Annotated in this window: 105 protein-coding genes and 13 pseudogenes (2 of these 118 cut by a window edge); 59 read left to right on the top strand and 59 right to left on the bottom strand. The window is 60.0% G+C overall.

Going from position 1 to position 113,493, the window contains the following annotated elements; all coding sequences use genetic code 11:
* The 3 genes and pseudogenes from AC0L4F_RS12265 to AC0L4F_RS12255 form a co-directional block, all read right to left on the bottom strand.
* A pseudogene (locus tag AC0L4F_RS12265) lies at window positions 1–530 on the bottom strand (ABC transporter permease) (it extends 734 nt beyond the left edge of the window).
* Window positions 527–1,333, bottom strand: a complete 807-nt coding sequence (locus AC0L4F_RS12260; RefSeq protein WP_244688784.1) for a taurine ABC transporter ATP-binding protein — start codon at window positions 1,331–1,333, stop codon at window positions 527–529. Before AC0L4F_RS12260 ends, AC0L4F_RS12265 begins: the two are co-directional and overlap by 4 nt.
* A 161-nt stretch (window positions 1,334–1,494) precedes the next feature.
* Window positions 1,495–2,505 carry a taurine ABC transporter substrate-binding protein gene (locus AC0L4F_RS12255; protein ID WP_244688782.1) on the bottom strand — a complete coding sequence of 337 codons (1,011 nt, stop codon included), beginning with the start codon at window positions 2,503–2,505 and terminating at the stop codon, window positions 1,495–1,497.
* 373 nt (window positions 2,506–2,878) lie between these two features.
* On the opposite strand from AC0L4F_RS12255, the pseudogene AC0L4F_RS12250 reads away from it, so the two are divergent.
* Both AC0L4F_RS12250 and pdxR read left to right on the top strand, forming a co-directional pair.
* A pseudogene (locus tag AC0L4F_RS12250) lies at window positions 2,879–4,274 on the top strand (aminotransferase family protein).
* 161 nt (window positions 4,275–4,435) lie between these two features.
* On the top strand, window positions 4,436–5,896 hold the full coding sequence (pdxR, locus tag AC0L4F_RS12245) for a MocR-like pyridoxine biosynthesis transcription factor PdxR (protein WP_244688779.1): 1,461 nt from the start codon (window positions 4,436–4,438) through the stop codon (window positions 5,894–5,896).
* A gap of 72 nt (window positions 5,897–5,968) precedes the next feature.
* Here the strand turns inward: pdxR and AC0L4F_RS12240 are convergent, their stop codons facing one another.
* The 16 genes and pseudogenes from AC0L4F_RS12240 to coxB all read right to left on the bottom strand — a co-directional run bounded on the left by AC0L4F_RS12240 (window position 5,969) and on the right by coxB (window position 19,062).
* Entirely contained in the window at window positions 5,969–6,205 is a 237-nt protein-coding gene (locus AC0L4F_RS12240) for a hypothetical protein (protein WP_244688777.1), read from the bottom strand.
* The gene (gene fmt / locus AC0L4F_RS12235; protein ID WP_244688775.1) at window positions 6,205–7,119 is read right to left on the bottom strand and encodes a methionyl-tRNA formyltransferase; all 915 of its coding nucleotides are present in this window, start codon (window positions 7,117–7,119) and stop codon (window positions 6,205–6,207) included. The genes AC0L4F_RS12240 and fmt overlap by 1 nt, the downstream gene beginning before the upstream one ends.
* A gap of 24 nt (window positions 7,120–7,143) precedes the next feature.
* Window positions 7,144–7,635: a peptide deformylase gene (gene def, locus AC0L4F_RS12230; RefSeq protein ID WP_244688938.1), complete on the bottom strand. Its 492-nt coding sequence runs from the start codon at window positions 7,633–7,635 to the stop codon at window positions 7,144–7,146.
* A 75-nt stretch (window positions 7,636–7,710) separates the two neighbouring features.
* Complete coding sequence (gene def, locus AC0L4F_RS12225) at window positions 7,711–8,247, bottom strand: peptide deformylase (protein WP_244688773.1); 537 nt, start codon at window positions 8,245–8,247, stop codon at window positions 7,711–7,713.
* Complete coding sequence (def, locus tag AC0L4F_RS12220; RefSeq protein ID WP_244688770.1) at window positions 8,244–8,765, bottom strand: peptide deformylase; 522 nt, start codon at window positions 8,763–8,765, stop codon at window positions 8,244–8,246. The genes def (AC0L4F_RS12225) and def (AC0L4F_RS12220) overlap by 4 nt, the downstream gene beginning before the upstream one ends.
* A gap of 171 nt (window positions 8,766–8,936) precedes the next feature.
* Window positions 8,937–10,360, bottom strand: a pseudogene (locus AC0L4F_RS12215) (FAD-binding oxidoreductase).
* A 46-nt stretch (window positions 10,361–10,406) separates the two neighbouring features.
* Window positions 10,407–11,243, bottom strand: a complete 837-nt coding sequence (locus AC0L4F_RS12210) for an MBL fold metallo-hydrolase (protein ID WP_244688768.1) — start codon at window positions 11,241–11,243, stop codon at window positions 10,407–10,409.
* Window positions 11,244–11,357: 114 nt separating this feature from the next.
* Window positions 11,358–11,945, bottom strand: coding sequence for a GNAT family N-acetyltransferase (locus AC0L4F_RS12205; RefSeq protein WP_244688766.1), 588 nt, complete (start codon window positions 11,943–11,945; stop codon window positions 11,358–11,360).
* A pseudogene (locus tag AC0L4F_RS12200) lies at window positions 11,945–13,208 on the bottom strand (M16 family metallopeptidase). Before AC0L4F_RS12200 ends, AC0L4F_RS12205 begins: the two are co-directional and overlap by 1 nt.
* Window positions 13,205–14,593, bottom strand: a complete 1,389-nt coding sequence (gene thrC / locus AC0L4F_RS12195) for a threonine synthase (protein WP_244688764.1) — start codon at window positions 14,591–14,593, stop codon at window positions 13,205–13,207. Before thrC ends, AC0L4F_RS12200 begins: the two are co-directional and overlap by 4 nt.
* Window positions 14,594–14,596: 3 nt before the next feature.
* Window positions 14,597–15,274, bottom strand: a complete 678-nt coding sequence (locus AC0L4F_RS12190; protein ID WP_244688761.1) for an SURF1 family protein — start codon at window positions 15,272–15,274, stop codon at window positions 14,597–14,599.
* A 320-nt stretch (window positions 15,275–15,594) separates the two neighbouring features.
* Window positions 15,595–16,395 (bottom strand): cytochrome c oxidase subunit 3, encoded by an 801-nt coding sequence (locus AC0L4F_RS12185; protein WP_244688759.1) that lies wholly within the window; start codon window positions 16,393–16,395, stop codon window positions 15,595–15,597.
* Between the two features lie 27 nt (window positions 16,396–16,422).
* Window positions 16,423–16,998 (bottom strand): cytochrome c oxidase assembly protein, encoded by a 576-nt coding sequence (locus AC0L4F_RS12180; protein ID WP_244688757.1) that lies wholly within the window; start codon window positions 16,996–16,998, stop codon window positions 16,423–16,425.
* Window positions 16,998–17,162: a cytochrome C oxidase assembly protein gene (locus tag AC0L4F_RS12175; RefSeq protein ID WP_244688754.1), complete on the bottom strand. Its 165-nt coding sequence runs from the start codon at window positions 17,160–17,162 to the stop codon at window positions 16,998–17,000. Before AC0L4F_RS12175 ends, AC0L4F_RS12180 begins: the two co-directional genes overlap by 1 nt.
* Window positions 17,159–18,115 (bottom strand): heme o synthase, encoded by a 957-nt coding sequence (gene cyoE, locus AC0L4F_RS12170; RefSeq protein ID WP_244688752.1) that lies wholly within the window; start codon window positions 18,113–18,115, stop codon window positions 17,159–17,161. Before cyoE ends, AC0L4F_RS12175 begins: the two co-directional genes overlap by 4 nt.
* A gap of 83 nt (window positions 18,116–18,198) precedes the next feature.
* Window positions 18,199–19,062, bottom strand: a complete 864-nt coding sequence (gene coxB, locus AC0L4F_RS12165) for a cytochrome c oxidase subunit II (RefSeq protein ID WP_244688750.1) — start codon at window positions 19,060–19,062, stop codon at window positions 18,199–18,201.
* 195 nt (window positions 19,063–19,257) lie between these two features.
* Here coxB and tldD point away from each other — a divergent pair, with 195 nt between their 5' ends.
* On the top strand, window positions 19,258–20,679 hold the full coding sequence (gene tldD, locus AC0L4F_RS12160) for a metalloprotease TldD (RefSeq protein ID WP_244688937.1): 1,422 nt from the start codon (window positions 19,258–19,260) through the stop codon (window positions 20,677–20,679).
* 607 nt (window positions 20,680–21,286) lie between these two features.
* On the top strand, window positions 21,287–22,444 hold the full coding sequence (dprA, locus tag AC0L4F_RS12155) for a DNA-processing protein DprA (RefSeq protein WP_244688748.1): 1,158 nt from the start codon (window positions 21,287–21,289) through the stop codon (window positions 22,442–22,444).
* A gap of 118 nt (window positions 22,445–22,562) precedes the next feature.
* Here the strand turns inward: dprA and AC0L4F_RS12150 are convergent, their stop codons facing one another.
* Window positions 22,563–23,015 carry a hypothetical protein gene (locus tag AC0L4F_RS12150; protein WP_244688746.1) on the bottom strand — a complete coding sequence of 151 codons (453 nt, stop codon included), beginning with the start codon at window positions 23,013–23,015 and terminating at the stop codon, window positions 22,563–22,565.
* Window positions 23,016–23,154: 139 nt separating this feature from the next.
* On the opposite strand from AC0L4F_RS12150, the gene topA reads away from it, so the two are divergent.
* Window positions 23,155–25,887: a type I DNA topoisomerase gene (gene topA, locus AC0L4F_RS12145; protein ID WP_244688743.1), complete on the top strand. Its 2,733-nt coding sequence runs from the start codon at window positions 23,155–23,157 to the stop codon at window positions 25,885–25,887.
* Window positions 25,888–25,985: 98 nt separating this feature from the next.
* Here the strand turns inward: topA and AC0L4F_RS12140 are convergent, their stop codons facing one another.
* Entirely contained in the window at window positions 25,986–26,684 is a 699-nt protein-coding gene (locus AC0L4F_RS12140; protein WP_244688741.1) for a helix-turn-helix transcriptional regulator, read from the bottom strand.
* 134 nt (window positions 26,685–26,818) lie between these two features.
* Between AC0L4F_RS12140 and AC0L4F_RS12135 the strand changes: the two genes are divergently transcribed.
* A complete protein-coding gene (locus AC0L4F_RS12135; protein WP_244688739.1) occupies window positions 26,819–27,178 on the top strand; it encodes a VOC family protein in 360 nt (119 codons plus the stop codon).
* Between the two features lie 163 nt (window positions 27,179–27,341).
* Window positions 27,342–27,899, top strand: coding sequence for a L,D-transpeptidase (locus tag AC0L4F_RS12130; RefSeq protein WP_244688936.1), 558 nt, complete (start codon window positions 27,342–27,344; stop codon window positions 27,897–27,899).
* A gap of 71 nt (window positions 27,900–27,970) precedes the next feature.
* On the opposite strand, the gene AC0L4F_RS12125 is transcribed toward AC0L4F_RS12130, so the two are convergent.
* Together AC0L4F_RS12125 and AC0L4F_RS12120 are read right to left on the bottom strand one after the other, a co-directional pair.
* A complete protein-coding gene (locus AC0L4F_RS12125; RefSeq protein WP_244688736.1) occupies window positions 27,971–28,396 on the bottom strand; it encodes an SRPBCC family protein in 426 nt (141 codons plus the stop codon).
* Window positions 28,371–28,760, bottom strand: coding sequence for an ArsR/SmtB family transcription factor (locus AC0L4F_RS12120; RefSeq protein WP_244688734.1), 390 nt, complete (start codon window positions 28,758–28,760; stop codon window positions 28,371–28,373). Before AC0L4F_RS12120 ends, AC0L4F_RS12125 begins: the two co-directional genes overlap by 26 nt.
* A gap of 133 nt (window positions 28,761–28,893) precedes the next feature.
* Between AC0L4F_RS12120 and AC0L4F_RS12115 the strand changes: the two genes are divergently transcribed.
* The 3 genes from AC0L4F_RS12115 to AC0L4F_RS12105 are packed head-to-tail and all read left to right on the top strand — an operon-like array spanning window position 28,894 to window position 30,566.
* Entirely contained in the window at window positions 28,894–29,601 is a 708-nt protein-coding gene (locus tag AC0L4F_RS12115) for a CoA transferase subunit A (protein WP_244688732.1), read from the top strand.
* 58 nt (window positions 29,602–29,659) lie between these two features.
* Window positions 29,660–30,283 (top strand): CoA transferase subunit B, encoded by a 624-nt coding sequence (locus AC0L4F_RS12110; protein WP_244688730.1) that lies wholly within the window; start codon window positions 29,660–29,662, stop codon window positions 30,281–30,283.
* On the top strand, window positions 30,276–30,566 hold the full coding sequence (locus AC0L4F_RS12105; RefSeq protein ID WP_244688728.1) for a GNAT family N-acetyltransferase: 291 nt from the start codon (window positions 30,276–30,278) through the stop codon (window positions 30,564–30,566). The genes AC0L4F_RS12110 and AC0L4F_RS12105 overlap by 8 nt, the downstream gene beginning before the upstream one ends.
* Here AC0L4F_RS12105 and AC0L4F_RS12100 read toward each other — a convergent pair.
* A complete protein-coding gene (locus tag AC0L4F_RS12100) occupies window positions 30,563–31,387 on the bottom strand; it encodes a lytic transglycosylase domain-containing protein (protein ID WP_244688726.1) in 825 nt (274 codons plus the stop codon). The genes AC0L4F_RS12105 and AC0L4F_RS12100 overlap by 4 nt on opposite strands.
* Window positions 31,388–31,752: 365 nt before the next feature.
* Here AC0L4F_RS12100 and AC0L4F_RS12095 point away from each other — a divergent pair, with 365 nt between their 5' ends.
* From AC0L4F_RS12095 to pdeM, 16 genes and pseudogenes are all read left to right on the top strand, one after another.
* Window positions 31,753–31,932 (top strand): Flp family type IVb pilin, encoded by a 180-nt coding sequence (locus tag AC0L4F_RS12095; protein WP_244688724.1) that lies wholly within the window; start codon window positions 31,753–31,755, stop codon window positions 31,930–31,932.
* Window positions 31,933–32,038: 106 nt separating this feature from the next.
* Window positions 32,039–32,218 (top strand): Flp family type IVb pilin, encoded by a 180-nt coding sequence (locus AC0L4F_RS12090; RefSeq protein WP_244688721.1) that lies wholly within the window; start codon window positions 32,039–32,041, stop codon window positions 32,216–32,218.
* Between the two features lie 257 nt (window positions 32,219–32,475).
* The gene (locus AC0L4F_RS12085) at window positions 32,476–32,655 is read left to right on the top strand and encodes a Flp family type IVb pilin (RefSeq protein WP_244688719.1); all 180 of its coding nucleotides are present in this window, start codon (window positions 32,476–32,478) and stop codon (window positions 32,653–32,655) included.
* A 273-nt stretch (window positions 32,656–32,928) separates the two neighbouring features.
* Complete coding sequence (cpaB, locus tag AC0L4F_RS12080; RefSeq protein WP_244688717.1) at window positions 32,929–33,915, top strand: Flp pilus assembly protein CpaB; 987 nt, start codon at window positions 32,929–32,931, stop codon at window positions 33,913–33,915.
* A 212-nt stretch (window positions 33,916–34,127) separates the two neighbouring features.
* Window positions 34,128–35,552: a type II and III secretion system protein family protein gene (locus AC0L4F_RS12075; RefSeq protein WP_244688715.1), complete on the top strand. Its 1,425-nt coding sequence runs from the start codon at window positions 34,128–34,130 to the stop codon at window positions 35,550–35,552.
* Window positions 35,553–35,556: 4 nt separating this feature from the next.
* Window positions 35,557–36,231, top strand: a complete 675-nt coding sequence (locus AC0L4F_RS12070) for an OmpA family protein (RefSeq protein ID WP_473446435.1) — start codon at window positions 35,557–35,559, stop codon at window positions 36,229–36,231.
* A gap of 397 nt (window positions 36,232–36,628) precedes the next feature.
* The gene (locus AC0L4F_RS12065) at window positions 36,629–38,257 is read left to right on the top strand and encodes a CpaE/TadZ family protein (protein ID WP_244688710.1); all 1,629 of its coding nucleotides are present in this window, start codon (window positions 36,629–36,631) and stop codon (window positions 38,255–38,257) included.
* A 12-nt stretch (window positions 38,258–38,269) separates the two neighbouring features.
* Entirely contained in the window at window positions 38,270–39,724 is a 1,455-nt protein-coding gene (locus AC0L4F_RS12060; protein WP_244688708.1) for a CpaF family protein, read from the top strand.
* A 3-nt stretch (window positions 39,725–39,727) separates the two neighbouring features.
* Window positions 39,728–40,696 carry a type II secretion system F family protein gene (locus AC0L4F_RS12055; protein ID WP_244688706.1) on the top strand — a complete coding sequence of 323 codons (969 nt, stop codon included), beginning with the start codon at window positions 39,728–39,730 and terminating at the stop codon, window positions 40,694–40,696.
* A 10-nt stretch (window positions 40,697–40,706) separates the two neighbouring features.
* Window positions 40,707–41,798, top strand: coding sequence for a type II secretion system F family protein (locus AC0L4F_RS12050; RefSeq protein WP_244688703.1), 1,092 nt, complete (start codon window positions 40,707–40,709; stop codon window positions 41,796–41,798).
* A 100-nt stretch (window positions 41,799–41,898) separates the two neighbouring features.
* Window positions 41,899–42,435 carry a tetratricopeptide repeat protein gene (locus AC0L4F_RS12045; RefSeq protein WP_244688935.1) on the top strand — a complete coding sequence of 179 codons (537 nt, stop codon included), beginning with the start codon at window positions 41,899–41,901 and terminating at the stop codon, window positions 42,433–42,435.
* Window positions 42,436–42,463: 28 nt separating this feature from the next.
* Window positions 42,464–43,337, top strand: a pseudogene (locus AC0L4F_RS12040) (tetratricopeptide repeat protein).
* Window positions 43,338–43,340: 3 nt separating this feature from the next.
* Window positions 43,341–43,841 (top strand): prepilin peptidase, encoded by a 501-nt coding sequence (locus tag AC0L4F_RS12035; RefSeq protein WP_244688701.1) that lies wholly within the window; start codon window positions 43,341–43,343, stop codon window positions 43,839–43,841.
* A 126-nt stretch (window positions 43,842–43,967) separates the two neighbouring features.
* Entirely contained in the window at window positions 43,968–45,221 is a 1,254-nt protein-coding gene (locus AC0L4F_RS12030; RefSeq protein ID WP_244688698.1) for a RuvB-like helicase, read from the top strand.
* Window positions 45,222–45,325: 104 nt separating this feature from the next.
* Window positions 45,326–47,749: a ligase-associated DNA damage response DEXH box helicase gene (locus AC0L4F_RS12025; protein ID WP_244688696.1), complete on the top strand. Its 2,424-nt coding sequence runs from the start codon at window positions 45,326–45,328 to the stop codon at window positions 47,747–47,749.
* 122 nt (window positions 47,750–47,871) lie between these two features.
* Complete coding sequence (gene pdeM / locus AC0L4F_RS12020; RefSeq protein WP_348524095.1) at window positions 47,872–48,459, top strand: ligase-associated DNA damage response endonuclease PdeM; 588 nt, start codon at window positions 47,872–47,874, stop codon at window positions 48,457–48,459.
* Here pdeM and AC0L4F_RS12015 read toward each other — a convergent pair.
* Entirely contained in the window at window positions 48,432–49,199 is a 768-nt protein-coding gene (locus tag AC0L4F_RS12015; RefSeq protein ID WP_244688694.1) for a LytTR family DNA-binding domain-containing protein, read from the bottom strand. The genes pdeM and AC0L4F_RS12015 overlap by 28 nt on opposite strands.
* 513 nt (window positions 49,200–49,712) lie before the next feature.
* Between AC0L4F_RS12015 and ybgC the strand changes: the two genes are divergently transcribed.
* The 12 genes and pseudogenes from ybgC to folD all read left to right on the top strand — a co-directional run bounded on the left by ybgC (window position 49,713) and on the right by folD (window position 62,529).
* On the top strand, window positions 49,713–50,102 hold the full coding sequence (gene ybgC, locus AC0L4F_RS12010; RefSeq protein ID WP_244688691.1) for a tol-pal system-associated acyl-CoA thioesterase: 390 nt from the start codon (window positions 49,713–49,715) through the stop codon (window positions 50,100–50,102).
* A 390-nt stretch (window positions 50,103–50,492) separates the two neighbouring features.
* Window positions 50,493–51,188: a protein TolQ gene (gene tolQ / locus AC0L4F_RS12005; RefSeq protein ID WP_244688689.1), complete on the top strand. Its 696-nt coding sequence runs from the start codon at window positions 50,493–50,495 to the stop codon at window positions 51,186–51,188.
* Window positions 51,189–51,191: 3 nt separating this feature from the next.
* Window positions 51,192–51,692 carry a protein TolR gene (tolR, locus tag AC0L4F_RS12000; protein WP_244688687.1) on the top strand — a complete coding sequence of 167 codons (501 nt, stop codon included), beginning with the start codon at window positions 51,192–51,194 and terminating at the stop codon, window positions 51,690–51,692.
* Window positions 51,693–51,712: 20 nt separating this feature from the next.
* Window positions 51,713–52,960: a cell envelope biogenesis protein TolA gene (locus tag AC0L4F_RS11995; RefSeq protein WP_244688934.1), complete on the top strand. Its 1,248-nt coding sequence runs from the start codon at window positions 51,713–51,715 to the stop codon at window positions 52,958–52,960.
* A gap of 14 nt (window positions 52,961–52,974) precedes the next feature.
* Window positions 52,975–54,291: a Tol-Pal system beta propeller repeat protein TolB gene (gene tolB, locus AC0L4F_RS11990; RefSeq protein ID WP_244688933.1), complete on the top strand. Its 1,317-nt coding sequence runs from the start codon at window positions 52,975–52,977 to the stop codon at window positions 54,289–54,291.
* Window positions 54,292–54,393: 102 nt separating this feature from the next.
* Complete coding sequence (gene pal, locus AC0L4F_RS11985) at window positions 54,394–54,918, top strand: peptidoglycan-associated lipoprotein Pal (protein WP_244688685.1); 525 nt, start codon at window positions 54,394–54,396, stop codon at window positions 54,916–54,918.
* 28 nt (window positions 54,919–54,946) lie between these two features.
* Window positions 54,947–55,774 carry a tetratricopeptide repeat protein gene (locus tag AC0L4F_RS11980; RefSeq protein WP_244688683.1) on the top strand — a complete coding sequence of 276 codons (828 nt, stop codon included), beginning with the start codon at window positions 54,947–54,949 and terminating at the stop codon, window positions 55,772–55,774.
* Window positions 55,775–55,891: 117 nt separating this feature from the next.
* Window positions 55,892–57,196, top strand: coding sequence for a tRNA lysidine(34) synthetase TilS (gene tilS, locus AC0L4F_RS11975; RefSeq protein ID WP_244688681.1), 1,305 nt, complete (start codon window positions 55,892–55,894; stop codon window positions 57,194–57,196).
* A 79-nt stretch (window positions 57,197–57,275) separates the two neighbouring features.
* Window positions 57,276–59,190 (top strand): annotated as a pseudogene (gene ftsH / locus AC0L4F_RS11970) (ATP-dependent zinc metalloprotease FtsH).
* Window positions 59,191–59,561: 371 nt separating this feature from the next.
* Window positions 59,562–61,238, top strand: coding sequence for a formate--tetrahydrofolate ligase (locus AC0L4F_RS11965; protein ID WP_244688679.1), 1,677 nt, complete (start codon window positions 59,562–59,564; stop codon window positions 61,236–61,238).
* A 55-nt stretch (window positions 61,239–61,293) separates the two neighbouring features.
* A complete protein-coding gene (locus tag AC0L4F_RS11960) occupies window positions 61,294–61,599 on the top strand; it encodes a chorismate mutase (protein WP_244688676.1) in 306 nt (101 codons plus the stop codon).
* 28 nt (window positions 61,600–61,627) lie between these two features.
* A pseudogene (gene folD, locus AC0L4F_RS11955) lies at window positions 61,628–62,529 on the top strand (bifunctional methylenetetrahydrofolate dehydrogenase/methenyltetrahydrofolate cyclohydrolase FolD).
* A gap of 130 nt (window positions 62,530–62,659) precedes the next feature.
* Here the strand turns inward: folD and AC0L4F_RS11950 are convergent.
* The 4 genes from AC0L4F_RS11950 to AC0L4F_RS11935 all read right to left on the bottom strand — a co-directional run bounded on the left by AC0L4F_RS11950 (window position 62,660) and on the right by AC0L4F_RS11935 (window position 65,188).
* Window positions 62,660–63,064, bottom strand: coding sequence for a universal stress protein (locus AC0L4F_RS11950; protein ID WP_244688674.1), 405 nt, complete (start codon window positions 63,062–63,064; stop codon window positions 62,660–62,662).
* 81 nt (window positions 63,065–63,145) lie between these two features.
* On the bottom strand, window positions 63,146–63,469 hold the full coding sequence (locus tag AC0L4F_RS11945) for a hypothetical protein (protein ID WP_244688672.1): 324 nt from the start codon (window positions 63,467–63,469) through the stop codon (window positions 63,146–63,148).
* Window positions 63,436–64,302, bottom strand: coding sequence for a hypothetical protein (locus tag AC0L4F_RS11940; protein ID WP_244688670.1), 867 nt, complete (start codon window positions 64,300–64,302; stop codon window positions 63,436–63,438). The genes AC0L4F_RS11945 and AC0L4F_RS11940 overlap by 34 nt, the downstream gene beginning before the upstream one ends.
* A 262-nt stretch (window positions 64,303–64,564) precedes the next feature.
* A complete protein-coding gene (locus AC0L4F_RS11935; RefSeq protein ID WP_244688668.1) occupies window positions 64,565–65,188 on the bottom strand; it encodes a hypothetical protein in 624 nt (207 codons plus the stop codon).
* 233 nt (window positions 65,189–65,421) lie between these two features.
* Here AC0L4F_RS11935 and AC0L4F_RS11930 point away from each other — a divergent pair.
* The 3 genes and pseudogenes from AC0L4F_RS11930 to AC0L4F_RS11920 all read left to right on the top strand — a co-directional run bounded on the left by AC0L4F_RS11930 (window position 65,422) and on the right by AC0L4F_RS11920 (window position 68,126).
* Window positions 65,422–66,656 (top strand): annotated as a pseudogene (locus AC0L4F_RS11930) (MFS transporter).
* 145 nt (window positions 66,657–66,801) lie between these two features.
* Window positions 66,802–67,674 carry a 50S ribosomal protein L11 methyltransferase gene (locus AC0L4F_RS11925; RefSeq protein ID WP_244688666.1) on the top strand — a complete coding sequence of 291 codons (873 nt, stop codon included), beginning with the start codon at window positions 66,802–66,804 and terminating at the stop codon, window positions 67,672–67,674.
* A 110-nt stretch (window positions 67,675–67,784) separates the two neighbouring features.
* Window positions 67,785–68,126 carry a hypothetical protein gene (locus AC0L4F_RS11920; RefSeq protein WP_244688664.1) on the top strand — a complete coding sequence of 114 codons (342 nt, stop codon included), beginning with the start codon at window positions 67,785–67,787 and terminating at the stop codon, window positions 68,124–68,126.
* A gap of 160 nt (window positions 68,127–68,286) precedes the next feature.
* Here the strand turns inward: AC0L4F_RS11920 and AC0L4F_RS11915 are convergent, their stop codons facing one another.
* Entirely contained in the window at window positions 68,287–68,502 is a 216-nt protein-coding gene (locus tag AC0L4F_RS11915; protein ID WP_244688662.1) for a DUF1127 domain-containing protein, read from the bottom strand.
* A gap of 320 nt (window positions 68,503–68,822) precedes the next feature.
* On the opposite strand from AC0L4F_RS11915, the gene ruvC reads away from it, so the two are divergent.
* The 4 genes and pseudogenes from ruvC to AC0L4F_RS11895 all read left to right on the top strand — a co-directional run bounded on the left by ruvC (window position 68,823) and on the right by AC0L4F_RS11895 (window position 72,446).
* Window positions 68,823–69,335 (top strand): crossover junction endodeoxyribonuclease RuvC, encoded by a 513-nt coding sequence (gene ruvC, locus AC0L4F_RS11910; RefSeq protein WP_244688660.1) that lies wholly within the window; start codon window positions 68,823–68,825, stop codon window positions 69,333–69,335.
* Window positions 69,332–70,013, top strand: a pseudogene (gene ruvA / locus AC0L4F_RS11905) (Holliday junction branch migration protein RuvA). Before ruvC ends, ruvA begins: the two are co-directional and overlap by 4 nt.
* A 12-nt stretch (window positions 70,014–70,025) precedes the next feature.
* Window positions 70,026–71,054 (top strand): Holliday junction branch migration DNA helicase RuvB, encoded by a 1,029-nt coding sequence (ruvB, locus tag AC0L4F_RS11900; RefSeq protein WP_244688657.1) that lies wholly within the window; start codon window positions 70,026–70,028, stop codon window positions 71,052–71,054.
* Between the two features lie 198 nt (window positions 71,055–71,252).
* Window positions 71,253–72,446 (top strand): caspase family protein, encoded by a 1,194-nt coding sequence (locus AC0L4F_RS11895; protein ID WP_244688655.1) that lies wholly within the window; start codon window positions 71,253–71,255, stop codon window positions 72,444–72,446.
* A 166-nt stretch (window positions 72,447–72,612) separates the two neighbouring features.
* Here the strand turns inward: AC0L4F_RS11895 and AC0L4F_RS11890 are convergent, their stop codons facing one another.
* Window positions 72,613–73,269 (bottom strand): OmpA family protein, encoded by a 657-nt coding sequence (locus tag AC0L4F_RS11890; RefSeq protein WP_244688653.1) that lies wholly within the window; start codon window positions 73,267–73,269, stop codon window positions 72,613–72,615.
* A 140-nt stretch (window positions 73,270–73,409) separates the two neighbouring features.
* A pseudogene (locus tag AC0L4F_RS11885) lies at window positions 73,410–75,606 on the bottom strand (primosomal protein N').
* 423 nt (window positions 75,607–76,029) lie between these two features.
* Here AC0L4F_RS11885 and AC0L4F_RS11880 point away from each other — a divergent pair.
* Together AC0L4F_RS11880 and AC0L4F_RS11875 are read left to right on the top strand one after the other, a co-directional pair.
* Window positions 76,030–76,740, top strand: coding sequence for a DUF484 family protein (locus tag AC0L4F_RS11880; protein WP_244688650.1), 711 nt, complete (start codon window positions 76,030–76,032; stop codon window positions 76,738–76,740).
* Window positions 76,737–77,672 (top strand): tyrosine recombinase XerC, encoded by a 936-nt coding sequence (locus AC0L4F_RS11875; RefSeq protein ID WP_473446428.1) that lies wholly within the window; start codon window positions 76,737–76,739, stop codon window positions 77,670–77,672. The genes AC0L4F_RS11880 and AC0L4F_RS11875 overlap by 4 nt, the downstream gene beginning before the upstream one ends.
* A gap of 125 nt (window positions 77,673–77,797) precedes the next feature.
* Here the strand turns inward: AC0L4F_RS11875 and AC0L4F_RS11870 are convergent, their stop codons facing one another.
* From AC0L4F_RS11870 to AC0L4F_RS11820, 11 genes and pseudogenes are all read right to left on the bottom strand, one after another.
* Window positions 77,798–78,337, bottom strand: coding sequence for an acyl-CoA dehydrogenase family protein (locus tag AC0L4F_RS11870; RefSeq protein ID WP_244688648.1), 540 nt, complete (start codon window positions 78,335–78,337; stop codon window positions 77,798–77,800).
* Window positions 78,286–79,368 (bottom strand): acyl-CoA dehydrogenase family protein, encoded by a 1,083-nt coding sequence (locus tag AC0L4F_RS11865; protein ID WP_244688646.1) that lies wholly within the window; start codon window positions 79,366–79,368, stop codon window positions 78,286–78,288. Before AC0L4F_RS11865 ends, AC0L4F_RS11870 begins: the two co-directional genes overlap by 52 nt.
* Before the next feature lie 143 nt (window positions 79,369–79,511).
* Window positions 79,512–80,384 carry an amidohydrolase family protein gene (locus tag AC0L4F_RS11860; protein WP_244688931.1) on the bottom strand — a complete coding sequence of 291 codons (873 nt, stop codon included), beginning with the start codon at window positions 80,382–80,384 and terminating at the stop codon, window positions 79,512–79,514.
* An 82-nt stretch (window positions 80,385–80,466) separates the two neighbouring features.
* Window positions 80,467–82,284 (bottom strand): feruloyl-CoA synthase, encoded by a 1,818-nt coding sequence (locus AC0L4F_RS11855; RefSeq protein WP_244688644.1) that lies wholly within the window; start codon window positions 82,282–82,284, stop codon window positions 80,467–80,469.
* Window positions 82,281–82,760: a MarR family winged helix-turn-helix transcriptional regulator gene (locus AC0L4F_RS11850; protein ID WP_244688642.1), complete on the bottom strand. Its 480-nt coding sequence runs from the start codon at window positions 82,758–82,760 to the stop codon at window positions 82,281–82,283. Before AC0L4F_RS11850 ends, AC0L4F_RS11855 begins: the two co-directional genes overlap by 4 nt.
* 4 nt (window positions 82,761–82,764) lie before the next feature.
* Window positions 82,765–83,451 carry a crotonase/enoyl-CoA hydratase family protein gene (locus AC0L4F_RS11845; protein WP_473446426.1) on the bottom strand — a complete coding sequence of 229 codons (687 nt, stop codon included), beginning with the start codon at window positions 83,449–83,451 and terminating at the stop codon, window positions 82,765–82,767.
* Between the two features lie 100 nt (window positions 83,452–83,551).
* Window positions 83,552–84,315: pseudogene (locus AC0L4F_RS11840) on the bottom strand (SDR family NAD(P)-dependent oxidoreductase).
* A gap of 152 nt (window positions 84,316–84,467) precedes the next feature.
* Window positions 84,468–85,967 carry a TRAP transporter large permease gene (locus AC0L4F_RS11835; RefSeq protein WP_244688640.1) on the bottom strand — a complete coding sequence of 500 codons (1,500 nt, stop codon included), beginning with the start codon at window positions 85,965–85,967 and terminating at the stop codon, window positions 84,468–84,470.
* On the bottom strand, window positions 85,964–86,539 hold the full coding sequence (locus AC0L4F_RS11830; RefSeq protein WP_244688638.1) for a TRAP transporter small permease: 576 nt from the start codon (window positions 86,537–86,539) through the stop codon (window positions 85,964–85,966). The genes AC0L4F_RS11835 and AC0L4F_RS11830 overlap by 4 nt, the downstream gene beginning before the upstream one ends.
* A gap of 78 nt (window positions 86,540–86,617) precedes the next feature.
* Window positions 86,618–87,658, bottom strand: a complete 1,041-nt coding sequence (locus AC0L4F_RS11825) for a TRAP transporter substrate-binding protein (RefSeq protein ID WP_244688636.1) — start codon at window positions 87,656–87,658, stop codon at window positions 86,618–86,620.
* Between the two features lie 426 nt (window positions 87,659–88,084).
* Window positions 88,085–88,783, bottom strand: coding sequence for a fumarylacetoacetate hydrolase family protein (locus AC0L4F_RS11820; RefSeq protein WP_244688634.1), 699 nt, complete (start codon window positions 88,781–88,783; stop codon window positions 88,085–88,087).
* A 110-nt stretch (window positions 88,784–88,893) separates the two neighbouring features.
* On the opposite strand from AC0L4F_RS11820, the gene AC0L4F_RS11815 reads away from it, so the two are divergent.
* From AC0L4F_RS11815 to AC0L4F_RS11800, 4 genes are all read left to right on the top strand, one after another.
* Entirely contained in the window at window positions 88,894–89,586 is a 693-nt protein-coding gene (locus tag AC0L4F_RS11815; RefSeq protein ID WP_244688632.1) for a CDP-alcohol phosphatidyltransferase family protein, read from the top strand.
* Between the two features lie 3 nt (window positions 89,587–89,589).
* On the top strand, window positions 89,590–90,417 hold the full coding sequence (locus AC0L4F_RS11810; protein ID WP_244688630.1) for a DMT family transporter: 828 nt from the start codon (window positions 89,590–89,592) through the stop codon (window positions 90,415–90,417).
* Between the two features lie 62 nt (window positions 90,418–90,479).
* Window positions 90,480–91,205: an esterase/lipase family protein gene (locus AC0L4F_RS11805; protein ID WP_244688628.1), complete on the top strand. Its 726-nt coding sequence runs from the start codon at window positions 90,480–90,482 to the stop codon at window positions 91,203–91,205.
* Complete coding sequence (locus AC0L4F_RS11800; RefSeq protein ID WP_348524094.1) at window positions 91,202–92,248, top strand: alpha-D-ribose 1-methylphosphonate 5-triphosphate diphosphatase; 1,047 nt, start codon at window positions 91,202–91,204, stop codon at window positions 92,246–92,248. Before AC0L4F_RS11805 ends, AC0L4F_RS11800 begins: the two co-directional genes overlap by 4 nt.
* Window positions 92,249–92,716: 468 nt before the next feature.
* On the opposite strand, the gene AC0L4F_RS11795 is transcribed toward AC0L4F_RS11800, so the two are convergent.
* From AC0L4F_RS11795 to AC0L4F_RS11780, 4 genes and pseudogenes are all read right to left on the bottom strand, one after another.
* The gene (locus AC0L4F_RS11795) at window positions 92,717–93,808 is read right to left on the bottom strand and encodes a 5-(carboxyamino)imidazole ribonucleotide synthase (RefSeq protein ID WP_244688626.1); all 1,092 of its coding nucleotides are present in this window, start codon (window positions 93,806–93,808) and stop codon (window positions 92,717–92,719) included.
* Window positions 93,801–94,288: pseudogene (purE, locus tag AC0L4F_RS11790) on the bottom strand (5-(carboxyamino)imidazole ribonucleotide mutase). Before purE ends, AC0L4F_RS11795 begins: the two are co-directional and overlap by 8 nt.
* A 217-nt stretch (window positions 94,289–94,505) precedes the next feature.
* Window positions 94,506–95,402, bottom strand: a complete 897-nt coding sequence (locus tag AC0L4F_RS11785; RefSeq protein WP_244688624.1) for an endonuclease/exonuclease/phosphatase family protein — start codon at window positions 95,400–95,402, stop codon at window positions 94,506–94,508.
* Window positions 95,403–95,438: 36 nt separating this feature from the next.
* Entirely contained in the window at window positions 95,439–95,663 is a 225-nt protein-coding gene (locus tag AC0L4F_RS11780; RefSeq protein WP_244688622.1) for a YdcH family protein, read from the bottom strand.
* Between the two features lie 202 nt (window positions 95,664–95,865).
* On the opposite strand from AC0L4F_RS11780, the gene AC0L4F_RS11775 reads away from it, so the two are divergent.
* The 3 genes from AC0L4F_RS11775 to AC0L4F_RS11765 are packed head-to-tail and all read left to right on the top strand — an operon-like array spanning window position 95,866 to window position 97,394.
* Complete coding sequence (locus AC0L4F_RS11775) at window positions 95,866–96,279, top strand: Hsp20 family protein (RefSeq protein WP_244688619.1); 414 nt, start codon at window positions 95,866–95,868, stop codon at window positions 96,277–96,279.
* Window positions 96,280–96,282: 3 nt separating this feature from the next.
* On the top strand, window positions 96,283–96,510 hold the full coding sequence (locus AC0L4F_RS11770) for a DUF1150 family protein (RefSeq protein ID WP_244688617.1): 228 nt from the start codon (window positions 96,283–96,285) through the stop codon (window positions 96,508–96,510).
* Window positions 96,507–97,394, top strand: a complete 888-nt coding sequence (locus tag AC0L4F_RS11765; RefSeq protein WP_244688615.1) for a PhzF family phenazine biosynthesis protein — start codon at window positions 96,507–96,509, stop codon at window positions 97,392–97,394. The genes AC0L4F_RS11770 and AC0L4F_RS11765 overlap by 4 nt, the downstream gene beginning before the upstream one ends.
* Before the next feature lie 126 nt (window positions 97,395–97,520).
* On the opposite strand, the gene AC0L4F_RS11760 is transcribed toward AC0L4F_RS11765, so the two are convergent.
* Window positions 97,521–99,599: a bifunctional sulfate adenylyltransferase/adenylylsulfate kinase gene (locus AC0L4F_RS11760; protein WP_244688613.1), complete on the bottom strand. Its 2,079-nt coding sequence runs from the start codon at window positions 99,597–99,599 to the stop codon at window positions 97,521–97,523.
* A 245-nt stretch (window positions 99,600–99,844) separates the two neighbouring features.
* A pseudogene (gene trxB / locus AC0L4F_RS11755) lies at window positions 99,845–100,788 on the bottom strand (thioredoxin-disulfide reductase).
* 199 nt (window positions 100,789–100,987) lie between these two features.
* Here trxB and AC0L4F_RS11750 point away from each other — a divergent pair.
* Entirely contained in the window at window positions 100,988–101,488 is a 501-nt protein-coding gene (locus tag AC0L4F_RS11750; protein WP_244688611.1) for an Lrp/AsnC family transcriptional regulator, read from the top strand.
* 143 nt (window positions 101,489–101,631) lie between these two features.
* On the opposite strand, the gene AC0L4F_RS11745 is transcribed toward AC0L4F_RS11750, so the two are convergent.
* The 3 genes from AC0L4F_RS11745 to AC0L4F_RS11735 form a co-directional block, all read right to left on the bottom strand.
* Window positions 101,632–102,420, bottom strand: coding sequence for a Hint domain-containing protein (locus tag AC0L4F_RS11745; protein ID WP_244688609.1), 789 nt, complete (start codon window positions 102,418–102,420; stop codon window positions 101,632–101,634).
* A gap of 321 nt (window positions 102,421–102,741) precedes the next feature.
* Complete coding sequence (locus AC0L4F_RS11740; protein WP_244688607.1) at window positions 102,742–102,879, bottom strand: hypothetical protein; 138 nt, start codon at window positions 102,877–102,879, stop codon at window positions 102,742–102,744.
* A 324-nt stretch (window positions 102,880–103,203) separates the two neighbouring features.
* Window positions 103,204–104,853 (bottom strand): electron transfer flavoprotein-ubiquinone oxidoreductase, encoded by a 1,650-nt coding sequence (locus AC0L4F_RS11735; protein WP_244688605.1) that lies wholly within the window; start codon window positions 104,851–104,853, stop codon window positions 103,204–103,206.
* Between the two features lie 358 nt (window positions 104,854–105,211).
* On the opposite strand from AC0L4F_RS11735, the gene greA reads away from it, so the two are divergent.
* Window positions 105,212–105,682: a transcription elongation factor GreA gene (greA, locus tag AC0L4F_RS11730; RefSeq protein WP_244688602.1), complete on the top strand. Its 471-nt coding sequence runs from the start codon at window positions 105,212–105,214 to the stop codon at window positions 105,680–105,682.
* Between the two features lie 34 nt (window positions 105,683–105,716).
* Entirely contained in the window at window positions 105,717–106,787 is a 1,071-nt protein-coding gene (locus tag AC0L4F_RS11725; protein WP_244688600.1) for a 6TM ABC transporter family protein, read from the top strand.
* A 6-nt stretch (window positions 106,788–106,793) separates the two neighbouring features.
* On the opposite strand, the gene AC0L4F_RS11720 is transcribed toward AC0L4F_RS11725, so the two are convergent.
* From AC0L4F_RS11720 to AC0L4F_RS11705, 4 genes are read right to left on the bottom strand one after another with little or no spacing between them, the layout of a single operon-like run.
* Window positions 106,794–108,059, bottom strand: a complete 1,266-nt coding sequence (locus tag AC0L4F_RS11720) for a molybdopterin-binding protein (RefSeq protein WP_244688598.1) — start codon at window positions 108,057–108,059, stop codon at window positions 106,794–106,796.
* Complete coding sequence (gene mobB / locus AC0L4F_RS11715; RefSeq protein WP_244688596.1) at window positions 108,056–108,559, bottom strand: molybdopterin-guanine dinucleotide biosynthesis protein B; 504 nt, start codon at window positions 108,557–108,559, stop codon at window positions 108,056–108,058. The genes AC0L4F_RS11720 and mobB overlap by 4 nt, the downstream gene beginning before the upstream one ends.
* Window positions 108,559–109,185 carry a molybdenum cofactor guanylyltransferase MobA gene (mobA, locus tag AC0L4F_RS11710; RefSeq protein WP_244688930.1) on the bottom strand — a complete coding sequence of 209 codons (627 nt, stop codon included), beginning with the start codon at window positions 109,183–109,185 and terminating at the stop codon, window positions 108,559–108,561. Before mobA ends, mobB begins: the two co-directional genes overlap by 1 nt.
* Before the next feature lie 20 nt (window positions 109,186–109,205).
* Window positions 109,206–110,081 carry a formate dehydrogenase accessory sulfurtransferase FdhD gene (locus AC0L4F_RS11705; protein ID WP_244688929.1) on the bottom strand — a complete coding sequence of 292 codons (876 nt, stop codon included), beginning with the start codon at window positions 110,079–110,081 and terminating at the stop codon, window positions 109,206–109,208.
* A 62-nt stretch (window positions 110,082–110,143) separates the two neighbouring features.
* Between AC0L4F_RS11705 and AC0L4F_RS11700 the strand changes: the two genes are divergently transcribed.
* Together AC0L4F_RS11700 and AC0L4F_RS11695 are read left to right on the top strand one after the other, a co-directional pair.
* Entirely contained in the window at window positions 110,144–110,869 is a 726-nt protein-coding gene (locus tag AC0L4F_RS11700; RefSeq protein ID WP_244688594.1) for an AzlC family ABC transporter permease, read from the top strand.
* Window positions 110,866–111,189: an AzlD domain-containing protein gene (locus AC0L4F_RS11695; RefSeq protein ID WP_244688592.1), complete on the top strand. Its 324-nt coding sequence runs from the start codon at window positions 110,866–110,868 to the stop codon at window positions 111,187–111,189. Before AC0L4F_RS11700 ends, AC0L4F_RS11695 begins: the two co-directional genes overlap by 4 nt.
* 49 nt (window positions 111,190–111,238) lie before the next feature.
* On the opposite strand, the gene AC0L4F_RS11690 is transcribed toward AC0L4F_RS11695, so the two are convergent.
* The 3 genes from AC0L4F_RS11690 to AC0L4F_RS11680 form a co-directional block, all read right to left on the bottom strand.
* On the bottom strand, window positions 111,239–111,607 hold the full coding sequence (locus AC0L4F_RS11690) for a MerR family transcriptional regulator (protein ID WP_244688590.1): 369 nt from the start codon (window positions 111,605–111,607) through the stop codon (window positions 111,239–111,241).
* A gap of 102 nt (window positions 111,608–111,709) precedes the next feature.
* The gene (locus tag AC0L4F_RS11685) at window positions 111,710–112,474 is read right to left on the bottom strand and encodes an SDR family NAD(P)-dependent oxidoreductase (protein ID WP_244688588.1); all 765 of its coding nucleotides are present in this window, start codon (window positions 112,472–112,474) and stop codon (window positions 111,710–111,712) included.
* 227 nt (window positions 112,475–112,701) lie between these two features.
* Window positions 112,702–113,493, bottom strand: partial view of an SDR family oxidoreductase gene (locus tag AC0L4F_RS11680; RefSeq protein ID WP_244688586.1) — the 3' portion only. It continues 3 nt past the right edge of the window; 792 of the gene's 795 nt are visible here — the last part of the coding sequence; its start codon lies off the right edge, out of view; its stop codon occupies window positions 112,702–112,704.

Below are 113,493 nucleotides of genomic sequence, written 5' to 3'. Positions count from 1 at the left end.
AACCCGACCAAATTCGGTCTGAACCTGACCGCCCGGCGCAATCGGTGTGCCATTGACGGCAATCACCTGATGCCCGACATCACGGCCTTTTTCGTCATTGCGGTCCACCCGCATCAATCCTGACCGCCAGGCCCCAATGGCAAAGGCATCATTCTTGGCCCACCCCTCGCCCGGGTCGATTTCAGGCAGGGTATCATCCGCCCCCAGACGATGCACGAGCACGGTGATTGTCGCGTCATCCGTGCTGCCATCATCGGCACTGGCGGTGTATTCCATTTTGGCCAGCCCTTCGAATGGGCCGGGCGCATGCAGGAACCCGGCAACAGGGCCGAGCCGGTAAAAGCCCCCCACAGCACAAAGATCGCCAGAACCGAAATCACGCTGGCAATCCGGTTCGAGGTGACAGCGCTTTCATCGCCAAATGTCACCGTCTTGCGCGCGGTATACCCATTGGCCGTCTGGTCAACGATCAACCGCACAAGAAAGAATGCGCCAACGAAAATAGCGATGTAAATCAGCAGGATAATCATTGATCTGCCTCCGATCGGCCCATGATTTCCTCTTCCATATCCCAGATCATGCCCAAAATTTCCTCGCGCCGTGTTGCGAATTCGGGATGTTTCTTGACCTCGCGCAGGTCCTGCCCCACCCCGAGATCAGCAAAGGGCAGCCGATATTCGCGGTGAATTCGCCCCGGCCGTGGCGCCATCACCAAAAGACGTTCCCCCAGCAACAGCGCCTCTTCCACCGAATGGGTGATCAGGATGATCGTCTTGCCGGTCTCTTTCCACAGTTTCAGCACCAGCGACTGCATCTTCTCGCGGGTCAGCGCATCCAGCGCGCCCAGCGGCTTATCCATCAAAATGACATCCGGGTCATTGGCCAGACAGCGCGCCAGCGCAACCCGCTGCTGCATGCCCCCCGACAGTTCGTAAATCGCCTTTTCCTTGAAATCCTGCAGCCCGACAATATCGAGAAGATGATCAACCGCCTGGCCATATTCCTGTTCGCGCTGGCCCTTCATCCGGGGACCGAAACTGACGTTTTCGCGCACCGACATCCATTCGAACAATGCGCCCTGCTGAAACACCATGCCCCGTTCGGCATCCGGCCCGATGACCGCATGTCCATTCAGGGTGATTTGCCCATCCGTCGGGGCCAGAAATCCCGCGACGATATTCAACAGCGTGGTCTTGCCACAGCCAGATGGCCCCAGGACCGACAGCAATTCCCCCGCCGCCAGATCCAGCGACACATCCTGTAGCGCCTGAACATGCCCACCATTGGGCAGGTCAAACCGCATGGACAAATTTTCGATCAACAATCCCGACATGGCCCGCCTTTTCCGCTCGGTTTCTGCGTGTTGTACAGGACAGCCAAATGCGCCGCAGATGTCCGGCGCTTGACTGTCATGCAAACGCGCCGCTCCGCGGCCCTTGCGGGCCTTTTCGCGATGCATTGCTGCACCGGCGCAAAGAGCGGCGCGAGATTCGTTTACATTTCACCCGCAGCGGTGATCGGCCCGGCATTCACGGCCGCATCATATGACCCAAGCGCGGCGTCAATCGCCCCCGCCGCAACAAAGACATCGGCCACGCCCTTCATAAAGGTCTGCACGCCGCCGCCCAGCCATTTCTCGCCCAATTGATCGGCAAGCGGCGGGAACACAAAGGTCGACAACGAATTCATCGCCGCCTCTTCCTCCATCCCGGCATCCTTGGCAATCATCGGCAGCATTTCGGCGTGATCGGCTTCATCCGCCCACATGGCATTGGCATCTGCCGTCACCTTCAGGAAAGCCGCGACCGTATCAGAATTTTCCGCAATCCAGGAGGCCTGCCCCGTGGTGGCGTCAAACACCAGAATGCCAAGCGCCTCTTTTTCCGGGCCGGTCAACAGCACATTGCCGTGCTCTTTCATCCGCAACAGCGATCCACCCCAACCACAGGCCATATCCACCGCGCCCTGGGCAATCGCCGCCGCGCCATCTGGCGGTGCCATGTCGACCACATCCATGCTGGCAATATCGACGCCGAAATGGTTCATCTGTTTTAGGAAACCGAAATGCGCCGCAGTGCCCAGCGGCACGGCCACTTTCTTGCCCGCCAGCTCGCCGGCGGACATCTTGTCGATTTCCAGATCCTCGCGCACCACGCAATTGTCATTGTCGGAATAGCTGACCGCAATATCCAGGATCTGAAGATCCTGACCGGCCGACGTGGCCACCACAAACGGCGGCAACCCCTGGCTGACCGACAATTGGACATCCCCCGACGCCATCGCCGCCGACATCGCGGTGCCGGTATCAAAGCTGACCCAGTTCACAGTCATGCCCAGCGCATCGTCATAGGTGCCCATCTGTTTGGCATATTGAAACGGCATCGGCCATTCCAGGAAGTAGCCGACAGTGATCTCTCCGCTATGGCTCGCGGCCAAACCGGCCTGCGCCGAGGCCACCAGCGCCAGACCGGCGACCGAGCTCAGGATCTTGTGCATCTGTTTCATATTGTCTTCCCCGTGTTGGTCCCGCCGCATTTGCGGCTTTTCTTTCTTGGCCAAGGCAGATCCGGCCACGCATGGGGTTGGCCACATGCGCAATTTCAATCCGACCGGAATTCCTGTGACCGATCAACGAAAATATTTTACCCAGACCCAAAGGATAAATTGCCGCCCGTCAATTAAACGATCACTTCCTTCCTGTTATCAACACCTTATCATTCCGCCAAATTGTAGAAATAAATCCACCACCCAAAACTGGACTTACGAGAGAGCGGGTTTTGGCCCTATCCATTGCCGCATATTACGGCTTGTGTGACGTAACGCGGCGGCCCTTGGGTGCGCCGCCCTAGGTCTTTCAAACAAGTTAAAAGGTGGCGCAATGGACGGCACATTCAGTGAAAATGACATCAGCCAGGTGATTGCGGCGGACAAGGCCCATATCTGGCACCATCTGACCCAGCACAAATCGCTGGAAACCACCGACCCGCGGATCATCATCGAAGGCCGCGGCATGCATGTTTGGGATCAAAACGGCACCAAATTCCTTGACGCGGTCTCGGGCGGTGTCTGGACGGTCAATGTCGGCTATGGCCGGGAACGAATTGCCAATGCGGTGCGTGACCAGCTGATCAAGCTGAACTATTTCGCCGGGTCGGCCAGCCTCTGTCCCCGGGTCCCGCTTTGCCGAGGCGCTTTTGGCCAAGATGCCGGGCATGTCCCGCGTTTATTATTGCAACTCCGGGTCCGAAGCGAACGAAAAGGCGTTCAAGATGGTGCGCCAGATCGCGCACAAGAAATACGGCGGCAAGAAACACAAGATCCTCTACCGCGACCGCGATTATCACGGCACGACCATCGCTTGCCTGTCGGCTGGTGGCCAGGACGAGCGTGGCGCACAATACGGCCCCTTTACCCCCGGTTTCGTCCGTGTGCCCCATTGCATGGAATATCGCCGCCATGAACAGGACGGCGCACCCGTCGAAAACTATGGCGTCTGGGCGGCAGAGCAAATCGAAGCCACGATATTGCGCGAAGGCCCCGACACGGTGGGCGCATTGTGCCTGGAACCGGTGACCGCCGGCGGCGGCGTGATCACGCCCCCCGAAGGCTACTGGCAAAAAGTGCAGGAGATTTGCCGCAAATACGACATCCTGTTGCACATAGACGAGGTCGTCTGCGGCGTGGGCCGTACCGGCGCCTGGTTCGGCTACCAGCATTATGGCGTAGAGCCGGATTTCGTAACCATGGCCAAGGGCGTGGCCTCCGGCTATGCCGCCATCGCCTGCCTGGTGACCCGCGATGACGTGTTTGACCAGTTCAAGGACACCCCGGCCGATCCGCTGAACTATTTCCGCGACATTTCCACCTTTGGCGGCTGCACTGCCGGCCCGGCGGCGGCGCTGGAAAACCTGGCAATCATCGAAGAAGAAAACCTGTTGGAAAACACCACCGCCATGGGCAACTACATGCTGGATGCGCTGGCCGATCTGTCGGACCGGCATCCCGTCATCGGGAATGTGCGCGGCAAGGGTCTGTTCCTTGGCGCGGAACTGGTTCAAAACCGCGAAGACAAAACCCCGGTGGCCGAAGCACAGGTACAGGCCGTGGTCGCGGATTGTGGCCGCCAGGGCGTGATCATCGGCGCCACCAACCGGTCGGTGCCCGGCTACAACAACACGCTCTGCTTCAGCCCGGCCCTGATCGCCAACAAGGACAATATCGACGAGATTGTCACAGCGGTCGATGGCGCACTTGGCCGGGTCTTCGCTGGCTGAAACCATCCACGGTCCTGAATTTCATCTGACCGAAAATATCCCCGGGGGGTCTGGGGGGCTGGCCCCCCAGGCTGTCGGCGCGCAAGGGCGCGTCGACACCAGATGCCCCGAACACTTAAGTCCAGATTGCACCTCCCCTAAGTCCAGCCTAGGTTGGGCGCATGGCCGTTCCTGTCGAAGCTCTCTCTCTTGATCCCCATGCTCAGGGCACCCTCCAGGTGCGCATCCAGCAGATGATCGCCCAGGGTATCCTGGCCGGTCGCCTGGCCCAGGGCGAGAAGCTGCCCTCAACACGCCGCCTGGCCACACATCTCGGGGTCAGTCGGATCACCGTCACGCTGGCCTATACCGAACTGGTGGCCGGCGATTATCTCACATCCCGCGGACGGTCGGGATATTTTGTCTCGCAAAACGCGCCCGGCCCGCCGGACTTCCCCCTTCCAGAGCGTCAGGATGCGGTCGACTGGAACCGCGCGCTTGGCACCCGGTTTGCCGCCCGGGCAGAGGCGCTCAAACCGATGGATTGGGCACGCTACAAATACCCCTTTGTCTATGGCCAGGCCGATGCCACGCTGTTTGATCACGCAAATTGGCGGCTTTGCGCGCTGCGGGCCCTCGGCGCGCGGGATTTCAATGCGCTGACTTCGGATTACTATGATCAGGACGATCCCGAATTGATCGCCTTCATCGCGCGTCACACGCTGCCACGCCGTGGTATTCATGCCAAACCCGAGGAGATTCTGGTCACCATGGGGGCGCAAAACGCCCTTTGGCTGGCTGCGCAGGTCCTGCTCACGCGACGGCGCGTGGCGGCCATCGAAGACCCCTGCTATCCGGCGTTACGCGACATGCTACTTCAGGCCCGCTGTCAATTGGCGCCTGTCAGCGTCGATCAACACGGGCTGCAACCGGACGCCCTGCCCGACCGCGCCGATGTCATTTTCGCCACCCCCAGCCACCACAGCCCGACCTCTGCCACCATGCCGATTGATCGCCGCGAAACATTGCTCGACCGCGCACGCGAGATGAACGCATTGATCGTGGAAGACGATTATGACTACGAAATGTCCTTTCAGAATTCCGCGCATCCGGCGTTGAAATCACTCGACCGGGATGGGCGGGTGATCTACGTCGGCTCTTTTTCGAAATCCCTGTTTCCGGGGCTGCGGCTTGGCTATCTTGTGGGATCAGAACCCTTCATCCGCGAGGCCCGCGCGCGCCGCACCAGCGTTTTGCGCCATCCTCCCGGCCATATCCAACGCACCACCGCCTATTTCCTCGGCCTGGGTCACTATGATGCGCTGATGCGCCGACAGGCCCGTGCACTGCATGAACGGTGCACCGCAATGGGGGCCGCAATTGCCGAAGCGGGGCTGGAGGTGGTGGGTCAGACCGGGTCTGGCGGCTCGTCCTTCTGGATGCGGGCGCCTGACCGGATCGACACCCGGCAGCTGGCGGACCGTCTTCGGGCGCAATCGGTTCTGATCGAACCCGGTCACAGCTTTTTCTCGGGCGAGGACGTGCCGCGAAATTACTACCGTCTTGGGTATTCTTCGATCCCGACAGCCCGGATTCCCGCCGGTATCGCCCTGATTGCGCGCGCAATCACCGGCTCTGGCTAAAACCGGCTCCGGCTAATAACAGCTCCGGCTAAAAACAACTCCGGCTGACCACGGTCCCGGCCCCCGCGCGCCCTAGCGCCGCCAATGGGTTGGCACGATGATCAACGCCCCGATGGACGACAGGATTGCATTCACCCCCGGCGAGGCAAACCCAAAGCCAAACATCAGCCGCACAAAATAGAACAAAAACGCCCCACCGATGCAAATGATGATGCTTTGCACATAGCCGTTGTGGGTGAATCGCGATTTTTCCGAGATATATCCAACGATCCCGGCGATCACCACCGTCCCAATCAACACCGGAAACATCAGTTTTCCCCCAGCTTTGTCCCCGCAGGCAGTGGCATGCCGCGCAGAAAGGTGGCCGCATCCTGTGCGCCCTTGCCCGCCCTTTGCAGGGTCATCAGACGCAGCGCGCCTGTACCACAGGCGACGGTGATCTGATCATCCAGAAGGATACCGGCATCGCCCTGTCCTTCTGCCAATTCGGACATCAGGATTTTCACCCGCGTCTCGCCAATCACGGTCCAGGCCCCGGGAAAGGGCGACAGCCCCCGGATTTGGCGATCAATATCAGCCGCCGGTCGCGACCAATCAATCGCGGCCTCCGCCTTGTCGATCTTGGCCGCATAGGTCACGCCGTCATCCGGCTGGGCCTCGGGCTTCAGCGTGGGGAGCTGATCAAGCGCCTCGACGATCAACCGCGCGCCAACGGCAGACAGACGATCGTGCAGCGCGGCGGTGGTATCGGCGGCGGTAATTGGCGTGTCTTCGCGCAACAACACCGGCCCCGTGTCCAATCCGGCCTCCATCTGCATGATACAGACCCCGGTTTGCGCGTCGCCGGAAAGGATCGCGCGGTGGATCGGCGCCGCCCCGCGCCATCGCGGCAGCAAAGACGCGTGAATGTTCAGACAGCCATGGGTTGGCGCATCCAGCGTCGCCTGCGGCAGGATCAAACCATAGGCGACAACAACCGCAATATCGGCCTTCAAGGCGGCGAAATCGGCCTGCGCGCTTTGGGATTTCAAGGACACCGGGTGGCGCACCTCCAGGCCCAGCGCCTCGGCGCGGGCGTGCACCGGTGTCGGGCGCTCTTTTTTGCCCCGCCCGGCGGGGCGCGGCGGCTGGCAATAGACCGCGGCAATGTCGTGGCCCGCATCCACCAGTGCATCCAGCACCGGCACCGAGAAATCCGGCGTGCCCATGAAGATCACTCTCATTGCGAATCCCTCATCTCGGTGTTCCTATTTTGCCTTGCGCGCCTTGCGGATCAGCATATCGCGTTTGACCTTGCTCAAATGGTCAAAATACATGCGCCCGTTCAGATGGTCGATCTGATGCTGCACCGATGTGGCCCACAGGCTGACCAGATCCCGATCCTCGATCTCGCCGGCCTCGTTCATGTAGCGCACGGTCACCGCGCGCGGGCGGGCGATTTTCGCCGAAACACCGGGGAGATTGGGGCTTGCCTCTTCATGCTCGCGCAGCTGCACAGAGGCATGCAGAATTTCCGGATTGGCCATGCGGATTACCTGGCCGCGTTCCTCTGACGCGTCGACAACGGCAAGCCGCAGCATGTCGCCCAATTGCGGGGCGGCCAGACCGACACCGGGCATTTCCTCCATCACCGCAATCATCTGATCCCAGAGACTGCGAATGTCATCGGTGATTTCTGTCACCGGGGCGGCGGCGGTGCGCAGACGTTTGTCTGGCCAGGGAATAACTTTACGGGTCATATGCGCGAGGTAAGGCAGCACAGCGGCCGAAGCAAGAGAGACCTGCACCCGCCCACCAGCGGGCCGGGTCTCAGATCAACCGGTCGTTTGGGCCCGGGCGTATTCGGCGGCCAGATCCTGAGCGGCGTCTGGCGGCAGGTGATCGAAAATCACGCGACCGTTCAAATGGTCCAATTCGTGTTGGGCGCATTTCGCCTCGATCCCCGACAGTTCACGTTCCTGACGGGTGCCATCCGCATCCGTGAACCGCAGGACAATCTGCGCGGGCCGCATCACATCAGCACTTACACCCGGGATCGACAGACAGCCTTCTTCGCCGCCGACACGGGTTTCCGAGGCCTGAATGATTTCAGGATTGATGCAGACCATGGGCTGGCGCGGACCCGTTTTCCATGCGCAATCCATCACGAACAGACGCAGAGCAACCCCGACCTGGGGCGCGGCCAGCCCCCGGCCCGGTGCGTCATACATTGTTTCCAACATATCCTGCACCAATGTCGCCACATCACCGGCGCCATCTCTGGCCCCATCGCTGGCCCCATCTTTGGCCACAGGCAGGCAGTTGGTTTGCAATATCGGGTCCGGCCAGAGCCGGATCGCCAGCACCGTCACGCGGAACGCGCCCGTTCGCGTTTCAGCTTCTGCATCCGGCGGGTGATCATCTGGCGTTTCAGCGGCTTGAGGTAATCAATGAACAATTTGCCGTCCAGATGGTCGATTTCGTGCTGTACGCAGGTCGCCCAAAGACCGTCAAATTCCTGTTCCTGCACATTACCGTCGCGATCCAGCCAGCGCACCTGCACGGCCTCTGGACGGGTGACATCCGCATATTGATCCGGGATCGACAAACAGCCCTCTTCATAGGTGTTGAGATCTTCGGAGCTGACGACAATTTCAGGATTGAACATCACCAAGGGTTTTGGTGGTGCAGTTTCGTCTTTTTCACAATCCAACACAATCAGCCGGTTCAACACGCCGATTTGTGGCGCGGCCAGGCCAATGCCGGGCGCCTGATACATTGTATCCAGCATGTCGTCGGCCAGCCTGCGCAGGTCGTCGGAAATATCATCAACGGCTGAGCAAGGCTTTTTCAGCCGCGGGTCGGGGTGGATGAGAATGGGCAATTTCATGTGCTGTGATCTAGGACAGCTTGGTCAAAAGCGCAATGACGGCCTGCGCCTGAACTGTGGAAATGCCACATGACCGGCAGGGCAGAAGGGGGCCAGCCCCCTCGGCCTTTGGCCTCACCCCTGGGATATTTTGATCCAGGAGAAAGACGGGCGCATTTGTCCCGGTCGGCATCAGCGCAGGACAGCGCCCGGGTTCATGATTCCGTTTGGATCCAATGCCACTTTGATGGCGCGCATGGCCGCCAGTTTTGCCGGATCAGCATAGCGTTCCAAATCCGCCACTTTCAGCCGGCCGACCCCATGTTCCGCGCTGAAGGAGCCGCCCATTGCAACGCAGAGATCATGGACGGTTTGCTGGATCGCGGCGCGATGATCGGCGAAGTCGGATTTGCTCTGCCCTTTGGCGGGGAAGACATTGTAATGCAGGTTTCCGTCGCCCAAATGGCCAAAGCAGTTGATGCGTATGTCACCGAAACCGGCCAATTTTTCCGGGGCTGTGGCGATGAAATCGGCCACCACACCAAGCGGCAGCGCGATGTCATGCGAGGAAATGGAGCCAATTGCCTTGTTCGCCACCGGGATATGTTCGCGCAGCGCCCAGAAATCGGCCCGTTGGCCGACGCTTTGCGCAATCACGCCATCGCTGGCGAGGCCGGCCTCCAGCGCGGCGGTAAAGATAGTCTCGAGGGCCGCTGCGGGATCGTCCCCTTTGCCCATGCCCAATTCGATCAGCACCATCCAGCCGGGTTTTTCCGCAAATGGCTGGCGGATGTCCGGCAATGTTTCGGACAGGAAGTTCAATGACATTTCGCTGATCAGTTCAAACGCCGAAATGGTTTCGCCGGCGATGTCGCGCGCCAGCGCCAGGAGGGACAGCGCCGCGCTGGGGCTTTCGACCACGATCATCGCGGTGCCGGTGGTGGCGGGTTTTGGCGACAGGCGCAGGCAAGCGGCGGTGATCACGCCGAGGCTGCCCTCTGCGCCGATCAGGAGCTGTTTCAGGTCATATCCGGTGTTGTCTTTGTAAAGCCGTTTCAGCCCATGCCAGATGGTGCCGTCGGGCAAGACCGCCTCGAGCCCGAGACACAGCGCACGGGTGTTGCCATACCGCAGCACGTTGACCCCGCCAGCATTGGTCGCAAGACAACCGCCGATGCGTGCGCTGCCCTCTGACGCGAGAGAGAGCGGGAACAGGCGATTGACGTCCTCGGCCGCGGTCTGGATATCGGCAAGGATGGCGCCTCGGCAATCAGCACGTTTTCCTGGGGATGGACCGCGCGGATCGCATTCATCCGCTCGAGCGACAGGATCAACGGCGCCGGGCCGTCGGGCTTGACCTGTCCGCCCACCAACCCGGTGCCGCCGCCATAGGGCAAGACGCCAATCCGCGCGGCGTTGCACGCCGTGATCAGGGTCGCGACCTCCTCTACTTTGCGCGGACGGGCGAGATATGCTGGTTGGCCCTGCCAACGGCCGCGCGGCTCTTCGAGATAGCGTGGATCTGCCGCGCGGATCGTATCATCGGGCAAATCACCGGCCAGGGCCGCAAGAAAATCTGCGGTCACCGGTGAAAGGTCGCGGGGTGTCTCAGGCATGGTTTTCCTCCTGCCCGCGCGGTCCAGATCATTGATAAAGCGGGCGTTACTGGTCTGTGTCGCGCAACCAGTCAGGGCGCAGAATGACCACGGTTGGCCGGGATGGCAAGGTGGCAAGCGACAGTTCAATCGACGCCCCCCCGGGGCGCTGGATGTCAAATTCATCCGCCATGCCAGCGGCAAATTGGTTCAGGCCATAATCGGAAAACCAATGCATCGGAATCACGACAGAGGATTTCAATCGCTTCAGGATACGGATCATGGTGGCCAGATCCACGGTCATCCCGCCGTCCACCGGCGCCATCACCACATCAAGCCGCCCCAAAGCGGCATATTGCCGATCATCCGGTTCATGATGCAAATGGCCCAGATGGCCAATGCAAAGGCCTTCGACTTCGAACACGAAAATCGAATTTCCCTTGGGTTCCATGCCGCTGCCCGAACGGATGTCGGTCGATACATTGCGCACCAGCATTTCGCCCAGATCGAGGTAATGTTCGATGCCTGTGCCAAAGGGCGTGCCCCAACCGGGCAGCGCATGTGGTATGGCCGGATCGGGGGCGGCGGTCCAATGGCTTGAATGGGCATGGTTCATGGTCACCACATCGGGGATCATTTTGGTGGTGCCGATAAAACCGGTGAAATCGGTCACCGCGTTCAGCCCGCCCTGGGTCTGAATCAGAAAGGCCGCATGCTGGATATAATGGATGCGCACGGAATATTGCGGCACCGGATCGCGCCAGGCCGCCCGGTGAAGATATTCGACCCCCGGCGCCGCATCGGCAATGGCGATGCAATGGCTGGGTCGGCGATCAAGCTCGCGGGTCTGAGCGTGGCTTGAATTGGCAAAGAGCACAAGGAACGGCAGGATAAAGCGCAACATCAGGTCACCTCTTTTTGCAAAGGGTAACGCGATTCGCGCGCGGGTCACGCGGTGTTGATGGGGCAGATGCGTATTTTCAAAGAGAAGAAGCCCGGATCGCCCGAAACAGCGGCGTCAGAGACCGGCATCGGTCTTGCCGCGACGGTCGACCCGCAAGGCAGCATAAAGAACATGGGTGCGCCAGCGACCGTTGATTTGCAGGTAGCTTTGCGCCACGCCTTCGTATTTGAAACCCGAACGCTCAAGCAACCCGCGCGAGGCCGCGTTTTCCGGCAGGCAGGCCGCTTCGATGCGCGACAGATCCATTTTGGTAAAGGCGTGATGCACCAATCCCAGTATTGCCTCGCGCATATAGCCCTGGCGCGCGTAGGGCGCACCGATCCAATACCCCAGAGTTCCGGCCTGCGCCGGTCCGCGGCGGATATTGTCGAGGGTGATGGCCCCCAGCAGTGCATTGTCCTGACGCCGGATGATGAACAACGGCACGGCGGTGCCATTGGTGATGGCGCGCTGTGCCCAATAGACCCGGTTGGTAAAGCTCTTGCGGCTCAGGTGGTCGCTGGCCCATGTCGGTTCCCACGGGGTCAGGAAGGCTTCGCTGGTGGCGCGCAACCCCGACCAATCGCGGAAATCCGAATGGATCGGGGCCCGCAGGGATAGACGATGGGTTTCAAGCCTTATCCGGCGGCGCGACAGAAGCATCAGGCCGCGCGCCGCGCATTCAGCCCGGCCAGATCCGGGGCACCGTCGACAGGACCATAAAGCGCCAGCGCCGAGGGCGCGACAGATACGAGATTTCCAGCAAAGTCGCGCACGCCCCCGGTGGTCACCGCGTCGATCATGGCGATGGTTTCAGACAGGTCCGGCACCCGGTTCCAGATCTGTATCATCCGCGCCAGCCGCTCTGCCCGACTTGACGGGCTTTCCAGCCCCATGAGCAAGCCGGCCTTCATCTGGGCGCGGGCACGGGCAATCTCGGCCTCGGACATGTCATCCGCGGCGCGCTTCATCTCGTCGATGGTCAGATCGAGCAATTCCCCCAATTGCCCGCCCGAGGTGCCGGCATAGATCGTGGTCATCCCGGTATCGGCATAAGCGCCAGGCCTGGGCAAAGATGGTATAGCACAATCCCCGGCTTTCGCGGATTTCCTGAAACAGGCGGGACGACATGCCGCCGCCAAGCGCAATGGAATAGATCTGGGCGGTGTAAATCGCATCATCGCGATAGCCCGGGCTTTCAAAGGCCAGTGCGACATGCGCCTGTTCCAGGGTCTTGATGTTGCGGCTTTCGCCGCCGTGGAACCGCGCCGGCACATCGGCATCCGCGCTGCGCGCCGGAAGATGGCCAAACAGCGCCTCGGCCTGTTGGACCAAAGCGTCATGATCCACAGCGCCAGCCGCCGACAGGATCATCTGATCCGGGCCATACCGTTCGGTCACAAATTGCGACAGGTCATCCCGACCAAAGGCGCGAACACGTTCGGTTGGGCCCAGAATGGACCGGCCCAGCGGTTGATCCGGGTAGGCCTGTTCCTGAAGCCAGTCAAAGATCACATCGTCGGGTGTGTCCAGCGCCTGACCGATCTCTTGCAGGATCACACCGCGCTCGATCTCGATCTCTTTGGGGTCAAAGACCGGGTTAAGCAGAATATCCGCCACCACATCCACCGCCAACGACACATCGGTGCGCAGCACACGGGCGTAATAGGCTGTCACCTCGCGCGAGGTATAGGCATTGATATAACCGCCGACATCCTCGATCGCCTCGGCAATCTGCAACGCACTGCGGGTCTTGGTGCCCTTGAACGCCATATGTTCAAGAAAATGCGCAATCCCGTTCTGTTCAACCCGTTCGGCCCGCGCCCCGGCCCCCACCCAGATCCCAACCGAGGCGGATTCAAGCCCGGGCATAAATTCGGTCACTATGCGGAAACCGTTGGACAGCGTATGCAATTCTACCGTCAAGAGGCGATCTTCTCCCGTATGAGGGTTTCAAGAGCGGCGAGGTCGTTTGACACCCGCGTCACCCGTTCCGGACGCTCATATAGATTGCCCATCCGTTGGGGAAGCCCCGGCCGCAGACCGGTGGCTTTTTCAACAGCATCCGGGAACTTGGCCGGATGCGCCGTGGCCAGAGTAATCATCGGCGTTTTTGCATCGCGCATCTCCTCGGCGACCTTCACACCGACGGCGGAATGCGGGCAGAGCAATTCGCCCATGGTGTTTTGCGCGGTGCCAATCGTGGCGAGGGTTTCCTCCTCGCTGGCGCGGCCACTGTCAAAATGCTCACGCAAGCGTTGCAGCGCACCTTGCGACACGGTGAACCCGCCCTGGCCCAATTCCTCCATCAGCAGACCGATGGCATTGCCGTCGCGGTCATAGGCATCAAACAAGGCACGTTCGAAATTGCTGCTGACCTCAATGTCCATCGACGGCGAAATCGAGGCATGCACCGCATCCTTGGCATAGGCCCCCGACGACAGACAGCGATGCAGAATATCGTTCTGGTTTGTCGCCACCACCAGCCGGTCAATCGGCAGCCCCATCCGTTTGGCAATATAGCCCGCAAAGATGTCACCGAAATTGCCGGTGGGCACGGTAAAGCTGACACTGCGCCCCGGCGCCCCAAGCGACACCGCGGACGAGAAATAATAGACCACCTGCGCCAGAACCCGCGCCCAGTTGATCGAATTGACCCCGGCAAGGCGGACTTCGTCGCGAAAATCAAAATCGTTGAACATGTCCTTCAAACGCGCCTGACAATCGTCGAAATTGCCGTTCATCGCCAGCGCATGCACATTCGACTCGGACGGTGTGGTCATCTGGCGGCGCTGTACTTCGCTGACGCGGCCATGCGGGAACAGGATAAAGACATCCACCGCATCAAGCCCGCGAAACGCCTCGATCGCGGCGCTGCCGGTATCACCCGAAGTCGCCCCCACAATCGTCACCCGTTCGCCGCGCCGCTTCAACGCATCCTGAAACAGCAGACCGATCAGCTGCATGGCGAAATCCTTGAACGCCAGGGTCGGGCCGTGGAACAATTCCAGCAGGAAATGATTGGGAGCAAGCTGAACCAGCGGCGCGCGGGCACCATGGCCAAAATTGGCATAAGCACGCGTAATGATGTCGCCCAACGTCGCATCGGTGAAGGTGTCATCAATAAACGGCCGCATGACGCGAAAGGCCACCTCCTCATAAGACAGCCCTGCCAGCGCCGCGATATCTTCGCTGCGCATCACCGGGATTTCCGCCGGCACATACAGGCCACCGTCCCGCGCCAACCCGCTTAGCATCGCCTCTTCAAAGGTCAGTTCCGGGGCGCGGCCCCTTGTCGAGATATATTTCATCGCTCAGGCGTCCTTGTTCCGTGTCGCACGGTAAATATAGAATCCGGTCATCCCCAGCCAAATCGCGGCGAGGGAAAACCATGTGATGACATACTGCAAATGGTCGTTCGGGATCGAGGCCGTGTCGACCGGCAGCGGCGTGATGGCGGGGTCTTCCGGCTCCGATGTTCGCGCGATGACCAACGCCTGCGTGGTGTCCAGTGCTGCGGCCATATCGACAATATCGCGGGCGAACCAAATATTGCCCGCCAGATCATTGTCCGGGGTCGACGAATTGCGATCATCCGGCCAATGCAGATTGCCGATCACGCGCGCCGGGCCAATCGGGCGGGCATCGTCAACGGCGACCACCGGAACAAACCCGCGATCCACCAGAATGCGGCGCCCATCCTCAAGCACAAATGGCGCAATCACCCGGTACCCGGCGCCGACGTGTTTCTGCGAGACCAGAACATGGATTTCGCCGCTGTCAAACCGCCCCTCCAGCGCAACAGGCAGGTATTTGTCTGTCACCGGATCGGGATGCGCGGGCAGCGCGACCGGAGTCGCGGAAATCCGGTCTTCAATCGCCGCCAGCACCCCCTGCTTCCAATCCAGCCGCTGCAACTGCCACAGCCCAAGCCCGACCAGAATCGCTGTCCCGGCCAACCCGACGATCAAGGCAAAGAGGATACGTTGCATGGAGCCCCGTGCAAATAAGAAGTCACACATGCGCAGGCCCGCATGCGCCAAGGGTTTTCCCTGTTTCCCACGCATGATGCAACCCGCTTCGCACAACTGATACCATGGCGTCCGGCACAAATGCCAATCAAACCACCTGAATTTCTTCTTGGTCCAAATATCCCGGGGGTGAGGCCACAGGCCGAGGGGGCGGCCCCCTCTCCCGCGGCGGCCAAATCGCGCCCCGGTCGGCGACAGGCAGTTCCGCCAGCCACGACCGCCCAAAACCAAAAACGCCCACCACAAGGGCAGGCGTTTTCATGTCACAGGATCGGGCGGGCTCAGCCCCCCCAGATGTAGACCGCAGCAAACAGGAACAACCACACCACGTCCACAAAGTGCCAGTACCAAGCCGCAGCTTCAAAACCGACATGCACCTCAGAGGTGAAATGGCCCTTGTAGACCCGCAACAGGCAGACGAACAAAAAGATCGTGCCGATGATCACATGTGCGCCGTGGAACCCGGTCGCCATGAAGAAGGTCGCGCCATAGATGTTGCCAGAGAAGCCAAAGGCCGCATGGCTGTATTCATACGCCTGGAAGAAGGTGAAGATCACACCCAGAACAATCGCGATGATCAGACCCGATTTCACGTCTTCCCGGTTGTCTTCATGCACCAAAGCATGGTGCGCCCATGTGGCGGCCGCACCGGAACACAGCAGGATCAGCGTGTTGATCAGCGGCAGGTGAAAGGCATCAAATGTCTCGATGCCCGCAGGGGGCCAAACGCCATCAACCGCCGGGCTGTTGGGGCCCATCGGATACATCGCGTGTTTGAAGAAGGTCCAGAACCAGGCGGCAAAGAACATCACTTCGGACATGATGAACAGGATGAAACCGTATTTCAGGCCAATCCGCACCACCGGCGTATGGTCGCCAACATGGCTTTCGGCCACCACTTCGGACCACCAGGCAAACATGACATAGAGCACGCCAACCAAGCCGATCAAGAAAATCCACGGGCCTTTGTCGTGGAACATCAGCACCGCGCCGAAGAGCATGACAAACCCAGTCAATGCCCCCAGGAAGGGCCAGATCGAGGGGCTCAGAATGTGATAGTCGTGATTTTTAACATGGGCCATTGTTGGTCATTCCCTCGTTGGCAAGGCTCAGTTCGTTTGGGTCGTCGCCGGAGCAACCGAAAGTTCGGCAGTTTCCGGCATGTCGATTTCATAGAACGTATAAGACAGAGTGATATGTTTGGTGTACTTGGCGTCGCGGTCTTCGACAATGGCCGGATCAACAAAGAAGGTCACCGGCATTTCGACCCGTTCGCCCGGCATCAGCACTTGTTCGGTGAAACAGAAACACTCGATCTTGGTGAAAAAACCGCCCGCATCAAACGGCGCGACATTATAGCTCGCCTGACCGGCAATTGGCCGATCGGTCGGATTATACGCCTCGTAGAATGCCAACCCGGTTTCGCCGATACGAATGGTCATTTCCGGCTGCAGTGCGCGGAATTCCCAGGCCATCTCGCGGTCACGCGAGGCGTCGAAACGGATCTTGATGGTCTTGTCGAGGATCACATCGCTGCCGGTCTCAGCGGTATTGGTCACCCCGCCAAAGCCGGTGACGCGGCAGAACCAATCGTAAAACGGCACAGAGGCCCAGGCCAACCCGCCCATCAGCAAAACCACGGAAACCGTCTGCAACACGGTCTTTTTCGGACCCGACAGCGCCATTATTCCGCTCCCGCAACATTGCTCGGGGCCTGAAAGCCCTGGCTCGTGATCTTGACATAGGTCAGACCAAAGATGATCGCGATCAACGCTCCCAGAAGCAGCCCAACCCCAAGGTTGCGACCACGCCGGCGGATGTGCAGTTCATGTTCGTCCTGAAAGCTCACAACAGACCTCCAAAGGTCAACTGCAGTCCAAAGCGGTCAAATCCGGCTTCGGCCAGGATCGCCCCGAAATGCAAAAAGAGATACAGCAAAGACAGCTTGAAGAACCGCCGTTCGGCGCGAAAATCATCTGCCTCCGCCTGTGTTTCGTCACGCCGCCAGATGGCAAACGCCCCCTTGATGAACAGGGCATTCAGCACCACCGACACGATCAGATAGATTGGCCCGCCTGCCCCGGTAAAGGAAATAGAGATCGCCAGAACCGCCAGCAGCAGCGTGTAGACCAATATATGGGCGCGCGTCGATTTGCGGCCATGGGTCACGGTCAGCATCGGCACTTTGGCCGCATCGTAATCGCCGCGCATGAACAGCGCCAGCGCCCAGAAATGCGGCGGTGTCCACATGAAGGTCAGACAGAACATCAACACCGATTTAACCGAGATCCCGCCCGTGGCCGCGGCCCAGCCGATCATCGGCGGAAACGCCCCCGCCGCACCACCGATCACGATGTTCTGGGGCGTCCAGCGCTTCAACCACATGGTATAGATCACCACATAGAAAAAGATCGTAAAGGCCAGCAGCCCGGCCGCCACCCAATTTGTCGCCAGCCCCAGCAGCACAACGGAAAAGCCCGACAATGCCACCCCCAGCGCCAGCGCCTCTTGCGGTGTGACCTTGCCCGCCGGGATCGGGCGGCGCGCGGTGCGTTTCATCACCGCATCAATATCGGCATCCCACCACATGTTCAGCGCGCCAGAGGCACCACCACCCACGGCGATAAACAAGACCGCGCAGAAGCCGACAAAAGGATGCACCGCGACCGGCGCGGCCAACAGACCGACAAAGGCGGTGAACACCACAAGCGTCATCACACGTGGCTTCAGCAGGGCGAAATAATCGCCGAACTGGGCCTCATGCTCTGTGGCGCTGGCGTTATTGATGCTGGCGTCGGTCATAGTTTTCTCCGGTACGGTGCGCAGTGACTGCGCACCCTGCGGGTTTGCATGGCGGGTGCGCAGTCACTGCGCACCGCTTCGCGTCATTCGGCTGCGGCAACCTCGAAGGGCAGCGGCAGACCGGCGTATTCTTCAACAGCGGCGGCCATCCAATCGGCATAGGCTTCTTCGCTGACCACTTTGACGGTGATCGGCATGTAAGCGTGATCCTTGCCGCACAGCTCGGAACATTGACCGAAATAGATGCCTTCTTTTTCGGCTTTGAACCAAAGCTCGGCAATCCGGCCCGGCACGGCATCCTGTTTCACGCCAAAGGCGGGGATGGTCCAGGAGTGGATCACGTCAGCACCGGTGATCTGCATCACGACGGTCTTGTTGACCGGAACCACCACTTGTGTGTCGGTGGCCAGCAGATAGAGATCATCGCTGTACCCGGCTTCGGCCAGATCGTCGCGCCCCAGCATGAAGCTGTCAAACGCGACAACGTTCGAGTCGACACCTTCGATACCCGCATCGACATATTCATAGCCCCAGTACCATTGGTAACCGGTGGCCTTGATCACGATGTCGCCTTCGGGAATTTCCTGCTGCTTGAACAGAACCGGCAGCGAAAACGCACCAATCAGCACCAGAATGACAATCGGCACGATGGTCCAGGCCACTTCGATCGGGGTGTTGTGGGTGAATGTGGCGGGGGTCGGGTTCGACTTCCGGTTGAAGCGAACAAAGACAAACACCATCAGCCCGGCCACGAAGACACAGATAATGGTGATGATCCACAACAGCATCCCGTCCAGCCATTGCAATTCGCGGGCCAATTCGGTGGCGGCGGGCTGAAAGCCGATGCCATTGGGGATTGGCTTGCCGACCACCTCAAGATCCTGCGCCAGGGCGGACCCGGCAACAAAAGTGGCCGTTAGGCCGGTGAACAGTGATTTAAGTCGCATCATATACACCCTGGTCGGTTCATGCTGTTCTGTTTCGGGGGGCGGCCCCGCATGTGACACGCACACGAATCCATTCGCGCGCCGCCCATTGTAACGCTCCCGTTTAAAATCATATTCTGTACCTGAGATAAAGCACCGTGGCCGCGTCAAACGGACGCTTTTTTGACGCAGATCAACAATTTCGAGGCACATGACATGGCAGACACCGGATTTCGCCCCTTTCAGACATCCCTGGACAAGGACCGCGCGCTGGCATTGGTGCGACGTGCCACCGATGGCGCAGATGACGGAGAGCTGTTTCTGGAACGCCGCCGCTCCGAGGTGCTGCATTTCGACGATGGCCGCGTAAAAACAGCCAGTTACGATGCTTCGGAGGGGTTTGGACTTCGGGCCGTCAAGGGCGAGATTTCCGGATACGCCCATGCCACAGAGATCAGCGAAGCGGCGCTGATCCGGGCGGTGGACACCGCAAGATTGGCCGTTGGGGATGGTGGCGGCACGCTGGCACCCGCGCCCATGGCAACAAATCGACGGTTTTACAGCGACGTTGATCCGATCGAAGGCGCGTCTTTTCCCGTCAAGATCGAGACATTGCGCGAAATTGACGCCTTTGCCCGGGATATGGACAGCCGGGTGGTTCAGGTTTCGGCCACCATCATGGCCGCCCACCAGGAGGTCGAGATCCTGCGCCCCGATGGCGTGCATGTGACCGACGTGCGGCCGATGACGCGGGTCAATGTCTCGGTCATTGTCGAACACAACGGCCGGCGCGAAAGCGGCACGGCGGGCGGCGGAGGGCGTGTTGGCCTGGATGGTTTGCTGGATCGTGAGGATTGGCAGGCCAAGGCGCGCGAAGCGCTGCGGATTGCGCTGGTCAATCTCGATGCGGTTCCCGCCCCTGCCGGGGTGATGGACATCGTGCTTGGCCCCGGCTGGCCCGGAATCCTGTTGCACGAGGCGATTGGTCATGGGCTGGAAGGGGACTTCAACCGCAAGGGCAGTTCGGCGTTTGCCGGGCTGATGGGCCAACAGGTGGCGGCAAAAGGCGTGACAGTGCTGGATGACGGCACCCTGCCCGACCGGCGCGGGTCGCTGACAGTGGATGACGAAGGCACGCCGTCGGGGCGCAATGTGCTGATCGAGGACGGTATCCTGACCGGTTTCATGCAGGACCGCCAGAATGCGCGGTTGATGGGGGTGGCCCCCACCGGCAACGGACGGCGCGAAAGCTTTGCCCATGCGCCGATGCCCCGGATGACCAATACCTATATGCTGGGTGGTGATGCCGACCCCGCCGACATCGTCGCAGATCTGAAAGACGGGATCTGGGCCGTTGGCTTTGGCGGTGGTCAGGTGGATATTACCAATGGCAAATTCGTGTTTTCCTGTACCGAAGCCTATCGGGTTGAAAACGGCAAGGTCGGCGCGCCGGTCAAAGGTGCCACGCTGATCGGCGATGGGCCATCGGCGTTGAAACGCATTCATGCGCTTGGCAACGACATGGCGCTGGACCCCGGCATGGGCAATTGCGGCAAGGCCGGGCAATGGGTGCCGGTCGGCGTTGGCCAGCCCACAGTCAAGATCGGCGGTTTGACCGTGGGTGGCGCGGCGGCCTGACCCGGCCCGCGCCGGGGACACCGCCAATACCCGCAGGCCAGATTATACTTGGTCGGCATCTGGGGGTGGTGATTCTTTCGCTGGCGGCCTGGCCCTGACTGGAGCTGATCATCATGGGGTTGGGGGTCTTGTTGACCCTCACCTCGCAAGGCTTGCGCGAAATGTTCAAGAACCCGCCTGTTTACCGGGATTGGCCATCTGATGGGCGCGCCGCTGTGGCACATCGCCCTGCGGTGGGGAATCGGCGGGTCGCAGATCCCCTTGAGCACAGGTTTGGCAATCAGGCTGTTTTGGGCGACCGCATTGCGCATTTGGCTGCCAGCGATGCCTGGCCCGCCAATGACCTTCGGGTTTGGCTGGATCTTGCGGCAGAATCCCTGCGCGAATCGCAATGGATATTGATTGAGGCTCGTCATTAAAGAATACGCCGGATCAGATCCCATAAAGTCAGATTCCATAAAAACGCCCCGGAATTGAAAACGCAATTTCAACGAGATCGCCTGTTTTTCATCGCCAGCGCCAAAAGTTTTGCGAGATGGGTGAATGCGATTTACCCCCTGTTAACCAGTCACAATGTAAACACAATTCAGCAAGAAGGCGGGGCTGGATGACCGACGAAAAATTTTCTTCCACTCACCCCCTACTCCCACCCACCTCGGAAGATGAGCGGTTGGATTGGCTTCGCCTCTTGCGCTCACGTCGGGTCGGCGTGACGACATTTTACCGCCTGATGGCCGAACACGGCAACGCCGCCGCCGCATTGGCGGCCCTGCCCGATATTGCCCGGGCAGCCGGGCTCAAGGATTATGAGGCCTGCCCGCCCGCATGGGTCGCACGCGAATATGCCGCCGGACGCCGGGCCAAGGCCCGTCTGATCTGTTATGGCGATGCCGATTACCCCACCGATCTGGCCGATCTGGCCGATGCGCCGCCCATGCTGTGGGCGCGGGGCGACCTGACATTGTTACGCAAACCCATGCTGGCGCTGGTCGGCGCCCGCAATGCATCATCCTTGGGCACGCGCATGGCCCGCGCCCTGGCAAGTGAATTGGGCGAAGCCGGATTTGTTGTGGTATCGGGCCTGGCGCGTGGCGTGGATACCGCAGCGCATCTTGCTGCATTGGATATGGGCACCGTGGCGGTTTTCGCCGGGGGGGTGGATGTCACCTATCCCGCGGAAAATACCCGCCTGGCCGAGGATATTGCCGCCCGCGGCGTCATCCTGTCGGAACAACCCATCGGCATGACACCGCAGGCCCGGCATTTTCCAATGCGCAATCGCATTATTTCCGGCCTGTCACGGGGGGTCATTGTGGTAGAGGCCGCCGCAAAATCCGGCAGTTTGATCACCGCGCGCAATGCACTGGATCAGGGGCGCGATGTGCTGGCGGTGCCGGGTCATCCATTTGATGCCCGCGCCGGTGGGTGCAACATGTTGATTCGCGACGGCGCGCAACTTGTCCGCAATGCCGCCGACGTGATCGAGGCGGTGGGGCCAGCCCTCTCTGAGGTCAGCGAAGCCGTCGAGATGCAACCGGATCTGCCGCTCGGCCCGACACCGCCCCCGCAGAAACGTACATTGCGCGAAACCGCCGCTTTGCATTCGCAGATCCTGTCGCGCCTTGCGCCGTCACCGGTGGCCGAAGATCAATTGATCCGCGACCTGAAGGGCGAGTCCGGTACGGTCGCGGCGCAATTGACCGATTTGGAATTGGACGGCAAGATCACCCGCCACCCCGGCGGACTTATCTCGCTATCGCCCTGAATGCGCAAATGGCATTGCGCAGCCCCTGACCGGGGGCCAGCCCCCGGACCCCCGGGATATTTTCAAACAGAAGAAGGCGCGAAATGCCGCCCCTTTACGCCCGACTTTCCCTTCGGGTTCAAAAACAATAATCCGAGATCACCGCGCGATATTCCACGCAGAGAGGTTCCCAGGAAAACCACACATCCGTTGCGCCAATGGCGTGATGTACCGCGACCCAGGTGTCGCCACTCTTGCGATATAGCGCCTGGATATTGGTGCCATCCATGAAATCAGGGTCCAGGGTGCCACGCAAAAAACCCGGCGTTGCGGTCAGGTCGATCACCCCGCCCCCCGGATGCTGTGCCGCCACCGCCGCAAAAGCCAGGTCGCCCGCCAATCGTAATTCCCCGACCACGAATTCCACAGGCGCACCCAATTCCCATTCAACATGCGGGCGCAGCGCATCCATCAGCGCGCCGCGCGTTGCGCTGCCGCGTTCGGGTGTCGTCCACTCTTGTGCGGTGGTTGGCGTTGCCAGCAACAGCGCAACACCGACGCAAGAGGGAAATAAGGAAATGAAATTCTGCATGGCTCCTCCGGACTATTGTGCGTATCGTAGCCAATCGTAACAAGAAAACAAAAGCCCGGAATGGCCGCATTGACTTTTGTCCATTCGCGGCACCATGTTCCGCCGCCAGAGCAGTGACCCTGAGTCGAGAGGAATTTTTATGCCAGTTGTTGTTGTCGAATCTCCGGCCAAGGCCAAGACAATCAACAAATACTTGGGATCGGATTATACCGTTTTGGCCTCTTATGGCCATGTTCGGGACCTGCCGCCCAAGGATGGATCGGTTGATACTGACAACGATTTCGAGATGAAATGGGAGGTCGGCGTTGACAGTCGCAAACATGTCAAAGCGATTGCCGACGCGTTGAAAGACGACAATGCCCTGATCCTCGCAACTGACCCCGATCGCGAGGGTGAGGCGATTTCCTGGCACCTTGAAGAGGCCCTGCGCAAGCGGCGCGCCATCAAGAAGGACACGCCGGTCAGCCGCGTTGTGTTCAACGCGATCACCAAATCCGCCGTCACCGAGGCCATGCAGAACCCGCGCCAGGTCGATGCGCCGCTGGTCGAGGCCTATCTGGCCCGCCGTGCGCTGGACTACCTCGTTGGGTTCAACCTGTCGCCGGTGCTGTGGCGCAAATTGCCCGGTGCGCGCAGCGCAGGCCGGGTGCAATCGGTCTGTCTGCGCCTGATCGTCGAGCGCGAGATGGAGATCGAGGCCTTTAATCCGCGCGAATTCTGGTCGGTCAAGGCGCTGTTGGCCACCCCCCGCGGTCAGGAATATGAGGCCCGTCTGACGGTGCATGCCGGCAAGAAGCTGGACCGGTTTGATCTGGAAAACGAAACGGCTGCCGAACTGGCGGTTCAGGCGGTCACGTCCCGCGAATTGCATGTCGCCTCGGTCGAGGCGAAACCGGCCAGCCGCAACCCATCGCCGCCCTTCATGACCTCGACCCTGCAACAGGAGGCCAGCCGCAAGTTCGGCATGGGCGCCCGGCAGGCGATGAACGCCGCACAGCGGCTCTATGAGGCCGGTCACATCACCTATATGCGGACCGATGGCATCGACATGGCCCCAGAGGCCGTGACCGCCACGCGCGAGGCGATTGCCGACCGTTATGGCAAGGAATTTGTGCCCTCTAGCCCAAGGGTTTACAAGAACAAGGCCAAGAACGCACAGGAAGCCCACGAATGTATCCGCCCGACGGATATGACCAAGGATTCCGATGCGCTGGCCAAGCTGGAAACCGATCAGCGCCGTCTTTATGATCTGATCTGGAAACGCACCATGGCCTGTCAGATGGCCGGTGCGAAACTGGAACGCACCGTGGTCGAGATCGCCAGCAAGGACGGTCAGGTCGGGCTGCGCGCCAATGGCCAGCGGATCGTGTTCGAAGGTTTCCTGAAAGTTTACGAAGAAGGGCGCGATGATGTGGCCGACGGGGATGACGACCGCATCCTGCCACAGATCATGGAAGGCGAACCCGCCAAATTTGCCAAGGCCGGGCTGGAGGCCGATTACAACAAGGCCGGTGACAGCGCGCCGCAGGTGATCGAAACCGGCGGCATTCAGCGCAACGGCAAGGCGCTGCTGAGTGAAAACACCGCCGTTCTGGCGCTGCAACACCACACCCAACCGCCGCCGCGTTATACCGAGGCGACACTGGTCAAACGCATGGAAGAACTGGGCATTGGCCGCCCGTCGACCTATGCCAGCATTGTCACCACGATTCAGGACCGCGAATATGTCCGCAAGGACAAAAACCGCCTGTTCCCAGAGGACAAGGGCCGGATCGTCACGATCTTTTTGCTGAACTTCTTCCGCAAATATGTCGGTTATGAATTTACTGCGGAACTGGAAGAGGAACTCGATCTCGTCAGCGCGGGCGAGGCCGATTACAAGGCGCTGCTGGCCCGGTTCTGGACCGATTTCCATGCCGCGATTGCCGAAACTTCGGATCTTCGGATCTCGGAAGTGCTGGATGTGCTGGACGCGGCCCTGTCCGATCAGCTGTATCCTGCGCGCGAAGATGGCAGCGATCCGCGCATCTGCCCGAAATGCGGCACCGGCAATCTGCACCTGAAATCGTCGCGCACTGGCGGCTTTGTCGGCTGCGGCAATTATCCTGAATGCACCTATACCCGCCCGATTGCAGGCGAAGGGGCGGACGGCGAAGAGCGGATGTTGGGCGAGGATGAGGGCGATGAAATCTGGCTCAAGGCCGGGCGTTTCGGTCCTTATGTCCAACGCGGCGAGCCGACACCGGAAAACAAGAAACCGCCGCGCGCATCGCTGCCCAAGGCCAAGGGGCAATATGTGCCGGGCTGGGGCCCGGATGATCTGACGCTGGAAAAGGCGGTGACGCTTTTGAACCTGCCGCGCGAGATTGGCGAACATTCCGAAGGTGGGGCCGTCAAGGCCAACTTTGGCCGTTTTGGTCCCTATATCATGCACCAAAAGCCGGACGAGGAAAAACCGGTCTATGTGAACCTGAAAGACCCGATCGAGGTGTTCGAGATCGGCATGAACCATGCGGTTGAATTGCTGGCGCATAAACGCGCCAATCCCGGACGGGGCCGCGGCGGCACAGTGGCGAAACCGCTGCGCGAGCTGGGTGATCACCCGGATGGCGGCCCGGTCAATGTGATGGAAGGGCGCTATGGCCCTTACGTCAAATGGGAAAAGGTCAACGCCACCCTGCCGAAAGATACCGAACCGGCAGATGTAACAATGGAAATGGCGGTCAAACTGATCGAGGAAAAAGCCAGCAAGGGCGGCAAGAAGAAAAAAGCCGCGCCGAAAAAGGCTGCTGCCAAGAAACCGGCGGCCAAGAAGAAGGCCCCCGCCAAGAAAACCGCCGCAAAGAAACCTGCGGCGGATGACGCAACATAGTGAACCGGGCGGCCTTCTGGCCGCCCTTTTTACATGTGCTGATCTGCCTAAAACGCGATGCGCCCGCCCGGCCGTTAACCACACGGGCCAGTCAGCAATCAAACAGACAGTTCGTTATTGATCAGTGAAGGTCCGAAATCCTGTTTCGGACGCAAACGGAATGCGCGGCCCACCCGATTGGCGGATTGGATACGGTCACAGCGAAAGGTTCTTGGGCCGTGCCGCAGGTGATCAAAGGCAACGACATACCAAATCGGATATTTCAGCAGCAGGTAATGCGGTTCGATCTGGCGCGCAGAGGTTTGCCCATCCTCTCTTTGATAGGTGATTTCCAACACCTCTTGGTCGACAAATGCCTGATGCAATGTCTGGACCACGCGTTTCGGCGGGGCTTTTGCACTGGCCTGCACAAAGGTTGACGCTGTCACCCCGATCAAGATGCGGGATTTCAGGCGGTTCACCTGGCTGCGTTTTTGCGGCGAAAACGATGCCACCAATTGCCGCCGCACTGCCCCCAGATTGGCCAGAAACATCGGGGACTTCATTTGTTCGGCGACGGCGATGCTGATCAGAAGGTCGACCGCCTCGCCATAGGCGAGGTTCACCCGGCCAGCACCCCAATTCGGGTCAAGCCGCACCCCGCCGCCCCGCCCCCGATCGGCGTCAATCTGCATGCCCTGCTCCCGCATGAGCGACAGATCCCGCGCGATTGTCCGCGTGCTGACACCATGTTCATGCGCAAGATCTTTGACCGTGCAATGCGCATCCTGCTTCAGCTGCACAGCAAGCAGTTCCATCCGTCTCAGCCTGTCTTGCGCATTTGTCCGTGCCATCAAACAAATATGCCATAAAATGTCATATTTCGCAATATGACCGGGCACAGGATGCAACTGGGGCGCGGAAATTGCCGCCCGAACGAACCGGAGAGACCATGATGAAAATGAACTATTTTGTTGTCGGCACGAATGACATGGACGCGTCAAAAGCCTTTTACGACGCCTTCTTTGCCCAGTCAGGCCTGCATTCGATGTCGCCAACAGACAGGATGACCTACTGGCTTGGCGAGGATTTCGCATTTGCAACGGCCCTGCCCTTTGACACGAAACCCGCCACCATCGGCAATGGCACGATGGTCGGCTTCTGTGTCGGTCATATGGACGAGGTCAAAAGACTGCATGCTCTGGCGCTTGAACTTGGCGGCACCTGCGAAGGCGCGCCGGGTCAGCGGGGCCCGAAATTTTCCGCCTATGTGCGGGATCTGGGCGGGAACAAATTGTGCCTGTCTGACTGACCCATTTACTGACTGCCCCATTCACGACGCCGTTGGGCGGGACATCACCAAGGCTGATGTGACCTTTCTGCACTCACATTCCCACTCGCGCATGTGTGATTTTCATCTCTGGCGCGGGTGGGGGATTGTGGCGCGGAAACCGACCCTGTTGAAAGCCTATGCCATGACCCGTTCCTCGCTGACCCGCCGCCATCTTCTGGCCGCCTCCGGTGCCGCGCTTTTGATGCCTGCGACCGTCCGTGCCGCAGAGACCAAACCGGGCGTGCGCCACAATATCTCCGGCTTTTCGCATCAGGACTGGCGCGATCATTTCAGCGAACTGGGCGTGGGTGCCATCGTCTGCGACACCAACTCTCGTGCGCTGCATTACTGGTCCGGGAATGAGTACCGGATTTACCCCACCTCTGTGCCCAAGACGGATGAGTTGACCCGCCGTGGCTACAGCAAGATCGTGCGCAAGAAGGTCGGCCCCAGCTGGACCCCGACCGCCAGCCAGATGGAGCGGTTCCCGGATTGGAAACCTGTGGCCGGTGGTGCGCCTGACAATCCGCTGGGCAGCCATGCCATGTATCTGGATTGGCCCGCCTATCTGATCCACGGCACCCATGACACGCGCAAGATCGGGCGGCGGTCTTCGGATGGCTGCATCGGCTTGTACAACCCGAAGATCGAAGAATTATACGCCATGACCGCCATTGGCACGCAGGTGCGTTTGGTCTGAACCCGCGTCTGACTTGAAATGCTGCGCCCGTCCCGCACATCGGGGCGGGCGCTTTTTATGTACGGCCGGGTTTATCCGACAGCGCCATCCAAAGCAGCCAGAATCGCGGTCCAGCCGCCCTGGTGGTTGTTTCGCATCTCTTCATTGGCAAATCGAACATGGCTCAGGCGGACCTTGGTGCTGTCCCCTTGCGGGATGAATTCCAGGGTCACCTCGCTGTCGGTTTCGGTGGAATGGGCGCTTTCCCAGGTAAAAACGATCCGCTCATGCGGGGTGATTTCCCGATAGGTGCCGGCGTGGGGCATTTCCTGGTCTCCTGCCTGCATGATAATTTCGAAACGCCCACCAACCGTAGGATCGGCAGAGGCCCGCGGCACCGTCATGTTCTGCCCCGGCAGCATGAACCGGCGCAGCATGTCCGGGTCGAGCCAGGCTTTGAACAGGGTTTCCTGCGGCGCGGCAATGATGCGTTCAACTTCCAGTGTCAGTTCCGTCATCGGATTTTCCTTTTGTTACCAATGTGTCCAAAGCTTCAAGTCGCATGTCCCAGATCGAGCGGAGATCGCGAAACCAGCGGTCGATTTCGGTCAATGGGCCCATCTGAACGTCGATCAGATGCTCACGCCATTCCGTGCGCCGTCGCACCAGGCCAGCGGTTTCAAGCATTTTGATATGCTTGGAGACCGCATTGAGGCTCATGTCGAATCTGGCGTGAATATCCCCAACCTTCAGCGGCCCCTCTTGGGCCAGAAGCGTCAGGATGGCGCGGCGGGTCGGATCGCTCGCCGCCTTCAGAATGATATTCAGATCAGGATGTGATTCTAATTTAGCCATATGGTTGAATAACAAGATTACCGCCATCAGTCAACCGAGTGGGTGAATGAGGGTCCAAAATGCTAACGCTAACCCCCCGCTGCATCGCGGCAATCCAATTGACTCTCTGACGCGGCTCGCCCACAAAACTGTCTAAACATCACGTCGAGGAGAGGTTTCCATGAAGAAAGTCTATGGCTCAGCGTCCGAAGCGCTGGAGGGCGTGTTGCATGACGGCATGTTGATTGCGGCGGGTGGTTTCGGGCTTTGCGGTATTCCCGAGTTGTTGATCGACGCGCTGGTGGAAAGCGGGGTCAAGGATCTGACCGTGGCGTCGAACAATTGCGGCGTGGATGGTTTTGGTCTGGGCAAGCTGCTCGATACGCGTCAGATCAAGAAGATGATGTCGTCTTATGTCGGCGAAAATGCTGAATTCATGCGGCAATATCTCTCGGGCGAGCTGGAACTGGAATTCAACCCTCAGGGCACTTTGGCCGAGCGGATGCGGGCCGGCGGCTGTGGCATTCCGGGGTTTTACACCAAAACCGGCGTTGGCACGGTGATCGCCGAGGGCAAGGAAGTCAAAAACTGGAACGGTCAGGATTACATCCTGGAGGAAGGCATTTTTGCCGACCTGTCGATCGTCAAGGCCTGGAAGGCCGACGACACCGGCAATCTGGTGTTCCGCAAGACCGCGCGCAATTTCAACCCGCCCGCCGCGATGTGTGGCAAGATCTGTGTGGTTGAGGTCGAGGAAATCGTGCCGCGCGGCAGCCTTGACCCCGATCACATCCACCTGCCGGGCATCTACGTGCACCGGATCATTCAGGGCGACCACGAAAAACGCATCGAACAACGGACAGTTCGGAAAAGGGAGGACGCACAATGAAAAGTGGGAACCGGTTTTCATGCCCGTGCGTCGACCAACAAAAAAGGGAGGAAGCCTGATGCCTTGGGATCGTAATCAGATGGCGGCGCGCGCCGCACAGGAACTCGAAGACGGCATGTATGTAAACCTTGGCATCGGCATTCCGACGCTGGTGGCGAACTACGTCGGCGACAAGGACATCACCCTGCAATCGGAAAACGGCATGCTGGGCATGGGCCCCTTCCCGTTCGAGGGCGAAGAAGACCCCGACCTGATCAATGCGGGCAAGCAGACGATCACCGAACTGGCGCGGACGTCGTATTTCGACAGCGCCACCAGCTTTGGCATGATCCGCGGCGGCAAGATCGCAGCCGCGATCCTGGGCGCGATGGAAGTGGCGGAAAACGGCGACCTTGCGAATTGGATGATTCCCGGCAAGCTGGTCAAAGGCATGGGCGGCGCGATGGATCTTGTGGCCGGTGTCGGCCGGGTGATCGTGGTGATGGACCACCAGAACAAACATGGCGATTCCAAAGTGTTGAAGGCCTGCACCCTGCCGCTGACCGGGCGCAGCGTCGTTGACCGGATCATCACCAACCTCGGCGTGCTGGACGTGGTCGAAGGTGGGCTTAAAATCGTCGAATGCGCCGATGGCGTCACAGAAGCAGACCTGCGCGCCGCAACAGAAGCGACCATTGTCTGATTTTTCCATCACGCGTGAGGAAAGCGGCAGCAAAGGCCGCTATAGCCTTGAACGGGACGGGCATAGGGCCGAATTGACCTATTCCCGTCTCGGCGCGACCCAGGTGATCGCCGATCATACCGAAGTGGATGACGCCCTGCGCGGCACCGGGGCGGGATTGGCGCTGGCCGAACGTCTGGTGGCCGATGCCCGCACCGAGGGCTTTCGCATCATTCCGCTCTGTCCGTTTGTAAATGCACAACGGCGCAAACATCCCGATTGGGCCGATGTCTTTCAGGTTTAGTGCATCGTGACAAACACGCAGCCGTCGGAAATCAGCATCGGCGGCGTTTTACACAGCCCCTGCGCCACTTTCCATGCCGAGAGCACCTTGGGCACGTAATCCCGGGTTTCGGCATAGGGCGGCACGCCAGCGTGGGTGCCAATGGAATTTTCGCCGGCATTATACCCCGCCAGCACGAAAATCGGATCGCCGTCGAATTTGCGGATCAGAAAGTCAAGGAACGCCACCCCGCCCTTGATGTTATCCGCCGCCAGCGCGGCGTTGGTCACGCCAAAGCGTTCTGCGGTGGCGGGCATCAATTGCATCAACCCCTGTGCGCCGGCCGACGACACCGCATCAACCCGCCCGCCGCTTTCGACCGAAATCACCGCCAGCGCCAGCGCCGGGGACACCTGGGTGCCAATGGTGGATTTCAGGATCTCGACGCCATGGGCGGTCGCGAGACTTTGCATATCGCTCAGCCGGGGTGCCGACACCCCCTGCCCTGACGGCGGGGTCGACAAGGCCGCCAGGGCCTCATCCAGCCGCCCGCCACTCTTGGCTGCGACCTTGGGAGAAACGACATCCCAGAACCAGCCATAAGAACCGGGATTGCTGGCCGGGGCGGATTTGTCGGCGGTGGCGGCCGTCGGCGGTTTCACCCGCTTGGGCGCCGGTGCGGTGATCTGTACCAGAATGCGTTTCTTGGCACCTGCTTTTGGCGGTTTGACCCGCTTGGCTTTGAAATCGGGAAAGGGGGCTGGCGTCTCGGCCAGAAGCGGACCCGACGTAACCGCGCCCATACAAAGACCCAACGCCAGTGCCTTGGCGACCTGTTTCATTTTTTGACCTGCTCATCCACGTTTTCGGGATTATTATTGTTGCCAAGGTGGCAAAAAAACACGCGCTTGGCCAGTTTTGTTCAATTCAAAAGCGGCAGCCGCGCCATATTTGCACAGCCTGCCGTGATCAAAATCGAAAATCTTCAAATTTTTCGAAATTTCTTTGTCATGTTTTCAGCACCTTAGCCCGGTTTTCGCCAATAACTTTTGCAGTTTCGAAAAACGCGCGGTTGCTGCCAAACTGCCGCCCCAATCCGAAGGCTTATTAAGGCGATACCAAGTCGAACAGTCCTGAGGTGAGAGGCAGGCCTGTGGCACCCCGGCAAGGTAGTGGAAAACGCAAATCGACCTACGGAGACAACACCATGATCAAATTCATTCAGAACTTCCGCAAAGACGAAGACGGCGCCGTAACAGTTGACTGGGTCGTTCTGACCGCAGCGATTGTTGGTCTGGCCATCGCCGCCTATGGCGCGATTGAAACCAACACCACCACATTGTTCAACGCCACAGCCGGCGCAATCGTTGGTGAAAACGACTTCTAAGCTGCGCCTGACAGCTTAACAGAATGACGATGTCTTTGCCCCTGGCATGCCTCGGGCAAGGACAGCCAATCAGACATGTACAGTGAACCCTAACAGGAGAATAACTATGACCAAGTTTATCAAAAACTTCCGCAAAGACGAAGACGGCGCCGTAACAGTTGACTGGGTCGTTCTGACCGCAGCGATTGTTGGCCTGGCCATCGCCGCCTATGGCGCGATCGAAACCAACACCACCACATTGTTCAACGCCACAGCCGGCGCAATCGTTGGTGAAAACGACTTCTAAGCATTGCAAAGATCCGCAATCGGCAGATACCCAAATTTCGCGCTCGGGTATCTGCCTCACCTCCCTGTTCTTTCCTGTGCTCCGGTTTTGGGGCGTGCGCGGGAATGACACTGTGGAGGCTTTTTTTTGACCGGTGACCAGGGCGGCGGTTTTTTCCAGCACATGCGTCTTTGCACCAGGCAAGCGGTATTTTCAGACAGTTGAACCCGAGAGGGGACCTGTCCTTTTGGAGAGTATGAAAATTGGTGACATCGGCAATGAAACAGCAGCTCATATCGTTTTTCAAACGCGAAGACGGGGCCGTCACCGTTGACTGGGTGATCCTGACCGCAGCCATCGTTGGGCTTGCCATGGTTGCCTATGTGTCGATTGAAGCCAACACCAACACTCTGTCGACTGCGGTTGGCGGTGCCATCGGTGGTCAGAACGATTTCTGATCCGGCAGAAACGCCAAAAGCAACCGGGTGACATCGGCTTTGAATGCGGGCCTGAAATACAGTCTGCAATGCGGGCCTGAAAGCGGGCCGGTTCCAATGCGTCTGGCCTCTGTCGTCGGGCGGTCGGGCCGCCGCATTCGACCGGTCGGCGCGGATCGGTTTTGATCGCGAAAAAGTCATCTACAACAGCCGCGCCAATCGGGGTCTCGGCTTAGTTTTACCACATTTGTCAGGCATAAAACCCGGCAGGTTGTGACAGTGAAAGGGTAAGAAATGCGTATGGTTTTCGGATTGGTGCTGCTTCTTGGCATCGGACTGGCCGGGTTCGCGGTGTATCTTGCCAATGGGTATGTAAATTCCTATCGGGTGGCACTGGCCAAGGCGCAAAGCTCTGAATCTGTTGCGACAATCGAGGTTTTTGTCGCCACAGAGCGGCTGAACTACGGCGATCGGCTGGAAAAATCCAAAGTGCGCGTAGTGAAATTTCCCCGCGCAGCGGTGCCCGAAGGCACATTCCTGGAACGTGGCAGCGCCGCCCCCTATTCCAAACCCTGGGATGAGCTGGACGAAGACACCCAGGAGCATTTGAAAACCCTGGCCACGGCGCAATATCGCCCCAAGCGCGACGGTCTTCGGATCAAGGACATTCCCGATCTTTTCCCCGACACCGGCGAAGAACGCTATGTGCTGCGCAGCATTGAAAAAGGCGAGGCCATCATCGCCAGCAAAGTGACCGAACCGGGTCAGGATGCCGGCATCACCTCGCGGCTTGGCGATGGCATGCAGGCGTTTTCGATCAAGGTCGATGTGGCCTCTGGCGTGTCCGGGTTCCTGCGTCCGGGCGATCGGATCGCGGTCTATTGGACCGGGCGGGTGTCCTCCTTTGCAGATGAAAGCGCACGCGGATCAAATGATGTGACCAAGCTGATCGAATCCGGTGTCAAATTGATTGCCGTCGACCAATCCGCTTATGGCGACAAGGCATCCACCACCATCGCCCGCACCGTGACCGTATCCGCCCGCCCGCAACAGGTGGCCGCCCTGGCCCAGGCGCAATCCACCGGGCGTCTGTCCCTGGCGCTGGTTGGCGCCGGCGACACCAGCGAGGTCGGCCCGGTCGAAGTCGACCAGATGAGCCTTCTTGGCCTGACAGCCCCGGTCCCGCAAGAAGTGGTAGAGGTCGAGCGTGAACAGATCTGCACCATTCGCACCCGCAAGGGCGGGGAAATGGTCGAGATTCCGATTCCCTGCACCAATTGAGCCACCACCGCTATATCGGGTAGGTCCGAAATCAAAAAACGCCGCATCTCGTTATGCGGCGTTTATTTTTTTCCGCCTGTTGCGAGATACCCACATAAAGTGCAGGTCGGAAGCCATTGATTATTGCAAAAAAAATGATTTTCCCGCAAGGTACGCCAAAATGCAGGCAAAAAGACCTGCGAAAACGAGGCGTGATCGGAAAGGCAGGTCACATGAAAATCAAGACACTCCTACGGGCGGCCCTTTTGGGCGCTGTCATGGTTGGTGGCCCGGTGGCAACATTTGCCCAAGCCGAAACTCTGCGTGTGGTGCGTCAGGGGACCTCTTCGAAATTATCCGTACCGATCAACCGCGCCGTGGTGGTCGAAAGCGACGTTCCCTTTGCAGAGCTCAGCATCGCCAATCCGGCGATTGCCGATATTTCCTCGCTCTCTGACCGGACGATCTATGTGCTGGGCAAAGGAACCGGGACAACCACGCTGACACTTTTGGATGCCTCGGGGCGTCTGATCACCAATGTCGATGTGCATGTCACATTCGATCTGACCGAATTCAAGGAACGCCTGCGCCAGATCATGCCGGGCGAAAAGATTGAAGTGCGCAGCGCCGATGACGGGATCGTCCTGTCCGGTGTCGCCAGCTCAATGCAGAAAATGCAACGCGCGCTGGATCTTGCCCAGCGCTATGCCCCGGACCGGGTGTCGAACCTGATGTCGGTCGGCGGCGTGCAACAGGTGATGTTGAAGGTGCGGTTTGCCGAAATGTCGCGCAGTGTGTCCAAGAAGCTGGCCTCTTCGCTGGCGCTTGGCGGCGATATTTTCGGCGGTGACGCCGGTGTGCGCTTTGGCTCTGGTCAGGCTGCACGCAACTCGGGCCTTCAGGGTATTCTGGACGGGGTGATCCCCGGTTCAACCTCGAACGAACTGTCGTCTTCCATCGGGTTCAACCTTGGCGCGGTCGAGGTCGCGCTGCTGCTTGAGGCCCTGGAAAGCAAGGGCATGGTGCGCATGTTGGCGGAACCCAACCTGACGGCGCTTTCGGGGCAAGAGGCGAATTTCCTGGCCGGTGGTGAATATCCGGTCCCGGTGTCGGCTGAATCCGACCTGATCAAGATTGAATTCAAACCCTTCGGTATCGAACTGTCGTTCATTCCCCGTGTGGTGGATGGCGATCTGATCAATCTGGAGCTGAAAACCGCGGTCAGCGCAATTGATCCGACAAACGGGTTTGTAAACAACGACTTCCAGATTGATGCCTTTACCCGCCGCGAAGCATCGACCACGGTCGAAATGCGCGACGGCGAAAGCTTTGCAATTGCAGGCTTGCTCAAGGATGATTTCACCGACCTGAATGGTCAGGTGCCTTGGCTCGGCGATGTGCCGGTGCTTGGCGCGCTGTTCCGTTCGGCAGAATATCAGCGTGAGCAATCCGAACTGGTGATCATCGTCACCCCGCATCTTGTGACCCCGACCCGTGGCGAGGCGCTGGCCCTGCCGACGGACCGGGTGCGCCCACCGACCGAAAAAGACCTGTTCCTCTTTGGCCGAGTGGCCAGCGACACGGCAAGGACAAAGGGCCCCGTTGCCGAGGTTGCAAAACAGGATTTCACCGGGTCCTATGGCTATGTAATGGATTGATCGGATGCAGGTGCGCTTGACATATCTCCTCGCCTCCGCCGCCACCCTGGGTGTCCTCGCCGGATGTTCGCCCCACAGGGGGCCGGTTGAGAGCTCTTTCTTTCGTGAATCCGGGGCCTTGATTGACACCGGTGAATTCGGCACCGCAACGATGAACAATCGGGCCTATATGACCGGCGAAAAGCAATGGACCTATAATATGGCCCAGCGTTTCGCCAGCGAAGTCCTGACCACGGTCAATTTCGCCTTCAACTCTTCGCAGTTGGATGCGGGCGCTTACGACACGCTGCGCGAACAGGCGGCCTGGATCAAACGGTTCCCCGAAGTGCGGTTCCGGGTGTATGGCCATACCGACAAGGTCGGTTCCGATGGCTATAACCAGACCTTGGGGCAACGACGCGCCGATGCGGTGGTGAACTTCCTGGTCGGTCAGGGCATTTCGCGCTCGCGGCTTGAGGCGGTTGTCAGCTATGGCGAGGCCCAGCCGCTGATCGTGACCGAAGGCCGCGAACGACGCAACCGGCGCACCGTGACCGAGGTGACAGGCTTTGTCACGGGTCATCCGCATCTGTTGGATGGTAACTATGCTGCGGTGGTTTACCGCGAATATGTCACCTCTGGTGAACCGCAAACCACACAGGTCACCGGCGAACAGGCGTCGTCCGAAGACGCCCAATAACCATAGCCCCTTTTCCAAGGGGACCAGTTAAACTACCTAGACGACCTCGTAAATCGGCAGGTACTAAGGGGCGGGTCACCGCCCCTTTTCCTGTTTGGGGTCTGCGCATTTGCCACCATCGGGGCCTGCGCCACTGCGCCCACAGTTGCGAAAAATCGTCTGCATTCGCCGGGTGAACAATTTCGAAAACATCGCCATGATCAACGCAACTCCGCGAAAAGACGTTTTTTTAGCCGCAATCTCGCCTGAATTATTGGCCACTTTAGGGCCAGTGTAATGCGTCTACCGGGGGGATTCCGGGCGGCGTAGTTCCGGTTCATCCGCTGGCCAGGTGCCGAAATGCGCCTTGTTGGGCCGCAGGACGCCAGCCGGGGATTTTGGGTAAAGGATAAAGGCCATGACCGACGAAACAGCGTTTGAGATGGGCATTCTGCCAATCGTCGCCTGCACCATAAGCCGCAATGTGCAGGAATTCGAACTATTGATCGAAGACATGGAAACCGCCCTTGGGGAACAATGGGGCGATTTGGGATTCGAAGAGGCAATCCCGTTCTTTGCCCAGGAAGATGCAGAATCGCTGGAATTCATCGCCATTGCGATGGATGCCGAAGACGAAGCCGATTTGCCACTGCTGTCCGATGTCATCGGTGCGGCCCGCGATCGCGACATTCGGGTGATCCTGATCACCGAGAACATGTCACCAGCCGCATTGCACCGCCTGATGCGCAAGGGCGCAGATGAATTTGTCCCCTACCCCCTGCCCGAAGGCGCGCTGCAAGAGGTCATCGACCGGGTCCGCAGCCCCGAGCCCAAAACCGCAATGTCAAACCGCACCCAGCCGGACGGACCACACGACCCGGCCGGGGATGATATGGATGACATTGATTGGCTGAATGATGAGGTTCCGGATGCGCCAAAGGCGCGCGCCCCCAAAGCAGAAATAGAGCCACAAGTCGCAGAAGAGCCCGCAGAAAACACCGGCCCTGCCACGGCTGAGCCGTCTGTTGATGACCGCCTTGAAGACGGTCCTGATGACAACCTGCCCGTCGCGGACGCGCCGGAGGCAGCCGAGCCGCCAGCACCCGAAGAGGCGACAGCGGATGCCGCCCCCTCGGAACCTGTACCCGACGCGGCGACAACGCCTGAACCGCCGCAACAAGAGCCCGCCGCAGAATCGCCCGTTTCGGAAACACCAGAAGCAGAAGAACCGGCGATCGAGAAAAAGATCAAACTGCGCAAGGGCGCGACGCGCGACGGTGTGTTGATCGCGGTCCAAGGCCTGGCCGGCGGTGTCGGCGCGACCACCTTTGCCACCAATCTGGCCTGGGAACTGGCCATCATAGATAAAGCCAATCCACCCAAGGTCTGCCTGCTGGATCTGGATCTGCAATTCGGCTCTGTCGCGACCTATCTGGATCTGCCGCGCCGCGAAGCGGTGTTCGAACTGTTGTCCGACATCGAAAGCATGGACGAAGACAGCTTTGGCCAGGCGCTGATGGAATATGAAGAAAAGATGCAGGTGCTGACCGCCCCCGCCGATGTTTTGCCGCTGGATTTCCTGCAACCGCAGGATATCGAAAAGCTGTTCGAAACGGCCGCCGCGCATTTCGACTATGTCATAATCGACATGCCCGCGACGCTGGTGCAATGGTCAGAAACCATTTTGAACATGGCACATGTCTATTTCGCGATGCTGGAAATCGACATGCGGTCCGCCCAGAACGCCCTTCGACTGAAACGCGCTTTGCAATCCGAAGATCTGCCGTTTGAAAAGCTGCGGTTCCTGCTCAACCGCGCGCCGAAATTCACCGATCTGACCGGCAAGAGCCGGGTCAAGCGGATGGCCGAGAGCCTGGGAATTGCGATGGATGTGCAATTCCCCGATGGCGGTAAACCGGTGGTGCAGGCCTGTGATCACGGCCTGCCATTGGCCGCCGCCGCAGGAAAGAACCCATTGCGCCGTGAAATTGCCAAGCTGGCAAAGTCTTTGCATGAGATCGGCAAAGATGACGCCGAAGCCGCCTGAGGATAGTCAGACATGTTTTCCAAGTACCGCAAAACCGACACCCCAGCCAAACCCAAGGCCGCCAAGGCCGACAACGTGGCCAAGCTGCCAGTCAAATCCGAGGCCGAAGCCCCCGCCAAACCGGTGACGATGCGGCGCCCCTCGATCAAGAAATCCGCCGCCCGCCCCCAGGCCAGCGACAAGGAACAAAAGCGCAAGGAACGTCTGGGCGATCTGAAGATCGAATTGCACCGCGCGCTGTTGGACAACCTGAACCTGGCCGCGCTGGAACATGCGTCGGAAAGTGATCTGAAATCGGAAATCGGCGATATCGGGCAGGAATTCCTGAACGAAAAAGGCCTTGTGCTGAACCGCGAGGACCGCAGCACGCTGATTCAGGAATTGTATAACGAGGTCAAGGGCCTCGGCCCGTTGGAACCCCTGCTGCAAGATGAATCGATCAACGATATTCTGGTCAATGGCCCGCAACAGATCTTTGTGGAACGCGCCGGCAAGCTGGAATTGAGCGATGTCACCTTCAAGGATGAAAAGCACCTGTTGCGGATCATCGACAAGATCGTTTCGGCCGTTGGCCGCCGGGTCGATGAAAGCAACCCCTATGTCGACGCCCGTCTGGCGGATGGATCGCGGTTCAACGCCATGGTGCCGCCGATTGCGGTCGATGGGTCGCTGGTGTCCATTCGGAAATTCAAAAAGGAAAAGCTGGCGGTTGACGATCTTGTCAACTTTGGCGCCTTTACCGAAGAAATGGCCGCCTATCTTCAGGCCGCTGTCGCCTGTCGTCTGAATGTGATTGTCTCCGGCGGGACAGGTTCCGGTAAAACCACCACGCTGAACGCGCTTTCGTCTTTCATTGATGACAGCGAGCGCATCCTGACAATCGAAGACACCGCCGAACTTCAGCTGCAACAGACCCACGTCGGCCGGATGGAAAGCCGCCCGCCGAACGTCGAAGGCAAAGGCGCGGTCTCGCAGCGCGACTGTCTGCGCAACGCGCTGCGGATGCGGCCCGACCGCATCATCGTGGGTGAGACGCGGGGCGAAGAAGTCATCGACATGTTGCAGGCGATGAACACCGGCCACGACGGATCAATGACCACGATCCACGCCAACAGCGCCCGCGATGGCGTGTCGCGTCTGGAAAACATGATTGCGATGGCCGGGATCGAAATGCCGCTAAAAGCGGTGCGCAGCCAGATTTCATCGGCTGTGAACCTGATTGTACAGGCCAGCCGTCTTCAGGACGGGTCGCGCCGCATGGTGTCGATCACCGAAGTGACCGGCATGGAAGGCGAAGTGATCTCGATGCAGGAGGTGTTCCGCTATCAGCGTGTCGGCCTGACCCCCGACAACAAGATCATCGGCCACTTCACCGCCACCGGCGTGCGCAGCCATTACTCCGAGCGGTTCAAGCTCTGGGGATATGACCTGCCGGCTGCCATCTTTGAACCTTTTGCTGCGGAGTAGATCATGGAACTGACCGCCGAACCGATTATCTATGGTCTGATCTTCATCGGCGTTCTGGCGCTGGTCGAAGGTGTCTATCTGACGGTATTTGGCAAATCCATCAGCCTGAACAACCGGGTCAATCGCCGGTTGGAAATGATGGACAAGGGCGTGCGCCGTGACGAGGTGTTGGAAAAGCTCCGCAAGGAGATGACCCAACACGTCAAGTCGCGCAAAATCCCACTCTATTCCCTGCTCGCCGCCAAGGCACAGAAAGCGGCCATCGCCTTTACGCCGACACAATTGATGCTGCTCATGGCGGCGGTGTCGTTCATGGCCTTTGTCGGGCTGACGCTGGGCACCGAAACCGGATTGGCGGTGCGCATTGCCGGGGCGCTGTCGATGGGCATTGGCGGGGTGTACACCTGGGTCAACATGAAGGCCACCAAACGGATGGGCCTGCTGGAAGAACAGCTGCCGGATGCCATCGAATTGATCGTGCGCAGCCTGCGCGTCGGCCACCCCTTTTCCTCGGCGATTTCCATCGTCGCAAAAGAGGTCAAAGATCCGTTGGCCGCGGAATTGGGTGTGATCGCCGATGAAAGCGCCTATGGCCGCGATGTCGGCGAAGCGCTAAAGGAAATGGCCGCGCGGCTGGAAATGCAGGATTTGAACTTTCTGGCGGTGGCCGTGTCCATCCAACAGCAATCGGGCGGTAACCTGGCCGAGGTTCTGGCCGGTCTGTCCAAGGTGATCCGCGCCCGGTTCCGGCTGTTCCGCAGGGTCAGGGCCATCACAGCCGAGGCAAAATGGTCCGGTAAATTCCTGTCCGGTTTCCCGATTGCCTGTCTGGTGTTCATCCAACTGACCGATCCGCATTACTACGACGATGTGATTGATCACCCCTACTTCATTCCGGCCTGTTTCGTGGTCTTCGGCTTCCTTGTGGCGAACCTGATCGTCATGCGGATGCTGGTCAATATCAAAGTCTGAGAGGCAGCTGATGTTTCAACCTGGTGGCGTTTTCTACGAATTGCTCGGCCCGATGGCACCGGTTGTGCTTGTCGGTGGTTTGGGGATTGTTCTGCTTCTTCTTGCGGTGTCGATGCTGATCAAACAGCGCCCCGACCCGATGGATAAACTGGCCGCACAGGCCAAGGGACAAAAAACCCGCAAGAGCGAAGCCCTGCGCACCGGCGGCACACGCAACGAAAAGCTCGACAAATACGGCGCGTTTCTTGAACCACAAGACGAAGAACAATATTCCGAGATCGCCAAGAAGCTGATGCAGGCGGGCTATCGCGGCAAGGATGCGGTGCGCATGTTCCATGCGGCGCAGGTCATTCTGGGCGTGTTGGCACTGGGCTGTGGTCTTGGCTATTATTATCTGGTGCTTGGGCCGGAAAACGCCACCACGCAGCAGATGATCATGTATATCCTCGGCCCCGGCGCCGCAGGATATTACGTTCCGAAATACTGGATCACCCGCCGCGCCGCTGCCCGACACGAGGAAATCGAAGACGGGTTTCCCGATGCTCTGGACATGATGCTGGTTTGCGTCGAGGCCGGGCAATCCCTGGATCAATCCATCCTGCGGGTCAGCAATGAAATCCAATCCTCTTACAAGGAATTGGCCTATGAATTTCAGGTCGTCAGCCATGAAATCAAGGCCGGTAAGGACAAGACTTCGGTCCTGAATGACATGGGCGAACGCTGTGGTGTCCAGGATATTTCGTCCTTTGTGACCGTTTTGATCCAGGCCCAGGTGTTCGGCACATCCATTGCAGAGGCCCTGCGGGTCTATGCCGCCGAAATGCGCGACAAACGCGTGATGCGAGCCGAAGAAAAGGCCAACAAACTGCCGACGAAAATGACGCTGGTGACCATGGGTCTGACCGTGCCGCCGTTGCTGATCATCCTGGTGGGACCTTCGGCCATGGGCATCATGCGATTGGGCACCCTGGGCAATAAGGGGCCGTCGTGGGGGATGGCGCCGGGCCATGACCGTGCCATCCTTGGCAAATCCGCAACGTATGCGTTCTTTTTCGCCAATTCGTTAACAGATGATTTCCGCAGACCCGCGATGCTGGGTTAGGGTCGGTCAAAAGCCGGGCCGCCAGATTGGCGTGACACCGGCATGACCGAGGCCGTTCGAAAGCAGACAAAAGGTGCCCCTTTTCAGACTCCCCTTTGCGATGGCAATTGTCGCCAGTCTTGCCGCCTGTTCCGATGGCGGCTTTTCGCGTGACAAAAACAGCCCCTACGCCCCTGAGGTCAATCGCCGCGCCGAAGCGGTCGATCAGCTTTTGGTCGGGCACCGGCTTCTTGCTGCCAAGGAAAACGAACTGGCGCTGGCGGCCTTCAACCGGGCAGCGCTGGAACGCGGGCTGGATGGCGAGGTTCTGTCGGCGCTGGGCACGGTCAATCTGGCCATGGGGCGGCTTAATCAGTCCGAGGATCTGCTGCGTCGCGCGGTCAAGAAAGAAGACGGCTGGCCCGAGGTCTGGAACAATCTTGGGGTTGTCCTGATGGAACGCGGCAAGACCGCCGAAGCATCCCAAGTCTTCCGCAAGGCCTATGCGCTGGACAATGGCGAAAGCGACGCGATCCGCGACAATCTGCGCAAAGCACTCGCAAAACTTGACAATGTGCAGTACGATATTGAGCAACAACAAGAATACAAATTGGTGCGGCGGGGCAGTTCAGATTATCTGATCCAATCCACACCGTAGAGGCAAGAGCAGCAAAGGACGCAGAAAAATGCGCCACCCTATTCGTGTACCCGCAAGACTGGTCAGCTGCCTGGCTGTTGTGCTGGCCCTGACCGCTTGTGAAAAAGGCATCGACAAAGACGCCGTTGATCGCAAACTGCAAGACATCAATGTCATTGACGAAAGTGACCTGAACGAGGTCATGTTGTCCAATTCCGATCCAAATGAATTGGGTGAATTACTTTCGGCGCGCCACGGCCTCAAAACCGGACCGGATTGACCTGCAACGCGGCTTGGCCGTGTCCCTGATCCGGGCCAAACGCCCGACCGAAGCGGTCTCTGCCTGGAAACGCGTGCTGGAGATGGACGAGGCAACCCCGGCTGACAAGGTCGAACTGGCCGATGCCTATATCCGCAACGACCAATGGGACAAGGCCGAAGAAACCCTGCATTCCGTGCCGCCAACGCATGAGACCTTCCGCCGCTATCGGCTTGAGGCGATGATCGCCGATGGCAAACAGCAATGGCAAAAAGCGGACAGTTTCTATGAAACGGCAGTGGGCCTGACAACCACGCCATCGGGTGTGATGAACAACTGGGGTTATTCGAAACTGTCGCGCGGCGATTATGCCGGTGCGGAAAAGCTGTTTGTTCAGGCCATCCGCCAGGACAGCGATCTGTTCACGGCCAAGAACAACCTGGTTCTGGCCCGTGGCGCCCAGGGCAATTATACCCTGCCCGTGGTCCCGATGAGCCAGGGGGAGCGCGCGCAGCTGCTGTATACCCTTGGGCTTTCGGCGGTGAAACGCGGGGATGTCGAGACCGGCAAAGGGTTGTTCCGCGATGCCATCGAAACCCATCCACAATATTTCGAGGCCGCAGTGCGTTCCCTGAGCGCGCTGGAAAACAACGCGGCGAACTGATCCATGTCGCTGGATATCACCATGTGGTCGGCGCTTTGGTTTCTGCCATTTGTGGTGCCAATCTGCATTTATGTCTGCTGGTCCGACATGCGGATGATGAAGATCCCGAACAAGGCCGTACTGGCGCTGGTCGCGGTCTTTGCGGTGGTTGGATTGATTGCCCTGCCGTTGGCGGAATACCCTTGGCGGTTCTTGCAGTTGGCCATTGTGCTGGCGCTGGGGATCTTGATGAATGCCACCGGTCTTGTCGGGGCGGGTGACGCAAAGTTCGCCGCCGCCGCCGCGCCCTTTGTCGACCCGGCGGATCTGGCATTTCTGCTGATGCTGCTGGCCGCCACGCTTCTGGGGGCCTTTGGCGCCCATCGGTTGGCAAAACATTCCGGTCTGCGCCGTTTGGCCCCGAACTGGGACAGCTGGGACAGCGGAAGCGACTTTCCGATGGGACTGGCGCTGGGGGGCACATTGGCGCTTTATCTGATGTTGGGTGCGGTATTCGGGGGGTGATCGTGAACGACTTTACCGTTTCTGAACCCCCGACCCCCAGACTGCGCCCGTCTTTTATGAGGAAATTGCCATGAACATGGCCGCCGGAAATGTCACAGCCCCCCCGCCCCCAAGCGGTTGGAGGAAATGCGCCTGCCGATTGTGATGATGCGGGACATTTTGTTGAAAACCATGTTCCGGTCGAACCTCGATATGGTGACAGAGATCGCCCGCAACATCTGTCTGCCGATCCCGGTCACACAAGAGCTGGTGGATCTGGCGCGCAGCCAGAAGTTTCTGCAGGCGACCGGCACGCTGAACGCCAATTCCGGCAATGAAATGGGATACGAGCTGACCGATGCGGGCAAGGCGCGGGCGTTGGATGCGCTGACGCAATCGGAATATTTCGGCGCGATGCCGGTGCCGCTGGCGGTTTATCAGGAACAGATCAAACGCCAGTCGATCCGCAACCTGCAAATCACCCGCGACCAGCTGACGGCGGCCATGGGCGACCTGATCCTGCCCACCAGTCTGATGGACCAATTGGGCCCCGCCGTGAGCGCCGGGCGGTCGATCCTGATGTATGGCCCGCCGGGCAACGGGAAATCCTCGATCTCGAACGGGATTCGCAAGGCGATGGGCGACAAGATCTTTGTCCCCCGCGCGATCGAATATGCCGGTCAGGTGATCACGGTCTATGACCCGATTGTCCATTCCGCGGCGGAAACCCAGGAAGATGATCCCAATCAGTTGCGCCGATCCGGCAACCGCTATGACACGCGCTATGTGCGCTGTGAACGCCCGACGGTGGTGACAGGTGGTGAACTTTCGCTGAAAATGCTGGATCTGGTCTATAATCCAACCGCCCGCACCTATCAGGCGCCCCTGCAATTGAAGAGCGCCTGCGGGATTTTCATCGTTGATGACCTTGGCCGTCAGGAAGAACCGCCCCAGGCGCTGGTCAACCGCTGGATTGTCCCGCTGGAGGAAAACCGCGATATCCTGGCGCTGCAATCGGGTGAGAAATTCGAAGTCCCGTTTGACACGTTGGTGGTGTTTTCCACCAACTTTCATCCGAATGAAATCTTTGACCAGGCGGCCTTGCGGCGGATCTTCTTCAAGATCAAAATCGACGGGCCGGATCAGAAAGATTTTCTGAAAATCTTTGCGCTGGTGGCGAAGAAGAAGAAGCTGCCGTTGGATGAAGCGAGCCTGATCCACCTGTTGCAAAGCAAATACCCGACGATCCAGAATGTGTACGCCAATTACCAACCGGTGTTTCTGATTGATCAAATCCTGTCGATCTGTGCATTCGAGGGCGTCGCGCCGCAAATGACGCCGGAATATATTGACCGGGCTTGGGCCAATATGTTCGTCAAAGACGAAAAGATCGTGAAATAGGCAGATTGCGGATCGGGGGCCAGCCCCCGAACCCCCGGGATATTTGTGAACAGAAGAAGACCTTAGCGGTTTCGAACCGTGCTGGCGGGCGATACGTTTGCCCTATGACCGATTTGCCCGCCGCACTTTTGCCTCCTGCCCTTTTGACATGGTTTTCCGCCCGCAATTGGCGGGTGCATCCCCATCAACAAGAGATGGTGGATCAGGCGTCAGAACCTGCATTGTTGCTGATTGCCCCGACGGGGGGCGGCAAGACCATGGCGGGGTTTTTGCCGTCTCTGGCCGAATTGGCCGATGGTCTGCATCAGGGGTTGCACACCTTGTATGTTTCGCCGCTCAAGGCGCTGGCGGCGGATATCAAACGAAATCTGAGCGCGCCTGTGGCCGAAATGGGATTGCCCATTCGGATCGAGGACCGCACCGGCGACACGTCGTATACGCAGAAACGGCGCCAGCGCGCCGACCCGCCGCATATTCTGCTCACCACGCCAGAGAGTTTGGCACTGCTGATTTCCTATGAGGATGCGCCGAGGATCTTCCAGGGATTGCAGCGGGTTGTTGTCGACGAAATCCATGCGCTGGCCGAGAGCAAGCGCGGCGATCAGTTGATGTTGTCGCTGGCGCGGTTGCAGACAATGTGCCCGGACCTGCGCCGGGTTGGCCTGTCCGCTACGGTGGAAGATCCGGGCGCGATCGCGCATTTTCTGGCGTGCCATCCCGATCCTTGTACGATTGTTCAGGCCGATCCGGGACCGGACCCGGATATTGCCATGTTGGACTTGCCCGATGCGCCGCCGTGGTCCGGTGGCGGGGCCAGTTTTGCCATTCCCCAGGTGATGGCCGCGGTGAAAGCGCACCGGACAACGCTGATTTTCCACAACACCCGCGCCCAGGCCGAGATATTCTTTCACAACCTGTGGTTGGCCAATGACGAAAGCCTGCCCATTGGCATTCACCACGGATCGCTGGACCGCGCCCAGCGCGAGCGGGTCGAGGCCGCGATGGTGCGGGGAGATTTACGGGCCATTGTCTGTACCGGCAGTCTCGATCTGGGGATCGACTGGGGTGATGTCGACCTGGTAATTCAGGTCGGCGCGCCGAAGAATGTCAAACGGCTGATCCAGCGGATAGGCCGCGCCAACCATCGCTATAATGCGCCGTCCAAGGCGCGGCTGGTGCCCGCCAACCGGTTTGAGGTGGTGGAATGCCATGCCGCGCTGCAAGCCGCAAAAGCGCATGATCTGGATGGTGATCCACGCGGGCCGGGACCGTTGGATGTGCTCTGCCAACATATCCTGATCACTGCCTGCGCCGGGCCGATTGATGCGGATCTGCTTTTTGCCGAAATGACGCGCGCCGGGCCCTATGCGACCCTCAGCCGGGCGCAGTTTGATGATTGTCTGGCGTTTTGCGCCACCGGTGGCTATGCGCTGCGCGCCTATGATCAATGGCAGCGGCTGAAACAACACGAAGATGGGCTTTGGCATTTGCGTGACCCGCGTGCGACGCAATTGATCCGGATGAACATTGGCACGATCCAGGATGCCGACCTGTTGAAGGTGCGGTTCAGGGGTCGCGGCGGCAAACCATTGGGCGAGGTCGAAGAAAGCTTTGCCGCCAGCCTGACGCCCGGCGATACCTTTTTGATTGGTGGCCAGATCGTCGCCTATCAGGGATTGCGTGATATGGTGGTCGAGGTGACGCGCAATGCCCGCAAGAAGCCCAAAGTCGCGGTCTTTTCCGGCACCAAATTCGCCACTTCGACACAGCTAAGCCAGCGCATTCTGGCGATGTTTGCCGCCGATGATTGGCCCTATCTGCCGGAACACACCCGCGATTGGCTTGACCTGCAACGCCAGGTCAGTGAATTGCCGAAACAGGGGCGGCTGTTGATCGAGAGCTTTGCCCATGACGGACGTGAACATGCCTGCATCTATGGCTTTGCGGGCCGCAATGCCCAGCAGACCCTTGGGCTTTTGCTGACCAAACGGTTAGAGGATCTGGGGCTGGATCCATTGGGGTTTGTCGCGACGGATTATGCCACGCTGATCTGGGGGTTACAGCCATTGACCGACCCCGCGCCGCTGTTTGATATTGCCGCGCTGGAGGCCGGATTGGAGGGATGGTTGGCCGGGAATGCGGTGATGAAACGCACCTTTCGCGCCAGTGCCACCATTGCCGGGCTGATCAATCGCAACATGCCGGGCAGCCGGAAATCCGGGCGGCAAGCGACGTTTTCCAGTGACATCCTCTATGACACATTGCTGAAGTACGACCCTGATCACCTGCTGATGCGGATCACCCGGACCGAGGCGATGCGCGGGCTGGTGGATTTTGCCCGAATCCGAGAGATGGCAGAACGGGTGCAGGGGCGGATCGACCTGCGCAGACTGGACCAGGTGACACCGCTGGCGGCACCGCTGTTGCTGGAGGTGGGCAAAGTGCCGATCGAAGGCGCCGGCCGAGAGCGGCTTTTGCAACAGGAGGCCGAGACGTTGATGACGGCGGCAGGATTAGGGGACTTGTGAGCGCTTGCGCCCCGCCCCCAAGTCAGCCATGAACATAGCATGAACGCCTATGAGTTTTCTTTTGCCGCCACCGGATGGTCGCCCGGGCCACGGGCGCGTTACATTGGCCAGAAGCCGGGATTTTGACGGTATCGGACCTGCACCTTGGGAAATCCGCAAGGCAGGCCCGGCGCAACGCGGTGCAATTGCCGCCCTATGATGTGACCGATACGCTGGCACGGTTGGCGGCCGAGATCGAGGCCACGAATCCGGACATCGTGATTTGCCTCGGCGACAGTTTCGACGACCTTCAGGCGCTGGATGATCTGCCCCGCGATGCGCGCGACTGGATCACCCGGCTTCAGGCCGGGCGCCGATGGATCTGGATCGAAGGCAACCACGATCCCGGCCCCGTGAACCTGGCGGGTGCACATCTGGCGAGGTTTGAGCATCTGGGCGTCATCTTTCGCCATATTGCCGAACCGGCGGACACCGGGGAAATATCGGGGCATTACCATCCGAAGGCCCGGATGAAGGCGGCGTCACGCCCCTGTTTTCTGCTGGACAGAACGCGGGTCATCCTGCCCGCCTTTGGCACCTATACCGGTGGGTTGCGCTGTGACGATCTCGCCATTGCCCGGTTGATGGCACCGGACGCCCGCGCCGTTTTGACCGGGCGACAGGTTCTGGTGATACCGATGCCTCAGAACAGATCGGGCAAAAGCGCCTGAAGCTCGGGACGGTAGGTGCGACTGACCGGCAGTTCATCACCATTGGCCAGTTTGATGAACATCTTGCCCTGACGCCGCTCCAACCCATTGACCGATGACAAGGCCACCCAATGAGAGCGATGGATATTGCAGCCCGGCACAGGGTCCATCTCTCGGACCGCATCGGAAAACCGCATCCGAATGAGTTCGATCCCTTGGTCGGTGGCCACCTCGGTCAGGTGATCATTGGCAGAGACACGAAAGATGGTGGCCTGCGGCGTGGTCAGGCGATAGGCGAGCTGTGCATTGGGCGGCGGGGTCGTCTCTTCTTCGGTGGCATCGGGTGCATCGGCCAGGTGCGCCCCGACCGCACGTTTGGATTTCTGGGCGTGTACCGCCGCAAAAACCGCAATTGTCGGCACCAGAACAGACAGAAAGATTTTCCCCATCGCCGGGTCAAGCGCCGCACCAAAGGCGACGAACAGCTGGGACCATAAAACGACAAACGGGGTAAAGACGACACTCATCATCGTGGCCCCCAGAACAGGCGCACGCCAAACCGGGGCAGATGGACCGGCGAGCCAGATCCCAATCTCGTCAAAGACGCCCCCCGCCACCATCGACACCGCAATAATGACGGACCAGTAGATCATGCGCACCGGAACCGTCAGCACCCCTTTGGTGTGAAACGGTTCGGCGACAACCGCCACCATTGTCAGTCCCAGAAAAAGAGCCAACACAAACCGTGAATTCACGGTCATGCGCAACCGCGCCTTGATTGCGGCACCGGGTCCGTCCCGTCCTGTCCTTTGCCCCATGCTAAAGTTTTTTCCCTGAATTCATAATATCTTGATCGTAATGTTACTGGTAACCATAATGCGACAATTAAAGGTTCTAGCTACGGGAATTTGACGCAATTGTCCCCTTAAAAATGGGGTTGACGCGCAAATCAGCGATTAACGTCAATTCACCATCAACGCAGGGTAGTCATTTGGCGATGTCCCCCCATCTGGCCCGTGATGGCGCGATCTGTTTTATCATAAAAACGCCTGTTCGCATTGCTTGGGGCGAGCCCTGAAACCACCTTGGCCGCCGGACAAGATGGGAACGCCATGCTTTCAGCCCCCCGCGCCGTGCCGGGCCGTCAGATCCGCATACGCGCGGCGGCCGAAGCAAGCGATTTCAGATTGCCGCTTGGCGCAAGTCTTGCCCCACAGCGGGCTTGCACCGCTGGCCGGTTGCTGGTTTGTCTCGTACCAACATCAGGAGCCACCATGCCACATCAGTTCACCTGCCGGGTTTATTATGAAGACACCGACATGGCGGGCATCGTGTATCACGCCAATTTCCTCAAATTCATTGAACGCGCGCGCAGCGAATGGGTGGCTGCGCTTGGGATTGATCAACGCGAAATGAAAGATCGCGACGGACAGGTGTTTGTCGTGCGTCGGATCGAATGTGACTACCTGATGCCCGCGTATTATGGCGACGATCTCAGGGTTGATACCAGCCCGGCACAGGTCACCGGCGCGCGCATGGTGCTGCATCAAGTGGTCCGGCGGGGCGATGACATCCTGTTTGATGCCAAGGTGACACTGGTGGTGATCGGTGCCGCAGGTCAGCCGATGCGATTGCCGGGCGCTTTGCGCCAGCAATTGCATTGATCCCGCCAGACCCGTCTGGAACTGGCCGCCCAAACCGACGGGGGGCCAGCCCCCCGACCCCCGGGATATTTTTGGTCAGATGAAAGGGCAAGGCCGATCCATGGCTTATGGCGCCGGATTTTTGGCGGTTTTTCGCAGTGCAAAGACAAGGGCGAAATGCAGTGGCCCCCGCCATCCTTCGGCATGTTTCAGCCTTCCGGCAAATATCCGCCAACCCAACGGGCAAAAGGTGACAAACAGGGTCAATTGACGCCTTCGTGTTGGCTTTCCCCCTTCATTTCCGTTAATAATCGGATCAATTGGCCGCACAGAACCGGCCCCAAAGCAGTCACGCGACCGTCACGACCACATAGGACGACAGATAAAGTCGCCACAACAAAGAGCAGGCAGATGGAAACAGAGACCCTAGCGCTCGCACAGGAGATAGACTTCTCTATGTGGGGGCTTTTTGCACGTGCGACACTGACCGTAAAACTGGTGATGGTGGCGTTGATCGTGGCAAGTTTCTGGTCATGGTCGATCATCGTCTACAACCTGATCGCCTATCGCGGTGCCCGGCGAGAGGCAAAGCGGTTTGATCGCGATTTCTGGTCCGGTGAGCCCCTGGACGAATTGTTCGAACAGATGGGCCCCGAGCCCAAAGGCAGGTCGCAAAAAGTATTTGCCGCCGGCATGTTGGAATGGCGGCGTTCGCACCGCGAAGATGGCGGGTTGATCCCCGGCGCCCAGGCGCGCATCGACCGGTCGATGAATGTGGCGATTGCCGCAGTCAGTGATGACATGCAGCGCGGTCTGAGCGTGCTGGCCACTGTTGGCTCTACCGCGCCATTTGTGGGTTTGTTCGGCACGGTCTGGGGCATCATGAATGCCTTTATCGAGATTGCCGAACAACAGAACACCTCGCTTGCGGTTGTGGCCCCCGGCATTGCCGAGGCGCTGATGGCGACCGGTTTGGGCCTGTTGGCCGCGATTCCGGCGGTGATTTTCTATAACAAGCTGAGCGCGGATGCGGATCGGATCTTGTCGGGGTATGAAAGTTTCGCCGATGAATTCGCCACCATCCTCAGCCGTCAGCTGGACAGCTGAGCCATGGCAGCGGGTGTCATAAAGTCCGAAGGCAACTCAGGTCGGGGCCGTCGTCGCCGGGGCGGCGCACGCCCGATGGCCGAAATCAACGTCACGCCCTTTGTCGACGTAATGTTGGTTCTGCTGATCATTTTCATGGTGTCGGCCCCGTTGCTGACCGTCGGGGTGCCGGTGGAATTGCCGAAATCTGCGGCCAGCGCCCTGAGCAGCGAGGCCGAGGAACCGCTGACCGTGACCTTGACAGCCGACAACCGCATTCTGATCCAGACCACGGAAACCGGGGCCGAGGATCTGGTGGGCAAGTTGCGCGCCATTGCGGCAGAACGCACAAGCGACCGGGTGTTCCTGCGCGCCGATGGGGCCGTACCCTATGCCGAGGTGATGCAAGTCATGGGGGCGCTTAACGCAGGCGGGTTCAGCAACATCGGTCTGGTCACGGATGTTGGTGGTCCACGTCTGGATGGCCGCGATTCCGCCAGCGGCAATGATCGCGACGGCGGGTAATCCGGGGCGCTTTGGTGCAAATGCTTCCAAATATGACTTTCCTGGGCCATCGCGCCCATGTCGGCCATTACGTATCGGGCGCGGCGCATGTCGGCCTGATCGGCTGGCTGTTGATCGGCCCGTTGTTTGAGGTCGAGCCATTGCCGTTTGACGTCACCAGCGTCACCACGATTTCCGAGGCCGAATATGCAGCTCTGGTTGGGGCCGCAACGCCGCCCGGATCAGAAAGCGAAACCGCCACGCCGGACAGCGCACCGGTGATTGCCGAGGCCCCGGCAGAGCCCGTGGCACCGCCGACCGTCGAAGACCCGGCCCCAGCGGTGCCCACGCCGGAGCCACCCGCGCCCGAACCAAGTCCCGCACCGGTCGAAACCGCGCCAGCCCCACTGGCCCCCGAGGCCCTGCCCGAAACACCGCCGCCGCTGCCCGCCCCGGTCAGCCCGCCCGAAGTCTCGCCCCCCGCAGAACCGGCACCACCGGCGGCGGAAGATGTGGAAATTGCCCTGCCCGAAGTGTCGCCCCGCCCCCGGCCGCGCCCCGCCCCACGGGTTGCGCCGGAACCGGTTGCGCCGCCGGAACCGGATGTGCAGATCGCAGAAGAATCTCAGGAGGCGGTTGTGCCCGACGAGAGCGAAACCACGGCCCCGCCTCAGGAAGAACAGGACGCCACCGCCCAGGAAGAAGCGACCAGCGAAATCGTGACCGAAGCGGATGAAGCCCCCTCTGGTGCGCCGGAAAGAACCATTCGCCCGCGCAGCAGGCCCAGCAATCTTGCCGCGGCCGCGCCGGCAACGCCGCAGACGCCAGCAGCACCACCCGCAGCACAACCGGCGGACACAACGACCCCCGCCACCCCCGCGCCAACGGCCCGTGAGACAACCGCAGATGCGGTCAACGACGCATTGGCCGAGGCCCTGGGTGGCACCACCACGTCCGCCGCCCCCGCAGGCCCGCCATTGACCGCCGGCGAACGCGAAGACCTGCGCGTCGCCGTGCAACAATGCTGGGTTGTCGATGTCGGCTCTGTTGCGTCGCGGGTCACCGTGGTTGTGGGCATGAAAATGGAAGAAACCGGGCGTGTCGTGACCAGCTCTTTGCGGATGGTCTCGGCCACCGGGGGTGACGACGCGGCTGCGCGGGTTGCCTTTGATGCGGCGCGGCGTGCCATTCTGCGGTGCCAAAAAGACGGCTTTGACCTGCCGCAAGAGAAATACGACCAGTGGCGGGATATTGAAATGACCTTCAATCCCGAAAATGTTGGGAGATGACCATGCTTTATCGAATGCGAGAAATGCTCTGTGCCGTTTTGGCCGCTCTGGCCCTGACATTGACGGCCACGGCCCAGGCCGCGCCACTTCGGATTGAAATCACCGAAGGCGTGGTTGAACCACTGCCCTTTGCTGTGCCGGGTTTCATCGCTGAAAACAGCGGCGCGGCGGAATGGGGGGCCAAGCTGGCCCAGGTGGTGGCCGATGATTTGATCGGCACCGGGCTTTTTGACCAGATCAACGAAGAGGCCTTTATTTCGCGCCCGACCAGCTTTGCCACGCCGGTGCAATATGCCGACTGGAAGGCGATCAATGCCCAGGCGCTGATCATGGGAGCGGTCACCGTGTCGGGGGATGGCCAGCTGACGGTCAAATTCCGGGTCTATGACGTGTTTTCCGACAGCGAACTGGGCCGTGGATTGCAATTTCAGGGCACCACGGATGGATGGCGGCGCATGGCGCACAAGGTGGCGGATGCGGTCTATAGCCGGATCACGGGCGAAACCGGCTATTTCGACAGCCGCGTGGTGTTTGTGTCCGAAACCGGCCCCAAGAACGAACGCAAGAAGCGGCTGGGGATCATGGATTACGACGGCGCAAATGTGCAGTATCTGACCGACAGCTCGTCGATTGTGCTGGCGCCGCGGTTTTCGCCCACTGGCGACCGGGTGCTCTATACTTCTTATGCGACCGGGTTCCCGCGCATTCACGTGCTGGATGTGGGGGACACCCGCAGCCGAATTCTGGAAACCCAATCGGACAAGATGTCCTTTGCGCCGCGCTTTGCCCCCAATGGCGTCACTGCGGTTTATTCCCTTAGCGAAGGGTCGAACACCGACATCTTCACCATGGATCTGGCGTCGGGCCAATCCAGCCGGTTGACCAATACACCCGCGATCGAAACCGCGCCGTCCTATAGCCCGGACGGGGGGCGGATCGTGTTTGAAAGCGACCGGTCGGGCAGCCAGCAGCTCTATATCATGTCGGCAAATGGCGGCGAAGCGCAGCGCATTTCCTTTGGTCAGGGGCGTTATGGCACGCCGGTCTGGTCGCCACGCGGCGATTTGATTGCCTTTACCAAACAGCACAAGGGCCGGTTCCACATCGGCGTGATGCGCACCGATGGCAGCGAAGAGCGGTTGCTGACCGCATCGTTCCTCGACGAGGGGCCGACCTGGGCACCCAATGGCCGGGTGATCATGTTCACCCGCGAAACACAGGGCGCCAGCGGACAATCCAACCTGTATTCGGTGGATGTGTCGGGCCGAAATCTGAAACGGGTGCGCACGCCCGGTGCGGCGTCGGACCCCAGCTGGGGACCGTTGCAATAGGCGCTGTGGTGGATTTGCAATAGATATGTATTGCGCGGCGGGGCTGTGATAGACTCGGACTTAACAATGGCACAATGCCAGATGGCGGAGCAGGACAAGACAATGAAACATATGAGCAAGATCGTGCTTTTGATGGGCGCTTTGGCCGTGTCGGCCTGCACCGGTGCGGGCCGGTTTGACAGCGCAGACAGCGGCGTTGGTGGCAGCGACTTTGATGCAGGTGCCGGTGCGGGCACTGGTGGCGGTCTGGGCGATCCAACCAGCCCGACCTATTTCCAACAGGCGATTGGCGATCGGGTGCTGTTTGTGGTTGATCAATCTTCGCTGACCAGCGAAGCGCAATCCATCCTCAACGCCCAGGCACAATGGCTGATCACCAATTCCGACTATGTGGCGGTGATCGAAGGTCATGCCGACGAACAAGGCACGCGGGAATACAACCTTGCCCTTGGCGGACGGCGGGCCAATGCGGTACGTGAATACCTGATTTCTCAGGGGGTTTCGGCATCCCGGCTCAAATTCGTGACTTTTGGCAAAGAACGCCCGATCGAGATCTGTTCGGAAGAATCCTGTTACGCCAAGAACCGCCGCGCGGTCACGGTCATTGCCGGCGGTCTGACAAGCTGATCCAGCGCCCTTGCGGAGGGGTAGAAATATGCGATTTCTGTTGATTTTCGGCCTGGTTGCGGGTCTGCCGATTGCGAGCCTTGCCCAGGATCGGGAACAGACATTGGCGGACATCCGCCAGGATCTGACGTTGCTGAATGTCGAGGTGCAGCGCCTGAAACGTGAGCTGTCGACCACCGGCGGCAGCACTGCGGCGGGTGGCGGCGGGACGCTTCTGGACCGGGTTCAGGTGATTGAAGCGGAACTGACGCGACTGACCGGCAAGACCGAACAGCTGGAATTCCGCATCAATCAGGTGGTCACCGATGGCACCAACCGGATCGGGGATCTGGAATTTCGTCTTGTCGAACTCGAAGGCGGCGATGTCGGCCAATTGGGCGACACCACCACCCTTGGTGGCGGCAAGACCGAGGAACTGCCTGCCGCTCCGGTGGCCCCTGCCCCGCCTGCATCTGGTGATGGACCGGCGCTGGCACTGAGCGAAGAAGAAGACTTTCGGCGAGCCGGGGAGGCGCTCGCCACAGGTGACTTTCGCAGCGCCGCGGACCTCTTTGCGACCTTTAATGAGACCTATCCGGGCGGACCGTTAGCCACCAAGGCCAGCCTGGGGCGGGGTCAGGCGTTGGAAGGCCTTGGCGACATGCGCGAAGCGGCCCGGGCCTATCTGAACGCCTATTCGGTGGATACCGAAGGCCCGGATGCCGCGACCGCGCTGGTGCATCTTGGCCGTGCGCTTGGCGCGCTGGGGCAGATGGCCGCAGCCTGTCAGACCTTGGGTGAAATTGAAACACGGTTCCCCGCCGCTGCGCAGGTTCAGGACGCACAGGCGGAAATGCAAAACCTGAATTGCACCTGATTTCGGTTCGGTCAATCGGGTCGTCGTCCTGGCGGTGACAGACAGTTGGGGGCGCTGCCCCCGCCCGCCAAAGGCGGCCTCCCCCGGGATATTTTTGAACAGAAGAAGGCCAAGGGCATGACCGGGTTTTGTCTGCAGAGCCATTTTGCCGATGCCATGGGCGCGCTTCTGGGCCCGGATTTTCCGGACACCATTGGTTTGGCCGTGTCTGGCGGTGGTGACAGCATGGCGATGCTGACACTCGCCCATAATTGGACCCATCAATATGGTGTCACCCTGCGGGTTGTGACGGTGGATCATGGGTTGCGGGCGGAAAGTGCCGATGAGGCAGAGTTTGTCGCCCGCACCTGCGCTGAGCTGGGACATTCACATAGCACATTGCGCTGGCAAGGCCCTTCAGGGCCGGGTTGGGATGGTCACGGCAACCTGCAAGACGCGGCGCGCGCGGCGCGATTGTCCCTGATCGAGGATTGGCGCGGGTCCCTGCGCCATGTGTTGATGGCCCATACGGCAGATGATCAGGCCGAAACATTCTTGATGCGCTTGGCGAGGGGGTCGGGTGTTGACGGTTTGGCATCGATTCCAGAAAAACGGTTTGTGCCCTCCGGGCCACAGGCCGCAGATCGCGAGGCAGCCGACAGCGGGTTTTGGCTGATCCGGCCGCTTTTGAACGCGCGGCGCGCCGATTTGCGGCATTATTTGACGGTTCTCAAAGGCACTTGGGTCGACGATCCGTCGAATGACGATCCGAAATACGACCGGGTGCGCATGCGCCAGGCAATGGATCTGTTGCAACCGCTTGGGCTGGACGTGCCGACGCTGACGCAGACCGCCACGCGCATGGCACGCGCGCGCGACGGATTGCAGCGCCGGGCCCAGAACGCGGCGGCGGAGCTGGTGCGGGCCCAATATGGCGATTTGCTGTTTGATCGCGACGCTTTGGCAGCGCTGGATGCCGAAACCCGGCTGCGGCTTCTGGCGGTCGGGCTGCAATATGTGGCGGTCCAGCCCTATCGCCCGCGCGCGCAGGCGTTGGAGGCGACGGCAGAGCGCGTGCTCTCTGGTGGCCACGGGACATTGCACGGCTGCATGATCCGCGCGGAAAAAACCGATATTCGGATCTGCCGTGAATACCGCGCCGTGGCCGCAACAACCGCGCAGGTCGGCGACATCTGGGACCAAAGGGTGCGAATCCAAGGGCCAAAGATCACGGGTATGACGGTGCGGGCGCTTGGGGCCGAGGGGGCCGCGCAGCTTGATCAGCGCCCAGCCGGCCTGCCCTATCAAAGCCTGATCGCCCAGCCGGCGGTGTTTGAACGCGACCGATTGCATGCCTTTGCCCCGGCGGGATATGGTCCGGCCCATACAACCGACTATTTCGCGGGCCAGGGCAGTTTTCCCAACTTCATCCGGATGCATTGAATTTGCCCGCGAAACCCCTATTTTTCACTGCAAGGGCACGCTATAGAGCGGACCAAACCCAACTTCCGGGAGAATTTACTTGGGCAATCTGCGTAATATCGCCTTTTGGGTCGTACTTTTTGTACTGATCCTGACGCTTTTCAATCTGTTTTCGGGCGGCGGCAATACGCTGCAAAGCCAGGGCACGCCCTATTCCGACTTCGTCCAGCTGGTCGAAGAGGACAAGGTCGCCACGGTCACCATTGACGGTGAAACCATCCGCTTCAAGGGCAAGGATGGCCGCGACTATGTCACAGTGAAGCCCGACGATGCCGAAGTGACCCAGCTTTTGCTGGACAATGATGTGAATGTGAATGCCGAAAGCCAGGAGCAATCCGGGTTTCAGTCATTCATCCTCAGCCTGTTGCCATTCTTGCTGCTGATCGGTGTCTGGATCTATTTCATGAACCGGATGCAGGGTGGCGGCAAAGGCGGCGCCATGGGCTTTGGCAAATCCAAGGCCAAGATGCTGACCGAAAAATCGGGCCGTGTGACGTTTGATGACGTGGCAGGCATTGATGAGGCAAAAGAAGAGCTGGAAGAAATCGTTGAATTCCTGCGCAACCCGCAAAAATTCTCGCGTCTTGGCGGGCAGATCCCCAAAGGTGCGCTTCTGGTGGGCCCTCCGGGCACCGGTAAGACGCTTTTGGCGCGTGCGATTGCAGGCGAGGCCGGCGTGCCGTTCTTTACCATCTCGGGTTCCGACTTTGTCGAAATGTTTGTGGGTGTTGGTGCATCGCGTGTGCGCGACATGTTCGAACAGGCCAAGAAAAACGCGCCTTGCATTGTGTTCATCGACGAAATTGACGCCGTGGGCCGCGCCCGTGGTGCCGGTTATGGCGGTGGCAATGACGAACGCGAACAGACGCTGAACCAGTTGTTGGTGGAAATGGATGGCTTTGAGGCCAACGAAGGCGTAATCATCATCGCCGCCACCAACCGCAAGGATGTGCTGGACCCCGCGTTGCTGCGTCCCGGTCGGTTCGACCGTCAGGTCACCGTGATGAACCCCGACATCAAGGGCCGCGAAAAGATCCTCAACGTGCATGCACGCAAGATCCCGCTTGGCCCCGATTCCGACATGCGCATCATCGCGCGGGGGACACCGGGCTTTTCCGGCGCTGATCTGGCGAACCTGGTGAACGAAGCGGCATTGACCGCCGCGCGTATCGGCCGCCGAATTCGTGACGATGCAGGATTTCGAAAGCGCCAAGGACAAGGTGATGATGGGCGCGGAACGCCGCTCGATGGTGCTGACCGAAGAGCAGAAGGAAAAAACCGCCTATCACGAAGCTGGCCATGCTGTGGTTGGGCTGACCCTGCCGAAATGTGACCCGGTCTATAAGGCCACGATCATTCCGCGCGGCGGCGCCCTGGGAATGGTTGTGTCGCTGCCAGAGATTGACCGCCTGAATTGGCATCGGTCGGAATGCGAAGAAAACCTGGCGATGACCATGGCGGGCAAAGCGGCCGAGATCATCAAATACGGCGCTGACAATGTGTCCAACGGCCCCTCTGGTGACATTCAACAGGCCAGCGCGCTGGCGCGTGCGATGGTGCTGCGCTGGGGGATGTCGGACAAGGTTGGCAATATCGACTATTCCGAAGCGCATGAAGGCTATAACGGCAAGACTGCGGGTCTTTCGGTGTCGGCCAATACCAAGGAATTGATCGAAGCCGAGGTCAAACGCTTCATTCAGGAAGCCTATGACCGTGCGTTCCAGATCCTGACCGACAAGAACGAGGAATGGGAACGTCTGGCACAGGGATTGCTGGAATATGAGACCCTGACCGGCGAAGAAATCAAACGTGTGATGAAAGGTGATCCGCCGCAAATCGGCGATGACGAAGACGACACGCCAGATGCCGGCAATGCACCTTCGGTCACCGCGATCCCAAAAACCAAGCCCAAGAACAAACCATCGAGTGACTTGGAACCGGAACCTTCGGCATAAGCTGAAAACAAACCGGAAGTGATTTAAGCCCCCGAGGTCGCGGACCTCGGGGGTTTTTCTTTGCCCAGTGCTTGGCTGTTCAGTGTTTGGCTGTTCAGTGTTTGGTTGTTCGCTGCTTGGCCGTCGGGCGATATCGCGCCCCGGACGTGATCCGGGGCCTCTTTATCTGCCCCAACTGTGCCCGACCAATCCCCGTGGAGGTCCCGGAGCAGGTCCGGGACGATCCAGCGCCCTTTTGCTCGCTTCTGGTTTCCGATCGACGAAACACCGTGCCCATCCCGCCGCTCACATTCGACAAAATGTCGGAAACGCTGTGATCAATGCTTGTCTGGCGCGGTATCAATTGGGAAAACCCCGACAGGAGTGGCCCAATGTCTTATCTTTCCGACATCGAAATCGCCCGCGAGGCGGACAAGAAACCGATCCAGGAGATCGGCGCCAAGCTGGGTATCAGCGCACAACATCTGGTGCCTTTTGGCCACGACAAGGCCAAAGTCAGCCAGGATTTCATCAACAGCGTCCAGGGCAACAAAAATGGCAAGCTGATCCTTGTCACCGCGATCAACCCGACCCCGGCGGGCGAAGGCAAGACCACGACAACCGTGGGCCTTGGCGACGGGTTGAACCGTATCGGCAAGAAGGCTGCGATCTGTATCCGCGAGGCCAGCCTCGGGCCGAATTTCGGCATGAAGGGCGGCGCGGCGGGGGGCGGCTATGCCCAGGTGGTGCCGATGGAGGACATGAACCTCCACTTCACCGGCGATTTCCACGCCATCACCACCGCGCACAACCTGCTGTCGGCGATGATCGACAATCATATCTATTGGGGCAACACGCTGGAGATTGATCCGCGCCGCGTGGTCTGGCGCCGGGTGATGGACATGAACGACCGGGCCTTGCGGGACGTTGTGACCTCGCTTGGTGGGGTGGCCAATGGCTTTCCCCGCCAGACCGGGTTCGACATCACCGTCGCATCAGAGGTCATGGCGATCCTGTGCCTTGCGACCTCGCTTGCGGATCTGGAACGCCGTTTGGGTGACATCATCGTGGCCTATACCCGCGACCGCAGGCCGATCACCTGCCGCGACATTCAGGCGGATGGCGCGATGACCGTTTTGTTGAAGGATGCGATGCAGCCCAATCTGGTGCAAACGCTAGAAAACAACCCGGCCTTTGTGCATGGCGGCCCCTTTGCCAATATCGCCCATGGGTGCAATTCTGTCATGGCGACCTCTACCGCGTTGAAAGTGGCGGATTATGTGGTGACAGAAGCCGGCTTTGGTGCCGACCTCGGGGCCGAAAAATTCATGAACATCAAGTGCCGCAAGGCGGGCCTGGCCCCCGATTGCGTGGTGTTGGTGGCCACCTGTCGCGCGATGAAGATGAATGGCGGCGTGGCAAAATCCGATCTTGGTGCGGAAAACGTCGGCGCCATCAACAAGGGCTGTGCCAATCTGGGCCGCCACATCCAGAACGTCAAAAGCTTTGGCGTGCCGGTGGTGGTCGCGATCAACCATTTTGTCACGGACACCGATGCCGAGGTCGCGGCGGTCAAAGCCTATGTCGAGACCCAGGGGTCTGAGGCAATCCTGTGCCAGCATTGGGAAAAAGGCTCCGCAGGCACCGAGGCGCTGGCAACCCGCGTCGCGGCGATTACCGACAGCGGACAGGCGCAATTCGCTCCGCTTTACGATGATGACCTGCCGCTGTTTGAGAAAATCGAAACCATTGCCAAGTCGATCTATCGCGCGGATGAGGTGCTGGCCGATGGCAAGATCCGCAACCAGCTGCGCGAATGGGAGGCGGCAGGATATGGCCACCTGCCCGTCTGTATGGCCAAGACACAATATTCGTTTTCCACCGACCCCAATCTGCGCGGCGCACCATTGGGCCATTCGGTGCCAGTGCGCGAGGTGCGACTGGCGGCGGGGGCCGGATTTGTGGTGGTGATCTGCGGCGAGATCATGACCATGCCGGGCCTGCCCTCAAAACCTGCGTCGGAAAACATCCGAATGAACGCCGATGGCCAAATAGAAGGGTTGTTCTAGGCACGAATTTGCGATTTCTGCGGGCACAAGTGCCCTTGCCCGCAGGAGAGACAATATGCCCGATCTGACCCCGCCGGAAAATTGTGCGGATATGGCAGAATTGCGCCGTCAGATTGACATGTTGGACGGAAAGCTGATTGACCTTCTGGCGGCCCGTGCCGGATACATCGATCGGGCGGTTGAATTGAAAACCGCGCTGGGCTGGCCGGCCAATATCCCGTCCCGCGTCGAGGATGTGGTGAACAAGACCCGCGCAGGCGCGGCCAGGCGTGGTCTGGACCCGGATTTGGCCGAGGCGCTTTGGCGCGAATTGATAGAATGGTCGATCACGCGCGAGGCGCGCCATATCGACCGCGACTGACCACGACACCCGACGAAAGGGACAAGACATGACAGCCCAGATCATCGACGGCAAGGCCTTTGCCGCCAAGGTACGCGCCGAGGTGGCGACCCACGTGGCCCGGCTCAAGGAAGAGCATGACATCACACCGGGCCTTGCGGTGGTTTTGGTGGGCGAAGATCCGGCAAGCCAGGTCTATGTCCGGTCCAAGGGCAAACAGACGGTTGAGGTCGGCATGAATTCCTATGAATTCAAACGCGACGCCACGATTTCCCAGGATAAGCTGCTGGCGCTGATTGACCAGCTGAACAATGATCCGCTGGTACATGGTATTCTGGTGCAATTGCCCCTGCCCGATCATCTTGACGAAGATCTGGTGATCAATGCGATCAGCCCCGACAAGGATGTCGATGGGTTCCACATTTCCAATGTCGGCCTGTTGGGCACGGGTCAAAAGTCGATGGTGCCCTGCACGCCGCTGGGTTGTCTGATGATGCTGCGCGACCACCATGGATCGCTGTCCGGGCTGAATGCCGTGGTGATTGGCCGGTCCAATATCGTCGGTAAACCGATGGCGCAATTGCTGCTAGGTGACAGCTGTACTGTCACCATTGCCCATTCCCGCACCAAGGACATTGCCGATGTCGTCCGTCGTGCCGACATCGTTGTTGCGGCGGTGGGCCTGCCGAAATGGTGCCGGGCGATTGGATCAAACCCGGCGCGACGGTCATTGATGTGGGCATCAACCGCATTCCCGCGCCGGAAAAGGGTGAGGGCAAGACCCGGTTGGTTGGCGATTGCGATTTCGAAAGCTGCGCCGCGGTCGCCGGGGCGATCACCCCGGTGCCAGGTGGTGTCGGCCCGATGACAATCGCCTGTCTGCTGGCCAATACCGTAACCGCGTGCAGCCGGGCAAATGGGCTTCAGGCACCGACCGGCCTGACGGCCTGATCTGACGGCCCGATCTGACGACCTGATCTGACGGTCTGGCGCGCATCGACCGGTTTGAGCGGCGGCAAAGCGACCGCCGCTCTTGCCGGGGTTTTGGCGGGGCAATTCTTGGCCCCGTGACCAAGTCGCCCTAGCGCAGAACGACAACCGGACATTGTGCGTGGCGCACAACGCGGGCGGCGGTCGAGCCAATAAAATAGTCCGAGATCCCCGGTCGATGTGAGGTCACAACGATACAATCGACCGCGTTTTGCGTCGCCCAATCCAGAATGCCATTGGCTGGATGGGCATCAATCACATGGATCTCGACCTCGTCCTTGGCAAATTGGGCTTTCAATTCGTTTGCGATTTCCACCTTGGCCTGTTCGACCTGATCGTTTGGCAAGTAGGTTTCGACATATATCGGGACGTCCTCAACCACTGAGAGGATCGAAACCTTTGCCCCCGTATTGGACAGTTTCCGCGTCACGGTCAGCGCGTTGGCGTATTCTTCGTAGTGGCCCGGAGCGACCGGGATCAGGATATGATTGTACATGGTTGCCTCCTCTGGATGACACCATGATAGACAGCGCGCAGAAACCGACATTGATATAGCGCAAACACCAGAAGAACCTTATCAGATTTGGTCCAGAAGCCGCTGCAATTCCGCCGAAAAATCCCGCTTGTCACGAAACTCAAAAAAATCGACAGAGGCCCAGTTTGCAGGCCCGCTGCACGCCTGTGTTATTTGGTTTTTAGGCAGCCACTGGTTGGCACGTTTCAGCTCGGCTTCACGTTTTTCGACACATTCGGATAGGGTCGCACGGTAAACAGCAACGCCTTTTTCGTTTTTCTCAGCGCGCAACTTTTCACTATTAATGAAATTCCGAATATAATCAGAAAAGGCGTTTTCGCCGCACAGATCCTTTAGAAATTCAATACCCTGTCCGTTGTCGGCCAACCGTTCGAAATAGCCACCGGCAACGTTTCTCTGGCCCGGACCGCCATCAGAAAAGAGATACCGAATTGTTGGCCGACAAATCGACGTGTCCAGTTGATCGCGATGATCCAGGAACAATTCTGCGATGTCCGCAGACCAAATATCGACGACTTCCCCAAACTCGAAACCACCGCCGGTAAACAACTCCAGCCTGCTGGCCGTAACTGGCCACCCCCTTCCACAAACATACGTACGACATCGATATCCTTGCGCCGTAACGCTCTTCCAAACTCGGCTTCGGTACGCTGAATGCCACGTTTGGCGAGCTGCACGTTTGGATCGGCGCGATCCTCTTCGGCATAAGTCACCAACGTATCCACACCCTCTTTTGTCTGCTCAAGAACCGCCTCTATATCTTCGAGCGAACCAAAAAGCCGGGTTTGGTATTCTTCGACTTGCGGAAACAGGGCCCCGATCACGCCATTTTCCTTGGCTTCTGCACCAAGGACACTGGACGAGAGCACAACCCAAAGCCCACCCGTGGCCAGTGCCAGCCCGGAAAATTGCCGAAAGGCAACAAGTTCCTTGTCCTGAACGGACGGTTCAATGGATAGGCAGATTTTTCGCGGAATCAACAATCCGATCAGGCCCAAACCAACAAGAACCCAGGCCGACAGAAACCCGGCATTGTTTCCGAAAGCCGTTTGAACAACCGGGGTCAGAAAATCGAACAAAAAGAAAAGCGGTGCCGCAACCGCTGCATAAGTTTTCAATCCAAAATAGGAAAATATGGTCTTTCGATCGGTTGACATCAAATCCATACCTATTTTTTCAAATGACTGTTCCCGAGGCATGCTGAGTGCCACCCCCTGAAACCAAGACTGACATGGCGACATAGCCAGGCCAACATTTTTCAACCCAATTTGTATGGCCGCAACTGTCCGTCGCCAAGTTGCGTCCATCCTGACAACAGTCGGCCGTTTGGTACAGCATTCCATCCCAACGGGAATGGCACGATGGAAGAGGCTGCGCACTTTTTGGGCGGGTCTATGCCGGGGCCATTGATTTCGCCGCGTGCGTCTGCCGCCACATGCGTTTCTGATCAGAAAGACAGGCCTATTGCGCCAGGCCAACCCGCGCCGCCAGTCGCATGGCGTGGACCGGATCCTGTGACACGGCGGGCATCACCGGATCATACCCGGCCCGGATCACGGCACCGATCTCGGGGCGCAGAATTGTCTGGTCGCCGGCAATCGCCAGCGGCGACACCTCGGCAAATGCCGCATCGGACCACAGCAACATCACCCGGACGATCTGGCCCAGCGCCAATGTTTCGGCCTGCATCGCGCCAAGCGCGTCGTCCATGCGCAGGAACACGAAACAGGCTTTGATCGCGCCCGCATCGTCAAACCGGAACACCCGGTATTGATTGGCATCTGCCGATTTCAACCGCCCGACCAGGGCCACCAAATCCGGCACAAGCTTGTCCAGATCAGGCACGTCCGGCAGTTCGTCCCAATCACGAAAGAAAAAGAACATGCAATTGCTGCCCAATTCCGGGTCGGTTTCGGCGATATGGTGACCGGCCATTGCGACCACGGCCTCCAGCGCGCCTTTGATCACCGGCAGGGTGCCTTCGGTCACGCCAAAGACAATCGGCGCAATCGGACGCCCCCACCGGGCAAAGTGATACGCCCCGTCAGAACGGGTAAAAAGCGGTTCGATTTCAATGGCGTTCATCTCTCGTTTCCTACAACACATCACACATACCGGCCCTGTCCCGACGCTGCCCGAAATCAAAGCCAAAATCAAAGACTGCGGTCAAATCCTGCCGGCCAACCCGGGGCAGTGATGCCACAAGGTGCCATTTCAACACAATTCCACAGCCGATGCGATGGAATGTGCATCTGTGCAGGGGTGACTGCGCAAAAAGTATACTCGCCTTTTTTTTGCAACCGCCGTACATCCCAAGCATGAGCAAAACCCTGCCCCTGGCGCTTGCGCGCGATCTGCCGGTCTGGCGCCGCCCGACAACATTGCTGTTTGTGATGGCAGCGGCGATGCCCATCGCCTTTGCCACCTGGACCGCCCTGCTGAACAATTTCGTGATCGAGGTCGCGGGGTTCGACGGGTCTGACATTGGCTGGCTGCACACGGTGCGCGAGATCCCCGGATTTCTGGCGGTGGGCGTGATTGCCTTGATCGTTTTCATGCACGAACAGGTTCTGGCGCTGATCGCGTTGTTGTTGTTGGGCGTGGCGACGGCGGTGACCGCCTATTTCCCCGACATGGCGGGGATTTTGACGATCACGATGCTGTCCTCCATCGGGTTCCACTATTTCGAAACCGTGAACCAATCGCTTCAGCTGCAATGGCTGCCCAAGGACCGCGCGCCGCAGGTGCTGGGCCTGTTGATGGCGGCGGGATCGGCGGCCACGCTGCTGGCCTATGGCGCGATTGTCCTGACATGGGAGACATTGGGGCTAAGCTATACCCATGTCTACCTGATCGCGGGCGGCGTCACCGCTGTGCTGGCGGTGTTTTCCATGCTGGCCTATCCCCGGTTCGACGCGCCCAATCCGCAGGTCAAGAAGCTGATCCTGCGGCGGCGTTACTGGCTATACTATGTGCTGCAATTTCTGGCCGCGCGCGCCGCCAGATCTTTGTGGTGTTTGCCGGTTTCATGATGGTCGAACGGTTTGGCTTCGCAGTGCACGAGGTTACGGCGTTGTTCCTCGCCAATCTGGTGGCCAATATGCTGTTTGCCCCGCTCATGGGCCGTGCCGTTGCCCGGTTTGGCGAACGCGCGACACTGCTGTTTGAATATGCCGGTCTGATCATGGTGTTTCTGGCCTATGGCGGCATTTATTTCTTTGGCTGGGGTGTGGTGATCGCGGCGGCGCTTTACCTGATTGATCACCTGTTCTTTGGCCTCGCACTGGCGCTGAAAACCTATTTCCAGAAAATTGCCGACCCCGGCGATATCGCCCCGACGGCGGCGGTAGCCTTTACCATCAACCATATCGCGGCGGTGTTTCTGCCTGCGGGCCTGGGGTATCTCTGGCTGGTTTCGCCCGGATCGGTGTTTTTTGCCGCGGCCGGTATTGCGACCGCATCATTTGTGCTCGCCCTGCTGATCCCCCGCCATCCGGTGCCGGGATATGAAACCGTGTTTCAACGCCCGATTGTCCCCGCCCCTGCGGAATAGCCGCGATCTGCGCATAGTGGAGATGTGATGTTTCTGCGTGGACCGCCGCGCAAAACCGCCGGGTGATGACCCAATGTGACGGGCAGAGGTTTCAAACCCGCCGCAAAGGTCCTAAGAGACGTGAAACCGTCAGAGAGTGCCACACATGCCCACATTCACCGCCCTCACCACCCTGCCCGGCAAGCCTCAGGCTGAAACGCTTGGCGCGGCCATGGAACATCTGGTGCCCGAACCAACCGGCGTCGGCGTGTTCGAGATGGAGGATGGCTCTGGCCTGTGGGAAATCGGCGGCTATTTCACCGAGGCCCCGGACGAAGCCGCCCTTGCGGTCCTTGCGGCGGCATTTGGCGCCAAGGATTTTGCGATTTCCGAACTGCCGGAAACGGATTGGGTGGCCAAGGTGAAACGCGAATTGTCGCCGGTAGCGGCGGGGCGTTTCTTTGTCTATGGCAGCCATGATGCCGACAAGGTGCCCGCCGATTGCGAACCTCTGTTGATCGAGGCCGCCATGGCCTTTGGCACCGGCCACCACGGCACCACACTTGGCTGTCTGCGGGCGCTTGACCGGCTGGCGACCGGCGGATTTCATGGCAAATCGGTTGCCGACATCGGCTGTGGCACGGCGGTTCTGGCGATGGGTGCGGCCCGGATCTGGCCGGAAACCGTACTGGCCTCGGACATTGACGAGGTCGCCGTCGAGGTCGCCGAGGCCAATGTCCGCGCCAATGGTTTGGACGGGCGTGTGGCCTGTCGTGTGGCGATGGGGTTCGACCATAGCGATATTGCGGCGATGGCCCCGTTTGATTTGGTGTTTGCCAATATCTTGAAAGCGCCGCTTATTTCACTTGCACCGGACATGGCCAGCCATTTGCAACCGGGTGGATATGCGATTCTCTCTGGTATTCTGAATGAACAGGCGGACGAAGTGATCGCCGTTTATGCCGCCAATGGCATCAATCTCCTTCACCGCGAAGAGATTGTTGAATGGACCACCCTGACCCTGCAAAAAGCTCTCTGATTTTAGCGGCATTTGCCGCTAAATTTCTACATCTGCCCCGGAATTGCCACATTTGACGCCCAAAAAGGGTGCCGTATCTGGTGGGGGCCGGATTAGATGTAGAGGCTGCCATGTCGGAGACATTGTTCCATTTCGACAAGCGCGTCAGGCGGATTGCCAAGAAAAATCGCAAACTGGCGCGCGGTCATACGAATTTCATCGACGGAACCGGCGTGATCCGCCAGCGTCCCACGCGCAAACTGACCGCCCTGCCCATTCGCGGGTTGATGATCATTGCGTTTTGTTTCTTTGCATTCAAAGGTTTGCTGATCGCCCATCAGGGCGTTGTGCAATACGAAGACCGGCTTGACCTGCTGGCGGCCGGTAGCATTTTCGAACAAGGCGCCGCTTGGGTCATGCAAGTCGACCCTGTAGCCATGTGGTTCGCAGGCCTGCTAAGCGCTATTGTCTGAGCCTTTCACCTGAGGTCGCAAAACGCCTCAGGTGGTTCCGGGTCCGCCGCTTCCCCAAGCCAAAAGGCGGACCCGGCCGAAAACCACAGCGATTGACCCACATGCAAAAAGACCGCGCCTGTTGCCAGGTCGCGGCCTTTTTTTCGACTTTAAAGAAGTCTTAGAAGTTTGGTTGCCGTGCAATGCGGTCGATGTCGGCGCGCGACAGACCAATATCGTTCAGCTCGGCGTCGCTGAGGCTGGAGAGCAAGGTGCGGGTCGCACGTGCATCTTTCCATTCCTGAATGCGGTTGATCATGATCGACACGCTGCGACCAATGCGATCCCCAAATCCGGCAACTGCGATTTGGGCGGAATTTTCTTCATAAACGGCCATCTCGGGCACTCCTGGCTACGGCGCCATTCGGGCGCAAGTTTTCATACTGCGCAACTAATGGGCAACAGCGCCGCAAACAAGTGCAGTCTCTGCATAGCCCCCTTGCATTCCCGTCATTGCTCAGAACACAACTAAGCCACTGATTTAGATTAATAAATTACCGAAAAACAAATCCCAGAACCCACGACACAGGCCATTCCGCCGCAGGTCGACGACTTGACAAGGCAAAACCGACTCATCGCAGCGCCCCAAAGGTTTCTCTTGGCGTTTGTTCTCGTTTCGTGCTAGCGAAACAAAAAAGCAACAAAGTCAGGGCAGTCATGCGGGTTCTGGGCATCGATCCGGGTTTGCGCAACCTCGGGTGGGGCGTGATCGACGTTTCAGGCAGCAAATTGCGCCATGTGGCCAATGGGATCTGCCATTCAGAGGGGACAGACCTCGCGCTGCGGCTGATGTCGCTGCACCGGCAATTGACCGATGTCCTGCAACGCTATGCCCCCACCACCGCGGCGGTGGAACAAACCTTTGTCAACAAAGATGCGGTCGCCACCCTAAAACTGGGTCAGGCGCGCGGCATTGCCTTGCTTGTCCCGGCGCAGGCGGGTTTGACTGTTGGCGAATATGCCCCCAACAAGGTAAAGAAATGTGTGGTCGGCGTCGGACATGCCGACAAGACCCAGATCGCACATATGGTGAAGATGCAATTGCCGGGGGTCGTATTGGCCGGGCCGGATGCGGCGGATGCGCTGGCAATTGCCATGACACATGCGTTTTATGTGCGCGCACCCGGGGCAGCATCCGGGCGCGCATTGCGAGAGGTGCGGGCACAATGATTGGCAAGCTTTCGGGGCGGATTGATTACCGGGGCGAGGATCACATCCTTCTGGATGTGCGTGGTGTTGGCTATGTTGTCTATTGCTCGGACCGAACGCTGGCCGGGCTGCCCGCTGTTGGCGAGGCTGTGGCGCTTTATACCGATCTGACGGTGCGCGAAGATCTCTTGCAGCTTTATGGCTTTCCGTCGCTGGTGGAAAAGGAATGGCACCGCCTGTTGCTGACGGTGCAGGGTATCGGCGCAAAAGCCGCCCTGGCGATCCAGGGCACACTTGGCCCGGATGGGGTCAGCCGGGCAATTGCCCTGGGCGACATCAACGCAATCAAAGCGGCCAAGGGTATTGGCCCGAAGACGGCACAACGTGTGGTGCACGAGTTGAAGGACAAAGCCCCGGCAGTGATGGCCATGGGCGGCGCACAGGCCGCAGAGGTCGACGAACTCGGTCATCGAGGACGCGACCCCGGTGCCGGAGCCCCGCCCCGCAGCCAAATCAGCGGCCAAACCCGCGCCCAAAGCCAACTATGCCCAGGCCGAGGCGCTTTCGGCGCTTGGCAATCTTGGCTATGCCCCGGGCGAGGCCGCCGGCGCGGTGGCCCAGGCCGCTGGCGAGACGCCAGAGGCCGACACGGCGGCGCTGATCCGCGCTGCGCTGAAACTTCTGGCCCCAAAGGGATAGGGTGAACACGGGATGAGCGAACCGGACCCCACCCTGCGCCCCGAACCGCGCCCCGAGGATGCCGACCGCGCGCTGCGGCCGCAGCAATTGTCGGATTTCATCGGTCAGGCCGCAGCAAGGGCCAATCTGCGTATTTTCATTCAATCCGCCCGCCAACGCGGCGAAGCCATGGATCACACGCTGTTTCATGGCCCGCCGGGGCTGGGCAAGACCACGCTGGCCCAGATCATGGCGCGCGAATTGGGGGTCAATTTTCGCATGACCTCGGGCCCGGTTCTGGCCAAGGCAGGTGATCTTGCGGCGATCCTGACCAATCTAGAGGCACGGGATGTGCTGTTCATCGACGAAATTCACCGGCTGAACCCGGTGGTCGAGGAGATTTTGTATCCCGCGCTGGAAGATTTCGAACTGGATCTGGTGATTGGCGAAGGCCCGGCGGCGCGCACGGTGCGGATCGAATTGCAGCCGTTTACCCTGGTTGGGGCGACCACGCGGTTGGGGCTTTTGACCACGCCGTTGCGGGATCGTTTTGGCATTCCGACACGGTTGCAGTTCTATACTGTTGATGAGTTGCATGAAATTGTCAGCCGCAACGCCACCAAACTGGGCGTGCCCGCCGACAGCGACGGCGCGCGCGAAATTGCCCGGCGCGCCCGTGGCACCCCCCGGATCGCCGGACGGTTGCTGCGCCGGGTTGTTGATTTTGCCGTGGTCGAAGGCGACGGCCATATCACCCGCGCGCTGGCCGACAATGCGCTGACCCGGTTGGGGGTGGATCATCTGGGGCTGGATGGCGCGGACCGCCGGTATCTGGGGCTAATCGCCGAAAATTATGCGGGCGGACCTGTGGGGATTGAAACGCTGTCTGCGGCTCTCAGCGAAAGCCGGGATGCGCTGGAAGAGGTGATCGAACCCTTTTTGTTGCAACAGGGATTGATCCAACGCACCCCACGCGGGCGCATACTGGCGCAAAAGGCCTGGACGCATCTGGGAATTGCACCGCCGCGCGCGCCGGGGCAGAGCGATTTGTTCGCCAAATAGCCTCTGACCTCCCCGTCATTCGCGTGAAAAGAAGGGGGCCAGCCCCCTCGGCCTTTGGCCTCACCCCCGGGATATTTTTGGTCAGATGAAGGGCAAGGCAGCGCTTTTCAGGTCATGTTCACACTTGCCCCGCCGCTTGCCTATGGGGCTGTTTCACGCCACCATGGCGGCAAGATCATGATAGGAAAGCTGAACAAAATGCGTCTCATATCCCTGATTGCGCTGATCTTCTGGGCCCTGCCCGTCTGGGCCGAAAACCGGATTGCGCTGGTGATTGGCAATTCCGACTATGCGCGGATCGGCAAGTTGGCCAATGCCACCCATGATGCCCGGCTGATTTCCGACAGTTTGCGCGCGACCGGCTTTGACGTGACGGTGCTGACCGATCTGGACGAAGATGCGATGGGGCTGGCGCTGGATCAATTTGCCGAAGACGCGCAAAGCGCGGATGTGGCGGCGGTCTATTTTGCGGGGCATGGTGTGCAATATCAGCGGGTGAATTATTTGATGCCGGTGGATGCCAATCTGCGCAGCGCTGCCGCCATCCCGCGCGAGGGCCTGTCGCTGGATCAGATCATGCAGGCGCTGACACCGGTGCCGGTGTCGCTGATCTTTCTGGATGCATGTCGCAACAACCCCTTTGCCGAGCAGCTTTTGGCCCAGGCCCGCGCCGAAGGACGCAGCGCAGCCGTCAGCCGGGGATTGGCGGTGGTGCAGGCGGAGGGCGATCAATTGGTGGCCTTTGCCACCCTGCCCGACACCGTGGCCAGCGATGGCACCGCTGGCAATTCGCCTTTTGCCCGCGCCCTTGCCCGCCATATCTCGACCCCTGACGTCGAGGTTTCGGTGATGATGAAGCGGGTCACCGCCGATGTCATGCAAGAGACCGATGGCTCCCAGCGCCCGCAGCAGCTGAGCCAGATGCAACGCGAATTCTATTTCAATGGCGCGGCGGATGATCCGGCGCCACGGCCCAATACACCCGATCCGATCCTGTCGGTGTATCCACTGCGGGTGGCCGTCGACGACGAGGTCGCGATGATTGCCGATCTGCCAGCCGCCTGCACACCGTTCTTTTTCGCGCTTTCCCCTTCGGCCAAGTTTACGCCCATCCCGCGCAAATTCTTTCGGACCTTCGCGCTGGCCTCGGGTCAGACCCGGTACGAGATTTCGCCGGGCTCACGCTATGGGCTCAAGGTTTTGCCGGAGGACGAAAAGGGCACCAACCTGGTTGGATATATGTGCGAACCACCGTCCGGCACAGATCAGGCAGTGCTCAAGGCGCTGCTGCGTGAAGGTGTTCAGGCGGCGCAGAACGGCGTTGAAGACGGTGAAGTCAGCGCGATGGGGGCCAGCGCCCGGTTCCAGATCCGCCCGTTTGAGATCGAATAGGCGCGCCGCAGGAGCGCGTTCATGACGCCCTTTTGACGCAGCGCCCAAGGGTGCTGGCGCGGGTATCTGAACGGCGCTTTGATCGGGCCTGCGGGGGCTTTGAACGCCGGGGCACGTAACTTTGTCAGCTGCCTAGGGATCTTTGGGATCAGGCGATTGCGAAACGTTAAGACGCCGGGGCAAGCACCAGTTGAACCCGCCGGTTGCGCGCGCTTAGCGGGTTGGCGGGATCGGCCAACCGCTGGAAACCAAACCCGACAGCTTCGATCCGCGAGGCCGGGACATCGGCGGCGGCGGCCACGAAATTGGCAACGCTCTGCGCGCGCGACAGTGACAGACGTTCATTATATTCCGCCGCCCCCTTGGCATCGGAATGGCCCATGAAAATAAGGATGTAGCGCGAGAAATCATCGCTGCGCAGCACATTGGCCAGATCCAGCAGCTGGCGCATTTGATCGGGACGGATATCCGAGGAATTATAGTCGAACAAAACCTCCAGATCGACAGAGGGCAAAGGTTCTGCCGCAGCGGATGTATCGTCGCCGGTCACCGAGGCCGGTGTGACATCGACGTCTTCGCGATCAACAATGCCCAAGTTCACCACATCATCGATGGTAAAGTCGACCCCGCCGTTTTCCGGGCAATTGGCCCGGTCGCGCAGACAACGTTCCATCGCACCACCGCCCACAGTTTCGGACGCTTGCGGCGCCTCGGTCGGTCCCCCCAGATCAAAATCATCCAAGGTGATCACCGATTGCGCCGCAACGGCGGCTGCAAACCCAATTGCCGGGATCGAACAAAGCAAGACGCGAAAAAATGACATATCAATGGCCCACGTGGAATCAAGGAATGACAGCAGCTTAGGCTTTTGCGCGTCAAAGTTCAAAGGATCACGACAGCCCAACGGCGCATGTCACCGGCCCCGTGGGCCTGCGCATGCGGCCAGTGTCGGCGATGATGGGGTCAATAAAAGCTCTGCGGGTCTATATCGACCGCCAGCCGCAGATTTCCTTTTAACGGGAATTGCGCCACCCATTGCGCCAGCGCCCCTTGCAGCGCCACGCTTTTGTCTGCCTTGACCAACAGCCGCACGCGATGCCGCCCCCGGACCCGTGCGATGGGGGCCGCGCCGGGCCAAAGACCTGGGCCCCGACCCGGCGCAGCGGAGCATCATTGCGCGCCAACGCATTGCCAAGGTCAAACACCTCCTGGGCGTCGGTGGACGACAGGATGATGCCCGCCAACCGGCCATAAGGGGGCACGCCGGCCTGACGCCGTTGATCCGCCTCGGCGCGCCAGAAGTCTTCTTCATCGCCGGCGAAATCGCGCGGATCACCGGGTGCTCGGGTTGATGCGTCTGGATCAGGGCCATGCCCGGTTTGTCGGACCGCCCTGCCCGACCGGCCACCTGACGTACCAATTGAAAGGTCCGCTCTGCCGCGCGAAGATCGGACCCATGAAGGCCCAGATCGGCGTCGATCACCCCGACAAGCGTCAGCAGTGGAAAGTTATGGCCCTTGGCCACCAATTGGGTGCCGATGATGATATCAGCCTCGCCCCCGGCAATGGCCGCGATCTGATCCTTTAGCGCGCGGGCAGACCCGTACATGTCCGACGACAATGTCGCCACCCGCGCATCCGGGAACAGCGCCACCGCTTCTTCGGTCAGCCGCTCTACCCCCGGGCCAACAGCGGCCAGACGATCTTCGGCCTGGCAGGACGGACAGACCGTCGGCATTGGCTTGGTCTCGCCGCATTGATGGCAAACCAGCCGCTTCAGGAACCGGTGCTCGACCATGCGGGCATCACATTGGTCACATTCAATCTGGCTGCCACAGGCGCGGCACAATGTGATCGGCGCATAGCCACGCCGGTTGATGAACAACAGCGATTGCTCGCCACGGGCCAGACGGGCCGTGACCGCCGCTTGCAAGCTTGGCGAGATCCAGCGATGCGACGGCAGGGTTTCGTTGCGCATGTCGATGGCGCGCATCTCTGGCAGGACCGCCGCGCCAAATCGCGATGTCAGCTCCAGCCGGGTATATTTGCCCGCCTCGGTATTGGCCCAGCTTTCCAGACTGGGTGTGGCAGAGGCCAGCACCACCTGCGCGCCTTCGATCGAAGCCCGCAAAACCGCCATATCACGCGCATTATAAAGCACGCCATCGCCCTGCTTGTAGGAGGTATCATGTTCCTCATCGACCACGATCAGACCAAGATCGCGGAACGGCAGGAACAGCGACGACCGAGCGCCGACAACCATCTGTGCGCCGCCCTCGCCCACCATTTTCCAACAGCGCCGCCGTTCGGTCTGGGTGATGCCGGAATGCCATTCAGCGGGCTTCGCGCCAAACCGCGCCTCGACCCGGGTCAGAAATTCCTGGGTCAGCGCGATCTCTGGCAAAAGCACCAGCGCCTGTCGCCCCCGGCGCAGGGTATCGGCCACCGCCTCCAGATAGACTTCGGTCTTGCCCGATCCGGTGACCCCGCGCAAAAGCGTGGTGGAATAGCCCTGGTCGCCGGCCTGTTGCAGATGCGCCGCCGCTTTGGCCTGATCATCGGTCAGGGATTTTCCCGACATCTCCGGGTCCAAAGTGCGATACGCCACGTCGCGCGGCGCTTCTTCTTCGCGCACCACCCCCTGTGTCGCCAGCCCCTTGATGACCGAGGTCGAGACCCCGGCCATTTCCGCCAGTTCCTTGAGCGTGAAGGCCAGATCGCCGTATTCCTCCAGCGTGGCCAATACGGCCCGGCGCGCCTTGGTGTCGCGGTCCGGCAGCCCCACACCCCGGCGATAGATCTTGCGCATGCCGGGCGTGTCCCCCAACCCCGGTGCACGTGTCGCCAGCCGCAACATCGCGGGCAACGGTGTCAGCGTATAGGCCCCGGCGCGGGTCAGAAAATCGCGCATCCCGGCACGCATCGGCGCGCTGTCCAGCACACGCTGCACCTGACGCAGTTTGGCACGATCAAAGCTGCCCTCACCTTCGCCCCAGACCACGCCCAACATCCGCCGCGGCCCCAAAGGCACCTCGACAAAAGCGCCCAGATGGCACCCGCCTTCCGGCGCGAGGTAATCCAGCACACCAGAGCGGTCGCCCATCGCCTGAGTAATCAGGACCCCAAGACGGTCGCCCTCATCAAAATAGCTGCGACTCATTTTGGTGTGACCCATCCCTTTGCCTGATCCGATCCCCATCCAACCTGAGGTATGTCAGCGCCAAACAAAAGCCAAGATGGCAGCGCCCCCCCCAAAAACAGCGCGCGCAAAACCGACATGACGGATGGCCAGGACAGGCCGCGACATTCCCCTGAATTTCATTCAAATCCATTTGATTTCAATATGTTATTCTCCGGGATACGGCCCAGACACTTTATCAACAGGTTTATCCCCATTCCATCCAAAGTTAAAATTTGTTTAATATTGGAACGATCTGCGCGCCATCTGCGGCCCTGGCCCCTGTGGATAACTGAATTGTTGACTCTGAGGCACAACTTAAAGAAACACACGAAACATGCTCAATAAATTGACGAAATGAGCTTGGTGACCTGCTAATGTCTGGCCGAAATCAAAGGGAATCGCATGACCTCCAGCCTCAAGATCGACGACGACCTCCGCGCCCGCATCATTTCGCGCCCTTCTGTCATTCTCGACGATAAGGACGTGATGCACGCCCTGATCGCTGCCAATGAAAAGGCGATGGGCACCAATATCGTTGATCTGCGCGGCATTGCGATGGAACGGCTGGAACGCCGTCTTGACCGGCTGGAAGACACCCACCGCAGCGTGATTGCGGCCGCTTATGAAAATCTGGCGGGCACAAATCAGGTTCACCGCGCGATCATGCGCATGCTGGACCCGCTGAATTTTGAGGATTTCCTGCACGGACTAGGCGGCGAAGTGGCCGATATCCTGCGTGTCGACAGCGTGCGGCTGGTGCTGGAAAGCAACGAACGCGCGGATGACGATCCCGCAATCCGCAAACTTGGCGATGTGCTTATGGTCGCGGAACCCGGATATGTATCGCAATACCTGACCGAGGGGCGCATGGGCGGTCTGCGCCCGGTAACCCTGCGCCAACTGGCGGCCGGGGACAGGGCCATTTTCGGGGACAAAGCCGACGATATCCGCTCCGAGGCCTGTTTGGCGCTGAACTTTGGCGAAAAACGCCTGCCCGGCATGCTGGTCCTCGGCGCCGAAGACCCGCATCTGTTCACCCCGCAGCAAGGCACTGATTTGATGGCGTTTTTCGGGGGCGTTTTCGAACGCACCATGCGCCGCTGGCTGGCGTGAGCGCCAGCACGACATTCATTTCCCCCGCAGCGCGTGATGCGCTGGAAACCTGGCTGACGCATTGCCGCGCGCTCAGTGGTCAGGCCGAGGCCACGATAGACGCCTATCGTGCCGACGTGCTGGGATTTCTCGCCTTCATGACCAACTACCATGGGGGCGCTCAGGGGTTGACCCCGCTCAGCCGCATCGGATTGCGTGACATGCGCGCCTGGATGGCCGCCACACGCAGCCCCGATGTCGGCTCACGCAGCATGGCGCGCAAGCTTTCCGCCGTCAAAAGCTTTTACCGCTGGCTGGCCGAACGCGAAGGGTTTGAACCCACCGCCGTTCTGTCGACCCGCGCGCCGAAATACACCCGCAAACTGCCCCGCCCCTTGGCCGAAGATGCCGCGCGGGCGATGATCGACACAGTGGAATTACAAAGCCAGACCAATTGGATAGCGGCCCGCGATGCCGCCGTCGTGACCCTGCTGTACGGCTGCGGCTTGCGCATTTCCGAGGCGCTTGGCCTCAACCGCCGCGCCGCGCCGCTGGGCGACAGCCTGCGGATTTTCGGCAAGGGCGACAAGGAACGCATTGTCCCGGTGATCCCGGCCGCCGCCCGCGCCGTAGACAGCTATCTGGCGCTCTGCCCCATTGCCGGCGATGGCGATACGCCGCTGTTTCTCGGCGCGCGCGGCAAACGGCTGAATGCGCGGCTGGTCCAAAAAGCGATGGAACAGGCGCGGATGCAACTCGGCCTTCCTGCCACCGCCACGCCACACGCCATGCGCCACAGTTTCGCAACCCATCTGCTGAACGCCGGCGGCGATCTGCGCGCGATCCAGGAATTGCTCGGCCATGCGTCGCTTTCCACAACCCAAGGCTACACCGGAATTGATACCGCCCGCCTGCTCGAAGTCTATGACCGGGCACACCCCAAGGCTGGCTAGTGTCCTGATCCTAATCTCTTCGCCAAAGCCCCCCGTCTTCTTCTGTTCACAAATATCCTGGGGGTTTGGGGGCAAAGCCCCCATTATCGCCCGCCGCAATGCAGGACATACCCCGGGTTGCGCTCTTACTTCCCGGCCCGCAGGGCCAGAAGCGCCGCTGCGGCCTTCATGCGCAGGTCGGATTCCTGACGCGCCCATCCCGCAACGCGCCGGATCCGCTCCGGGTCTCCATGATTATCCGCCCCCGCCAGCATGCGGGCCCACACCACCTGCAACAGGACCTCGCGCGTCAAACACATGAAATCATGCGCCAGGGGGGATGGATCGAACGCGTCCAAAACCGTGGCACGCGACATCTGCCAAAGCGTTCCATCCATGCCTTCTTGGCTCAGAAACGCCTCAAATGCCGCCCCCGGCGCTCCCCCAAGCAACCGCGTGACCAGGGCCCGCTCATGAATGCCATTTGCCCCTTCATAGATCTGCGTGATGCGGGCATCGCGATAGGTTTGTTCAACACGATATTCCGTCAAATACCCATAGCCCCCCAGAACCTGCATCCCCAGTTCCGCCGCCCGCACCCCGACCTCGGTGCAATGCACCTTGGCCACGGGCGTCAGGAACGCCACCAGATCGGGGAGTTGCCGCGCGCCATGGCCACGAAACACAAATGGGCAATGCCCCGACCGCCCAGAGCCATGGCATCCATCCCATCAATCATCCGGGCCACATCGGCATGATCAGACAAGACCGCAGCCCCGCCATCCGCGCGACGCCCCTGTGTGCGCGCGTCGCCATAGCGGCGCGCAATATCCCAGGCACGGGCGGCATGGGCGACCCCCTGAAGCGCGACGTCACAGCGCGCATGGTTCATCATGGTAAACATCGCCGCCAGCCCCTGACCCTCGCCCCCAATCAACTCTGCCTCCGCCCCATCAAAGACCAAATGGCAGGTCGGCGAGGCATGAAGCCCCATCTTTTCCTCGATCCGGCTGACCTGTACCGCATTTCGGCTGCCATCACGTCGGGTGCTGGGACATAGAAACAGCGACAACCCCTTGACGCCAGCGTCCGATGTCCGCGCCAGAACCAGATGCAGGATCTCTGCGCTCAGATCCTGATCCCCGCCCGAGATAAAACTCTTCTCACCGGTGATGTGCCAACCGCCCTCATCATGTGCACGACACCGGATGCGCGACAAATCCGACCCGGCCCCCGGTTCCGTCAATGCCATCGTGGCCAGCGCCGCCCCAGAGGCCAATTCGGGCAGATATTTTGCCTTTTGGGCCTCGGTGCCGAACCGGTTCAACACACCAACCGCGCCGGGCACCAGACCGGTAATCATTTGCAGGCTGTGGTTTGCGCCGGAAAACACCTCGGATGTGACCGCCAGCAACAGCGCATCCATGCCTTGGCCGCCGTATTCCTCGGGCACGGTCAACCCCGGCCAGCCCTGATCTGCATAGGCCCGATAGACCGCGGCAAAACCTTCCGGCATGTGGACGCGGCCGTTTTCCAACCGGCATCCCTGTGCATCACCGGGGGCATCCAGTGGCGCGATCTCGCCCTCGGCGAAGGCCGCGAAATGGTGGGCGATCTCTGCGGTCAGGGTCGGGTCAAATCCGGTGACCGATCCCGCCATGGCAACATGGTTCAGGCTGAAAAGGATGTCATCCAATGGCGCTTTGAAGGGGGTCACGGGCAAATCCACCGCTTTGATCTACATATTCCGGCCAGCCCCACGGCCCGCCGCAGGCTGGCAAATTCGTCTGGTAAATTCGTCTGGGCAAATCCGTCCGGGGAAATCAGCGGCAAATTCGCAGCCCCCCGGAACGAATGCCCCTACATCAACCCAAGCAAGCGCGCGGCATTGTTCTTGGTGATGTCTTCCCGCAACGCGTCCTTGATCGCGATACCTTCGAAATCAGACAGCCAGCGTTCCGGGGTGATCATCGGCCAATCCGACCCGAACAGCACCTTCTTGCGCAGGATCGTATTGCAATACCGCACCAGGATATCCGGGAAATAGCGCGGCGACCAACCGGACAGGTCGATATAGACATTGGGTTTGTGTTGCGCGACGGCCAGCGCCTCTTCCTGCCAGGGAAAGGATGGATGCGCGAGGACGATTTTCAGATCCGGGAAATCAACCGCCACATCGTCCATATACATCGGATTAGAATATTTCAGCCGCATGCCATTGCCGCCCCGCATGCCCGATCCGACCCCGGTTTGACCGGTGTGAAACAGGGCAACAACGCCCTCTTCCTGAAGCACCTCGTACAAGGGATAGGCCATGCGGTCATTGGCGAAAAACCCCTGCATGGTGGGATGGAACTTGAACCCTTTGACACCATAATCGCGGATAAGGCGGCGGGCCTCGCGCACGCCCATCTTGCCCTTCCAGGGGTCGACACTGGCGAATTGGATCAACACATCCGAATTCTGCGCAACCAATTCGGCCACTTCATCGTTGCTGTACCGGCGATAGCCGGTCTCGCGTTCGGCATCGACGGGAAAGATCACCGCCGCAATGTTCTGGGCGCGAAAATGTGCGGCGGTTTCCGGGATCGTCGGCGGATGTTCCCAAGGCGCGCGAAAATATTTCGCCATCGTGGATTGCAGATCGTCATAGCCATCATCGCTGTGACAGCCACAGGGTTCCTCGGCATGGGTATGGATGTCGATTGCACGGACCTTGGAAATATCAATCATTTCGGTCTCCTTGTCGGTGGGGTGCCCTGCGCGCAGACGGGCCGTCAGGGCCGGATAAGCGGGCCGGATAAGCGGGCCGGTTTCAAAGTGTGACAACCGCCGGATCATCATCGGCATAAAGCCGGTCCAGCAGATCCTTGCGCCGTTCCAGTATCTTGCGGAAATTCAAGTTGCCTTTGGCGGTCATTTCGCCTGCGGGCATCGAGGCCGGTTCAGCGACCAAAATCGCCCGCGCCACCCGTGTCGATGAACCGGACTGCTGCGCGGCCCGTTCGGTCAGGCGTTTGTGAACCTCGGCCAAAAGCGCGGCATCATTCAATGCGCCATCCTTGTCGCTCAGCCCATATCCGGCGCGTTCAAGCTCGGCCAGCGCGGGGAAAATCATGACGCCGATTTCGTTTCGATCCGCCCCGGTCACCACCAGATCCGCAGCCAGGGGCAACAGACCGCTCAACATGTCGAGCCGCAGTTGCGCGGCGCGCACCCAGGTTCCCGTCAGCAGCTTGAAGTCTTCTGATATCCGCCCGTCAAACCGCATGCCCCGGCTGAAATCTCCGGGATCGACAAATTTCATCGCATCCCCGGTGATAAAGAACCCTTCGTCGTCAAACGCGTCTCGGGTTTTCTCTGGCGCTTCGAAATAGGATGTCATGACATTCGCGCCCTTGACCCGCACCTCACAGCGCATGTCGTCATCCGGGATCAGTTTGACGGTCACCCCGGTCAGGGGCACCCCCACCACGCCGGAGCGGTCGGTCGGTTCCTGTTGCATCATCGCAGAGGGCGCCGTTTCCGTCAGCCCCCAGGACGAGGTCATCAACGGCACTTCGCCTTTGACCTCATACGCCATGGTTTCCAATCCCTGCCACACATCCTGGGGCAGCGAAGCGCCGGCATAGAACATCAGATCGAGATCGGCAAAGAAGCGGCGGCGCAGGTCGGCATCATCCTCCAACGCCTTGACCAGCATGGCATATCCCACCGGCACGTTGAAGCTGAGCGTGCCGGTCTGGAGGTTCAGGTTTTCCAGCGTGCGATCAAACTGGCCTTTTACCGGCTTGCCATCATCGACATAATACGCCCCGCCATTGGCCAGCATCATATTGAAATTGTGCGACCCGCCAAAGACATGGTTCCAGGGCAGCCAATCGACCACCACCGGTCTGCGGTCCTTCAGGAACGGCATGCTGTCGGCCAGCATTGTCTGATTGGTGCACATCATCCGATGGGTGGTCATCACCCCCTTGGGGGCCGAGGTCGACCCCGATGTCATCAGGATCTTGGCCACCGTATCGGGGCCGACCTGGGCATATGCGGCCTCCAGATCAACGCCGGCGTCGCCCCGGAGCAGGCTGTCAAAATCGGTCACGCCGGGGCGATCCGCCACCTGGCTGGCCACCACTTCGATGCCCTCAAAACACGCCATGTCCAGCGCCGCGCCATATTGCGCGGCATTGACCACATAGGCCATTTTGGGCCGCACCAGTTCGACCGCGTGGCGCAACCGGCCATGTGCGCCCGCAATCAACGAATATTGCTCGGCGACAGGCACAATCGGCACACCGGCATATTGCGCGCCCAGCGCCAAAAGCCCGTGATCGACACCATTGCCCGACATGATCAGGATCGGCGTCGTCTGGTCCATGCCCCGCGCCAGCAATGCGCTGGCGATGCCGCGCACCTTTTCCAGCGTGCTGGCGTAACTTTCTTCCCGCCATCCCGGCCCGGAACGTTCCGCAATGAAAATCGCATCCGGCGTGGCATCCGCCCATTGGTGCAGCCAATCGCCGGTGCGTGCCACCACCGGGCCAAGGTCATAGGCCGAGCGATAGAGGATCGAACCGTCGTCACGCACTTGATGCGTGACCTCATGTGGTCTGAAATTCGTCGTGCGTTTCATGGGGCCTCCCCCGTACCTGCACGCCAGATCGCCCCCATCAGCGTCTGTATACGGTTGCGATCTTCTTGCGAAATACCGGCGAACAGGCGCGCCTCATGCGCCTGCACCCTGGCCCGCGCATCATCATAAAGCGCCACACCCTGCAAAGTCGCCTTTAGCGCATAGGCACGTTTGTCGGTGGGCACCCGATCGCGCAGGATCAGCCCTCGGCGTTCCAACTCATCCAGAATGACCACCAGATTGGGCCGTTCAATGTCCAGTGCATCCGCCAATTGCGCCTGACGCAACCCCGGCGAAGACACCACAACCGCAAGCGCCGAAAAGGTCAGCATCCGCAGATCCAGCGGTTTCAACGTGGCATGAAGATCGGCCTGAATGGCGCTTTGCGCGCGTTTGATGTGATAGCCCAGCAGCTCGTTCAGAACATCATCTGCGCGCGGTTGCGCCGGGCCGTGTGTTTCAACAGGATCAACCATGGCGTTACCGGAACTTCGGATCGCGCTTTTCGAGAAAGGCTTTCAGCCCCTCGATCGCATCCGGGCTTGTCTGGGTCAGGGCAGCACAGAGACTCTCGGTAAACAGGCCATCCTGTTTCGACATATCCTCTATCCGGCTCAGGCCCTGGATCATGATGTAGTTTGACAGCGGCGCATTGGTTGCGATCCGCGCGGCCAGTTCCTGAGCCTTGGCCAATGCTTCGCCGGTGCCAACGCTGTAATGTGCCAACCCCAGCGCGAGACCCTCTTCTGCGCCGTATTTGCGCCCGGTCAGCATCATTTCGATCATCCGATCCGCGCCCAGAATGCGGCCAATCCGAACCGAGGCCCCACCACCGACAAAAATCCCGCGCCGCCCCTCGGGCAATTGGAAGATTGTCGAAGGTTCGGCAATCCGCACATGGGTGGCCGCCGCAATTTCCAATCCTCCGCCGATCACCGCACCATACATCGCCGACACCACCGGCAGGCCGCCATATTGAATGCGGTCCATCACCTGATGCCAGCCACGCGAATGGCGCATCGTGCCTTCGGCATCGCGTTGTTCATGTTCCGAAAGATCCAACCCGGAACAGAAATGCCCTTCGGTGCCGGTCAGCACCACCACCTTCACCTCGTCCGGCGGCAGTGCAAAAAACGCGTCGATTTCGGCCAGAAGGGCGTCGCACATCGCATTGCGCTTGTCGGGGCGAATTCATTGTCAAAGTGGCGACGCCATCCTTGATCTCGATATTCAGATATTGCGGCAATTTCATCAATTTACATCATCCTCAGCGGGGCGGCAGGCGCACCGCGCCATCCAGTCGGATCACCGATCCGTTCAAATAGGGATTGCCGATGATGTCACCGACAAGCTGCGCATATTCTTCCGGGCGACCCAGCCGCGCGGGAAAAGGGATATTGGCGGTGATATTGGCGGTCACCTCTTCGGGCAGACCTTCCATCATCGGGGTATGAAACAGCCCCGGCGCAACCGCCATCACCCGATCCCGGAGCGGGCAAAATCCCGCGCGGCCGGCAGGCTCATCGCGGCAATCGCCCCCTTGGAGGCCGCATAAGCCGCCTGTCCCATCTGGCCATCTTCATAAGCGACAGAGGCGGTGTTGATCACCACGCCACGTTCCCCGTCGTCCAGCGGGTCAAGCGTCAACATGCGCCGCGCCGCGTGGCTCATCACGTTATAGGTGCCGTAGAGATTGACCTTGATCGTCTTGTCAAACACATCAAACGTCGGCGCGCCGTCGCGGTTCACGACCTTGGCGGCCAGCCCGACACCGGCGCAATTCACCGCAATGCGGGCCACCGTGCCAAATTGATCTGCCGCCTGTTCAATCGCGGCATCAACTGCGGCCGCGTCACTGACATCAACCTTGAACGCCGCGCCACCGATGTCCGCAGCCACGGCATCACCGCGCGCCGCATCAAAATCGAGAATGGCCACCCGCGCGCCCAAAGCCGCCAGATGGCGCGCGGTTGCTGCGCCAAGCCCACTGCCACCGCCGGTGACAATGGCGGCCTGTCCTTTGATCTTCATAAGACGAATCCCCCCGATTCCTGAATATAGTTATATCTCATATCTATTTTTCACACAAGCCTCACATCGCCCCCACCTGCCCTGCAAAACGCACAACGCCCGACCCCATACAGGAAGCCGGGCGTTGAATTTCGGGCCGGATCAAGCCGCGATCACAGGCTGAGCACAAACAGGGTGATTGACGGAAACAGCACCAGCAACACAACCCGGATCAGGTCCGATGTCACAAACCAGATCACCGCCTTGTAGGTTTCGATCATCGGGGTGCTTCGATCCATCGTATTGATGATAAACAGGTTCATTCCGACCGGTGGGGTGATCAACCCGACCTCGACCACGATCAGCACAAGGATACCAAACCAGATCGCCACCTGTTCGGCTTCGATGCGGTTGGCCATGCCTTCGGTCACGCGAATGCCCAGCGCCTGCATCTGTTCGCGCGTCAGCTCGACCCCGGTTGCCATCGCGGTTCGAATGCCCTCCAACATGTCCGCGGCCATGCCTTCGGGCACGCCAGAGGCCAGCACATCGCGCGCGGCATCGGCCTGCATCACCGCCAAGTCGACAAATCCGAAATCCATCGACGAAATTACCGGAAAGAAGATCGGAATGGTCAACAGGATCATCGACAGGCTGTCCATCAGGCAGCCAAAAACCAGATAGAACACCAGGACCATCGCCAGCACCGTCCAGGCGCTGAAACCCTGACCGACGACCCAGGACGACAATTCCTGCGGCACCTGGCTGAGCGCCAGAAACCCGTTGTAAAATCCCGCGCCCAACACGATGAAAAAGATCATCGCGGTCGAGGATGCGGTGGACAGGATCGCCTCCTTGAAAACAGTCCAAGACATGTTGCCGCCGACAAATGCGATGATCCCGGTGCCCGCCGCGCCCACCGCCGCGCCTTCGGTCGGGGTGAACCAGCCGCCATAGATGCCGCCCACAACCAAACCGAACACCAGCACCACCGGCCAGACGTCAAGGAAATTGCGAATGCGTTCGGCCATCGGCACCGGCGGGCGCACCCCCGCCGCATCCGGGTTGACCCGGACATAGATCGAGATGGTGATGATATAGCCGATCGCCGCCAGAATACCGGGCACAAAGGCCGCCAGGAACAGTTTCGCGATGTTTTGCTCGGTCAGAATGGCATAGATCACCAGAATGACGCTGGGCGGAATCAAAATGCCCAATGTGCCGCCCGCCGCCAATGTCGCGGTCGAAAAGCCACCGGAATATCCATAGCGTTTCAGCTCTGGCAAAGCGACGCGCGACATGGTGGCCGCGGTTGCCAGGGACGAGCCGCAAATCGCCCCGAACCCGGCACAGGCCCCGACCGATGCCATCGCCACACCACCCTTGCGGTGCCCGAGAAAGCTTTCTGCCGCCTTGAACAGTGCCGATGACATGCCCGACAGGGTGGCAAACTGCCCCATCAACAGAAACAGCGGGATGATCGACAGCGAATAGCTGGAGAAGGTCGAATAGGTCTCGCTCTTCAGTTTGGCCATGAACACGGTGGTGCCGTCCGTGGCCAGCCACAGCCCGCCAATCCCACAGAGCAACATCGCCAGCCCGATCGGCGCCCGCAAAAAGATCATCACCAACAGGACGGGAAAGGACACATAGCCCAGTTCTAGCAAGCTCAATGGATCGCTCCTTCGGTATCGGGCATATAGCGACGGCCCGTCACGGCACCGGCGACACGGCCAAAAGCGCAATAAAGCGCGATGATCGACGCAACACAGGCCGCAATGAAACTGGCCGCATAGGCCCACCAGGCCGGAAATTGCAGCAAAAAGGTGATTTCGCCGTTTTGGTATTTGCTGACCGTCCCGGCAAACAGCCGCACGGTGATCAACAAGATCGCCAGCGTCAGGATCACCTCCCAGAAAGCGATCAGCCATTGATTGGTTTTTGCCGGCAATCCTTGGGTAAAGATGTCCACGGTGGCATGGCCACTGTGCAGCTGGCAGTACGGCAGGAAAGAAAAGATCGCGAATGCAATCCCGGCTTCGACCACTTCGAAATCGCCCGCCACCGGGCCGACCCCGGCATTGATCAGCGCCTGGCCAAGCGCCTCGCCAATGGCCCCGGAATGGCCAAGCGTATTCAGGCCCCGACCCAGCACGCTAACGCAGGTCAAGAGCACAAGAAACGTCATCACCAGCCCACCAATAATCGCCATCAACCGGGCGAGTTGGTCCATGTTCTTCAGCATGTCAATTTCCAGTATGTGACCAGAGGGGAATGTCGTCGCGAAAATCCCGGCGACGCAGGGCCGCCGGGAAAATGCGCGTTACATTGCGCCTTCGGCGATCAGCTCCAGCGCGCGGGCGCGCACAGCCGTGCCATCCAGGCCTTTTTCGTCCATTTCCGCGATCCAGGCATCAATCGTGCCTTGGGCTGCGGCCTTCCAGCTGTCTGTCTGGGCATCTGTCAGGGTGATGACATTATTGCCAAGATCCAGAGCGGTCTCGCGCTCCGGGGCGTCATCTTCCTGCATTTGACGCCCGAACCAGGCAGAGGTTTCCAGCCCGGAATTCGCGTCGATCACCGCTTTCAGATCATCCGGCAGCGCGTCGTATTTGGCCTTGTTCATGCCAAAGACAAAGGTGGCGGTGTAAAGCGCGGTATCGCCGCCAAATTCGGTGTGGTTGGTCACCAGCTCCGGCACTTTCAACGCGCCTGTCACCTCCCACGGGATCACGGTTGCGTCGATCACGCCCTTGGACAGGGCCTCGGGAACGGCGGGAACCGGCATCCCGATGGGCGTTGCGCCCAGCGCGCCAAACATCATGTTTGTGACACGCGTCGGTGCACGCAATTTGACGCCATTCAGGTCTTCCAGAGCCTCAACCGGGTCTTTGGAATGGATCACGCCGGGGCCATGCACATGCAGCGCGATGGGATGGATATCCTTGAAATCGGCATCCATCATCGTTTCTTCCGCCAGCTTCCAATAGGCCCGGCTGGCCGCTTCTGCGGTGGTCATGGTGAAGGGCAATTCGAACACTTCGGTGCGGGGGAAGCGGCCCGGCGTATAGCCCGGCAGCGTCCAGACGATATCCGCAACACCATCCATCATCTGATCCATCAGCTGCGGCGGCGTGCCCCCCAAGGCCATGCCGTGGAACAATTGAATGCCGATCCGCCCGTCCAACTCTGCCTCAACCTTTTCGGCCCAGGGGATCAGAAGGTTCTGGGGCACATTGGCCTGCTCCGGCAGGAATGAATGCATCCGCAGTGTCACCTCCTGGGCCACTGCCGCCCCCGAAGCCAGCACAATCGCCAGCGCAGTTCCGCTGGCAAGTTTGGTCAGTTTTTGCTTGTTGATCATAGTTTCCTCCCGTTGATCAATCGCGTTCTTTTTGGCGCAACTCTGTCGCAATGCGGGATTCACAGCAAAACAATTCAGCTGTTCGGATTCTTGGCCAAGACCATGGTCCGATCAAAAACCCGCCCCCCAGAGCGCATCATTCACGCCGCGGCTGCCCGCTCTCCTCTGTGCGGTCGCCGTGTCTTGCCCAAATAGATATACATCATAACTAACTCCGTCCAGCGATTGTTTTCCCCTCTCCAAGGAACATGGATCGACCGTTTGTTATGTATTGGCAGCCAGTTTGGCAGTCGCTTTTGTAACTAACAAGCGGCAATTCCCAAGTATCCGGCAGACCTGCGTCAAATAGTTATGTGAAATATCAATGCGTTAGAGACAGGGCAGGCACTTATGATGCCGGGCCTGCCCCCAAGATCCAGATCGGATCTATTGCGCGGGCGCGACCGCCAGATGCACCGGGGCAAGCCCCTCGATCCCGCCGTCCAGAACATCACCGGCCACCACCGGGCCGACACCGGCCGGTGTCCCGGTCAGAATCACATCCCCCGGCCCCAGATGATAATAGCCCGACAAATGCGCGATGATTCCCGCCACACCATGGATCATGTCATCCAGGACGGCCTCCTGCCTGCGGGTGCCATTCACATCAAGCCAGAGTTTCTGCGGCCCGATCGCCGGCAACGCATCCGCCCGCGTCATTGGCGCCAGAACAGCAGAATTCTCGAAATCCTTGGCCAGATCCCAGGGCCGCCGCTTGTCCTTGGCGGTGGCCTGAAGATCACGCCGGGTCATGTCCAGCGCACAGCCATAGGCGTATACCGCCGCCAGGGCCTCGTCCTCGGGCACGCGAAACACCTCTGCCCCCAGGGCAAAGGCCAATTCCATTTCGTGATGAAAATTGCCGGTGCCCGGCGGATAGGCCACGGTCGCGCCGCTTGCCACCATCGAATGCGGGGATTTGGTGAAATAGAACGGCGCCTGGCGATCCACCTCATTGCCCATTTCGGCGGCATGGGCCGCATAATTGCGCCCGACACAGAAAATTCGACGGACCGGATAGGTCGCCGTTTCACCCGCAATTGCTACGGTGACGGGCTTTGACGGGGCAAACAGAGTATCGGACATGGGCGGCCTTTGCGCGTTTGGGCCCGCTTGGGGCAATTCTCACAGAGATTTTCCCCACCTTGCCAGCGCCCCCCATTGAATCCAACCGCCATATCCGACATGACATCCCAATGACCAAGCTGCGCGCTCTTTCGATCCATTGGCTGACGGCGACGGGGGCCGTGTTTGCCATGCTCGCCCTGTTGGCGGCGGTGCAATCCAACTGGCCGATGATGTTTGTCTGGCTGGTTGTTGCCTTTGCCGTGGATGGCGTCGACGGGCCACTGGCGCGCAAATACGACGTCAAGACCCATGCCCCGCGATTTGACGGCGTGCTGCTGGATCTGATCATCGACTATCTGACCTATGTGTTCATTCCCGCCTTTGCGCTGTTTGAATCCGGGCTTTTGCCGGGATGGCCCGGTTGGATCGCAATCATTGTGGTGACGTTTTCCAGCGCGCTCTATTTTGCCGATACCGGGATGAAGACCCGTGACAATTCCTTTGCCGGTTTTCCGGGCTGCTGGAACATGGTGGTGATCGTGATGTTTTCCATCGCACCGCCGCCGCCGGTGATCCTGGCAATTGTTGTGGTCTTTGCGGTGGCCATGTTCCTGCCGCTCAAGTTCATTCACCCGGTACGCACCGAACGCTGGCGCGGTCTGTCGCTGCCGATGGCCCTGGCCTGGACGTTTTTTGCCGGCTGGGCGGCCTGGGTCAATTTCCACCCCGAAAGCTGGGCGCATTGGGGATTGGTCACAACCTCGATCTACCTTGCCTCGGTTGGCATCCTGCAACAAATTTTTCCAGCACGGACAGGTTAACCCATGCGCATCATCGGCTGGACCGCTTTGGTCATGCTGGCCTTTGCGGCCAATTCGGTATTGAACCGCATGGCATTGGACAGTGCCACAACCGGGCCTGCGGCCTTTGCTCTGATCCGCCTGGCCTCTGGTGCGGCCCTGCTGTGCCTGCTGGTCGGTGTGCGCGGGGATTTGGCCGCGCTGCGGCCACGCCGGGCGCTTTTGCCGGGGGTGTTGACCCTGACGCTCTATATCCTTGGGTTCTCTTTTGCCTATGTCACCCTGCCCGCCGGGGTGGGTGCGCTGATCCTGTTTGGCGGGGTCCAGATCACCATGTTTCTGGGCGCGGTTTTCACGCGTGAGCCGCTGTCGCCCCTGCGCAGCTTCGGCGCATTGATCGCCTTTGGCGGGTTGGTCTGGCTGATGGCCCCCGGCGCAGAACGCCCCGATCCCTGGGGTTTTGCCATGATGTGCGCAGCTGGCTTGGGCTGGGGATTGTTTTCGCTGATTGGCCGTCGGGCCTGCGCGCCCCTGGCCACCACCAGCGCCTCTTTCCTGTGGGCCTTGCCGCTTGGGCTAGGCACCTTTTTGATCTGGCCCGATGCCATCGACCTGCGCGGCGCACTGCTGGCCATTCTGGCGGGGGCCGTGACATCCGGGCTGGGGTATGCGCTGTGGTATTCAGTTTTGCCGCAACTGCGCACAACCACCGCGGCGGTCGTCCAATTGACGGTGCCCATCATTGCGATGGCTGGCGGCATGGTCTTTCTGGCAGAGCCGCTCACCCTGCGATTTGTCCTCGCCGCAGGATTGGTGCTGGGGGGTGTGGCCGTTTCGCTGCGGTCACGGTAACGCTTCGTCACAGGCGGCAGCGCCCCTTTCACAGCCCGACAACTCTGCCTATCTGTCGGCCTATGCGTTATGCCCTTGTCCTTGTCCTACTTGCCCTGCCCGGCCTGGCCCGGGCGGATTGTGTCGTCTTCCTGCATGGTCTGGCGCGCACCGGCCTCAGCTTTGCGGTGATGGAACAGGTGATGCAGGCCGAAGGCTATGACACGGTTGTCGCCTCCTACCCCTCGACCTCTGCCGATGTGGAAACGCTGGTCAACACCACGCTGCCGGAAACCATTGCCAAATGCGGCACAGCCACCACGCATTTCGTGACCCATTCCATGGGCGGCATCCTGTTGCGGGTCTGGCTGCGCGATCACCCCGGCGCGGACCACATGGGCCGCATTGTCATGCTGGCCCCACCCAACCACGGCAGCGAGCTGGTGGATGATCTTGGCGGGCTTGAGCTGTTTCGCTGGCTCAATGGCCCCGCCGGTCTGCAACTGGGCACCGACCCGGAAAGCCTGCCGCCGCAGCTGCCACCGATTGACGCGGAATTGGGCGTGATTGCCGGGAACCGGTCGCTCAACCCCTATTTTTCCTCGCTGATCGAGGGGCCGGATGATGGCAAAGTCTCTGTTGCCTCGACCAAGGTCGACGGCATGGATTGGCACATCACCCTGCCGGTCACCCATACGTTTTTGATGAACAACCCGCTGGTGATGCGGCAAACCCTTCTGTTCCTGCGCGAAGGCCGGTTTGACCCGGACATGGACCTGGCAGGCGCGGTTTTCGGAGAAGAGAATTGAGTATCGAACTTTGCCTGAACGGCACCCGCTGGCTGTCGCCCGAAGGCTGGCGCGACGATCCGCTGTCCATCGCCGGCGGTCTGATTGCGACGGGCGGCGCGCGGCCTGTGTCCCTGCCGGGGAAATTGGTGCTGCCGGGCATTGTCGACCTGCACGGCGATGGCTTTGAACGTCACCTCGCCCCCCGGCGCGGCGCCATGAAACATATGCCCGCCGGCATCGTTTCGGCCGAGGCCGAATTGGCCGCCAACGGCATCACCACCGCCGTTCTGGCACAGTTCTACAGCTGGGAAGGCGGGCTGCGCAGCCCCGATTTTGCCACCCGGATGCTAGAGGCCGTGGCGATTGCCGCCCCCACCCTGGGCACCGATCTGCGGGTGCAACTGCGGCTGGAAACCCATATGCTTGACGCCCATCCGGCGATGCTTGACCTGATTGCGCAGCACGACATCCGCTATGTCGCCTTCAACGACCATCTGCCGCATGACCACCTCGCCGCGGGCAAACGCCCGCCCCGACTGACCGGCACGGCGCTGAAATCGGGCCGCAACCCCGAAGCCCACCTTGCAATGATGATGGACATGCATGCCCGCTCTGCCGAGGTGCCCGCCGCTTTGGACAGCTTCTGTACCACGCTGGCGGCACGCGGTGTTCAAATGGCCAGCCATGATGATTCCACCGAGGATGACGTCGCCACATGGCGCGCCCGTGGCATCACCATCAGTGAATTCCCCGAAACAGCCGAGGCCGCCAGCGCCGCGCTGGCCCGCGACATGCCCACGATCCTCGGCGCACCGAATGTGGCGCGCGGTGCCAGCCACAAGGGCAATGCATCTGCGCGCGATCTGGTGGAACAGGGCCTCGTTACGGCGCTGGCCTCGGACTACCACTATCCCGCGCCACGCAATGCGATCTGGGAATTGGTCGACACCGCCATCATGGATCTGGACAGGTCTTGGGCACTGATTTCCACCAATCCGGCGGCGGTGCTTGGCCTGACCGACCGGGGGAAATCACCCCCGGAAAACGCGCCGACCTCGTGATCCTGGACCGCGAAACCCGCCTCGTCGAAGCGACGCTTTCCAACGGCGTCTTCACCTATCTGACCGGCGAAACCGCCAGCCGCCTAACCAACACTCCCTGACGAACGCAGCCTGACAAACGCCACCGGACAAAACATTGCTTCGGAGCCGTCCCTCGCCTGAGGAGATCAGGACATCGCGCGCAGCGGCCTGCAGGCAAAATCGCCGAGGGGCCCCGCCCGCGGGGAGACGGCTATTTTGCTTGCCGGACGTGAGCACGCTGTCATGAACGGATCAGACGAGGGACGGCTTTCACAAGCATTGCTTTGGTGGGTCCTGAAGCCCCCCCCCCTCAACCGGCCTATGCAACCGCCACGACAATATTGTGTCTCGATTGTCTCTGGGGCGCCCGGCCAGGCGCTCCCTTCCCCCGGTTCAGGGGGAAGGACAGGTTGGGGGCGGAACACCCCTGTGCGCCGGAACGGCGCGCTATTTGGCAGAGGCCGACTGCACGCGGTTCACATGGCCCATCTTGCGGCCCGGCTTGACCGCAGTCTTGCCATAGAGATGCAGGCTGGCGGCGGGGTCGCGCGTCAGCGCCTCGAGCCGGTCCATGTCGTCGCCAATCAGGTTTTCCATCACCACATCGACATGACGTGATCCATCCCCCAGCGGCCACCCGGCCACGGCACGGATATGCTGTTCGAATTGGTCGACACTGCATCCGGCCTGTGTCCAATGGCCGGAATTGTGCACGCGGGGGGCAATCTCGTTCACCACAACGCCTCTGGGCGTGACAAACAATTCCACCCCCATCACCCCGACATAGTCGAGTGCATTCAAAATACGCCCCGCCAGCAACACCGCATCCGCCTGCATCATCGGGCGCAATTCTGCCGGGACTGTTGTGGTGCGCAGGATGCCATCCACATGCACGTTCTGGCCGGGATCGTAACAGGCCACCTCACCGCTGAGACCGCGCGCGGCAATCACCGAGATCTCATGGCTGAAGTCGACAAATCCTTCGAGCACCGCCGGAGCACCCGCCATATCCGCCAAGGCGGCCTCGGCATCGTCACGCGTCATGATGCGCGCCTGACCTTTGCCGTCATAACCAAAGCGCCGGGTCTTCAAAATGGCCGGAGTGCCAATTTGATCCAGCGCGGCATCGAGAGAGGCCCGGTCAGACACATCGGCGTAGGGCGCACAGGTCAGCCCCAATCCGGTCAGGAAATCCTTTTCCGTCATCCGGTCCTGCGACACGCGCAGGGCCTCGCGGCCCGGGCGGATCGGGCGCAGGGTTTCCAAAAGATCCAGCGCTGCCGTTGGGATATTTTCGAATTCATAGGTGATGACATCGACTTCGGCGGCAAAGGCACGCAGCGCCGCCTCGTCCTCATACCCGGCGGTGGTCACCCGGTCGGCCACATGACCGGCGGGCGGGTTTTCACCCGGTTCAAAGATATGGCAGCAAAACCCCAACCGGCTGGCGGCCACGGACAGCATGCGGCCCAATTGCCCACCGCCAAGGATGCCAATCACCGCGCCCTGTGGCAAAGCGTTTGCAAATGCGTCAGTCATCTACCGGGACCTCCGGGATCGAAGCGGCCAGATCGGCACGCCATTTGTCAAGTCGCGCCGCCAGAGCGGGGTCCTGCAAGGCCAGAATGCCCGCGGCCATCAGACCGGCATTCTTGGCCCCGGCCGCACCGATCGCCATGGTTGCCACCGGGAACCCGCGCGGCATTTGCAGAATGGAATACAGCGAATCAACCCCGGACAGCGCCCGGGTCTGTACCGGCACGCCAATCACCGGCACGCGGGTCTTCGACGCCATCATGCCCGGCAGATGCGCCGCCCGCCGGCCCCGGCGATAATCACCTGAAGACCGCGTTCGACAGCGGTTTTGCCGTAGTCCCACAGCCGGTCCGGCGTGCGATGGGCCGACACGATGCGCGGCTCATAGGCAACCGCCAATTCATCGAGCACTTCTGCCGCCTCTTTCATGGTGGGCCAGTCCGATTGGCTGCCCATGATGATGCCCACAACCGGCTTTGTCATCTTGTCCCCCGTTTTCAAGAGCGGGCACTATAGCCGGACCGGGCCTGTTGGCAATCGGATTGAACGGATCGGGTTTTACCGCACCCGGAAATTTCCGACGCCGAAATGTCCGGGTGGATCGCAAGCGACCGACGGGGGGCCAGCCCCCCGAACCCCCCGGGATATTTTTGGTCAGATGAAAGGGCGGCTTGGTGCGCATTGGTCTTGGGCTTTGGGCCTAATCCGAGGTGAAATCGGCCACCACCGGGTAGTGATCGCTTGGCCAGACCGCCGTCAGTTTCTGGCGAAAGACCACTGGCGCGGCCAAGGGCGTGATCTCTGGCGTGTGGCCGATATGGTCGATTGCCCCAAAGAGATGCAGCCCGCGATCCAGATGATAGGTCGCGCCCGCCACAGGCAGGAAGGACAGACCGGTCTGTTCCAGTGATGCAAGCACGGACGATCCGGCCCGCGCATTCAAATCGCCGACCAGAACAACCGCCCGCTCCTCGGCGCGCCATTGATTTAATTTTTCCACGATGAGTGCGGTGGATTTCCGTCGGTTTTCCGCGCTGGCATAGTCCAGATGCACATTCAGGACGCGCAATTCGGTGTCATTCCGGCGATCGCGAAACGCCACCCAACTGGCAAAGGCCGGATAAGAGCCATCGAAGGTGCGCGAATAGATCTGATCCGGCGTATCGGAGAAAAAGAACCAACCTTGATCCACCACCGCCAGTCGGGCGCGCCGGTAAAACACCGGCTGGGTTGAGGGAAAGGCGCGCCAATCGCCAATGGCGGCGGCGGCGTAATCCGGGTTTTGGGTCAAAAGCCACTGGCGGGCGAGATTGTTGTGATCATCATTGCCGCCCGAGAAACTCTCCATTTCCTGAAAGGCGACAATATCGGCATCGAGCGCCTTGAATGTCGCATCTGCCGCCTGTTTCCGCCGGTCCCAGCCCCTATCTGACCAGCGCCCAGCCCCCCGACCAACAAGGATGTAGTGAATATTATGGGTGGCGATACGCAGCGCGCCCGCAGGTTTCGGCCCCAACACAGGTCCGCGCGACAAAAGCACATGCGACACGCCCAGCCAAAGCGCCGCCAAACCGACCAGCAGCGCCGATGCAAGCATCCCCCGCCTGAGTGCCCGCCGCATCGAAACCATGGTTCAGGCGATGATATCGGGCAGCAGGCGATCTTCGATCTGGGCGATTTTATCCTTTAACATCAGCTTTTTCTTCTTCAGACGCTGGATCGTCAAGGCATCAGCCCGGCCCTCGCCCTGAAGGGCGGCAATGGCTTCGTCAAGGTCGCGATGCTCGCGTTTGAAGACCTCAAGCTCTACGCGCAAGACATCATCCGTTTTCATCGCGAGTTCGGCTTGCATGTTCATCGACTGGCTCTCCTACGCGGGCTTTACTGGGCCACAGACCGGCCACGAACGGGCCACGAACGGGCCACAGGTCAAGATACTGAATCCCCAGCGTTTTGGCAAAGGTCTTGCGCCCCGGCCCAGCCGATACCATATTTGTTACGATCCGGTTGCCACTGATGGGGCCGGAACAGAGATGTCGCTTATTTGCCAAGGACGTGTCATGACAAAACTGACCCTGGGGTCCTATCCCCATATGCTTGGGTTCGAACAGCTGGAGCGCCTGCTGGAACGAACGGCCAAGGCCGGAAACGAAGGGTATCCCCCCTTTAACATCGAACAGACCTCGGATCATTCCTATCGCATTACGCTGGCGGTGGCCGGCTTTGGCGAGGATGACCTGTCGATCACCGTTGAAGACCGACAATTGGTCATTCGCGGACGGCAGCGGGACGAATCGACCGATCGGGTTTTTCTGCATCGTGGCATTGCTGCCCGGCAGTTTCAGCGCAGTTTCGTGCTGGCCGAAGGTGTCGAAGTTGGGGACGCCACAATGGAAAATGGCCTGCTGCATGTCGATCTGACACTGCAACGGCCCCAGACCGTGGTCCAGACAATCAATATCAGGAAAGGTTAAGTCATGAACACGCAATATGAATTCGGGAATTCCCTGCCGCGCAACATCGTTTATGTCAAACCTGTTGCTGTCGCCGATTTGCCGGAAGAGGTCCGCAGTCAGGTGGCCGGGGCAGAGACGCTTTACGCCGTGCACCGCGAAGACGGTGAACAGCTGGCGCTGGTGGCGGATCGCAAGATGGCCTTTGCCCTTGCACGGCAAAACGACATGGCGCCGGTGGCGGTGCATTGACCACACGCTTTGCCGTCGATTGGGTGGATGCGTTCAGCAGCAGCCCCTTTGGCGGCAATGGCTGTGCCGTGGTGCATGATGCGGCCGGATTGGACGACGAGACCTGCAAACGCTTTGTGCGCGAAACATCGCTGGTGGAATGTACGTTTCTCGGCCCGTCCGATCACGCGGATGTAAAGGTTCGCTATTTTCTGGCCAGTGGCGAAATCCCTTTTGCCGGGCATCCAACAGTGGCCAGCGTGGCCGCATTGGCCCACCGAAAATTGGCCAAAGACGGGGCGATCACGCTTGAGACCGGCGCCGGGATCATCCCGGTCGAGATTTCCCATGACGATGTCGGGCTTCTGGTCAGCATGACCGTGATCGCGCCGACATTTGGTCAAACCGTCCCACGCGACATGGTGGCAGAGGTTCTTGGGCTGGACCCCGATGATATCCTTGCGCCGCCACAGATCGCGTCGACCGGATTGCCGTTTTGTATCACGCTGGTGCGGGATCCGGACACGATCCTGCGCGCCCGTCTGAATCCCGAGGCTCTGCAACGGATGATGCGCCATATCGGTGCCGGTCCCGGCGAAATGTGCGAACCCTATATGATCACATGCCAGGGCGCGACGGAGACCGGTGATACCTTTGGCCGCCTGTTGCTGCCGCCCCCCAATCCGCCCGAGGATGCCTTTACCGGCTCGGCCACCGGGGCCGCCGCCGCCTGGCTTTGGCATCATGGCCATATCGCGCGCCCGAACTATGTGGCGCAACAGGGCCACGGCATGGGACGGCCCGGCGAGGCCCAGGTCGAGGTGATTGGCCCTGCGGATGCCATCACGGGGGTGCGGTTGGCCGGGCGCGCGCATGTGTTGATGAGTGGCGACCTGTTTCTGTAATCCACAGGCTTCGCGACACACGTTTGGCAATCCTGATGACCCGACAATTGCGCCAACCGCGCAACCGAAACGCCAAAGGCCGCAGCATCACGCCGCGGCCTTTTTCTTTTTCATGTCGAAAGCTGCTTAGTTCGCCGCGATCAGACCCATGCTTTCCAGCTTCAGGATGACCTGATGCGCGCAGTTGTCGACATCGACATTCTCGGTTTCGACGCTGAGCTCTGGGTTCACAGGCACATCGTAAGGATCGGAAATCCCTGTGAATTCCTTGATCTTGCCTTCACGCGCCAGTTTGTAGAGCCCCTTGCGGTCACGACGTTCGCATTCCTCGATCGAGGTGGCGACGTGTACCTCGATGAAGGCACCAAAAGATTCGATGTCTTCGCGCACAGCGCGACGGGTGGCGGCATAAGGCGCAATCGGCGCACAGATCGCGATACCACCGTTTTTGGTGATTTCAGAGGCGACATAGCCGATGCGACGGATGTTGAGGTCGCGATGCTCTTTCGAGAAGCCAAGCTCGCTCGACAGGTTTTTCCGAACGATGTCCCCATCCAGCAGCGTCACAGGGCGGCCACCCATTTCCATCAGCTTGACCATAAGGGCGTTGGCAATCGTCGATTTGCCGGAGCCGGAAAAGCCGGTGAAGAACACGGTGAAACCTTGTTTCGCACGTGGCGGTTTGGTGCGGCGCAGTTCCTTGACCACTTCGGGGAAGGAGAACCATTCCGGGATTTCCAGACCTTCGGCCAGACGGCGACGCAATTCGGTGCCCGAGATGTTGAGGATGGTGATGTTGTCCTTGTCCTCGATCTCGTCAATCGCTTCGTATTGCGCGCGTTCCTGAACCCAAACCATGTGTTTGAAATCAACCATTTCACAGCCGATTTCCGACTGGTTGGCACGATACAGGTCCTGTGCATCATAAGGACCGTAGAAATCCTCACCTGCCGAGTTTTTGCCGGGGCAGGCGTGGTCGCGACCAACGATGAAGTGGGTGCAGCCGTGGTTGGCGCGGATCAGTCCATGCCAGACCGCTTCGCGCGGGCCAGCCATACGCATCGCGAGGTTCAGCAGCGACATGGATGTGGTCGACGCCGGATATTTGTCCAGAACCGCCTCGTAGCACCGCACGCGGGTAAAGTGGTCGACATCACCCGGTTTGGTCATGCCCACAATGGGGTGGATCAGCAGGTTGGCCTGGGCTTCCTTGGCGGCGCGGAACGTCAGTTCCTGGTGCGCACGGTGCAGCGGGTTCCGGGTTTGGAACGCAACAACGCGGTTCCAGCCCAATTTGCGGAACAGGGCGCGCAATTCGTTTGGCGTGTCACGGCGGCCACGGAAATCATAATGCACCGGGGTCTGGATGCCGGTCACCGGGCCACCCAGATAGACCTTGCCTGCCTGATTGTGCAGATAGTTCACGGCGGGGTGCGCGTCATCATCGGCGCCAAACACTTTTTCCGCTTCGCGCGATTTGTTGGGAACCCAACGGTCGGTCACGGTCATCGTGCCAAGGATCACACCCTCTTGGTCACGCAGGGCGATGTCCTGGCCGATTTCCAGCGACGCGGCAAATTCTTCGCTGACATCGAGGTTGATCGGCATGGGCCAAAGCGATCCGTCAGCCAGACGCATGTTTTCAACAACACCGTCATAATCTTCTTCGGTCAGGAAGCCCTTCAGCGGGTTGAAGCCGCCGTTCATCAGCAATTCAAGATCACAGATCTGGCGCGGCGTCAGATCGTGGCTCACCAGATCGGCGGCTTCAACCTTGAGCTTCTGCGCGCTCTCATACGAGACATAAAGCTCGGAAATGGGTGCCAGGTTATTCTGCATGTATTTGGTCCTATGCTTAAAAGGAATGAGGCCACTTGTCGTGCCGGTTAGTTCCGCATGAAGCGCGTCATATTCCGCGAATTTCCCGGCCAGAAACCGATCTGTCAACCGGACCTTCTCTGCCGCGCCGCGAGATGTCAGCGCATAGGCGAACCGCTGGCGCCGATCCGGGCCATCACGTTCGCTGATTTTGATGAACCCGGCCTTAGCAGCGGCCCGAAGCTGCGCATTCAATGTGCCAAGCGACACCCCCAACGCCAAAGAGATCGCGCGTTGCGATGCATCCGGCGTTTGGTCCACCTGACGAAGCAGCAGGAAGGTCTGCGCTTCTTCGTCGGTGATAGGCTGTGTCTTGGCGGTTGCCATTTCTGCGACTCTGCGACTCGAAAAGTATGTTCAACGCTGAACACATCGCATGCACACCCGCATCAGGGAAGCCCCAATTGCCCCCAATGGGCGAAATCCCGCCGTATCGTCCCGCCTGACGCCGAAAAATAACAGGGTCGTCCGGGCGCGCGGGGCCCAAAATGCAAACCGCCCCCGACACGGGCAGTGTCGAGGGCGGGGAATTGGCAATATTTATCAACCTTGTCGGATTCAGCCCCGTGGGATCACGCGTCGTGTTCCGCCAGGAATTTTTCCGCGTCCAGCGCCGCCATACAGCCCATGCCGGCACTGGTCACCGCCTGACGATAGACATGGTCGGTCAGATCGCCGGCGGCAAAGATGCCCGGGATAGAGGTGCGGGTGCTTCCGGCCTCGACCTTGACGTAGCCACCATTGTGCAACTCCAGCACATCCTTGACCAACTCATTCGCCGGGGCGTGGCCAATGGCGACAAACACGCCCTTGCACGGGATTTCGGTGATCTCGCCGGTCTCGACATGTTTGACGCGCACGGCCTCGACGCCCTTGGGGTTGTCCTCGCCGACGACCTCTTCCAATTGATGGAACCACAGCGGTTCGATCTTGGGGTTTTTCATCAGCCGATCCTGCAGGATCTTTTCCGCCCGCAGTTCATCCCGGCGATGGATCAGCGTCACCTTTGACGCGAAGTTCGTCAGGAACAATGCCTCTTCAACTGCGGTGTTGCCGCCGCCGATCACCACAATTTCCTGACCGCGATAAAAGAAGCCGTCGCAGGTGGCACAGGCCGACACGCCAAAGCCCTTGAACGCCTCTTCCGACGGCAGGCCCAGCCATTTGGCCCGCGCGCCAGTCGCCAGAATCACCGCATCCGCCGTATAGATCGTGCCGCTGTCACCGGTCGCGGTGAACGGGCGTTTCGATGTGTCGAGATTGGTGATGATGTCGCCAATGATCTCGCAGCCCATCGCCTTGGCATGATCCTGCATGCGGATCATCAGATCGGGGCCCTGGACCTCGCTGTCACCCGGCCAGTTCTCGACCTCGGTTGTGGTGGTCAGCTGGCCGCCGGGTTCAATCCCCTGCACCAGAATCGGATTCAACATCGCACGGCTGGCATAAACGCCGCGGTATATCCCGCTGGGCCGGAGCCGATGATCAGAACTTTGGTGTGGCGGGTCTCGGCCATGTGGTGCCCCTTTGGCTTGCGCATCTCTATCAGACGCCGCATATAGCCATCCTGCCCTCAAACGAAAAGGCCATGAAACCCCGTCATGCGCCCCGATCAGGGCAAAATCACAGCATGAAAAGAATCTTGCGTAATTTGGAAAGATAATTGCGTAGGCCTGCCAAGCTGTTATAACAATCGCAATTCGGCGGAGGGCGAAATGCCGGGAACACGACTTGATCCAATAGATCGCAAAATTCTGGCAGAGCTTCAGGCAGACGGGCGCATGACCAATGTCGAGCTTGCCCGACGGGTAGGTATTTCTGCCCCCCCCTGTCTGCGCCGTGTGCGCACGCTGGAAGAACAGGGATATATTCGCGGCTATCACGCCGAGGTTGATGCCCGTGAATTGGGCTTTGAGGTGCAGGTTTTTGCGATGGTCGGGCTGGTCAGCCAGGCCGAAAGCGATCTGTCGGCCTTTGAAGACCGATGCCGGGCCTGGCCGCTGGTGCGCGAATGCCACATGTTGAACGGCGAGGTGGATTTCATCCTGAAATGTGTCGCGCCCGATCTTTCAAGCTTTCAGAGCTTTCTGACCGGAGAATTGCTGACAGCCCCCAATGTGGCCTCGGTCAAGACATCGCTGGTGATCCGTGGGGCCAAGGATCAACCGGGCGTGCCATTCGAAGTGCTGGAAGCGCGGCTAAGCAAAAACGCCTGATTTTGCCGGCCTGATTTTGCCTGCGCTATCTTGCCTGCCTGAATCATCCTGCCGGCATCACACGATTTGCGCCACCCTGCCTGACAACAATCAGCGCAGGGTTTTGATCTGCGCCCGCGCTCTATCCCAGACCTTCCAGCATCTCACGTTCCACACGGGGAAAGCCAAGCGGGCCAAAATCGCGCGGGCCTGGCAATTCCGGGGAACAGCGACATGAAAAGCGACTGTGTCTGACTGCCCATCTGGGCAATCCTGCCGCCGCTGCCGGGGTGATAGCTTTCAACTTCCAGACCGCCAGCCGTGACCACCGCATGTTTGCGCAACATCAGGTGGTAAACACGCACCGCACTTGGCGGGGTCACCCGGAACACCGACACGCCATCAATGAAATCCGCAAGCGGGGTCAGCACCCTGCCCTCGCCAGTGCCGGCACGCATTTGCGGCGGATTGTGCAATACTGCGGCCGCAGGTCCGAACATCATGTCATGGCTCGGCCGACCCCGGCCCAATGCGTCACCGGTCACCCGGATCAAACCATTCAACAGCGAAGCTGCCCCGGCCTGACCTGACAAAAGCGTCGTTGACCCGATCCAAAGCACCTGTTGCGGCCCTGCCGAGGATTGCACCGGATCGCCGGGCATCAGATCTTCGATGGCGCAAGGCCCATTTGGTGTCGCCAAAACCGTACCACGGGCAAACCCGGACACGGCGCGATCAAACAATTCGGTCTGCGGCACCATATGCGCCGCTTGATGCAGGCTGAAATCCGGCAAAAGCGCCGTCACCTCAAGCCTGCGCATCTCGACAGCGTCGCGCAAGGCATGATGTTCGCCTCTGTATGGCGGCTCGACCCGGGCAAGCGGGGCGGATCGCGCCGTCGACCGTGTGATGTCAAAATGGGATTTCGGCTGTGGGCGATAAGAAGCGGTCATGGCGTGCACCTGTTTATTCGGGTCACATCCGCGTCGGCCCCCACCGACAACGTCAGATCGACAATTCAATTCATATCCAACCGCAACAATGTCCGTGTTTTGCGGTCATCTGTCAAAAACCGGGCCGAATTGTCCGCCCTGACGCGGCAATGGCCCTTGGGGGGCGGGATTGTTACCGGATTTTGCGGCGTTGGCCGATGTCACCGTGCAGAAGAATCGCGGGAAACCATGCGTTTTGCGCCGGAATTTGGCAGCAAAGACGACAAAAGCCGCGCCCATTGCAGAGCGCGGCTTTTTGAAACGCGGATCGACTGATTCGTATCAGGCGGACTTCAGCAGTTCCAGAGGCGCGCTGCGGCGAGCAATCATTGCGGCGCGACGTGCACCACGGGCCCAGGGCATTTCAACGTGGGTGGTTGCTGCCGTGTTCACAACGGATTTGATGAACCGAGTATTCATGTCTTTGTTCCTTTGGTCGGATCGGCGGCCACCGCGGCCACGCTTGCTACCCACTCAATATGGAATTGGTTTCCGGCAGGTCTGGGGCAGAAATGATAATTTTTAGAAAATTTTCGCCTATTTTAACTATAAATTGGGGCGGCCAAACGAACCCACTTATCCATTTAAAATCAATTACTTAAAAAAACGCCACTCCCAATCCCTGGAATCAATGTGGCAGACTTGCGGCACCGCCCTGCCCCGGTTCCGCCGCAAATCGCCCAAAACGACAAAAGCCGGACCAATTTGGCCCGGCTTCATCACAATCGTCACGCGGTTGCGGTATCACATGTTGGGATAATTCGGCCCATCGCCGCCCTGCGGTGTGACCCAGTTGATGTTCTGGCTGGGATCTTTGATGTCACAGGTCTTGCAGTGCACACAGTTCTGGAAGTTGATGACAAATTCCGGCGCGCCGTCCTTTTCCACCACTTCATACACCCCAGCCGGGCAATAGCGCTGGGCCGGTTCGGCAAACTGGGGCAGATTTTCGCCAATTGGCACCGACGCGTCCTTCAGCGTCAGGTGACAGGGCTGTTCTTCTTCGTGGTTGGTAAAGGAGAACGACACATTGGTCAGCCGATCAAAGCTCAGCTTGCCGTCAGGCTTGGGATAGTCGATCGGTTTGTGGCCATATACCTTTTCCGTGGCTTCGGCATCGGATTTGCCATGTTTGACGGTGCCAAACAGCGACAGACCAAACAGGCTGTTGGTCCACATATCAAACCCGCCCAGCGCCAGGGACGCCGTCAGCCCCCATTTCGACCACATCGGTTTGACGTTGCGCACCTTCTTCAGGTCTTGACCAATCACGCCGGTGCGCACCTCGACCTCGTAATCGCTCAGCTCGTCACCGGCCCGCTCGGCCTTGATCGCGTTGAACGCGGCTTCGGCTGCCGCCTTGCCCGAAAGCATCGCATTATGATTGCCCTTGATGCGCGGCACATTGACCATGCCCACCGAACAGCCCAACAGCGCCACGCCCGGCGCCACCATTTTTGGCATCGACTGATAGCCGCCTTCGGTGATCGCCCGCGCGCCATAGGCGACGCGTTTGCCGCCCTCCAACAGCTCTGCCACCATCGGGTGATGCTTGAACCGCTGGAATTCCATATAGGGGAAGAGATAGGGGTTCTTGTAGTTCAGGTGCACGACAAAGCCGACATAGACCTGATTGTTTTCCAGATGATAAATAAAGGAGCCGCCGCCCGCATTGCCGCCCAGCGGCCAGCCCATGGTGTGGGTTACGCTGCCTTCTTTATGTTTGGCCGGGTCGATTTCCCAGATTTCCTTCATCCCCAGACCGAATTTCTGCGGCTCTTTGCCGGCGGAAAGGTCGTATTTGGCGATCACTTCTTTCGACAGCGACCCGCGCACACCTTCGCCCAGGAAGACATATTTGCCGCGCAGCTCCATGCCCGGCTCGTAATTCGGACCGGCTGTGCCGTCGGCGTTTTTGCCAAACTCGCCCGCGATGACACCCACAACCTCACCGGCATCACCATAGATCAGCTCGGAACAGGCCATGCCGGGGAAAATCTCGACGCCCAGGCCCTCGGCCTGTTCGGCCATCCAACGACAGACATTGCCCATCGAGACAATATAATTGCCGTGGTTGTTCATCAGCGGCGGCATCGGCGCATTGGGAATGCGGATCTGCCCGGCTTCGCCCAGCATGTAAAACTTGTCTTCGGTGACAGGCACATTCAGCGGCGCGCCCTTGGCCTTCCAATCCGGGATCAGCGCGTCAAGACCGCAAGGGTCCAGCACCGCGCCCGACAGGATATGCGCACCGACCTCTGAGCCTTTTTCAAGCACCACAACTTCAAGATCGCTATCCAGCTGTTTTAACCGTATCGCCGCGGAAAGCCCCGCAGGCCCCGCCCCCACGATCACAACATCATATTCCATCGCTTCGCGCGTCACTTCGGTCATATCCGCTCCCTCGGCTGGTGCTGCACCTGCATCATAGCTCGCAGAGTCCTGCCCGGAAATTTGCCTTGGGTCAACGTTGTGCGCTGCGTCATTATGCGTTCAGAACAGGTTAAATTCGCAAAAACCACATGTTAGCGTCGCAACCCAGCCGCCCCCGGGGTGTGATGACAGATCCATATCATCAGGTTCAGATCATGCCCCCCATGGCCGACGCCCCGCGCCCCTGCACGCACGTTCCCGCCAATTCCGCCTTTCCCTCTTGCATCCGATGGACCGCCTAAGGCAATGTCGCTGAAACACGCTGATATGATTTCGCCGCCACCCATTCGGGCAAAGGCGGCCCTTTCTGGTAAGGCCTATGGAAAAGATACCGATGACCCGCGCGGGACATTCTGCGCTCGAAGCCGAATTGAAACTGCTCAAATCCGTTGAGCGGCCTGCCGTCATTAAGGCGATTGCAGAGGCGCGCGAACTGGGCGACCTCAAGGAAAACGCAGAATACCATTCCGCCCGCGAAAAACAGGGGTTCATCGAAGGCCGGATCAAGGAGCTTGAGGGCGTGTTGAGCCTGACCGAGGTCATCGACCCGACCAAATTGTCCGGGACAATCAAATTCGGCGCAACCGTGACCGTGGTTGATGAAGACACCGACGAGGAAAAGACCTGGCAAATCGTTGGCGAACACGAGGCCAATGTCGAAAAGGGCCTGTTGAACATGAAATCGCCCATTGCCCGCGCTTTGATCGGCAAGGAAGAGGGCGATAGCGTAGAAGTGCGCACCCCCGGCGGCACCAAGGATTACGAAATCCTGAAAATCGCGTATATCTGACGGCACGACGTAACCTGTCCCGAAAGTCCCGGAAATGCCCGCCGACCAATCTGCCCCCCAGACCGAGGACCGAAGCGCGCGGGTTGCGCCTTCGGCACCAACGCCATTGGGAATCTATGAACGAAACCGCGCACCCAAGGTGACCGGAATCGAAATTGTCGCTGTTGCCCTGTCACTTGTGTGGCTGTTGGGGGCGGTCATTTTCTTTGTGGTTTTGAAACCGTCTGGTTTGGGGACCGGCAATGGCACGGACGAAGGTCTGCGGTTCCTGATGACCCTTCTGGCGGTGTTCATGCCGGTGGCGATGATCTGGGTCGCGGCCACCGCCGCGCGGGCCAGCAAGGTGATGCGCGATGAAAGCAGCCGGTTGCAAACCGCGATCGACGCTTTGCGCCATGCCTATGTCAGCCAGGGTCAGGGGGGCGCTGCGGCCACTTCGGTCACGCGCAAGCTGGATGAAATTGCCGCCGCCCAGCGCAAGGCCGAAGCGGCGATGGCGATGTTTTCCTCAACCCGCGAGATTGGCGCGCATCGCACCGCGATGGCAACCGCGCCTGCGCCCGCCGCGCCTGCGTCATCCTCGGATGACCAGCCCGCGCTGGCGCTTGGCACCCCGGCCGAGGCGCTTGAACCTGAATTGTCGAACGAGGATTTCATCTGCGCGCTGAATTTCCCGGAAACCGCGGACGACCGCGATGGGTTTGCGGCGCTGCGCCGCGCGCTCAAGCATCGTGCAACCGCGCAATTGGTTCAGGCCGCACAGGATGTGCTGACCCTGCTCAGCCAGGATGGCATTTACATGGACGACCTGCGCCCCGACATGGCCAAGCCCGATGTCTGGCGGCGTTTTGCCGAAGGCGCGCGGGGCCGTGCGATTGCGGGCCTTGGTGGCGTGCGCGACCGGTCTTCGCTGGCGCTCAGCGCGGGTCGGATGAAACAGGATCCGATTTTCCGCGATGCGGCGCATCATTTCCTGCGGGTCTATGACCGCACTTTCCAGAGCTTTTCCGAACGTGCGTCAGATGCGGAAGTGGCGGCCTTTTCCAATACGCGCACCTCGCGGGCGTTCATGCTTTTGGGACGGATCGCCGGCACCTTCGATTAAGCGCCGTTACAATCCGAAACTGCCATACGGAAGAAAGCGCACCAAATCGCCTTCGCGGATCTCTGCGGCACCATCCGGCAATTCCACCAGCCCCTCGGCCCAGGACAGCCCGCTGATCCGCCCCGATCCTTCAGAGCCAAAGACCGCCGCCCGGCCATCCTGCATTTGCGCCCGCAGATACTCGCGCCGGCCCGGCTTCTTGGTCTTGGCAAAGGCGGCGGGCACGTCGAACCCTTGTGGCCGCTGCCAATGCCCGCCCGCCAATACCGCCAGCGCCGGACGCGCAAAGATCAGCGCACAGACCAGCGCCGCCACCGGATTGCCCGGCAAACCGAACACCGGCACGCCATCCCACAGCCCAAGGGCCAATGGCCGCCCCGGCTTGACCGCGATGCGCCACATCTGAAGCGCCCCGGCGGCGCGCAGAAGGGCAGACATGTGATCCTCATCCCCGGCAGAGGCGCCGCCAGAGGTCAGGATCACATCCACCTGCCCCGCCGCGCGGTCCAACGTGGCGCGCAATGTCGGGCGATCATCCGGGGCAATTCCCAAATCAACCGCCGCATATCCCCAAGCCTCGGCCAGCGCCAAAAGCATCGGTCGGTTGGCATCGAAAATCTGCCCCGGTCCGGCGGTCCCGCCAGCCGCGACAATTTCATCCCCGGTGGACAAGACCCCGACCCGCAGCCGCTGTCGCACCGGCACTTCTGCCACGCCAACCGCCGCCATCAACGCCACATCCGCCGCCATCAACCGACGCCCAGCGCGCAGAATGACCTCACCGGCCACCACGTCTTCGCCCGCTTTGCGGGTGTTTGCCCCCTGTTTCAATGGCCCGCGCAACGCGATGGCGCGGCCATCTGTGGTCACATCTTCTTGCAAAACCACGGTGTCGACCCCGGCCGGCAACGCCGCACCGGTCAGGATGCGCAGCGCCCGGCCCGGTGGCACGGTCCCCGCAAAAGGCACCCCCGCCGCCGCACGCCCCGGAAATAGCGGCAGTTCCACCGCCCCGGCCGCAAGACCACCGGCAAAGCCATACCCATCCACCGCCGCATTCGCGGTCGGCGGATTGGAGCGATGCGCAGTGACGTCCTTGGCCAGGATACGCCCCGCCGCCTGATCCACGGCACAGACCTCGACCGCGGCAACCGCGTTCAGATTGTCACGCAGATGCGCCAGCGCATCCTCTACCGGGGTCCAATTGACCCCGGCAGGCAGGGCAAAACAATCATTGCGCAGCGGCGGCGGTTGCAGGGGGCTGCCGCTCATAATCCGACCTCGGCCAGAATGAAATCCGCGATGCTTTTGGTGTCGTCCAAATCGAACACCAGCCGGTCCAATGTGATCGCCACATCCGTCATCTGGTCCGACGCCACGGCGCGCACCGTCGCGTCATCCGGGGCAATCAGCGGCTGGCCGGTTGCGGCGCGATGCGCCTCGATCTTGGGATGGCCGTCGCGTTTGTAGCCTTCGACCAGCACCAGATCGCAGGGCGCAAGCTGGCCCAGCAAGTGATCCAGCCCCGGCTCCTCTTCGCCGCGCAATTCGGTCATCAACGCCACGCGTGTGCGCGAAGCCAGTAAAACCTGCCCCGCCCCGGCCATGCGATGGCGGTGCGAATCCTTGCCCGGTTGGTCGACATCAAATGTGTGATGCGCATGTTTGACGGTCGACACCGTAAACCCCCGGCCCGTGATCTCACGCACCAGCCGTTCCATCAGCCCGGTTTTGCCAGAATTCTTCCATCCGGTCACACCATATAGTCGCATTATATCATCGCCTCTGCCTCGGCCAGATCCTCGGGGGTGTTGACGTTGAAAAATGCCGTTTCCGCATCGAACATCGCCTCGCGTCCGCCATGGGCATCGCTCCACAGAACGACCTTTTTCAATCCCCCCGCCAAGGCCGCGCGCAGATCGTTGCGCAGCGCCACCGGCCAAAGCCCGAATGTCGGGTGGCGCACATGGCCGCCGCGCGACATGGATTTCGTCTGTTCCACCCCGCGTGGGGTCGCGGCCAGCACAAGTGGCCGGGTCTGGCCCTCTGCGGCCTGCACCAGCCTGGCGACAAGATCGGTTGGGAAAAACGGGGTGTCTGCGGCGGCGGTCACAATCGTCTCTGCGCCTTGGTCGGCGGCATAGTCCAGCCCGGCCAGCACACCGGCCAGAGGCCCGGCAAAGCCATCAATGGAATCGGCAATCACCGGCAGACCAAACCCGGCAAACCGCGCCGGATCGCCATTGGCGTTCAAGACCAATCCGCTGACCTGCGGTCGCAAGCGGTCAATCACGTGATCCAGGATCGACAGCCCGCCAAGACGCAACAATCCCTTGTCGCCACCGCCCATCCGGGTGGCCCGGCCCCCGGCAAGGATCACGCCCAGCGGCCCAGTCAGCGGCCCAGTCAGCGGCCCGGTCATCGGCCATCCCCCTTGCGCCGATGTTTCCTGTCTTCTTGCGGCACGCTTGCGGGATCGGCGTCCCAAATCACCCGCTCTGCCCCGGACAGACAAATGAACCGTTTGCCGCGCATCCGCCCAATCAGCGTCATGCCGACCTGGCGGGCAATCTCGACACCCCAGGCGGTGAACCCCGACCGCGAGGCCAGAACGGGAATGCCCATCAAGGCCGTCTTGATCACCATCTCCGAGGTCAGGCGCCCGGTGGTATAAAGGATCTTGTCCGCCGCCCCAACGTTTTCGCGCAGCATCCAGCCCGCAATCTTGTCGACCGCATTATGCCGGCCGACATCCTCCATATAGACCAATGGATGGTCGCCCTGACACAACACCGTGCCGTGGATCGCCCCCGCCTCAAGATAAAGCGACGGCGTTTGATTGATCTGTGCGGACAAGGCGTAAAGCCAGCTGGAACGCAGCTCTGCCTGCGGCAGCACCAACCCCTCAAGCCCCTCCATCATATCGCCAAACACCGTCCCAACCGCACAGCCGCTGGTCCGCGTCTTCTTTTTCAGCTTGTCCTCATGGCTGGTCTGGCGGGCGGTGCGCACCACCACAACCGCAAGGTCGGCGTCATAATCGACGCCGGTCACCACATCATCGTCCAGCAGCATGCGTTGATTGCGCAGAAACCCCAACGCCAGAAGATCCGGGTAATCGCCGATGGTCATCGCCGTCACGATTTCCTGACTGTTGAGAAAGATCGTCAGGGGCCGTTCCTCGACCACGGCGATGTCCTGTGGCCTGCCTTCATGATCGACACCTGCCACCACCCGAGTTAACCCCGCCGCTTCGGGGTCAGGGGAAATCAGATAAGAGCGGGCGTTTTCCATCCTCGGCAATTGCGTCTCCGCCTTTGGCTTAGTAGATCTGGCGCAGACCCTAGGATGAACCCATGACACCCTCCACCCCCAATCGTGATTTCTGGCGCGGGCTGCGCGACGGATTGCCCTTCCTTCTGGTGATCACGCCATTTGGATTGTTGTTTGGCGTGGTGGCGACCGAAGCGGGTTTGAACGTCTACGAAACCCTGAGCTTTTCCATCGTGGTGATCGCCGGCGCGGCCCAGTTCACCGCGTTGCAGTTGATGGTCGATGACGTGCCGGCTCTGATTACGCTGGTTTCGGCGCTGGCGGTCAACCTGCGTATGGCGATGTATTCCGCCGCTTTGACCCCCTATCTTGGCGCGGCACCGGTCTGGCAACGCGCGCTGATCGCCTATTTCACCCTGGATCAAAGCTTTGCCACCGCCACGGCAAAGTACGAAAGCACCCCGGATATGGCGCTGAAAAATCGGGTGGCCTATTTCTTTGGTGCGGCGCTGGCGGTGTCCCCTGCCTGGTGGGTTGCAACCCTGGCCGGCGCGATGTTGGGCAAAAGCATCCCGGATTGGATGGCATTGGATTTCGCCGTGCCCATCACCTTTTTGGCGTTGATTGCGCCCATGCTGCGCACCTTGCCCCATGTCCTGGCGGCGCTGGTGTCGATTGTGGTCGCTCTGGTCTTTGCTTTCCTGCCCTATAACCTTGGGCTGTTGGTCGCCGGGGTCGCCGGGATGATGGCCGGTGCCGAACTGGAAAGACAGCTGCGCATGAGATCCGGCCAAGGTGGCACATCATGATCGAAACCTGGGAAATCTGGCTGGTGATTGTCGGTCTTGGGATCGGCAGCTTTCTGTTGCGGTTCAGCTTCACCGGACTGGTCGGCGGACGCGCCTTGCCCGAATGGCTGCTGCGACACTTGCGCTATACCGCCGTGGCGATCCTGCCGGGGCTGGTGGCGCCGCTTGTGGTCTGGCCTGCCGCCACCGGCGGTGCACCGGATGCGCCGCGCATGCTTGCCGCCGCTGCGGCCCTGTTGACCGGCCTCGTGACGCGCAATGTGCTGGCCGCGATGTTCGTCGGGGCCGCCACATTGTATCTGGCGCTTTACCTGCTCTGAACTCAGCCACGACCCAGCCCCGGAGAAGCAGGCTTTTGCACGCGTCAGGTCAGTGACGGCTTAGCGAGGAGAGACCATTCCGCAGCCACGCCATCCGGTCCAGAACCGCGGCCCTTTTTTCGTCCAGCTCGGCCTTGAGCCTGTCAATATGCGCCAGTTTCTCTGTCAGTTTCTGGATGCCATCTTCGCAAGGGCCAGCGCCGCTGTCTGAAAGACAGGCGCGCATTGCCCGTATTTCCCGGGTCGAAAACCCGGTCGCGATAAAGTCACGGATGCGGCGCGCGCGTCTCAGGTCAGCTTCGCTATAGCTGCGATAGCCATTCAGCGTGCGCCCGACCTCCAGCAGCTCTTGTTTTTCATAGTGGCGCAACATCCGTTGGGTGATCCCCAACCGCTCTGCGGCTTCTTTCGCCTGCATCTTAGACGTCCTTTCCAGAAAGCCTGATCAACATGTGAATGTGACACAGGTTTATCAAGTGAAGCCGGGGTGCGCTTCTGTTCGCCCCCGGCCCCAAATGGATCAGGTCCGCAGCGACCAGCCGCCATCAACGGTCAGAACCTGCCCCGTCAGCCATGCGTTTTCGGAGCTCCCAAGCCGCAGAATCCACGGCACGATATCCGCCGTGACGCCCCGCCGCCCAAGAGGAATTTGAGCGGCTTCTTGCGCTTCGACCTGCTGGGCCATCTCCTCTGGCAATCCCATCATCCCGGTCAATGCGCCGGTTTTGACGGGGCCCGGTGCGATTGCATTGACGCGGATGCCGTCATTGGCCAGCTCGATCGCCCAGGACTTTGTCAGATGTTCCAACGCGGCCTTTGTCGCGCCGTAATGTGCCAGCATCGGCGCAGCCCCCCTGGACACAGCGGTGCCAATGTTGACGATTGTCCCCTTACTCTTGCGCAGGGCCGCACGCGAGGCCCGGACAAGTTGAGACGGTGCGACGATGTTCAATGCAGACATTTTCGCAATTACATCAACATCATACGCGTCAATCGGCAGGGGTTGCCCCGCGCCGGAATTGTTCACCAGCAGATCAATCCGCCCCCAGCGGGACATCGCGGCATCCACAATCTGTGCCCCACTGTCCACCTGCGCGCTATCCATCTGAAGTGCCTCGATACTGGCACAAACATCCGCCACCGTCGCCAGCTTTTCCGCATTGCGCCCGGTGATCAGAACATTTGCGCCTTGCTTCGCAAGTTCGGTCGCCGTTGCCTCACCGATACCAGAGCTGCCACCGGTGACAATTGCCACCTTGCCTTGCCATTTGTTGTCGCTTGCCATGTTGATTGGCCTCCTGTCATCGACTCATTTTCGCTTGATGAGAGGCCCTCCTAGCGCCTTGACACTAATGTCAGGGTCAAAGACTTTTTCGCGCCGTGTCAGGAAAATTTGGCGCGCCGGGCGGTGCCAGCGCACATCACAAGCCTTGAAAGGGCGCAGTCAGACTTTGATCAGCGCAATGGCGGCGTGGTGGGGGCGTGCGCATGCGCGCCCCCACCGAGCGAAGTTCAGCCGCCCGGTGTGGCCGCAGACCCGGCCAGGATGCCGCCATCAATCGTCAGCTCCGCACCGGTCATATAAGCGGCCTCGTCCGAGGCGAGCATGACGGCAAGGGCTGCGACCTCTTTGGTTTCGCCAAACCGGCGCATCGGCGTGTCTGCGACCATCGCGGCCTCACGGTCCGCCCGGTCAGGTCCATCGCCCAACATCGGCTCCCACATCGGGGTCATGATCGCCGCCGGATGAATTGAATTGCAGCGGATCGCAAGCCCCTGCCCGGCACAGTAAAGCGCAACCGACTTTGTGTGATTTCGGATCGCAGCCTTCGAGGCCGCATAGGCGGCGGCCATTGGAATGCCGACAAGCCCCGAGCGCGACGAGATGTTGATGATACTGCCACCCCCCTTCGCCCGCATGGCGCGGATCGCATATCGACACCCGAGGAAAGTGCCGTCGTTGTTCACCGCATGCACGGCCCGCCAATCGGCCAAGGAGGCATGTTCCGGGTCATGGGCGGGCGGCGCGCCGTCGAACGGCCCTTCGAACCCTGTGATGCCGGCGTTGTTCACCAATACGTCAAGGCTGGGAAATCGCCCGGCCACCGCATCCCAATCGGCCTCGGCGGCGACATCAAGCCGGGCGAAGATCGCGCCGATCTGGTCTGCGGTGGCCTGACCGGTCTCTGCGTCGATGTCTGTCAGGATGACCTTGGCACCCTCGTCGCAAAAGGCCTTTGCGATGGCGGCACCAATGCCACGGGCACCCCCGGTGACGAGGGCGGTTTTGTTCTGTAGTCTGGG

This window comes from Marinovum sp. J2-8 (assembly GCF_055808435.1).
This window is presented reverse-complemented; position numbering and strand designations above follow the sequence as displayed.

Bases quoted from the DNA above. Each gene is read 5' to 3' on its own strand.
- AC0L4F_RS11805 (WP_244688628.1), top strand. From the start codon at position 90,480: ATGCGTTATGCCCTTGTCCTTGTCCTACTTGCCCTGCCCGGCCTGGCC.
- AC0L4F_RS12110 (WP_244688730.1), top strand. From the start codon at position 29,660: ATGCCTTGGGATCGTAATCAGATGGCGGCGCGCGCCGCACAGGAACTC.
- def (WP_244688770.1), bottom strand. From the start codon at position 8,765: ATGAAATTGCCCATTCTCATCCACCCCGACCCGCGGCTGAAAAAGCCT.
- AC0L4F_RS11770 (WP_244688617.1), top strand. From the start codon at position 96,283: ATGAACACGCAATATGAATTCGGGAATTCCCTGCCGCGCAACATCGTT.
- AC0L4F_RS11740 (WP_244688607.1), bottom strand. From the start codon at position 102,879: ATGAATACTCGGTTCATCAAATCCGTTGTGAACACGGCAGCAACCACC.
- AC0L4F_RS12240 (WP_244688777.1), bottom strand. From the start codon at position 6,205: ATGTTTCCGGTGTTGATTGGGACGGTGGTGATCGCCGGGATCGTTGGA.
- AC0L4F_RS11980 (WP_244688683.1), top strand. From the start codon at position 54,947: ATGCGATTTCTGTTGATTTTCGGCCTGGTTGCGGGTCTGCCGATTGCG.
- AC0L4F_RS11915 (WP_244688662.1), bottom strand. From the start codon at position 68,502: ATGGCCGTTTATGAAGAAAATTCCGCCCAAATCGCAGTTGCCGGATTT.
- AC0L4F_RS11935 (WP_244688668.1), bottom strand. From the start codon at position 65,188: ATGAACGCCATTGAAATCGAACCGCTTTTTACCCGTTCTGACGGGGCG.
- tolQ (WP_244688689.1), top strand. From the start codon at position 50,493: ATGGAAACAGAGACCCTAGCGCTCGCACAGGAGATAGACTTCTCTATG.
- AC0L4F_RS11940 (WP_244688670.1), bottom strand. From the start codon at position 64,302: ATGCCTCGGGAACAGTCATTTGAAAAAATAGGTATGGATTTGATGTCA.
- AC0L4F_RS11845 (WP_473446426.1), bottom strand. From the start codon at position 83,451: ATGTGCGACGCCCTTCTGGCCGAAATCGACGCGTTTTTTGCACTGCCG.
- AC0L4F_RS11745 (WP_244688609.1), bottom strand. From the start codon at position 102,420: ATGACCGCTTCTTATCGCCCACAGCCGAAATCCCATTTTGACATCACA.
- tldD (WP_244688937.1), top strand. From the start codon at position 19,258: ATGGCAGACACCGGATTTCGCCCCTTTCAGACATCCCTGGACAAGGAC.
- AC0L4F_RS12090 (WP_244688721.1), top strand. From the start codon at position 32,039: ATGACCAAGTTTATCAAAAACTTCCGCAAAGACGAAGACGGCGCCGTA.
- greA (WP_244688602.1), top strand. From the start codon at position 105,212: ATGGAAAAGATACCGATGACCCGCGCGGGACATTCTGCGCTCGAAGCC.
- AC0L4F_RS12135 (WP_244688739.1), top strand. From the start codon at position 26,819: ATGATGAAAATGAACTATTTTGTTGTCGGCACGAATGACATGGACGCG.
- thrC (WP_244688764.1), bottom strand. From the start codon at position 14,593: ATGAAATATATCTCGACAAGGGGCCGCGCCCCGGAACTGACCTTTGAA.
- AC0L4F_RS12180 (WP_244688757.1), bottom strand. From the start codon at position 16,998: ATGGCGCTGTCGGGTCCGAAAAAGACCGTGTTGCAGACGGTTTCCGTG.
- AC0L4F_RS12015 (WP_244688694.1), bottom strand. From the start codon at position 49,199: ATGACCGTGAATTCACGGTTTGTGTTGGCTCTTTTTCTGGGACTGACA.
- AC0L4F_RS12255 (WP_244688782.1), bottom strand. From the start codon at position 2,505: ATGAAACAGATGCACAAGATCCTGAGCTCGGTCGCCGGTCTGGCGCTG.
- AC0L4F_RS12205 (WP_244688766.1), bottom strand. From the start codon at position 11,945: ATGCTTCTGTCGCGCCGCCGGATAAGGCTTGAAACCCATCGTCTATCC.
- AC0L4F_RS12140 (WP_244688741.1), bottom strand. From the start codon at position 26,684: ATGGAACTGCTTGCTGTGCAGCTGAAGCAGGATGCGCATTGCACGGTC.
- ruvC (WP_244688660.1), top strand. From the start codon at position 68,823: ATGCGGGTTCTGGGCATCGATCCGGGTTTGCGCAACCTCGGGTGGGGC.
- AC0L4F_RS12150 (WP_244688746.1), bottom strand. From the start codon at position 23,015: ATGCAGAATTTCATTTCCTTATTTCCCTCTTGCGTCGGTGTTGCGCTG.
- tilS (WP_244688681.1), top strand. From the start codon at position 55,892: ATGACCGGGTTTTGTCTGCAGAGCCATTTTGCCGATGCCATGGGCGCG.
- AC0L4F_RS12060 (WP_244688708.1), top strand. From the start codon at position 38,270: ATGTTTTCCAAGTACCGCAAAACCGACACCCCAGCCAAACCCAAGGCC.
- AC0L4F_RS11850 (WP_244688642.1), bottom strand. From the start codon at position 82,760: ATGGTTGATCCTGTTGAAACACACGGCCCGGCGCAACCGCGCGCAGAT.
- tolB (WP_244688933.1), top strand. From the start codon at position 52,975: ATGCGAGAAATGCTCTGTGCCGTTTTGGCCGCTCTGGCCCTGACATTG.
- AC0L4F_RS11880 (WP_244688650.1), top strand. From the start codon at position 76,030: ATGACCTCCAGCCTCAAGATCGACGACGACCTCCGCGCCCGCATCATT.
- cpaB (WP_244688717.1), top strand. From the start codon at position 32,929: ATGCGTATGGTTTTCGGATTGGTGCTGCTTCTTGGCATCGGACTGGCC.
- AC0L4F_RS11950 (WP_244688674.1), bottom strand. From the start codon at position 63,064: ATGTACAATCATATCCTGATCCCGGTCGCTCCGGGCCACTACGAAGAA.
- coxB (WP_244688750.1), bottom strand. From the start codon at position 19,062: ATGCGACTTAAATCACTGTTCACCGGCCTAACGGCCACTTTTGTTGCC.
- AC0L4F_RS11780 (WP_244688622.1), bottom strand. From the start codon at position 95,663: ATGAACATGCAAGCCGAACTCGCGATGAAAACGGATGATGTCTTGCGC.
- AC0L4F_RS12030 (WP_244688698.1), top strand. From the start codon at position 43,968: ATGCGCCTGCCGATTGTGATGATGCGGGACATTTTGTTGAAAACCATG.
- AC0L4F_RS11920 (WP_244688664.1), top strand. From the start codon at position 67,785: ATGTCGGAGACATTGTTCCATTTCGACAAGCGCGTCAGGCGGATTGCC.
- AC0L4F_RS12065 (WP_244688710.1), top strand. From the start codon at position 36,629: ATGACCGACGAAACAGCGTTTGAGATGGGCATTCTGCCAATCGTCGCC.
- pal (WP_244688685.1), top strand. From the start codon at position 54,394: ATGAAACATATGAGCAAGATCGTGCTTTTGATGGGCGCTTTGGCCGTG.
- AC0L4F_RS11685 (WP_244688588.1), bottom strand. From the start codon at position 112,474: ATGGCAAGCGACAACAAATGGCAAGGCAAGGTGGCAATTGTCACCGGT.
- AC0L4F_RS11815 (WP_244688632.1), top strand. From the start codon at position 88,894: ATGACCAAGCTGCGCGCTCTTTCGATCCATTGGCTGACGGCGACGGGG.
- AC0L4F_RS11965 (WP_244688679.1), top strand. From the start codon at position 59,562: ATGTCTTATCTTTCCGACATCGAAATCGCCCGCGAGGCGGACAAGAAA.
- AC0L4F_RS11750 (WP_244688611.1), top strand. From the start codon at position 100,988: ATGCCGGGAACACGACTTGATCCAATAGATCGCAAAATTCTGGCAGAG.
- fmt (WP_244688775.1), bottom strand. From the start codon at position 7,119: ATGAGAGTGATCTTCATGGGCACGCCGGATTTCTCGGTGCCGGTGCTG.
- AC0L4F_RS11760 (WP_244688613.1), bottom strand. From the start codon at position 99,599: ATGGCAACCGCCAAGACACAGCCTATCACCGACGAAGAAGCGCAGACC.
- ruvB (WP_244688657.1), top strand. From the start codon at position 70,026: ATGAGCGAACCGGACCCCACCCTGCGCCCCGAACCGCGCCCCGAGGAT.
- AC0L4F_RS12125 (WP_244688736.1), bottom strand. From the start codon at position 28,396: ATGACGGAACTGACACTGGAAGTTGAACGCATCATTGCCGCGCCGCAG.
- AC0L4F_RS11795 (WP_244688626.1), bottom strand. From the start codon at position 93,808: ATGACTGACGCATTTGCAAACGCTTTGCCACAGGGCGCGGTGATTGGC.
- AC0L4F_RS11895 (WP_244688655.1), top strand. From the start codon at position 71,253: ATGCGTCTCATATCCCTGATTGCGCTGATCTTCTGGGCCCTGCCCGTC.
- AC0L4F_RS12095 (WP_244688724.1), top strand. From the start codon at position 31,753: ATGATCAAATTCATTCAGAACTTCCGCAAAGACGAAGACGGCGCCGTA.
- AC0L4F_RS12210 (WP_244688768.1), bottom strand. From the start codon at position 11,243: ATGTTGCGCTTTATCCTGCCGTTCCTTGTGCTCTTTGCCAATTCAAGC.
- AC0L4F_RS11855 (WP_244688644.1), bottom strand. From the start codon at position 82,284: ATGAAACGCACGACGAATTTCAGACCACATGAGGTCACGCATCAAGTG.
- AC0L4F_RS11860 (WP_244688931.1), bottom strand. From the start codon at position 80,384: ATGATTGATATTTCCAAGGTCCGTGCAATCGACATCCATACCCATGCC.
- AC0L4F_RS12050 (WP_244688703.1), top strand. From the start codon at position 40,707: ATGTTTCAACCTGGTGGCGTTTTCTACGAATTGCTCGGCCCGATGGCA.
- AC0L4F_RS11775 (WP_244688619.1), top strand. From the start codon at position 95,866: ATGACAAAACTGACCCTGGGGTCCTATCCCCATATGCTTGGGTTCGAA.
- AC0L4F_RS11735 (WP_244688605.1), bottom strand. From the start codon at position 104,853: ATGACCGAAGTGACGCGCGAAGCGATGGAATATGATGTTGTGATCGTG.
- AC0L4F_RS12260 (WP_244688784.1), bottom strand. From the start codon at position 1,333: ATGTCGGGATTGTTGATCGAAAATTTGTCCATGCGGTTTGACCTGCCC.
- AC0L4F_RS11830 (WP_244688638.1), bottom strand. From the start codon at position 86,539: ATGCTGAAGAACATGGACCAACTCGCCCGGTTGATGGCGATTATTGGT.
- AC0L4F_RS12070 (WP_473446435.1), top strand. From the start codon at position 35,557: ATGCAGGTGCGCTTGACATATCTCCTCGCCTCCGCCGCCACCCTGGGT.
- cyoE (WP_244688752.1), bottom strand. From the start codon at position 18,115: ATGACCGACGCCAGCATCAATAACGCCAGCGCCACAGAGCATGAGGCC.
- AC0L4F_RS11785 (WP_244688624.1), bottom strand. From the start codon at position 95,402: ATGCTTGCATCGGCGCTGCTGGTCGGTTTGGCGGCGCTTTGGCTGGGC.
- AC0L4F_RS12185 (WP_244688759.1), bottom strand. From the start codon at position 16,395: ATGGCCCATGTTAAAAATCACGACTATCACATTCTGAGCCCCTCGATC.
- mobB (WP_244688596.1), bottom strand. From the start codon at position 108,559: ATGCGACTATATGGTGTGACCGGATGGAAGAATTCTGGCAAAACCGGG.
- AC0L4F_RS11820 (WP_244688634.1), bottom strand. From the start codon at position 88,783: ATGTCCGATACTCTGTTTGCCCCGTCAAAGCCCGTCACCGTAGCAATT.
- AC0L4F_RS12025 (WP_244688696.1), top strand. From the start codon at position 45,326: ATGACCGATTTGCCCGCCGCACTTTTGCCTCCTGCCCTTTTGACATGG.
- AC0L4F_RS12045 (WP_244688935.1), top strand. From the start codon at position 41,899: ATGGCAATTGTCGCCAGTCTTGCCGCCTGTTCCGATGGCGGCTTTTCG.
- AC0L4F_RS11890 (WP_244688653.1), bottom strand. From the start codon at position 73,269: ATGTCATTTTTTCGCGTCTTGCTTTGTTCGATCCCGGCAATTGGGTTT.
- AC0L4F_RS11720 (WP_244688598.1), bottom strand. From the start codon at position 108,059: ATGAGCGGCAGCCCCCTGCAACCGCCGCCGCTGCGCAATGATTGTTTT.
- AC0L4F_RS12085 (WP_244688719.1), top strand. From the start codon at position 32,476: ATGAAACAGCAGCTCATATCGTTTTTCAAACGCGAAGACGGGGCCGTC.
- AC0L4F_RS12130 (WP_244688936.1), top strand. From the start codon at position 27,342: ATGACCCGTTCCTCGCTGACCCGCCGCCATCTTCTGGCCGCCTCCGGT.
- AC0L4F_RS12035 (WP_244688701.1), top strand. From the start codon at position 43,341: ATGTCGCTGGATATCACCATGTGGTCGGCGCTTTGGTTTCTGCCATTT.
- AC0L4F_RS11705 (WP_244688929.1), bottom strand. From the start codon at position 110,081: ATGGAAAACGCCCGCTCTTATCTGATTTCCCCTGACCCCGAAGCGGCG.
- AC0L4F_RS11695 (WP_244688592.1), top strand. From the start codon at position 110,866: ATGATCGAAACCTGGGAAATCTGGCTGGTGATTGTCGGTCTTGGGATC.
- tolR (WP_244688687.1), top strand. From the start codon at position 51,192: ATGGCAGCGGGTGTCATAAAGTCCGAAGGCAACTCAGGTCGGGGCCGT.
- AC0L4F_RS11725 (WP_244688600.1), top strand. From the start codon at position 105,717: ATGCCCGCCGACCAATCTGCCCCCCAGACCGAGGACCGAAGCGCGCGG.
- pdxR (WP_244688779.1), top strand. From the start codon at position 4,436: ATGGCCGTTCCTGTCGAAGCTCTCTCTCTTGATCCCCATGCTCAGGGC.
- AC0L4F_RS12115 (WP_244688732.1), top strand. From the start codon at position 28,894: ATGAAGAAAGTCTATGGCTCAGCGTCCGAAGCGCTGGAGGGCGTGTTG.
- AC0L4F_RS12075 (WP_244688715.1), top strand. From the start codon at position 34,128: ATGAAAATCAAGACACTCCTACGGGCGGCCCTTTTGGGCGCTGTCATG.
- AC0L4F_RS12120 (WP_244688734.1), bottom strand. From the start codon at position 28,760: ATGGCGGTAATCTTGTTATTCAACCATATGGCTAAATTAGAATCACAT.
- AC0L4F_RS11925 (WP_244688666.1), top strand. From the start codon at position 66,802: ATGCCCACATTCACCGCCCTCACCACCCTGCCCGGCAAGCCTCAGGCT.
- AC0L4F_RS11825 (WP_244688636.1), bottom strand. From the start codon at position 87,658: ATGATCAACAAGCAAAAACTGACCAAACTTGCCAGCGGAACTGCGCTG.
- AC0L4F_RS11960 (WP_244688676.1), top strand. From the start codon at position 61,294: ATGCCCGATCTGACCCCGCCGGAAAATTGTGCGGATATGGCAGAATTG.
- ybgC (WP_244688691.1), top strand. From the start codon at position 49,713: ATGCCACATCAGTTCACCTGCCGGGTTTATTATGAAGACACCGACATG.
- AC0L4F_RS11995 (WP_244688934.1), top strand. From the start codon at position 51,713: ATGCTTCCAAATATGACTTTCCTGGGCCATCGCGCCCATGTCGGCCAT.
- topA (WP_244688743.1), top strand. From the start codon at position 23,155: ATGCCAGTTGTTGTTGTCGAATCTCCGGCCAAGGCCAAGACAATCAAC.
- AC0L4F_RS11690 (WP_244688590.1), bottom strand. From the start codon at position 111,607: ATGCAGGCGAAAGAAGCCGCAGAGCGGTTGGGGATCACCCAACGGATG.
- AC0L4F_RS11810 (WP_244688630.1), top strand. From the start codon at position 89,590: ATGCGCATCATCGGCTGGACCGCTTTGGTCATGCTGGCCTTTGCGGCC.
- dprA (WP_244688748.1), top strand. From the start codon at position 21,287: ATGACCGACGAAAAATTTTCTTCCACTCACCCCCTACTCCCACCCACC.
- AC0L4F_RS12100 (WP_244688726.1), bottom strand. From the start codon at position 31,387: ATGAAACAGGTCGCCAAGGCACTGGCGTTGGGTCTTTGTATGGGCGCG.
- AC0L4F_RS12190 (WP_244688761.1), bottom strand. From the start codon at position 15,274: ATGCAACGTATCCTCTTTGCCTTGATCGTCGGGTTGGCCGGGACAGCG.
- AC0L4F_RS11700 (WP_244688594.1), top strand. From the start codon at position 110,144: ATGACACCCTCCACCCCCAATCGTGATTTCTGGCGCGGGCTGCGCGAC.
- def (WP_244688938.1), bottom strand. From the start codon at position 7,635: ATGACCCGTAAAGTTATTCCCTGGCCAGACAAACGTCTGCGCACCGCC.
- AC0L4F_RS12055 (WP_244688706.1), top strand. From the start codon at position 39,728: ATGGAACTGACCGCCGAACCGATTATCTATGGTCTGATCTTCATCGGC.